General features: G+C 53.9%; 95 protein-coding genes (1 of these 95 running past the window's edge). 46 read left to right on the forward strand and 49 right to left on the reverse strand.

From position 1 onward, the window contains the following. The 5 genes from thiK to HMPREF0201_RS07210 all read left to right on the forward strand — a co-directional run. Window positions 1-834: the 3' portion of a thiamine kinase gene (gene thiK, locus HMPREF0201_RS07190; protein ID WP_016535873.1), read on the forward strand. 27 nt of this gene lie to the left of the window's left edge; the window shows 834 of its 861 coding nt (coding positions 28-861); its start codon lies beyond the left edge, outside the window; the stop codon is at window positions 832-834. Next, entirely contained in the window at window positions 822-1847 is a 1026-nt protein-coding gene (nagZ, locus tag HMPREF0201_RS07195) for a beta-N-acetylhexosaminidase (protein WP_039898089.1), read from the forward strand. The genes thiK and nagZ overlap by 13 nt, the downstream gene beginning before the upstream one ends. Window positions 1848-1888: 41 nt before the next feature. Further along, window positions 1889-2431, forward strand: coding sequence for an alpha/beta hydrolase YcfP (gene ycfP, locus HMPREF0201_RS07200; RefSeq protein ID WP_016535875.1), 543 nt, complete (start codon window positions 1889-1891; stop codon window positions 2429-2431). A 225-nt stretch (window positions 2432-2656) separates the two neighbouring features. Next, a complete protein-coding gene (locus HMPREF0201_RS07205) occupies window positions 2657-3961 on the forward strand; it encodes an NAD(P)/FAD-dependent oxidoreductase (RefSeq protein ID WP_039898090.1) in 1305 nt (434 codons plus the stop codon). Window positions 3962-4172: 211 nt separating this feature from the next. Further along, a complete protein-coding gene (locus HMPREF0201_RS07210; protein WP_071704087.1) occupies window positions 4173-4709 on the forward strand; it encodes a glycine zipper 2TM domain-containing protein in 537 nt (178 codons plus the stop codon). Window positions 4710-4756: 47 nt separating this feature from the next. Here the strand turns inward: HMPREF0201_RS07210 and HMPREF0201_RS07215 are convergent, their stop codons facing one another. The 6 genes from HMPREF0201_RS07215 to iucA form a co-directional block, all read right to left on the reverse strand. Then, window positions 4757-5776, reverse strand: coding sequence for a Gfo/Idh/MocA family oxidoreductase (locus tag HMPREF0201_RS07215; RefSeq protein WP_016535878.1), 1020 nt, complete (start codon window positions 5774-5776; stop codon window positions 4757-4759). Between the two features lie 136 nt (window positions 5777-5912). Beyond that, window positions 5913-8114, reverse strand: coding sequence for a ferric aerobactin receptor IutA (iutA, locus tag HMPREF0201_RS07220; protein WP_016535879.1), 2202 nt, complete (start codon window positions 8112-8114; stop codon window positions 5913-5915). A 128-nt stretch (window positions 8115-8242) separates the two neighbouring features. Next, window positions 8243-9598 carry an NADPH-dependent L-lysine N(6)-monooxygenase gene (gene iucD, locus HMPREF0201_RS07225; RefSeq protein WP_016535880.1) on the reverse strand — a complete coding sequence of 452 codons (1356 nt, stop codon included), beginning with the start codon at window positions 9596-9598 and terminating at the stop codon, window positions 8243-8245. Window positions 9599-9601: 3 nt separating this feature from the next. Beyond that, entirely contained in the window at window positions 9602-11335 is a 1734-nt protein-coding gene (gene iucC / locus HMPREF0201_RS07230; RefSeq protein ID WP_016535881.1) for an aerobactin synthase IucC, read from the reverse strand. After that, complete coding sequence (iucB, locus tag HMPREF0201_RS07235; RefSeq protein WP_016535882.1) at window positions 11335-12282, reverse strand: N(6)-hydroxylysine O-acetyltransferase; 948 nt, start codon at window positions 12280-12282, stop codon at window positions 11335-11337. Before iucB ends, iucC begins: the two co-directional genes overlap by 1 nt. Further along, complete coding sequence (gene iucA / locus HMPREF0201_RS07240; RefSeq protein ID WP_039899228.1) at window positions 12283-14007, reverse strand: aerobactin synthase IucA; 1725 nt, start codon at window positions 14005-14007, stop codon at window positions 12283-12285. 132 nt (window positions 14008-14139) lie between these two features. Between iucA and HMPREF0201_RS07245 the strand changes: the two genes are divergently transcribed. Both HMPREF0201_RS07245 and HMPREF0201_RS07250 read left to right on the forward strand, forming a co-directional pair. After that, entirely contained in the window at window positions 14140-15351 is a 1212-nt protein-coding gene (locus tag HMPREF0201_RS07245; protein WP_016535884.1) for an MFS transporter, read from the forward strand. 15 nt (window positions 15352-15366) lie between these two features. Next, window positions 15367-16257, forward strand: a complete 891-nt coding sequence (locus HMPREF0201_RS07250; protein ID WP_016535885.1) for a siderophore-interacting protein — start codon at window positions 15367-15369, stop codon at window positions 16255-16257. Window positions 16258-16290: 33 nt separating this feature from the next. On the opposite strand, the gene HMPREF0201_RS07255 is transcribed toward HMPREF0201_RS07250, so the two are convergent. Then, window positions 16291-16926, reverse strand: a complete 636-nt coding sequence (locus HMPREF0201_RS07255; RefSeq protein WP_016535886.1) for a TetR/AcrR family transcriptional regulator — start codon at window positions 16924-16926, stop codon at window positions 16291-16293. Between the two features lie 248 nt (window positions 16927-17174). Here HMPREF0201_RS07255 and bhsA point away from each other — a divergent pair, with 248 nt between their 5' ends. After that, window positions 17175-17432 (forward strand): multiple stress resistance protein BhsA, encoded by a 258-nt coding sequence (gene bhsA, locus HMPREF0201_RS07260; RefSeq protein WP_016535887.1) that lies wholly within the window; start codon window positions 17175-17177, stop codon window positions 17430-17432. Window positions 17433-17538: 106 nt separating this feature from the next. Here bhsA and ldtC read toward each other — a convergent pair whose 3' ends face one another. The 5 genes from ldtC to HMPREF0201_RS07285 form a co-directional block, all read right to left on the reverse strand. Beyond that, complete coding sequence (gene ldtC / locus HMPREF0201_RS07265; RefSeq protein WP_016535888.1) at window positions 17539-18513, reverse strand: L,D-transpeptidase LdtC; 975 nt, start codon at window positions 18511-18513, stop codon at window positions 17539-17541. Between the two features lie 151 nt (window positions 18514-18664). Then, window positions 18665-22111 (reverse strand): transcription-repair coupling factor, encoded by a 3447-nt coding sequence (gene mfd / locus HMPREF0201_RS07270; RefSeq protein ID WP_016535889.1) that lies wholly within the window; start codon window positions 22109-22111, stop codon window positions 18665-18667. A gap of 229 nt (window positions 22112-22340) precedes the next feature. Further along, on the reverse strand, window positions 22341-24506 hold the full coding sequence (locus HMPREF0201_RS07275) for a C10 family peptidase (RefSeq protein ID WP_016535891.1): 2166 nt from the start codon (window positions 24504-24506) through the stop codon (window positions 22341-22343). A gap of 146 nt (window positions 24507-24652) precedes the next feature. After that, entirely contained in the window at window positions 24653-26818 is a 2166-nt protein-coding gene (locus HMPREF0201_RS07280; RefSeq protein WP_016535893.1) for a C10 family peptidase, read from the reverse strand. A gap of 423 nt (window positions 26819-27241) precedes the next feature. Continuing rightward, complete coding sequence (locus HMPREF0201_RS07285; protein WP_016535894.1) at window positions 27242-28300, reverse strand: acyltransferase family protein; 1059 nt, start codon at window positions 28298-28300, stop codon at window positions 27242-27244. 354 nt (window positions 28301-28654) lie between these two features. Between HMPREF0201_RS07285 and lolC the strand changes: the two genes are divergently transcribed. From lolC to cobB, 5 genes are read left to right on the forward strand one after another with little or no spacing between them, the layout of a single operon-like run. Then, entirely contained in the window at window positions 28655-29854 is a 1200-nt protein-coding gene (gene lolC / locus HMPREF0201_RS07290) for a lipoprotein-releasing ABC transporter permease subunit LolC (RefSeq protein WP_016535896.1), read from the forward strand. Next, window positions 29847-30551: a lipoprotein-releasing ABC transporter ATP-binding protein LolD gene (gene lolD / locus HMPREF0201_RS07295; RefSeq protein WP_016535897.1), complete on the forward strand. Its 705-nt coding sequence runs from the start codon at window positions 29847-29849 to the stop codon at window positions 30549-30551. Before lolC ends, lolD begins: the two co-directional genes overlap by 8 nt. After that, entirely contained in the window at window positions 30551-31795 is a 1245-nt protein-coding gene (gene lolE / locus HMPREF0201_RS07300; RefSeq protein ID WP_039898091.1) for a lipoprotein-releasing ABC transporter permease subunit LolE, read from the forward strand. Before lolD ends, lolE begins: the two co-directional genes overlap by 1 nt. 27 nt (window positions 31796-31822) lie before the next feature. Next, the gene (gene nagK / locus HMPREF0201_RS07305; RefSeq protein WP_016535899.1) at window positions 31823-32734 is read left to right on the forward strand and encodes an N-acetylglucosamine kinase; all 912 of its coding nucleotides are present in this window, start codon (window positions 31823-31825) and stop codon (window positions 32732-32734) included. Between the two features lie 2 nt (window positions 32735-32736). Continuing rightward, window positions 32737-33558 carry a Sir2 family NAD+-dependent deacetylase gene (gene cobB / locus HMPREF0201_RS07310; protein WP_039898092.1) on the forward strand — a complete coding sequence of 274 codons (822 nt, stop codon included), beginning with the start codon at window positions 32737-32739 and terminating at the stop codon, window positions 33556-33558. Window positions 33559-33722: 164 nt separating this feature from the next. On the opposite strand, the gene potD is transcribed toward cobB, so the two are convergent. From potD to potA, 4 genes are read right to left on the reverse strand one after another with little or no spacing between them, the layout of a single operon-like run. Then, on the reverse strand, window positions 33723-34784 hold the full coding sequence (gene potD, locus HMPREF0201_RS07315; RefSeq protein WP_016535901.1) for a spermidine/putrescine ABC transporter substrate-binding protein PotD: 1062 nt from the start codon (window positions 34782-34784) through the stop codon (window positions 33723-33725). After that, entirely contained in the window at window positions 34781-35572 is a 792-nt protein-coding gene (potC, locus tag HMPREF0201_RS07320; RefSeq protein ID WP_016535902.1) for a spermidine/putrescine ABC transporter permease PotC, read from the reverse strand. Before potC ends, potD begins: the two co-directional genes overlap by 4 nt. Then, the gene (potB, locus tag HMPREF0201_RS07325; protein ID WP_016535903.1) at window positions 35569-36426 is read right to left on the reverse strand and encodes a spermidine/putrescine ABC transporter permease PotB; all 858 of its coding nucleotides are present in this window, start codon (window positions 36424-36426) and stop codon (window positions 35569-35571) included. The genes potC and potB overlap by 4 nt, the downstream gene beginning before the upstream one ends. Then, a complete protein-coding gene (gene potA, locus HMPREF0201_RS07330; protein ID WP_016535904.1) occupies window positions 36410-37546 on the reverse strand; it encodes a spermidine/putrescine ABC transporter ATP-binding protein PotA in 1137 nt (378 codons plus the stop codon). The genes potB and potA overlap by 17 nt, the downstream gene beginning before the upstream one ends. 295 nt (window positions 37547-37841) lie before the next feature. Between potA and pepT the strand changes: the two genes are divergently transcribed. Together pepT and HMPREF0201_RS07340 are read left to right on the forward strand one after the other, a co-directional pair. After that, window positions 37842-39068, forward strand: a complete 1227-nt coding sequence (gene pepT / locus HMPREF0201_RS07335) for a peptidase T (protein ID WP_016535905.1) — start codon at window positions 37842-37844, stop codon at window positions 39066-39068. Window positions 39069-39361: 293 nt separating this feature from the next. Beyond that, the gene (locus HMPREF0201_RS07340) at window positions 39362-40270 is read left to right on the forward strand and encodes a hypothetical protein (protein ID WP_147293934.1); all 909 of its coding nucleotides are present in this window, start codon (window positions 39362-39364) and stop codon (window positions 40268-40270) included. Between the two features lie 420 nt (window positions 40271-40690). On the opposite strand, the gene HMPREF0201_RS07345 is transcribed toward HMPREF0201_RS07340, so the two are convergent. Next, complete coding sequence (locus HMPREF0201_RS07345) at window positions 40691-41254, reverse strand: DUF2726 domain-containing protein (protein WP_016535907.1); 564 nt, start codon at window positions 41252-41254, stop codon at window positions 40691-40693. A 998-nt stretch (window positions 41255-42252) separates the two neighbouring features. Here HMPREF0201_RS07345 and HMPREF0201_RS07355 point away from each other — a divergent pair. After that, window positions 42253-42783 carry a hypothetical protein gene (locus HMPREF0201_RS07355; protein WP_016535909.1) on the forward strand — a complete coding sequence of 177 codons (531 nt, stop codon included), beginning with the start codon at window positions 42253-42255 and terminating at the stop codon, window positions 42781-42783. A gap of 63 nt (window positions 42784-42846) precedes the next feature. On the opposite strand, the gene HMPREF0201_RS07360 is transcribed toward HMPREF0201_RS07355, so the two are convergent. The 8 genes from HMPREF0201_RS07360 to rluE form a co-directional block, all read right to left on the reverse strand. Then, on the reverse strand, window positions 42847-43968 hold the full coding sequence (locus tag HMPREF0201_RS07360; protein ID WP_016535910.1) for a ribosomal protein uL16 3-hydroxylase: 1122 nt from the start codon (window positions 43966-43968) through the stop codon (window positions 42847-42849). A 73-nt stretch (window positions 43969-44041) separates the two neighbouring features. After that, on the reverse strand, window positions 44042-45511 hold the full coding sequence (gene phoQ / locus HMPREF0201_RS07365; RefSeq protein ID WP_016535911.1) for a two-component system sensor histidine kinase PhoQ: 1470 nt from the start codon (window positions 45509-45511) through the stop codon (window positions 44042-44044). Further along, entirely contained in the window at window positions 45512-46183 is a 672-nt protein-coding gene (gene phoP / locus HMPREF0201_RS07370) for a two-component system response regulator PhoP (RefSeq protein ID WP_016535912.1), read from the reverse strand. A 119-nt stretch (window positions 46184-46302) separates the two neighbouring features. Next, window positions 46303-47673 (reverse strand): adenylosuccinate lyase, encoded by a 1371-nt coding sequence (gene purB / locus HMPREF0201_RS07375; RefSeq protein ID WP_016535913.1) that lies wholly within the window; start codon window positions 47671-47673, stop codon window positions 46303-46305. A 16-nt stretch (window positions 47674-47689) separates the two neighbouring features. Further along, window positions 47690-48319 (reverse strand): high frequency lysogenization protein HflD, encoded by a 630-nt coding sequence (gene hflD, locus HMPREF0201_RS07380; RefSeq protein ID WP_016535914.1) that lies wholly within the window; start codon window positions 48317-48319, stop codon window positions 47690-47692. Window positions 48320-48341: 22 nt separating this feature from the next. Continuing rightward, window positions 48342-49451: a tRNA 2-thiouridine(34) synthase MnmA gene (mnmA, locus tag HMPREF0201_RS07385; protein WP_039898094.1), complete on the reverse strand. Its 1110-nt coding sequence runs from the start codon at window positions 49449-49451 to the stop codon at window positions 48342-48344. 53 nt (window positions 49452-49504) lie between these two features. Next, the gene (locus tag HMPREF0201_RS07390; RefSeq protein ID WP_016535916.1) at window positions 49505-49966 is read right to left on the reverse strand and encodes an NUDIX hydrolase; all 462 of its coding nucleotides are present in this window, start codon (window positions 49964-49966) and stop codon (window positions 49505-49507) included. 9 nt (window positions 49967-49975) lie between these two features. Beyond that, complete coding sequence (gene rluE / locus HMPREF0201_RS07395; protein WP_016535917.1) at window positions 49976-50608, reverse strand: 23S rRNA pseudouridine(2457) synthase RluE; 633 nt, start codon at window positions 50606-50608, stop codon at window positions 49976-49978. A gap of 136 nt (window positions 50609-50744) precedes the next feature. Here rluE and icd point away from each other — a divergent pair, with 136 nt between their 5' ends. Continuing rightward, complete coding sequence (gene icd, locus HMPREF0201_RS07400) at window positions 50745-51995, forward strand: NADP-dependent isocitrate dehydrogenase (RefSeq protein WP_016535918.1); 1251 nt, start codon at window positions 50745-50747, stop codon at window positions 51993-51995. A 150-nt stretch (window positions 51996-52145) separates the two neighbouring features. Here the strand turns inward: icd and HMPREF0201_RS07405 are convergent, their stop codons facing one another. Next, entirely contained in the window at window positions 52146-52613 is a 468-nt protein-coding gene (locus HMPREF0201_RS07405) for a GNAT family N-acetyltransferase (RefSeq protein ID WP_174232928.1), read from the reverse strand. 182 nt (window positions 52614-52795) lie between these two features. On the opposite strand from HMPREF0201_RS07405, the gene HMPREF0201_RS07410 reads away from it, so the two are divergent. Further along, window positions 52796-53278, forward strand: a complete 483-nt coding sequence (locus HMPREF0201_RS07410; protein ID WP_016535920.1) for a GNAT family N-acetyltransferase — start codon at window positions 52796-52798, stop codon at window positions 53276-53278. Window positions 53279-53524: 246 nt separating this feature from the next. Here the strand turns inward: HMPREF0201_RS07410 and HMPREF0201_RS07415 are convergent, their stop codons facing one another. Next, complete coding sequence (locus tag HMPREF0201_RS07415; RefSeq protein ID WP_039898096.1) at window positions 53525-54418, reverse strand: GGDEF domain-containing protein; 894 nt, start codon at window positions 54416-54418, stop codon at window positions 53525-53527. A 104-nt stretch (window positions 54419-54522) separates the two neighbouring features. Next, a complete protein-coding gene (locus HMPREF0201_RS07420) occupies window positions 54523-54750 on the reverse strand; it encodes a DUF7661 family protein (protein WP_016535923.1) in 228 nt (75 codons plus the stop codon). Between the two features lie 252 nt (window positions 54751-55002). Between HMPREF0201_RS07420 and HMPREF0201_RS07425 the strand changes: the two genes are divergently transcribed. The 6 genes from HMPREF0201_RS07425 to HMPREF0201_RS07445 all read left to right on the forward strand — a co-directional run bounded on the left by HMPREF0201_RS07425 (window position 55003) and on the right by HMPREF0201_RS07445 (window position 58370). Then, window positions 55003-55200: a hypothetical protein gene (locus HMPREF0201_RS07425; RefSeq protein ID WP_016535924.1), complete on the forward strand. Its 198-nt coding sequence runs from the start codon at window positions 55003-55005 to the stop codon at window positions 55198-55200. Window positions 55201-55335: 135 nt separating this feature from the next. After that, a complete protein-coding gene (locus tag HMPREF0201_RS07430; protein ID WP_016535925.1) occupies window positions 55336-55605 on the forward strand; it encodes a hypothetical protein in 270 nt (89 codons plus the stop codon). Window positions 55606-55834: 229 nt separating this feature from the next. Then, window positions 55835-56050, forward strand: a complete 216-nt coding sequence (gene fumD, locus HMPREF0201_RS07435) for a fumarate hydratase FumD (protein WP_016535926.1) — start codon at window positions 55835-55837, stop codon at window positions 56048-56050. A 40-nt stretch (window positions 56051-56090) separates the two neighbouring features. Further along, complete coding sequence (locus HMPREF0201_RS07440; RefSeq protein ID WP_016535927.1) at window positions 56091-56444, forward strand: DUF1304 domain-containing protein; 354 nt, start codon at window positions 56091-56093, stop codon at window positions 56442-56444. Window positions 56445-56782: 338 nt separating this feature from the next. Further along, entirely contained in the window at window positions 56783-56941 is a 159-nt protein-coding gene (locus tag HMPREF0201_RS22465; protein WP_016535928.1) for a YqaE/Pmp3 family membrane protein, read from the forward strand. A 319-nt stretch (window positions 56942-57260) separates the two neighbouring features. After that, entirely contained in the window at window positions 57261-58370 is a 1110-nt protein-coding gene (locus tag HMPREF0201_RS07445; protein WP_016535929.1) for an SDR family oxidoreductase, read from the forward strand. Between the two features lie 75 nt (window positions 58371-58445). On the opposite strand, the gene HMPREF0201_RS07450 is transcribed toward HMPREF0201_RS07445, so the two are convergent. Beyond that, complete coding sequence (locus tag HMPREF0201_RS07450; protein ID WP_016535930.1) at window positions 58446-59300, reverse strand: Vmh family MBL fold metallo-hydrolase; 855 nt, start codon at window positions 59298-59300, stop codon at window positions 58446-58448. A gap of 130 nt (window positions 59301-59430) precedes the next feature. Between HMPREF0201_RS07450 and HMPREF0201_RS07455 the strand changes: the two genes are divergently transcribed. Then, a complete protein-coding gene (locus HMPREF0201_RS07455; RefSeq protein WP_016535931.1) occupies window positions 59431-60309 on the forward strand; it encodes a LysR family transcriptional regulator in 879 nt (292 codons plus the stop codon). A 94-nt stretch (window positions 60310-60403) separates the two neighbouring features. Further along, on the forward strand, window positions 60404-60709 hold the full coding sequence (locus tag HMPREF0201_RS07460) for a hypothetical protein (protein WP_016535932.1): 306 nt from the start codon (window positions 60404-60406) through the stop codon (window positions 60707-60709). Here the strand turns inward: HMPREF0201_RS07460 and HMPREF0201_RS07465 are convergent. Beyond that, window positions 60706-61056, reverse strand: coding sequence for a DUF488 domain-containing protein (locus tag HMPREF0201_RS07465; protein WP_016535933.1), 351 nt, complete (start codon window positions 61054-61056; stop codon window positions 60706-60708). The two genes, HMPREF0201_RS07460 and HMPREF0201_RS07465, sit on opposite strands and share 4 nt — an antisense overlap. Next, the gene (locus HMPREF0201_RS07470) at window positions 61053-61556 is read right to left on the reverse strand and encodes a 2-thiouracil desulfurase family protein (RefSeq protein ID WP_016535934.1); all 504 of its coding nucleotides are present in this window, start codon (window positions 61554-61556) and stop codon (window positions 61053-61055) included. The genes HMPREF0201_RS07465 and HMPREF0201_RS07470 overlap by 4 nt, the downstream gene beginning before the upstream one ends. A gap of 164 nt (window positions 61557-61720) precedes the next feature. Here HMPREF0201_RS07470 and HMPREF0201_RS07475 point away from each other — a divergent pair, with 164 nt between their 5' ends. The 3 genes from HMPREF0201_RS07475 (at window position 61721) to HMPREF0201_RS07480 (ending at window position 63650) form a co-directional block, all read left to right on the forward strand. Further along, the gene (locus HMPREF0201_RS07475) at window positions 61721-62428 is read left to right on the forward strand and encodes a CTP synthase C-terminal region-related (seleno)protein (RefSeq protein ID WP_039898097.1); all 708 of its coding nucleotides are present in this window, start codon (window positions 61721-61723) and stop codon (window positions 62426-62428) included. Between the two features lie 391 nt (window positions 62429-62819). Next, window positions 62820-62969 (forward strand): hypothetical protein, encoded by a 150-nt coding sequence (locus tag HMPREF0201_RS23005; RefSeq protein ID WP_016535936.1) that lies wholly within the window; start codon window positions 62820-62822, stop codon window positions 62967-62969. Window positions 62970-63017: 48 nt separating this feature from the next. Beyond that, entirely contained in the window at window positions 63018-63650 is a 633-nt protein-coding gene (locus HMPREF0201_RS07480; protein WP_016535937.1) for a LysE family translocator, read from the forward strand. A gap of 85 nt (window positions 63651-63735) precedes the next feature. Here the strand turns inward: HMPREF0201_RS07480 and HMPREF0201_RS07485 are convergent, their stop codons facing one another. Beyond that, entirely contained in the window at window positions 63736-64500 is a 765-nt protein-coding gene (locus tag HMPREF0201_RS07485) for a class I SAM-dependent methyltransferase (RefSeq protein ID WP_115586259.1), read from the reverse strand. Between the two features lie 28 nt (window positions 64501-64528). Continuing rightward, window positions 64529-65731, reverse strand: coding sequence for a CynX/NimT family MFS transporter (locus HMPREF0201_RS07490; protein WP_016535939.1), 1203 nt, complete (start codon window positions 65729-65731; stop codon window positions 64529-64531). A 98-nt stretch (window positions 65732-65829) separates the two neighbouring features. On the opposite strand from HMPREF0201_RS07490, the gene HMPREF0201_RS07495 reads away from it, so the two are divergent. Next, the gene (locus HMPREF0201_RS07495) at window positions 65830-66630 is read left to right on the forward strand and encodes an AraC family transcriptional regulator (protein WP_016535940.1); all 801 of its coding nucleotides are present in this window, start codon (window positions 65830-65832) and stop codon (window positions 66628-66630) included. Here HMPREF0201_RS07495 and HMPREF0201_RS23430 read toward each other — a convergent pair. Beyond that, on the reverse strand, window positions 66620-68155 hold the full coding sequence (locus HMPREF0201_RS23430; RefSeq protein WP_039898098.1) for a methyl-accepting chemotaxis protein: 1536 nt from the start codon (window positions 68153-68155) through the stop codon (window positions 66620-66622). The genes HMPREF0201_RS07495 and HMPREF0201_RS23430 overlap by 11 nt on opposite strands. Window positions 68156-68449: 294 nt before the next feature. On the opposite strand from HMPREF0201_RS23430, the gene HMPREF0201_RS07505 reads away from it, so the two are divergent. From HMPREF0201_RS07505 to HMPREF0201_RS07520, 4 genes are read left to right on the forward strand one after another with little or no spacing between them, the layout of a single operon-like run. After that, the gene (locus HMPREF0201_RS07505) at window positions 68450-69307 is read left to right on the forward strand and encodes an ABC transporter substrate-binding protein (RefSeq protein WP_016535942.1); all 858 of its coding nucleotides are present in this window, start codon (window positions 68450-68452) and stop codon (window positions 69305-69307) included. 1 nt (window position 69308) lies between these two features. Continuing rightward, window positions 69309-70130 carry an amino acid ABC transporter ATP-binding protein gene (locus HMPREF0201_RS07510; RefSeq protein WP_016535943.1) on the forward strand — a complete coding sequence of 274 codons (822 nt, stop codon included), beginning with the start codon at window positions 69309-69311 and terminating at the stop codon, window positions 70128-70130. Next, complete coding sequence (locus tag HMPREF0201_RS07515) at window positions 70130-70903, forward strand: amino acid ABC transporter permease (protein WP_016535944.1); 774 nt, start codon at window positions 70130-70132, stop codon at window positions 70901-70903. Before HMPREF0201_RS07510 ends, HMPREF0201_RS07515 begins: the two co-directional genes overlap by 1 nt. Then, window positions 70893-71588 (forward strand): amino acid ABC transporter permease, encoded by a 696-nt coding sequence (locus tag HMPREF0201_RS07520; protein ID WP_016535945.1) that lies wholly within the window; start codon window positions 70893-70895, stop codon window positions 71586-71588. The genes HMPREF0201_RS07515 and HMPREF0201_RS07520 overlap by 11 nt, the downstream gene beginning before the upstream one ends. Here HMPREF0201_RS07520 and HMPREF0201_RS07525 read toward each other — a convergent pair. Continuing rightward, window positions 71569-72015: a DUF441 domain-containing protein gene (locus tag HMPREF0201_RS07525; RefSeq protein ID WP_039899230.1), complete on the reverse strand. Its 447-nt coding sequence runs from the start codon at window positions 72013-72015 to the stop codon at window positions 71569-71571. The two genes, HMPREF0201_RS07520 and HMPREF0201_RS07525, sit on opposite strands and share 20 nt — an antisense overlap. 118 nt (window positions 72016-72133) lie before the next feature. Between HMPREF0201_RS07525 and yoaI the strand changes: the two genes are divergently transcribed. Continuing rightward, on the forward strand, window positions 72134-72271 hold the full coding sequence (yoaI, locus tag HMPREF0201_RS23010; RefSeq protein ID WP_157056724.1) for a small membrane protein YoaI: 138 nt from the start codon (window positions 72134-72136) through the stop codon (window positions 72269-72271). Here yoaI and HMPREF0201_RS07530 read toward each other — a convergent pair whose 3' ends face one another. The 4 genes from HMPREF0201_RS07530 to ycgZ form a co-directional block, all read right to left on the reverse strand. Further along, the gene (locus HMPREF0201_RS07530) at window positions 72272-72775 is read right to left on the reverse strand and encodes a YbaK/prolyl-tRNA synthetase associated domain-containing protein (protein WP_016535948.1); all 504 of its coding nucleotides are present in this window, start codon (window positions 72773-72775) and stop codon (window positions 72272-72274) included. It lies immediately after the preceding gene. A gap of 307 nt (window positions 72776-73082) precedes the next feature. After that, window positions 73083-73349: a biofilm development regulator YmgB/AriR family protein gene (locus tag HMPREF0201_RS07535; protein ID WP_392397297.1), complete on the reverse strand. Its 267-nt coding sequence runs from the start codon at window positions 73347-73349 to the stop codon at window positions 73083-73085. A 49-nt stretch (window positions 73350-73398) separates the two neighbouring features. Continuing rightward, window positions 73399-73677 (reverse strand): hypothetical protein, encoded by a 279-nt coding sequence (locus HMPREF0201_RS07540; protein WP_016535951.1) that lies wholly within the window; start codon window positions 73675-73677, stop codon window positions 73399-73401. Between the two features lie 165 nt (window positions 73678-73842). Continuing rightward, the gene (ycgZ, locus tag HMPREF0201_RS07545; RefSeq protein WP_016535952.1) at window positions 73843-74091 is read right to left on the reverse strand and encodes a regulatory protein YcgZ; all 249 of its coding nucleotides are present in this window, start codon (window positions 74089-74091) and stop codon (window positions 73843-73845) included. Between the two features lie 307 nt (window positions 74092-74398). Between ycgZ and HMPREF0201_RS07550 the strand changes: the two genes are divergently transcribed. Together HMPREF0201_RS07550 and HMPREF0201_RS07555 are read left to right on the forward strand one after the other, a co-directional pair. Continuing rightward, window positions 74399-75604: a diguanylate phosphodiesterase gene (locus HMPREF0201_RS07550; RefSeq protein ID WP_016535954.1), complete on the forward strand. Its 1206-nt coding sequence runs from the start codon at window positions 74399-74401 to the stop codon at window positions 75602-75604. Between the two features lie 130 nt (window positions 75605-75734). After that, entirely contained in the window at window positions 75735-76463 is a 729-nt protein-coding gene (locus tag HMPREF0201_RS07555) for a MerR family transcriptional regulator (RefSeq protein WP_016535955.1), read from the forward strand. An 86-nt stretch (window positions 76464-76549) separates the two neighbouring features. Here HMPREF0201_RS07555 and HMPREF0201_RS07560 read toward each other — a convergent pair whose 3' ends face one another. Together HMPREF0201_RS07560 and yeaG are read right to left on the reverse strand one after the other, a co-directional pair. Next, window positions 76550-77833, reverse strand: coding sequence for a YeaH/YhbH family protein (locus HMPREF0201_RS07560; RefSeq protein WP_016535956.1), 1284 nt, complete (start codon window positions 77831-77833; stop codon window positions 76550-76552). Window positions 77834-77904: 71 nt separating this feature from the next. Beyond that, the gene (gene yeaG / locus HMPREF0201_RS07565; RefSeq protein WP_016535957.1) at window positions 77905-79839 is read right to left on the reverse strand and encodes a protein kinase YeaG; all 1935 of its coding nucleotides are present in this window, start codon (window positions 79837-79839) and stop codon (window positions 77905-77907) included. A 425-nt stretch (window positions 79840-80264) separates the two neighbouring features. Here yeaG and HMPREF0201_RS07570 point away from each other — a divergent pair, with 425 nt between their 5' ends. Beyond that, complete coding sequence (locus HMPREF0201_RS07570; RefSeq protein ID WP_016535958.1) at window positions 80265-81011, forward strand: MipA/OmpV family protein; 747 nt, start codon at window positions 80265-80267, stop codon at window positions 81009-81011. 98 nt (window positions 81012-81109) lie between these two features. Here the strand turns inward: HMPREF0201_RS07570 and HMPREF0201_RS07575 are convergent, their stop codons facing one another. Together HMPREF0201_RS07575 and gapA are read right to left on the reverse strand one after the other, a co-directional pair. After that, window positions 81110-82000: a D-hexose-6-phosphate mutarotase gene (locus HMPREF0201_RS07575; RefSeq protein ID WP_016535959.1), complete on the reverse strand. Its 891-nt coding sequence runs from the start codon at window positions 81998-82000 to the stop codon at window positions 81110-81112. Window positions 82001-82137: 137 nt separating this feature from the next. Further along, window positions 82138-83133, reverse strand: a complete 996-nt coding sequence (gapA, locus tag HMPREF0201_RS07580) for a glyceraldehyde-3-phosphate dehydrogenase (RefSeq protein ID WP_016535960.1) — start codon at window positions 83131-83133, stop codon at window positions 82138-82140. 343 nt (window positions 83134-83476) lie between these two features. Here gapA and msrB point away from each other — a divergent pair, with 343 nt between their 5' ends. Both msrB and HMPREF0201_RS07590 read left to right on the forward strand, forming a co-directional pair. Continuing rightward, window positions 83477-83890 (forward strand): peptide-methionine (R)-S-oxide reductase MsrB, encoded by a 414-nt coding sequence (msrB, locus tag HMPREF0201_RS07585; RefSeq protein ID WP_016535961.1) that lies wholly within the window; start codon window positions 83477-83479, stop codon window positions 83888-83890. Between the two features lie 39 nt (window positions 83891-83929). Beyond that, window positions 83930-84211, forward strand: a complete 282-nt coding sequence (locus HMPREF0201_RS07590) for a YeaC family protein (RefSeq protein WP_016535962.1) — start codon at window positions 83930-83932, stop codon at window positions 84209-84211. A 46-nt stretch (window positions 84212-84257) separates the two neighbouring features. On the opposite strand, the gene chiD is transcribed toward HMPREF0201_RS07590, so the two are convergent. The 4 genes from chiD to sppA form a co-directional block, all read right to left on the reverse strand. Next, window positions 84258-85532: a chitinase ChiD gene (chiD, locus tag HMPREF0201_RS07595; RefSeq protein ID WP_016535963.1), complete on the reverse strand. Its 1275-nt coding sequence runs from the start codon at window positions 85530-85532 to the stop codon at window positions 84258-84260. Between the two features lie 222 nt (window positions 85533-85754). Further along, a complete protein-coding gene (pncA, locus tag HMPREF0201_RS07600) occupies window positions 85755-86390 on the reverse strand; it encodes a bifunctional nicotinamidase/pyrazinamidase (RefSeq protein WP_016535964.1) in 636 nt (211 codons plus the stop codon). Between the two features lie 9 nt (window positions 86391-86399). Further along, entirely contained in the window at window positions 86400-87416 is a 1017-nt protein-coding gene (gene ansA, locus HMPREF0201_RS07605) for an asparaginase (RefSeq protein ID WP_016535965.1), read from the reverse strand. Window positions 87417-87661: 245 nt separating this feature from the next. Next, window positions 87662-89512 carry a signal peptide peptidase SppA gene (gene sppA, locus HMPREF0201_RS07610; RefSeq protein WP_016535966.1) on the reverse strand — a complete coding sequence of 617 codons (1851 nt, stop codon included), beginning with the start codon at window positions 89510-89512 and terminating at the stop codon, window positions 87662-87664. A 234-nt stretch (window positions 89513-89746) separates the two neighbouring features. Between sppA and HMPREF0201_RS07615 the strand changes: the two genes are divergently transcribed. Beyond that, window positions 89747-90298, forward strand: a complete 552-nt coding sequence (locus HMPREF0201_RS07615) for an NAD(P)H nitroreductase (RefSeq protein ID WP_016535967.1) — start codon at window positions 89747-89749, stop codon at window positions 90296-90298. Window positions 90299-90354: 56 nt separating this feature from the next. Here HMPREF0201_RS07615 and phoC read toward each other — a convergent pair whose 3' ends face one another. Continuing rightward, complete coding sequence (phoC, locus tag HMPREF0201_RS07620; RefSeq protein WP_016535968.1) at window positions 90355-91098, reverse strand: acid phosphatase PhoC; 744 nt, start codon at window positions 91096-91098, stop codon at window positions 90355-90357. A gap of 229 nt (window positions 91099-91327) precedes the next feature. On the opposite strand from phoC, the gene selD reads away from it, so the two are divergent. The 3 genes from selD to HMPREF0201_RS07635 are packed head-to-tail and all read left to right on the forward strand — an operon-like array spanning window position 91328 to window position 94569. After that, window positions 91328-92368: a selenide, water dikinase SelD gene (selD, locus tag HMPREF0201_RS07625; RefSeq protein WP_172570235.1), complete on the forward strand. Its 1041-nt coding sequence runs from the start codon at window positions 91328-91330 to the stop codon at window positions 92366-92368. 4 nt (window positions 92369-92372) lie between these two features. After that, window positions 92373-94367 carry a DNA topoisomerase III gene (locus tag HMPREF0201_RS07630; RefSeq protein ID WP_016535970.1) on the forward strand — a complete coding sequence of 665 codons (1995 nt, stop codon included), beginning with the start codon at window positions 92373-92375 and terminating at the stop codon, window positions 94365-94367. Then, window positions 94324-94569 carry a YnjH family protein gene (locus tag HMPREF0201_RS07635; RefSeq protein ID WP_371810773.1) on the forward strand — a complete coding sequence of 82 codons (246 nt, stop codon included), beginning with the start codon at window positions 94324-94326 and terminating at the stop codon, window positions 94567-94569. Before HMPREF0201_RS07630 ends, HMPREF0201_RS07635 begins: the two co-directional genes overlap by 44 nt. Here the strand turns inward: HMPREF0201_RS07635 and HMPREF0201_RS07640 are convergent. Continuing rightward, window positions 94535-94945, reverse strand: a complete 411-nt coding sequence (locus HMPREF0201_RS07640; RefSeq protein ID WP_039899231.1) for a pyrimidine (deoxy)nucleoside triphosphate diphosphatase — start codon at window positions 94943-94945, stop codon at window positions 94535-94537. The two genes, HMPREF0201_RS07635 and HMPREF0201_RS07640, sit on opposite strands and share 35 nt — an antisense overlap. Before the next feature lie 70 nt (window positions 94946-95015). Between HMPREF0201_RS07640 and HMPREF0201_RS07645 the strand changes: the two genes are divergently transcribed. Together HMPREF0201_RS07645 and HMPREF0201_RS07650 are read left to right on the forward strand one after the other, a co-directional pair. Continuing rightward, window positions 95016-95582: a carboxymuconolactone decarboxylase family protein gene (locus HMPREF0201_RS07645; RefSeq protein ID WP_016535972.1), complete on the forward strand. Its 567-nt coding sequence runs from the start codon at window positions 95016-95018 to the stop codon at window positions 95580-95582. Further along, a partial coding sequence (locus HMPREF0201_RS07650; RefSeq protein ID WP_016535973.1) for a CDP-alcohol phosphatidyltransferase family protein occupies window positions 95583-96188 on the forward strand: 606 nt, incomplete at its 3' end.

Here is a 96188-nt window from a genome sequence, read left to right on the forward strand (position 1 = left end):
TCTCTGGACGCCGTTATTGCCCGATATCTTCCGGCGGCCCAGGCCGCCGGTTGTTTTTCTGCTCTCGAAGGGCTGAGCGGCACCAGCTACCGTCTGGTGACGGAGCAGGGTAATTTCACGGCAAGGAAACTATCTCCCCAGCGCCTGCCGGGTCTGTCTTTGCAACGGCATTACCGGGCGCTTAAACGGTTACCGGCTGGCATCGCGCCAAAGCCGTATTGCCTGGTAGAGGGCTGGCTGCTGACGCGCTGGCTGGAAGGAGAAGTTTCCCCGGTTCTGCCGCCGCTCAGGGAATTAACCGGCTTATTGTATTATCTTCACCGCCAGCCGCCGTTTGGCTGGCGCATTAGTCTGGTGCCGCTGCTGGAGTTTTACTGGCAGGAGAGCGATCCCAAAAGGCGAACGCTGGCCTGGCTGAGAGAGCTGAAGCGCCTCAAACTAGCCAAAGAGCCGCGTCCCCTGCGGCTGGCACCATTGCATATGGATGTCCACGCCGGGAATCTGGTACGGCAGGGCGACGGCCAGCCGGGGCTTATCGACTGGGAATATGCCGGTGACGGTGACATTGCCCTGGAGCTGGCGGCGGTGCTGGCCGCTAATCTCGTCGACGGCGAGGCGCTGCTGGCGCAGTATGCCGCTCTGGCGTCGCTTAACGTTGATAAGCTCCGCCAGCAGGTTACGCGCTGGCAGCCGTGGATAGCGTTGCTTATGGCGTCCTGGTATGAATGCCGCTGGCGGCAAACCGGACAACAACACTTTATTACGCTGGCAGACGACGCATGGCGTGCGCTGCGTGCGATGAAACATCAGGAGAGAGAATCGTGGGCCCAGTAATGTTGGATGTGGCTGGCTTTGAGCTGGATGCCGAAGAGCGTGAAATATTGCAGCACCCGCTGGTGGGTGGGTTAATTCTGTTTACCCGCAACTACCATGACCCGGAGCAGCTGCGCGAGCTGGTTCGTCAGATCCGTGAAGCCTCGCGCAACCGTCTGGTGGTCGCCGTCGATCAGGAAGGCGGCCGCGTTCAGCGTTTCCGGGAAGGTTTTACCCGCCTGCCTGCCGCACAATCTTTTGCCGCGCTGCACGGGCTGGAAGCGGGCGGTAAGCTGGCGGAAGAAGCCGGCTGGCTGATGGCGAGCGAAATGATTGCCATGGATATCGACATCAGCTTCGCGCCGGTGCTGGATATCGGGCATATCAGCGCGGCAATCGGCGAGCGTTCTTATCATGAAGATCCGGCCAAAGCGCTGGCGATGGCGACCCGCTTTATCGACGGCATGCATGCCGCAGGAATGAAAACCACCGGGAAACACTTCCCGGGGCACGGAGCGGTCAAGGCGGACTCCCATAAAGAAACGCCGCATGACCCGCGCCCGCAGGAAGAAATTCGCCGCCACGATATGAGCATTTTTGCTTCGCTGATTAGCGAAAATAAGCTGGATGCCATCATGCCCGCGCACGTTATTTACGATGAGGCTGACCCCCGCCCGGCCAGCGGCTCCGAATACTGGCTGAAAACGGTATTGCGCGGTGAACTGGGCTTTAACGGCGTGATTTTCTCTGACGATCTGTCGATGGAAGGCGCGGCAATCATGGGCAGCTACGCCGAACGTGGCCAGGCTTCACTGGATGCGGGTTGCGATATGATCCTCGTCTGCAATAATCGTAGTGGAGCGGTGAGCGTGCTGGATAACCTGTCTCCGGTCAAAGCGGAACGTGTTACAGGTTTGTATCATAAGGGTTCGTTTACCCGTCAGGAACTGCGCTCGTCGGCGCGCTGGAAGCAGGTTAACCAGCAGCTTGAAGCGTTGCATGAGCAGTGGCAGGCCCAGAAGGCGGGCGTCTAATATTCAGGCCGTGAGGCCTGATTGTATGCGGTGAGGATGCGATGATTATCTATTTACACGGTTTTGACTCAAGCAGTCCCGGTAACCATGAAAAAGTGCTCCAGCTTCAGTTTATTGACCCGGATGTTCGGCTTATCAGCTACAGCACGCTGCACCCGAAACATGACATGCAGCACCTGCTCAAAGAAGTGGATAAAATGCAGCAGCTCACCGACGATGAGCGGCCGCTGATCTGCGGCGTGGGGCTGGGTGGCTTCTGGGCAGAGCGCATCGGTTTTCTGTGCGATATGCGGCAGGTGATTTTCAACCCGAATCTCTATCCGCATGAAAACATGGAAGGGAAAATAGACCGCCCGGAAGAGTATGCGGATATCACCACCAAATGCGTGCAGAACTTCCGCGAGAAAAACCGAGACCGCTGCCTGGCTATCCTCTCGCGTAATGACGAAGCGCTGGATAACAAACGCAGCGCCGAGGCCCTGCATCGCTACTATGAGATAGTCTGGGACGAGCAGCAGACCCATAAATTCAAGAACATATCTCCGCATCTTCAGCGCATTAAAGCCTTTAAAACCCTCGGTTGAAACGCCCGTCCTCGTCTGTATAAAACAGAGGTCAGCCATGCGGCTGGCCTTTTTGTTTATCTTTTCGGCATAAAAAATTGATGTACATCAATTTTGGTATGACCAATGCACCCTTCATGTTATTCTCGATAAAGTTCAGCAATTTTACTGAACTAACCCTTTGTTAACTAAAGGTTATTTAGATAACTTTTAATTAACAATTGGTTAATATTTTAGGGGGTCAAGTTGACTACGCCATTGAAAAAAATAGTGATTGTCGGCGGTGGAGCAGGTGGTCTGGAGCTTGCGACTCAGCTGGGTAAAAAACTGGGGCGCGGCAAAAAAGCCAAAATTACCCTGGTGGACCGCAACCACAGCCATCTGTGGAAGCCGCTGCTGCATGAAGTTGCCACCGGCTCTCTGGATGAAGGCGTGGATGCGCTCAGCTACCTGGCGCACGCCCGCAACCACCACTTCCAGTTCCAGCTGGGTTCGGTGGTCGACATCAACCGCGAAAGCAAAACGCTGACCATCGCCGAACTGCGCGACGAGAAGGGCGAGCTGCTGGTTCCCGAGCGTAAAGTGCCTTACGACACGCTGGTGATGGCGCTGGGGAGCACTTCCAACGACTTCAACACGCCGGGCGTGAAGGACAACTGCATCTTCCTCGACAACCCGCACCAGGCTCGTCGTTTCCACTCCGAGATGCTGAACCTGTTCCTGAAATACTCCGCTAACCTTGGCGCGAGCGGCAAAGTGAATATTGCCATCGTCGGCGGCGGGGCAACGGGCGTTGAGCTGTCTGCCGAGCTGCATAACGCGGTGAAACAGCTGCACAGCTACGGCTACAAAGGGCTGACTAATGAAGCGCTGAATGTGACGCTGGTTGAAGCCGGGGAACGTATTCTGCCTGCGCTGCCGCCGCGTATTTCCGCAGCAGCCCACAGCGAACTGACCAAGCTTGGCGTGCGTGTACTGACCCAAACTATGGTCACCAGCGCCGAAGCTCACGGCCTGAACACCAAAGACGGCGAGTTTATCGAAGCGGATCTGATGGTCTGGGCTGCGGGGATTAAAGCACCTGATTTCCTGAAAGATATCGGCGGTCTGGAAACCAACCGCATTAATCAGCTGGTGGTTGAGCCAACGCTGCAAACTACCCGTGACCCGGATATTTATGCTATCGGCGACTGTGCATCCTGCGCCCGTCCGGAAGGCGGTTTTGTGCCTCCGCGCGCCCAGGCCGCTCATCAGATGGCTTCCCGCGCCCTGACCAACATTCTGGCGCAGATGAAAGGCCAGCCGCTGAAGGCGTACAGCTATAAAGATCACGGCTCGCTGGTTTCGTTGTCTAAATTCTCCACCGTGGGCAGCCTGATGGGTAACCTGATGCGCGGTTCGATGATGGTAGAAGGGCGTATTGCTCGCTTCGTCTATATCTCGCTTTACCGCATGCACCAGATTGCGCTCCACGGCTACTTCAAGACCGGCCTGATGATGCTGGTTGGCAGTATCAACCGCGTGATCCGCCCGCGCCTGAAGCTGCACTAAGTTTTATTTTTTCCGCAAACCCGGCCATCGCGCCGGGTTTTTTATTGGCTGTATCAGCATAAAATTCGGCATATTCCGAACCCGCACCTCAGAGTTGTCTTAAACACGAAGTTTCACCGCATTATCCCGCACTTTTCATCCGCAGTCTGATTTCTCAAACCTGTCACCTGAGTGCAAAATTAGGTTAACAACAAGGTCAGGAGGATGTCCTGTGAATAAATCAATGTTAGCGGGTATTGGTATTGGCGTGGCCGCTGCGCTGGGTGTAGCCGCGGTCGCCAGTCTTAACGTATTTAATAGCGGCCCCCAGTACGCACAGGTGGTTTCCGCCACGCCAATCAAGGAAACGGTAAAAACGCCGCGTCAGGAATGTCGGAATGTGGCCGTGACGCACCGTAAACCGGTCCAGGATGAGAACCGCATTCTCGGCTCCGCGCTGGGTGCGGTAGCGGGCGGCGTGCTGGGCCACCAGTTCGGCGGCGGCCGTGGTAAAGATGTAGCTACCGTAGTCGGGGCATTGGGCGGCGGTTACGCCGGTAACCAGGTCCAGGGCGCGATGCAGGACGGCGATACCTACACCACGACGCAGCAGCGCTGTAAGACCGTGTACGACAAATCAGAAAAAATGCTCGGCTACGACGTAACCTACAAAATTGGCGATCAGCAGGGGAAAATCCGCATGGATAAAGATCCCGGCACGCAAATCCCGCTCGACGGTAAAGGCCAGCTGGTGCTGAATAAAGCCTGATGAATTGTTGAGAGGAAAAACCCGCTGGTTAAAGGCGGGTTTTTCGTTTAATGCGCGCCACGCAGCTGCTGCTGGAGAGTCAGTAAAGCCCCGACTTCCTGAATTCTACGCCGGGTGAAATCCGCAACGGCCTGAGGAGAGCGGGCAAATAGCGTGGCTGCGCCAAAAATCACTTCTCCCAGGCAGCGGTCGTAAAGCGGGCCGCTGGCATCGAGGACAATTTCATCGTTAATGATGATTTTCTCTTCACTGCCGCGCCGGTCAGCGCTGATAGTCCGGCCATCTTTCAGCACGATATTGATACCTTTTTGCCCGCCAGCGGGGCCTGCGTATTTATTTAGCTGCAATACGCAGGGAATACCGCCCAGCTCGCCGCGCAGTAGCGCCTGACCTTCGGCGGTCGTGACGTCTCCGGGGGCAATATTATTGCCGAGCCTGTCTTTTGCCAGTAACAACTCAAGGCTGAGCGACTCATCCGCTCCTGCCAGCATTAGCGTTTCCCGCATCATCGCCAGCACATGAGTACCGATATCAACAATCACGCCGTCCGGGTGGCGCAGTATGCGGGTGTCGGCCTCGCCGGTAGCAAAATTCAGCGCGATGGGCTCTCCTGCCGGGTTAAAGCCGCTTGGCTCCAGCAAAAAGCCTTCGATACGGTCTATCTCTTCCAGGCGGGGGATAAACTGCGCCGCATCGGTTCTTACCATCCAGTGATCCAGCGCCAGGACGCGGCCTGCCGTTGCCGGGTCGCTTAAGAGCTGCGCTAACTCCTCCAGCTGTTCAAGCGTTGCCGCCACGGGCTTTTCCACCACCACGGGCAGGGCGCTCTGTTGCAGCACGCTTTTCAGCATCGGCAAGTGCTGGAGAGAAGAGGTGGTGATAAACACCAGGTCTAATTGCTGAGCAAGAAGCTGCCCTAAAGAGGGCAGGAAGGTAATGAATTCAGAGCGGTAACGCGGTGCGGGGTCGAAGCCATAACAAACAACGTCGCGGCGAGCGAGACGGCGGATCGCCGGTAGATAGGCCGTTTCAATGACGCTGCCCACGCCGATAAAACCAATATTCATGACGCCCTCTGAAAAATAAATAGCGTTAAATAGCCCTTATTTTTAAAAGACTATTTGCCGGCGGTCGAGGGTTAATATGTGAGGAAGAGTAAGCATGTGAACTTGCCCGACAAATGCCGGGCAAGTCAGAGCGGTTTTAGAACTGAACGGAGTAGTTCATACCGAAGGTGCGGCCGCGGCCTTTGTAGTCATACAGCGAAGCAGGGCCATAGCCCGGGCTGTAATACAGAGGCGCGCGCTGGCCCCAGACTGTGGTGTAGTCGCGGTCGAAGAGGTTTTCTACGCTAAGGCTAAGTTTACCCACCGGAAGCTGGTAGCTGCCGAGTAAATCAACGGTAGTGTAGCCATCAATGCTGTATCCAGCGGCATCGCTTACGTTGAAGGACGTGGTGCTTTGAACGCGCAGGCTCCAAGGGTCCGGCGCCCAGCCGATATAAGCGGTTGCTTTCGATGGGCTGGCAACTTTCACATCATATTTCTGCCAGCTACCGTTCACTTTAGACTCGGTTTTCAGCACGTTAAAGTTTGCGCCGGTGCTCCAGTTGGTATCGGGAATAAAGTAATCCACCGCGCCTTCAACGCCGTAAATACGGCGTTTATCGTCAACTACGCTAATGGTCAGGTCTTTATTCGCCAGCACGCTTTTATCGGACAGCGAGTAGTAAGCCGCAATCTGAGTGCGCAGGTTATCGCCGGTGTAGCGCCAGCCCAGCTCATAAGAGTCAACCTTCACGCCCTGCAACTTGCTGGCACTCACGTTCACGCTATTGGTCAGCGGCAGGTGGCCGTTAACCGCTGCGCCATAGGTTCCGCGGCCGTAGTACTTGCCCGGGTCCGGCAGTTCAACGCCCTGGGAGAAGTTTACCCAGGCCTGCTGGCGCTCGGTGATGTGCATCAGCAGCCCGGCGTTAAATAAGAAGTTGTCGTAATCGGTGGAGCCGCCAGGAATCGCGTCGGCAGACTTCACTTTGCCGGAGGCAATCTGCTGCTGCTGGGCGAAGCCGATAAAATCATCGACCTTGTTCTCGGTGTACTGGTAACGCACGCCGCCGCTCAGGGTAAAGATTTCGTTGATGTCATAACTGGATTGCAGGAATGCAGCCAGATTGCTGATGTCGTAGCCCGGATAACGGCCGGTGGTAAAGATTTTTTGGTTGTTCAGGCCGCCGGAAGCGCTTGCCTGGGCCAGATCGAAGAACATCTGGTTAGAGGTAAAGCGTTCATGGTCGGCGTCCAGACCGTAGGTCAGCTGCCAGCCGTCCAGCGGCTTGCTGTTCAGCGTCAGCTTGGCACCGTACTGATCGGTATCCTGCTGAGAGGAAGAGAAAGCGGTCGCTTTTTTATTCGCGTCTACGGTCGGGAACGGATAGAACATCAGCGATTCGTCGCGATAGTAAACCTGGCCTACCAGCTCCTGGCCGAGGAAATCGCTATTAGAATACTGCATGCTAATCAGGTGACGCTCGGTGCCCGGAATACGGTCGGAATTCAGGCCCTTGCTCACATAAGGCGAGCTGCTGCCGCTAATTGCCGAGAAGTTTTTCCCGAGATTCAGGCCGTAATCGTCGTCGCCCTGGCTTTTGTAATACTGGGTAATTAATTGCAACTGCTGGGTTTCATCGATATTCAGCGTACCGGTGCCCATTACGTCCAGGCGATCGGAGTATTGCAGGCCGGTCTGGGTGTTATCGAGCAGGGTGGCATCGCCGCTACCGTCATACCAGCCACCAAATTTCTGATACGCCACCGACATACGGCCGGAGATATGCTCGTTGCCGCCGGAGATGGCGCTGGCAATACGCTCATCATGATCTTTGCTGCTGTTAAAGCCGCTTTTGGTGCCTGCCTCAAACTCCATCTGGGTTTCCGGCTGGCCTTTTTTGGTCACGATGTTGATAAGGCCGCCGGTGCTGCCGCCGCCGTACAGCGACGTTGCGCCGGAAATCACTTCAATATGTTCGATATTGAACGGATCGATAGAGTCCAGCTGGCGGCTGTCGGTGCGCGATGAATTGAGGCGCACGCCGTCAATCAGCACGACCAGCGGGCGGCCACGGACGTTCATGCCATAGTTAGTACGGCTCTGGCTGCTGACGTCCAGGCCGGGGATCAGCTGGGCCAGCGCGTCTTTAAGCTCTTTGCCGCCCTGGATCTGCTGCTCCAGTTCGGTTTTCTCAATCACCCAGGTGGTTTGGGCCATTTCAGCGACGGTGCGGTTGCTGCGGTTGGCGGAAACCACCATCGTCTCGTCGCTATTTTGCTGGGCAACCGCCGGCGCCATCATGGCGAGAAGCAGCGGGTTGAGCGCCCAAAGTGTGTGCTTTTTGGTTATCATCATTGTTCCTTCAACGGGCTAACAAAAATTAGCCCAAAGATGCTGTGTCCTCGTCATCCTTCAAACAGCAGCGGTGTTGGCTGCCTTCACGTCACCCCATCACGTAGTTATCTACGCTCAGGGGATGTCGTTCAGTTGCCGCCTGGCTGCATTTCGAATGATTTAGAGGAAAAGTGTGTTAAAGAAGCAGCATTCTGCTGCGGTTTTTCCCGGCTGCCGCTGCGCCATTGGATCAACGCTGGCGGCGTACTGAGATCGAACAAATCACGCCCCAGTGCGCGATTCAGAATACGGGCGGAGCGCCAGGCCATCAGGCTTAGCTGTGGCTCGGCAATGCCGTGCGTTTGCATACTGGCGTTAACCGCAAAGATGTTGTTTTCTTTCGGGCCATCCCACTCCAGCGTAAAGTCGTCACGTACCCGGAAGTTGCACTCGTCGCGCATCGCCATTTTCGGCATCAGCGGGGAGAGCATCTGCGGCAGAGTTGGGCGGTAGCCGGTAGCGAAGATAACTACGTCGCTGTCGAGCGTGTCGTAGCCTTTATCCAGATGGTGCTCCAGCAGCAACTGCCAGCCCTGGCCACGGCTCTCAAGGCCGGTCACAGAACGGCTTGGCAGCAGGCGCGCGTTACGCGGCAGACCCTGCACTTCGAAGCGGTGATACAGCTCGCGGTAGATGGTCAGCAGCGAGTCGGCGGTGATGCCGTCGGAGGTCATCTTCTGCTCATCCAGCATTTTCTGGCGCGCTTTTTCATCCAGGCCAACAAAGCCTGAAACGTATTCCGGCGTGAAGTATTCGTTGGCAAATGCCGCTTCATCCAGGGCGTTGAAGTTATTGCGGCGTGAAACCCAGTTAACTTCGGCCACTTCTCCCCATGCGCCACGGAAGGCGTTCAGGAACAGGTCGGCACCGCTTTGCCCGCCGCCGACAACCGTTACGCGTTTGCCGCTCAGGTTCGGCAGGCGCAGGCTCATTTCGCTGGCGTGGAAGCAGGTTGGGGTAGCGGTCTTCACGCACGGCGGCAGGTGTGGCTGCTTGCCGATGCCGAGGCAGATATTGCGGGCGAGGGTTTCGCCCTGGCCGGTTTGCACCACAAACAGCTGGCGGCGTTCGTCAAAATCAACGCGTTCGACCGTCTGGTTAAAGTGCAGGTTATTCATGCCTTCTGCGGCCCAGCGAAGGTAGTCGGAGAACTCGTCGCGCGAGACGGTGCGCAGCTCGGTGGTCAGGAAGCGGTAGAATTTCTTGCGCTTCACCAGGTAGTTCACAAAGCTGAACGGGCTGGTGGGTGCCACGGCGCTGACCAGGTCTTTCAGGAACATGGTCTGCATATGGCAGTCCGGCACCAGCATGCCCGGGTGCCATGCAAAGTCGGGACGGCTGTCGAAAAACCGGCTGCTAAATCCCTCTGCTTCGTGTGACAGCGCCGCAATGCTCAGGTTAAACGGGCCGATACCTACGCCAATAAAATCAACAGTGTTTGTCATAATTCAATCCCTGGTTACCAGCCACAACGGGTTTTGCAGATCCTCGAGGTAATTCGGCAGCATGCGGCTGCCTCCGTCCTGGTCAGGCCAGGTCAGTTTTACCGGGTTCAGCACAACGCGGATGATTTGTGGCTTAAAGAGTGAGAAAAGCGCAAAGCGCGCCGACATTTGCGGATGTTGCTGCATGTAATCACTCAACACTGCGGCCAGCAGTTGGTAAAAACGTCTCTCCGGCACGCCGAGGCGGGCCATAAGCGGCGAAACAAAGCGCAGTACCGTAACGAAGTGGCCGGTCTGCAAATCATGAATTAAGTAATCGGCGCTCAGGCGGGCGGTAACATCCCGCACTTCCTGAGGCAGGGAGTCCATCTCCGGGAACTCATCCTTCACCAGACGCATATCGCCCTGAAAATCTTTCAGCAGGACGCGCTGCGGCACGCCATCTTTCATGGCGAGAGTAATATTTTGCCCGTGGGCAATCAGCGCTACGCCGTAGCGGCAGAGCAGGTGATAAAGCGGCACGACCACCGTGCGGAACATCTGGCTGAGCCAGGTTTCAGCATCCAGGCCTGACTGGGCGATATACGCCCCGATCAGCGGCCGGTTGTTTTCGTCGCACTCCATCAGGGTCGCCATCAGGATCGGGGTTTCGTCCGGCTTCAGCCAGCGGCTCGGGTTTTCACGCCAGATTACGCCCAGCATTTCCTGGTAGCGATAGGGCGCCTGAGCCAGCGCGGCGTAGCCTTCATGGGAAACGTAGCCCGCAGCGGGCTCGCCGAGGATGACGGCTCCGGTTTGCCTGAGCGTGTCGTCCGTGGCGAAGACGTTCTGAAGCCAGCGCGAGGCCAGCGGTCCGGCGGCAATGTATTTGCCGGGAATACCGCGATAGCAGGAGGTGTTATAGATGGTCAGCGGCAGCTTGATATCCAGCCCGCCCTGGCGGCTGGCGTTGGTCAGGGTACGCAGCGACTGCTGGGCCAGCCATTGGTCGCCAAATTCCCCGAGGGAAATCATCTTGCCTTCGGCCAGGTCAGCAACGAAATCAAGGGCGATTTTCTGCTGCCATTGCCACGGATGAACCGGCAGCGGCAGCCAGCTATCGTCCAGGCCATTCTCCTGCCAGGCCTGGTTAAAGCGGGCGTACTCCTGCGGGTCCATCGCGGCGCTAAGCAGTTGCTGAATATCCAGCTCGCTGTCGCAGCGCCAGACCATATGGTCGCGCTTTACCGCCAGCCAGTGCAGGCGGAAGGTATTGGCGTACTCCGGGGCGTAACGCTCCAGCGCCTCTTTACCCCAGCCGCGGCGGCCCTTGTTGAAGGCGAATTTCGGGTGGCCGCTCAGCAGGCATTGTAGGCGATCCGGATCCAGGGCGATAAGCTCGCTGGCGCTCATACCCCGGCGGGCGTTAAGCAATTGCAGGTCGCCAAGCAGCGTGGCGTACAGATCCTGCATATGCTCGGCGACGGTGGCATCGCTCATCGAGAGCACCGGCTTGAGCTGCATCAGCAGGGTTTGGGCCAGTACCGGTTCGTCCGCGCAGCGCAGGGTTTGCGCGTCAATCCACAGCCAGCCCCAGATCCCGCGCTCGGCGCTGAAGTGCCACTCTGCGCCGGGCAGGCCGATGCAGTAGCGGTTATCGCCCTGAGATTCGGCCTGGAAAACCTGCTCATACTCCAGCTCGGCCAGCATTTTTGCCACCAGCTGGCGGTTTACAAAATCCCAATCCTTGCGATTCATTACAGGCCCACCTCGTTGAAGAAGTTATCCCGGTTAGCCATCACCAGGCGCGAACGCTTATGCGGGAAGTCGAACTCTTTGATAGTCGCGTAGCCCGCAGGCTCCAGATGGCGGAACAGGCGCTGGTTGTCGGCGCGCGGCTCCAGCACGGTGCGTTGGGTACGCGGCTCGTCCAGCAGCAGGTAATGGGTCAGCCCGCGCAGCCAGCTTTGCACATAGTGCGCGCCGCGCCACTGCTGCTCGCCGACCAGAAGATGCAGGCCGCGGTCAAACGGCTGCCAGGCGTAGTGGCGGCCAATGCGGTCTTCCGGCGCCCAGTAAATTTCGAAATAGCTGAACGGCTGGTCGTCAAAGCAGCCGATTAGCGGGAAGGCGTGTGTGCCGGTAAGCTGGCGTTCGAGATAGGCGGTTTGCAGCTCCAGCGAGCCGCTTTGCTCCCAGAAATACTCGACGCGGGGATCGTTCATCCAGCGCGTAAAGCGCTCTGCATCAAGCGCCGGGTCGGCAACGCGGAAGCTCAGCGTCTTGCGGACTTTCGGATCGTAGCGACGGTAAACTTCGCCTTCCGGGCGAGCCGGGCGCTGCGGGAAATAAATCTCGCGTTCGGCATCAAATACCATCTCGCCGGAAGTGCGTTTCGCCGGGGTACTGAGCCACAGAGGCAGCTGCCAGAAGGCCGCGCGATGTACGATATCGCTTTTCAGATAGTCGAAGAGCACCAGGGCCTGCGGCTCCTCGCGCCATTCGGCGTAAGGCAGCACGATGGCTGAAAGCTGAGGCGCGGCAATAAACATCTGATCCAGCGCGTCGCGCAGCCAGCCGTCCGGCAGCAAGCCGGGCCAGTGCAGAACGGCGCTGTTATCCTGACCCCAGCCGATGTTCAGCTGTTTAGCGAGCTTTTCGCAGCGCAGGCCGTGCCCGCCGTGAACGATAGTTGCCTGAAACATTCAGCCCTCCTGAGCCAGCAGCGGATTCACGAAATCAAAGTAGATAACCGAAGGATCGACGATGGTGTTTTCGTTGTGGTCGTGCAGGTAGCAGAAGAAGTTGCCCTTCACGTTCCAGTGCGGGCTTTCCAGCACGTAGTCGAGGCAGGTTTTATGAGTCACCTGGTCACGCACGGCGCTGAGCGAGTCGCGCACGCGGGCCATCAGGTTAGCTTCGCTATCCAGCCCGGCAGCACCCAGAGCGGCGGTAACCGCAAAAGTGGAGTTGACCAGCAGGTAATAAGGGAAATAGCGCAACAGCTGCTCGCGGCTAAAGACGTTCTCCGCCTGAGCCTCGCCGATGGTGTCCAGCCAGCCTGCGGCATGCGGCATAAACGCGCTGCCCTGGCAGTCACGGTAGATAAGGCCTATCGGCAAGTCCTGCTGCATTTCGACCAGAATATTTTGCTGGTGGGCCAGCAGCACCAGGCCGTAATCCGCTTCGGCGGTGAAGAGCGGCTTCAGTACCTGCTGGCAGTAGGCTTCAACCCAGGCATGGGCTGCCTGCTGCACGGTAATATTCAGGCGAGTGCTAAGGCGTTTAACCGCGGCAACCAGCAGCGAATCGCCGCCGTCAGGCGCAGACTGGGTCAGAGAGACCAGCACGTTGGTCTGGCTCTGCGGCTGTTCAACCAGCAGGTTCTCACGCAGGGCGAACAGGCTCTCTTCCATAATATTGCCGTGCAAATCTCTCAGCCCGGCCCAGCCGTCTTCCTGCATCACGCGGAAGGTCGGGAAGCGCGCCTGCAAATCCTGCCAGCGTTCGGTTTGTGCCAGGCGGGCCAGGCGCATTCCGCGCTTCACTTCTTTCACCGATAAGGTGCGCACCGAGTTGGTCAGACGCACGCTCAGGGAAAACTTAATCATGTCGCGGCTGGTAGCGCAGTAAAGCGAGCGGGAAGAGGTGGTTGGCAGCCATGGCGCACCGGCTTCGCCTAAATCTTTTATCAGATTTCTGGCGACTAATTGCTGGCACCATTCCTGCTCCAGCAGGTACTCCGCCTGCCACGGATGCAGCGGGAACAGCCACTGATTATCGCTTAACTCGTTCAGCAACTGCGGAGCATTTTCAGCGGCAAAGCGCGTCAGGCGCTGCTGCAAATTAAGGTGCAGACTTTCGCCCGCCAGCTGGGCCTTATCGACCGCAAACCAGCGCAGCGGGAAGTGCGGGGCGAAGTCCGGTAGATAGCGCTCGGCTTCCTGCTGATTAAAGGGTTCGTGAGACTTAGGCGCAGGATGGAAGGCATGGCCGACCAATAATGCCTGCTCCGCCTCGCCAAAATTCAGCGCCTGCTCGCGCAGCCCGCTCCAGTCGTGGCGGGAGTCAATTGCCTGCTGAGTATGGGCATGGCTTTCCATCACGCGCTGATAAAACGCCTCGCAGCCGGTGGCCGGGAGCATTTGCTGGTGCTGGAGTTTATCGACAATAAGCTGGGAGAGGGTGGCAAAATCAACCGGCTGGCTGCCGGTAGCGTTGACCAGGCGAGCCGGGAATTCAAAGCGGTGATGCTGGGTGGGAGAGAAATAAGCCACTTTAAAGTGCAGAGCTTGCTGTTCACCCAGCGGGATAATTAGTTCGGCTGGCTGGCTTTCGGTAAGACGCCAGTCGTTGGTTTCACGGACCAGGGAATTGAGGAAGCACTGCGCGGCCACATCCCAGGCCAGAGTTTTATTTGGCAAAGTCATCATCAAACAGTTTCCACGCGTTATGATAATGCGAATTTTGCCGATAACGGTTCTCATTATCAATAACAATTGTTAGAATCGCTAAAATAAATTTTACAAATACGCACAATCACTCTACGGGTTAGCAACACTTTGACATCTCTCGACGTCGCGGCCGCGCCGCAAAAATCCCTTTCCTGCTGGCCGCTTGCGCTTAGCGCCGGGTTGCTCGGCGTCGGGCAGAACGGACTGCTGGTTGCCATCCCCGTGCTGGTGATTCAGACAAACCTGAGCCTGTCCGTCTGGGCGGCTTTACTGACTCTGGGGTCGATGCTGTTTTTGCCGTCCTCGCCCTGGTGGGGAAAACAAATTGCCCGCCTGGGCAGTAAGCCCGTGGTGCTATGGGCGCTGGCCGGGTATGGCGCGAGCTTTACTCTGTTGGGGTTGGGCAGCGCACTGCTGGCAACCCATGCGGTAACGGGGGCCGTCGGGCTGGGGATATTAATTGTCGCGCGTATTATCTACGGCCTTACCGTCTCGGCGATGGTGCCTGCCTGCCAGGTGTGGGCGCTACAGCGGGCGGGCGAGGGCAAGAGGATGGCGGCGCTGGCAACCATCAGCTCCGGGCTGAGCAGCGGCCGCCTGTTCGGGCCTCTATGTGCCGCCGGTATGCTGGCTATTCATCCTCTCGCGCCGCTGGGGCTGCTGATGGTGGCACCCTTGCTGGCGCTGGTGATGCTGCTGCGCCTGCCGGGTACGCCACCTCTGCCCGCCAGCGAACGTAAAAGTGCCCGCCTGCGCCTCGACTGCATGCCTTATCTGCTGTGCGCCATTCTGCTTTCTGCGGCGGTCAGCCTGATGCAGCTTGGGCTTTCTCCGGCGCTTACCCGGCAGTTCGCTACCGATACCGCCGCCATCAGCCATCAGGTTGCCTGGCTGCTGAGCCTGGCCGCAGTGGCTTCATTACTCGCCCAGTTCGTTATTCTTCGCCCGCAGCGCATGGCCCCGATGTCGCTGCTGCTGAGCGCCGGTGCCCTAATGATTTGCGGCCTGGCGATGATGATTTCCGTAGAGCTGTGGCTGTTTTATCTCGGCTGCGCGCTGCTTTCATTTGGCGCGGCGCTGGCCACCCCGGCCTACCAGCTGCTGCTGAACGACAAGCTTGCCGACGGCGCGGGGGCAGGCTGGATTGCCACCAGCCACACTCTGGGCTACGGCTTATGTGCATTACTGGTGCCGCTGGTGTCCAAAACCGGCGCTGAAGCGGCATTGATTACGGTGGCTTTTTTGGCCGCAGTGTTATTTACCGTGGTGTCCGGCGTTATCTGGCGCAGTCGCCACCGTTCACGTCATTCTGCAATTTAAGCGTAAGGAAAAGTTATGGCTGGAGTTCAGGGCTATCGTCTGTTCAACGTTCAACTGGCGCGTAAAACCGTAGTTTCCCCTTCGCTGTTGAGCCTGGTGTTTAGCGGGCCGGATGTGGCGCAGATGAAATGTGATTCACCGGATCAGCGCATTAAGATGCTATTTCCTTCTGAAGATGGCACGCCGCCTTCGCTCCCCGCGGAAGGGCAGTGGTATCAGATTTCGCAGGGCATGCCCAAAGAGAAGCGCCCGGTTATTCGTACCTACACGCTACGCCACGTTGACGCTGCCCGCCAGGAAGTGACCGTTGAGTTTGTCAGCCACGGTACCGAAGGGCCCGCTTCCGCATGGGCGATTAACTCCGCGCCGGGAGACTGCATCCAGATAGTTGCGCCTAACGCCGCCCACCCTGAAGACAGCGGCGGCTATGAATGGACGCCTCCGGCGGGATTGCGCAATGCGCTGATCGTTGCCGACGAAACAGCACTCCCTGCGGCGCGTGGCATTCTTGAGATGCTGGCGGGCCAGCCCAATCCGCCAAAAGTGCAGGCATTTTTTGAAGTGCCGGAGCAGGGCGATTGCGTTGATCTGAGCGCCTTTAGCTTCGCCGAGATTAACTGGCTACCGCGTAAACCTGCGGCGGCAACGCACGGAGAATGCCTGATTCAGGCGGTGAAAACCCATGCCCGCGTGCCGGAAAGCAGCCATCATGAAGATGTGCAGGAAGAGTCCGAGGATGAGCTACTGTGGGACAAAGCGACTACCGGCAGCAACGAGTTTTACGGCTGGGTGGCGGCCGAGTCCACCGTGGTTAAGCTGCTACGCCGCCATTTGATAGGCGAGCGGGGCGTGGAGCACGAGGCGATTAACTTTATGGCCTATTGGGCGAAAGGCCGCGTGCGCTAACAAAAAGGGCGGCCATCATGGCCGCCCTGCGAGTCAGATCTTCTTCAGCTCCGGCAGCAAACGTACCGTCGTTTTGACTATCTGCATTAACTCTTCGTAGCTGGCGTTTTCCCGCGCGCTGACCGACATCCCCTGAATAATACAGCACAGATATTTTGCCAGGCAGCGCACATCGCGCTCTGCCGGTATTTCGCCTTTCTGCTGATGCTGCTCAAGGAAGCGGATCAGCGTCTGCTCCTGCACGGCGTGCCGGGCCTTTATCGTGGCGGCAATATCTTCCGAAGAAGCCGCCAGCACCGACGAGGTGCAGATAATAAAGCAGCCCGCGGGCGTGCTTTTGTCGGTAAAACATTTTGCCACCGCAGAAAGATAGTTCTCCAGCGCGGTTTCCATCGTCTGCTCTTCGCACAGCAGGCAGGCTTCATGCTTTGCCGCAAACCGTGCGATGTAGCGGTCCAGCACCGCGCGGAATAGCCCTTCTTTGTTGGTGAACTCCGCATACAGCGTGGGCGCTTTTGCCCCGGTGGCTTCTACCAGATGCGCCATGGATGTTGCTTCATAGCCATGCTGCCAGAAGAGTGTCATGGCCTTGTCGAGTGCCGCTTCCCTGTCAAACACTTTTGGACGGCCACGGCTTTTTTTGCTGCAACTTAATGTCTCGGTTGCCATATCTGCCGTTTAACCTCTGTCTAATTAGTGAACACTTATTATAAAAATAATCGACGACAGTAGCCAGAGGCTTGTTATGAAAAATAATTATTTCTTATCACAATGAAAAATAGCGCTTTTTTTAATTACTTAACGTTCGTTATTAAAATGTGTTGACGTGTGACGCAGATCACGTTTATCATTTTTCTATCGATCGTTAACTAATTCGGGTTGGCGACCTAAATAATCACCTGCTTAGGACATTTACGATGAAAACTTTAACTACTCTGTTCGCTGCCGCCGTACTTAGCTCACTCTCATTCGCAAGCTTTGCGGCTGTTGAAGTCTCCGCCACTCCGGCCGGTCAGCAGAAAGTCGGCACCATCAGCGCGGACGCGGGCAGTAATCTCTCTTCCCTGGAAGAACAGCTGGCCGCCAAGGCCGATGCAATGGGCGCTAAATCGTTCCGTATTACCTCCGTTAACGGTCCGAACACCCTGCACGGTACAGCAGTCATCTATAAATAAGCCGGACGTTAACCCTCAATACGTTTGACCTTATTCGTTATATGCCACTGCAAGCAAAAGGCCCTGTCTTTCGACAGGGCCTTTTTTTTACGCATAAAATCTGAATCTAGATTTCGTTTGCTGGCTGGTCAGCCGTATGAGCATTGACGTTAACCGGCATCCCGGAGCGGTGCTCCATTGCCTGCGCCATGACCTGAGCGTCGGTCTGCGGCGCGTCACGGAACTGCTTCATCGGCTCGTTGAGCACAATCGGCAGCACTTTTGGATCGTCATCAATGGCTTTGGACAACGGCTGGTGAACTTCAACCAGGCGGGAACCGTCCGGCTCGATGGAGGTTTTGATTGGCGTATTGATGATGCGCACCTGGGTGCCGACCGGAACTTTGTTAAACAGCGCTTTAATGTCACCGTCGCGCAGGCGAATACAGCCCGAGCTTACACGCATCCCGATGCCGAAGTCGGCGTTGGTGCCGTGCAGCAGATAAACGCCGCCGAACGCAGCGAGGCGGATCGCATGGTGGCCCATCGGGTTATCCGGCCCCGCAGGAACCACGGCAGGCAACTTCACGCCCTGAGCCAGATAGCGGGCGCGAATATTTGCCGTTGGCGTCCAGGTTGGGTTGGCGCGTTTATCGGAGATCTTTGTCACCATTGTTGGAGTCAACGTATCGCCACCCAGCTGGCCGATGCCAATCGGGTAAACGGTGACGCTATTTTGCCCGGCAGGGAAGTAATAGAGGCGCAGCTCGGCGAGGTTGATAACAATACCTTCGCGCGGCACGTCGGGCAGCAGCATCTGGCGTGGGATGGTCAGCACGCTACCGGCACGCGGAACGTAAGGGTCGACGCCCGGGTTGGCCTGCAATAAAGCCAGGAAACCGACGTTGTACTTCTTGGCAATCGCCTCCAGCGAACCGCCGTCGTTCTCAACCTGGTGGAACAGGTTTTTGCCAATCAGGCGGCTGTTGGCGGCGGGAAGCGGGTAATCGTTAGCGCTGGCGGGCAGCGCAATAACCGCCGCGCCCATCAGGGCCACGGCGGCAAACCAGCGGCGGAATAACAAAGTACGCGTTGCAAACATAGCTTAAACCCTGCGTTTAAAATGGCTAATTTTATTAGACAGATAAACGCCAATTATCGGCTAGCGGAATGTCGGGAAGTCCTGGGAGATTGCAAAGAATGTGTAAATGTCACAGAAAGTTGCGCCTTACCGGACGGTAAGGCGCAGTGGGTTATGCGGCGGCGTTTTCCGCCAGGCTGTTCATGAAGTTACGCACCCATTCCATCCGCGTTTTGCGGTCGGCAAGTTCCTGAATAAACTTCAGACGGGTCGGCCCGTCGAGGCGGAAATGCTGCGGCTGCTTTTGCAGCAGGCCAATCAGCCAGACCGGATCGACATGGTTTTTCTCGGCAAATTCAATCACACCGCCTTTCTCGTTACCTTCAATCTTACGCACGCCGAGCTTCTGCGCCTGCTGGCGCAGGGCGGCGATGTCCAGCAGATTGCGGGCCGCGTCCGGCAGCAGGCCGAAGCGGTCGATAAGCTCAACCTTCAGCTCGTCCAGCTCGTGCTCGCCCTTCGCGCTGGCGATGCGCTTGTAAAACGACAGGCGGGTGTTCACGTCAGGAATAAAGTCGTCCGGCAGCAGGGCCGGCATGCGTAGCTCGACTTCCGTCTGGCTGTTGGTGAGATCTTCCAGCGACGGCTCACGGCCTTCTTTCAGGGCATCGACGGCGTTTTCCAGCAGTTCCATATACAGCGAGAAGCCGATGGTTTCCATTTGCCCGCTCTGATCTTCGCCCAACAGCTCGCCCGCGCCGCGAATTTCCAGGTCGTGAGTCGCCAGAGCGAAGCCCGCCCCGAGATCTTCCAGAGAGGCTATTGCCTCCAGGCGTTTCTGTGCGTCGGTGGTCATCGCTTTAGGATGCGGCGTCAGCAGCCAGGCATAAGCCTGATGGTGCGAACGCCCCACGCGGCCGCGCAGCTGGTGGAGCTGGGCGAGGCCAAAGTGGTCGGCTCGTTCGATGATAATCGTGTTGGCGGTCGGGATATCGATCCCGGTTTCGATGATGGTGGTACACACCAGCACGTTAAAACGCTGGTGGTGGAAGTCGTTCATCACCCGTTCCAGCTCGCGCTCGCGCATCTGGCCGTGACCGATGGCAATGCGCGCTTCCGGTACCAGTTCGGCCAGTTTGTCGGCGGCTTTCTGAATATTTTCTACGTCATTGTAGAGGTAATAAACCTGCCCGCCGCGCAGCACTTCACGCAGAATAGCCTCACGCACCACGAGGCTGTCGTATTCGCGCACAAAGGTTTTTACCGCCAGGCGGCGAGCCGGAGGCGTGGCGATAATCGACAGGTCGCGCATGCCGCTCATCGCCATATTCAGGGTTCGCGGAATTGGTGTTGCGGTCAGGGTCAGGATATCCACGTCGGCGCGCATCGCTTTGATGCGCTCTTTGTGGCGCACCCCGAAGCGGTGCTCTTCGTCGACGATCAGCAAGCCCAGATCGCGCCACTTCACGTCGGCCTGTAACAGCTTGTGGGTGCCTATCAGAATATCAATCTTGCCTTCGCTTGCCTGCTCCAGGATCTGCGTTTGTTCTTTGGCGCTGCGGAAGCGGGAAAGCATTTCAATGCGCACCGGCCAGTTGGCAAAGCGGTCGCGGAAGTTGTCCAGATGCTGCTGCGCAAGCAGGGTGGTTGGCACCAGTACCGCGACCTGTTTGTTGTTCTCCACGGCCAGGAAGGCGGCTCGCATAGCGACTTCGGTTTTGCCGAAGCCCACGTCGCCGCAGACCAGCCTGTCCATCGCCAGCGGGCGGCACATGTCGCTCAGGACGGCATTGATTGCCTGAGCCTGGTCCGCCGTGGTTTCGAACGGGAAGCTGTCGCAGAACAGCTGATACTGCTCGCGGTCGTGCTTAAAGGCGAAGCCTTCTTTGGCGGCACGCATCGCATAAATGTCGAGCAGTTCGGCGGCAACGTCACGCACTTTTTCCGCGGCTTTCTGGCGCGCGCGGGACCAGGCATCGCTGCCCAGTTTATGCAGCGGTGCGTTATCGTCCGCGCCGCCAGCATAGCGGCTGATAAGATGCAGGGACGAGACCGGAACGTACAGCTTCGCGTCGCCCAGGTAGGTCAGCATCAGGTATTCAGCGGTGATCCCGCCAGCCTCCAGCGTCGTCAGCCCCGCATAGCGGCCAACGCCGTGCTCGAGGTGAACCACCGGCTGGCCTGGATGCAGCTCGGCCAGGTTGCGGATCAGGGTGTCCGGGTTAATGGTGCGGCGGCTGTCCTGGCGGCGACGGCTTACGCGCTCGCCCAGCAGGTCGCTCTCGCAGATCAGCGCCCGGTTGCGCAGGGTGTCAATAAAGCCGTGCTCGCTGGCGCCAATCATCAGGTAACGGCCGGTGCCTTCGGCTTCTTCAAGGCGATAAATGCGTTTTGGCGCAACTTTAATGCGCCCCAGCAGTTCGCCCAGCGCTTCACGGCGGCCTTCGCTCTCCACCGAGAAGACAACCGGCCCGGTAAAGGACTCAAGGAATTTACGCAGGCTGTCCAGCGGGGCTTTCTGCTGCGCCTGTACCGCCAGGTCCGGCAAGGTTTGATAACCCAGATTAACGTTGGCCGCTTTCTTCGCCAGAGAGTCGGTTTTGAGCTGAACACGCGGCCAGGCTTTTAGCTCGCTAAACAGCGAGTCGGTCTTCAGCCATAAATCTTCCGGCGGCAGAAGAGGGCGCATCGGGTCAACGCCGCGATTCTCAAAGCGGGCGTTAGCGTCCAGCCAGAAGCGTTCGGCACTGGCTTCCAGGTCGCCGGTATTCACCAGCAGCGTGTTGGTCGGGAAGTAGCTGAACAGCGTCGGCAGCGGCTCGCTAAAGAACAGCGGCTGCCAATATTCGATACCCGCAGGTAAAGTGCCTTTGCTCACCTGCTGGTAGATGTGCTCCGCGTCGCGCTTAACTTCGAATTTATCCCGCCACTGGCTGCGGAACAGCTCGATGGCGTTTTTATCGGTCGGGAATTCATGGGCGGGCAGCAGGTTAATGGCTTCCACTTCTTCCAGCGTGCGCTGGGAGTCCACGTCGAACACGCGCAGGCTGTCGATTTCATCATCAAAGAAGTCAATGCGGTACGGCTGGGCGCTGCCCATCGGGTAGAGATCGAGCAGCGCGCCGCGGGTGGCGAACTCGCCGTGCTCCATTACCTGATCGACGCTGCGGTAGCCGGCCTGTTCCAGCTGAGCACGCAGATTATCACGCGATAAGCGCTGGCCTTTTTTCATCACCAGGGCGTGGCCGTGCAGGTAGCTGTGAGGGCACACCCGCTGCATCAGCGTATTAACCGGCAGGATCAGCACGCCCCGCTGCATGGTCGGCAACTGGTAAAGGGTGGACAGGCGTGAAGAGATAATTTCCTGATGCGGAGAGAAGCTGTCGTACGGCAGCGTTTCCCAGTCCGCGAGGTTCATCACCAGGCTGTCGGTAAACTGGGAGACTTCGTCGTGCAGGCGCAGGGCGTTCTGCATATCCGGGGCAATCAGCACCACCGGGCCGCTATGGCGCTCGACGATTTCGGCCACCTCGGTGGCGCAGGCCGAACCGGTTAACTCTCCAAGCAGGCGCTGTTCAGCGGCTTTAGCGGGTAAGGAATAGCGATATTGTTCAGGCATAGAAAGCGTCAGGATCTCGTAGGTTATGCCGCAGCCAGGCCCGGCATAAGAGGTGCATTAAGTCATGAACAGATAGCGATTATTATCCTTGATAGTAGAACATTAGCAACCATCGGAGGCGAAAAGAGAAGGCAAAAAGCTTGCTGAAAGGGTGTCTATTGAGCGGGCTAGCCGATGTGCCTTCCCTCTTTCAGGCACAAGATAAGAGGGAAGGGCGAACTTGTAAAAACTACGCGGTGATCTCAATCTCAATCTGATTGATTATCGTGTTATTTGCACCGCTGAGCATTTCCGGAGGGGTGCTTTCTTCTTGATAAGGCCCCAATTCTTCGACCCTTAAAAATAGAGAGTAATGACCTGGATTAATGCCCTCGGGAATTTTACAATTAAGTGAAACCTCTTCCTCTTTAAATACTGGCATTATAAACATAGGATCATGAGCTATCTCATAAGTTTCACCCGCGGAATTGCTTATTACAGCATAAAGCTCAAAGTATATTGCATTACCTAACCCGTTCTCCATATCGAATAACAGGGATGAATGAACGACCAGTTCATCATTTGGTTGTAATACCGTTTCATCACTGCTGATAGATTTTACTAAATGCAGGTAATCATAAGGGTTTCTGTGCTGTACGATAAAATCAACCGGGTTAGAAATTTCATCGTTTTTAGGTTTCAAATAAAATGTATCTTGTGAGTGTAATTGATTGTATAGCAAGTTGAATGTTAATTGTTCACTCTGCATAAATTCGGTCAGCTGTAAGGAAAATGTGGCTGTATACTCCCCTGCGCCATGAGTTAAAATAGAGGTTTTTTCTGTTTGATTATAATTGCTTGATTTATCATTAACCAATAATGTGATATCAATGACTTCATTTGGTTGCCGATCGTACCAAAATTTAACTGAAACCTCATTAAGCCCTGGGGAGTAATATGGTTTTGATGTGTCTATATTAGTGAGTAGGATAATATCTCCATAGACTACATCTTTATCTTTGTTTCGTATGTTATGTATAAATACCGTGCCGTCATTCGTGGGCAGAAGTTTACTTGTAGAAAAGTCAGAATTATCAGTGTCATCCTCTACAAATGCCAGTAAATAGTCATTGTAGGGAGCTACAGCGCTAAAGTCTAATGTCATGGCGCATTTGTTTAAGCCTGAAGTATCAATATTGTATGTGCCAGAGCCCAGTTTATAAATCGCATTATAATATTTTCCTACAATATAGCAGCCAATATTTTTAGGTGCGGATATGCTGCTGGTAATTTCGAAATTGACATCGACAGGCTTGTTGGTAAATGCCTCTTCCGGTATCGTCGCATTACGGCTAATAACTAATTCATCGGAGATGTGTTTTTTTATTGTGATATCATAAGAAATTATCTGGTCAGCATCGTCTCTTAATGGTCGGTAATCTTTGCCATCTTCACTGTAAGTCAGGGCAATGCTCCGTTTTCCGTAGGTGGCATCAACGGGAATATCTATCTGCAATTCTATTTGAGCATTATTCCCTGCCAGCAGGGATAATTCTTGAGGGAGAGTCAGGAAAGAGCGCCGCACGCCTGCGCTATCGAATAAAACCGCTCTGTAATAGCCGGTAAAGTCCTTGCCTGGCGTTGAGACCTGAGCTTTAAGATGTGTGGAATTTCCGGGGAAGCCCTCAAGGCCACCGATATCCAGGTGTGATATCAGCAACGTTTCTTCTTTTGCGGGTTGAATACCAATATAGAGTTTTCTTGCTTCGATACCTGATTTATCGAGTTCTTTCTCATACCACTCGCCATCCCAGCCATAGTTAAATGAAAAATAATCATCATCTGCATAGCCATCACAAACGACAGCATGGCCTGGGATCCTGACCATTATAACTCTGCCCAAATCCAGCTCTTCTCTGAGGAGTCGACTTATTTCCTGAATTGTATATCCTTGTTCTTCTTGTTTATACAGCACGATTTTTGTCAGGTTTTTGTCGTAGCCGAAATTGTTTACCATTGCCTCAGCAAGACATCCTTCATTACCCGGTGAACCTGCATCAAAAGTAGTTTGGGCTGCGTACCCTGCATGGTATAAAAAAGTGGATGTTGCGTTTTTTTGTTCCTGTGAGCTGCCGTTAGTAAGATCATCCGGCATTAAGTCCCAGTGATATTCATAGCCATCAATATCCATTTCTGGCTGGAGCTCAGTGGTAAAGTATTCTGGTAAGGTACCGGTAGCAAATGGGGGATGATTATAGTATTTCATCACCTGCCCTCCTGCAATTCCAGCACATCCCATGGCGATGTATGACTGATCGAACACTTCATTGTATGGGCGACCCTGACCCCATTCTGTAGTGGTGAGCGGCCCTACAATTAAATCTGATTTTTTTCTGTCAATGCGTTTTATTTTCATTTTTTAACGCCTTATATTTTCTTCGTGAATGAATTTCAGTCTTTTTTACAGGGATCTTGCTGAAATGGCATATATCACGCGGTTGGGCTGATGTCCCTTTCCTCGTTTCGGGTGAAAGAAAAGAGGAAAGGGAGGCTTTATAGAAGTTACGCGGTGATCTCAAGCTCAATCTGGCTGATGATTGTGTTATTTGCGCCGCTGAGCATTTCCGGAGGAGTGCTTTCAGCCTGGTAAGGTACCATCTCCTCGGCTCTTAAAAAGAGGGTATAACGGGCAGGAGCAATGCCCTCGGGAATTTTACAATTAAGTGAAACATCTTTTTCTTCGAGTGTATTTATCAAAAAGTCAGAGGCTTTACCTATATTATAAGTATCACCATCTGCATTACTTAATACCGCATAAAGTTCAAGGTCTACAATGTTACCTACCCCGTTTTTCATATCGAATAGCAGGGATGAATGAACGGTTAGTTCATCATTTGGCCGTAATTCTTTTTTGTCACAATCAATAGATTTAACCAAATGCAGATAATCATAAGCATTTCTGTACTGTAGGATGAAATCAACAGGGTTGGAAATTTCATCGTTCTTAGGTTTCAAATAAAAAGTATATTCTTCCAGTGCTTTTTGGGATAGCAGGTTAAACGTTAATTTCTCACTCTGCATGAAGCCGCTAAATGGGATGTTAAAGGTGGCTGTATACTCCCCTGCCTCCCCGACCAGTATGGTAGTTTCTAGTGATCTATTGTAGTTGCTTGATTTGTCATTTATTAATAATATAATTTTTATTACACCACCGACTTGCTTATCACACCAAAATTTAAATGAAACTTTATTTGTGCCTGGGGTGTAAAATGGTTTTGATGTGTCTATGTTAGAAAGAAGAATAACATCGCCATACACTACATCTTTATCTTTAACACGTATGTTTTGTATGAATATTGTACCGTCATTTGTTGGCAGAAGTTTGCTGGTGGAAAAATCAGCATCATCAGCATCATCCTCTACAAATGCCAGGAAATAGTCATTGTAGGGATCCACATTACTAAAATCTAATGTCATGGTGCATTTGTTTAAACCTGATGCATCAATATTGTATGTGCCAGACCCCAGTTTATAAATCGAGTTATAATATTTTCCTACAATATAACAACCAATGTTTTTAGATGCAGATATGCTGCTGGTGATTTCGAAATTAACATCGACAGGCCTGTTGAGAAATGCCTCTTCCGGTATTGTCGTATTACGGTTAATAATTAATTTATCGGAGATGTATTTTTTTATTGTGATATCATAAGCAATTATCTGGTCAGCGTCGTTTCTTAATGGCCGGTAATCTTTACCATCTTCACTGTAAGTCAGGGCTATTCTCCGTTTTCCGTAGGTGGCATCAACGGGAATATCTATCTGCAATTCTATTTGAGCATTATTCCCTGCCAGCAGGGATAATTCTTGAGGAAGAGTAAGGAAGGAGCGCCGTACGCCTGCACTATCGAGCAAAACCACTCTGTAATAGCCGGCAAAGTCCTTGCCTGATGTTGAGACCTGCGCTTTAAGGCGGGTGGAATTTCCGGGGAAGCCCTCAAGGCTACCGATATCCAGGTGTGATATTAGTAACGTTTCATTTTTTGCCGGTTGAATACCAATATAGAGCCTTCTTGCCTCGATATCTGAACTGTCAAGTTTTTGCTCATGCCATTCACCATCCCAGCCATAGTTAAATGAAAAATAATCGTCATCGGCATAACCATCACAAACGACAGCATGGCCGGGAATGGCTGTCATTATAACTCTGCCCAAATCCAGCTCCTCCCTGAGGAGTTTACTCACTTCCTGAATTGTATACCCTTGCTCTTCTTGTTTATACAGCACGATTTTTGTCAGGTTTTTGTCGTAGCCGAAATTGTTTACCATTGCCTCAGCAAGAAATTCTTCATTACCAGGTGAACCCGCATTAAAAGTGGTTTGAGCTGCATACCCTGCATGGTATAAAAAATTGGATGTTGCGTTTTTTTGTTCCTGTGAGCTGTCGTCAGTAAGAACATCTGGCATTAAGTCCCAGCGATATTCATAGCCGTCAATATCCATTTCTGGCTGGAGCTCAGTAGTAAAGTATTCTGGTAAGGTACCGGTAGCAAATGGGGGATGATTATAGTATTTCATCACCTGCCCCCCTGCAACGCCAGCACATCCCATGGCGATGTTTGGATTATCGAACACTTCGTTGTATGGGCGTTCCTGACCCCATTCTGTTGTGGTGAGCGGCCCTACAATTAAATCTGGTTTTTTTCTGTCAATGCGTTTTATTTTCATAATATTAATACCTGATATTTTCTATGCGAAAAGATTTACTCTGTTTATTATTTACATGGCGGCGTGATTTTTAAGGTGTAAATAATTTCCTGAGATGAATTTGATTGCGATCCTACTCCTCCTCAAAGCAATGTGAATATTAATATTGTTGTGCCGGTGCCATTTAATTCTTTATTTCAATAAATATAAGGGCGGAGGGTTATTTTCTGAAGGGTTAAAAATATATCCTGGTTTATAAGAAGATCGTGCCAAAGAAAGAATTAATTGATTTAAAATCAAAATGATACGTTTTAATTGCTGGCTTTTTTGTAAGTGGAGGGAATCGCATGCATTGGTGTAAGTTGTCGATATTTATGGTTATTTTGGGAGGGTTGCCCTGCGCATTTTCAGAAGTGCAGGGCAAAATGCTGCCTTTAGACGACGCTAAGCCACGATTTTAGCCGGAGGGGAGAAGAACATATCCCCGAACAGCGCCACCGAAAGCTTGCGGAAGCCCAGCCCTGCCAGCGTGCAGATAGCCAGGCTGATAAACGGATAAACCAGCAGAATAGCCAGCAGCAGCGGGCCGGAGAAGCTGCCGTTATTGATGCGGGCTATCATTATCAGGCTCATCGCCTCTATCAGGATGCGGTGCGTGGTGTAAATCGCGATGGTATTTGAGCCGACCACGTTAAGGAATGAGTTCGCGCCGGTTTCGCGCCAGCCGTCCAGCAGATAGAACACCCGCAGAATAACCACGATAGAGACCAGGGAAATCACCAGCGGGACGTTGACCAGGTAAAGCGCCATAGCGCCGCAGGCGACACCCGCGCAGGTAAATGGATGGCGCGAAAAACGGAAGTCTTTCATCCAGGCCATTAACAGCGGGCCAAACCATGCCCCGAGGCCGTAATAAACCATATTACGCACCACGCTGTTCAGCCCCCACCACGGCAGCGGCATAAAAGTAATAGCGATGTTTACCGCCATCAGCAGGATAAGTACCGGCATGCGGTAGCGGCGCAGCGCCTTAAAAATAACGAAGTAGACCAGCAGGGCGTACAGATACCACAGGCTGGTGCTTGCCTTCGCCATGCTGGCGGCAAACTGCCAGAAGGTATCGGCGTAGGCGGCGTTGGAGGTTGGGTTGCGATCCAGATCCGGCGCCAGCCACTGGTTCAGATGGGTAAGGGCAACCCACTGAATCATCCCCCAGAGCACCAGCACGTAGAAGATGCTCCACAGCCGTTTGTCCACGCTGTCACGCCATCTCACTTCGTGGATGTAGCGGGTTATCAAATAGCCGGAGATAAAGAAAAACACCGGCATACGGAACGGGGCAAGGTAGAGATTGAGGTACACCCAGAGTTTGGCGAGATACAAATTGAAGCCAGGCCCGAGCGTGGTGAGGTGAGGGTAGAAGGTGATAACCGAATGGTAGATAACCACCAGGCAAATACATAATCCTTTGATTTGATTAATCCATAGCTGCTTTTTCTTCATGCCATATCCACGTCTTTATGTTTTATCGTCGTCATTGGCCTTTTATCCTGGCGGCATCACGCGGCGAGCACGACCTCAATTGTCTGTATTTGGCGCTGATTTGGTAAATTTAGGAAAAGTTGCAGGCGCTTGAGAAGTAACGGGAATAATTTAGGGTATTGAATTCATTTGGCCGGGGAGGTGTCGTATACTTCCCGGATCTTTGTTTGCTCGTGATACTTCAAGTTGCAGGTGCGTGGCTGCACCGATAGCCCTGGCAACAGTGAGCCAGGCTCCAGGGGGCTCCTGGTCTTGCCGTCTACCTGCAACCCGAATTATTCAGAGCAAATATGCAACTGCAACAAGACGGATTTCATGTATCAACCTGTCGCGTTATTTATAGGCCTGCGCTACATGCGTGGGCGAGCAGCCGACCGCTTCGGCCGCTTTGTCTCCTGGCTGTCGACCATTGGCATCACCCTCGGGGTTATGGCGCTGGTCACGGTGCTTTCGGTGATGAATGGTTTTGAGCGCGAGCTGCAAAACAACATCCTCGGGCTGATGCCGCAGGCGATGGTCACTTCATCCACCGGTTCGATTAATCCTCAACAACTCCCGGCTGACTCCCTCAAGCTACAGGGCGTGACGCGTATTGCGCCGCTGACTACCGGCGACGTGGTGCTGCAAAGCGCGCGCAGCGTGGCGGTGGGCGTGATGCTTGGCGTGCAGCCGGACGAAAAAGACCCGCTGTCGCCTTATCTGGTGAACGTTAAGCAGACTGGCCTGGTGGCCGGGCAGTACAACGTCATTCTTGGCGAGCAATTGGCCGTTTCGCTTGGCGTAAAACGCGGGGAAAGCATCCGTATTATGGTGCCTTCTGCAAGCCAGTTCACGCCGATGGGCCGCGTGCCGAGCCAGCGTTTGTTCACGGTTATTGGCACTTTCGCTGCGAGCAGTGAAGTAGACGGCTACCAGATGCTGGTTAACCAGCAGGACGCCTCACGCCTGATGCGCTACCCGGCGGGCAACATCACCGGCTGGCGTCTGTGGCTGGCCGAACCGCTGAAAGTTGACGTGCTTAGCCAGCAAACTCTGCCGCAGGGGACTGAATGGAAAGACTGGCGCGAGCGCAAAGGCGAGCTGTTCCAGGCCGTGCGCATGGAAAAGAACATGATGGGCCTGCTGCTGAGCCTGATTGTTGCGGTCGCCGCGTTTAATATTATTACCTCGCTGGGCCTGCTGGTGATGGAGAAGCAGGGCGAAGTCGCCATTCTGCAAACCCAGGGCCTGACCCGCCGCCAGATTATGGCGGTGTTTATGGTGCAGGGCGCAGGGGCGGGCGTGATTGGCGCGCTGCTGGGTGCGCTGCTCGGCGCGCTGCTCGCCAGCCAGCTGAATAATTTAATGCCGGTTATCGGCATCCTGCTGGATGGTGCGGCGCTGCCGGTTGCCATTGAGCCGTTACAGGTGGTCGTTATTGCCCTGGTGGCGATGCTGATTGCCCTGCTGTCCACGCTTTACCCTTCCTGGCGCGCCGCCGCTACCCAACCCGCTGAGGCTTTACGTTATGAGTAATTCTGTCCTGTTGCAGTGTGACAAGCTGTGCAAACGCTATCAGGAAGGCAAAGTGCAAACGGATGTGCTGCACGATGTCAGCTTCAGCATGAACCCGGGCGAGCTAATGGCGATTGTCGGCACTTCCGGCTCGGGCAAAAGTACCCTGCTGCACCTGCTGGGCGGCCTGGATACGCCAACCTCCGGCGACGTGGTGTTTAACGGCCAGGCGATGAGCAAGCTTTCGTCTGCGGCCAAAGCCGAACTGCGTAACCGCGAGCTGGGCTTTATCTACCAATTCCACCACCTGCTGCCGGACTTTACGGCGCTGGAAAACGTCGCTATGCCGCTGCTTATCGGCAAGAAGAAGCCGGAAGAAGTGCAGAAACGCGCGCTGGAGATGCTGGCCGCCGTTGGGCTGGATCACCGCAGTAATCACCGCCCGTCGGAGCTGTCCGGCGGCGAGCGTCAGCGCGTGGCGATTGCCCGTGCGCTGGTGAACAACCCGCGCCTGGTGCTGGCGGACGAGCCGACCGGTAACCTGGATGCGCGCAATGCCGACAGCATCTTTGAACTGCTGGGCGAGCTCAACGTGCGCCAGGGCACCGCTTTCTTAGTCGTCACCCATGACTTGCAGCTGGCAAAACGCATGTCACGCCAGCTGGAAATGCGCGATGGCCGCCTGACAAGCGAGCTGACCTTGATGGGAGCGCAGTAATGGCTTCACCCCTTTCTTTATTGATAGGCCTGCGGTTCAGCCGCGGGCGTCGCCGCAGCGGCATGGTGTCGCTGATTTCGGTTATCTCCACCCTGGGCATTGCTCTGGGCGTGGCGGTGCTGATAGTCGGCCTGAGCGCGATGAACGGCTTCGAGCGCGAGCTGAAAAACCGCGTGCTGGCCGTGGTTCCGCACGGCGACATCAAGCCGGTGAACCAGCCGTTTACCAACTGGCAGGACGTCTTGCCGAAGATTGAAAAGGTCAAAGGTATTATTGCCGCCGCGCCTTACATCAGCTTTACCGGGCTGGTGGAGAGCGGGGCGAACCTGCGGGCGATAGAAGTGAAAGGCGTTGATCCGGCGCAGGAAGAGCGTTTGAGCGCTTTGCCACAATATGTGCAGAACCATGCCTGGGCGAATTTTAAGGCCGGGCAGCAGCAGATAATCATGGGCAAAGGCGTGGCGGATGCGCTGAAAGTGAAGCAGGGCGACTGGGTTTCAATCATGATCCCCAACAACGACGGCGGCACTAAGCTGATGCAGCCCAAGCGAGTCAGGCTCCAGGTCGCCGGTATCCTGGCCTTAAGCGGTCAGCTCGATCACAGCCTGGCGATGGTCCCGATGCAGGATGCTCAGGGCTATCTGGATATGGGCAACAGCGTGACCGGCATCTCCATCAAAGTGGACGACGTATTTAATGCCGTTAAGCTGGTGCACGACGCCGGAATGGCAACCAATTCCTACGTCTACATTTCCAGCTGGATAGGCACCTACGGCTACATGTACCGCGACATCCAGATGATCCGCGCCATTATGTACCTGGCAATGGTGCTGGTTATTGGCGTGGCCTGTTTCAACATCGTCTCTACGCTGGTGATGGCGGTTAAAGACAAGAGCGGCGACATCGCCGTGCTGCGTACGCTCGGGGCGAAAGACGGGCTTATCCGCGCGATCTTCGTCTGGTACGGGCTGCTGGCCGGGCTGCTGGGCAGCGTGAGCGGCGTAATTGTTGGCGTGCTCGCTTCGTGGCAACTGACCAACATTATTAACTTTATTGAAAAACTGATCGGGCACAATTTCCTGTCCGGTGACATTTATTTCATTGATTTCTTACCTTCAGAATTGCACTGGCTGGACGTGGTTTACGTCCTGGTGACGGCGCTCCTGCTCAGCCTTCTGGCTAGCTGGTACCCGGCACGGCGCGCAAGCAATATCGATCCGGCAAGGGTGCTAAGCGGACAATAAAATTTACCTTACTTTTGGGGAGCAGCGATGTATTACGGATTCGATATCGGCGGCACTAAAATTGCACTTGGCGTTTACGACCAGCAGCGGCGTTTACTTTGGGAAGCCAGGGTTGCTACTCCCCATGACAGTTATGAAAATTTCCTCGAGGCAGTCGCCGGGCTTGTTGCTCAGGCAGACGAGCGCTTTGACTGCCGTGGCTCCGTGGGCATAGGTATTCCCGGCATGCCGGAAACCGACGACGGCACGCTCTACGCCGCCAACGTGCCTGCCGCCAGCGGCAAGCCTCTGCGCGCCGACCTGAGCGCCATGCTTGAGCGCGACGTGCGCATCGACAACGACGCCAACTGCTTTACCCTCTCCGAAGCGTGGGACGACGAGTTCCTCAATTATCCTGTGGTGATGGGCCTTATCCTCGGTACCGGCGTTGGCGGCGGGATCATCGTTAACGGCAAATCCGTTACCGGGCGCAGCTACATTACCGGCGAATTTGGCCATACGCGCCTGCCGGTCGATGCCCTGGAAATCCTCGGGCGCGATATTCCGTTCACCCGCTGCGGCTGCGGCAAAAACGGCTGCATCGAAAACTACCTCTCTGGCCGCGGTTTTGCCTGGCTGTGGCAGCACTTCTACCACGAACCGCTGGATGCAAAAGAGATAATCTCCCGCTACCGCCAGGGCGACGAGCAGGCCATCGAACACGTTGACCGCTTCCTCGAGCTGCTGGCCGCCTGCCTCGGCAATTTATTGACCTCAATCGACCCACATTTGGTGGTGATTGGCGGAGGATTGTCTAACTTTAGCGATATCTACGCGCAACTGCCGGAGCGCCTGCCGAAGTATTTGCTGCCGGTGGCGGCGGTTCCGCGCATTGAACAGGCACGGCACGGCGACGCAGGCGGCATGCGCGGCGCTGCATTCCTCCACTACTCGGAGTAACTATGCTTTCTCGTCGTCAACACCGGCTTAGCCGGTTTCGGAAGAACAAACGTCTGCTGCGTCAACGGTTGCGTCAGCGTATTTTTTTCAGAGACAGAATGGTGCCGGAACTGATGGATAGACCAAGAGTGGTGGTGCTGACCGGGGCGGGGATCTCCGCCGAGTCAGGTATTCGTACTTTCAGAGCGGCGGACGGGCTGTGGGAAGAGCATCGCGTTGAGGATGTGGCGACCCCGGAAGGCTTTGCCCGTGATCCGCAGCTGGTGCAGAGCTTCTACAATGAACGCCGCCGCCAGCTCCAGCAGCCGGAGATCCAGCCTAATGCCGCACACCTTGCGCTGGCGAAGCTGGAAGAGGCGCTGGGCGACCATTTTGTGCTGGTGACCCAGAATATCGACAACCTCCACGAACGCGCGGGCAGCAAGAACGTTATCCACATGCACGGCGAGCTGTTAAAAGTTCGCTGCGCCAGCAGCGGCCAGGTGCTGGACTGGAAGGACGATATTACGCCTGAAGACCGCTGCCACTGCTGCCAGATCTCTTCCGCGCTGCGCCCGCACATCGTCTGGTTTGGCGAAATGCCGCTGGGCATGGACGATATTTACCAGGCGATCGCCACCGCAGACTACTTTATTGCCATTGGCACTTCCGGACACGTTTACCCGGCGGCGGGCTTTGTGCATGAGGCTCGTTTACAGGGGGCGCACACCGTGGAGCTGAACCTGGAGCCAAGCCAGGTGGGCAGTGAATTCGAAGAGAAACACTACGGGCTTGCAAGCCAGGTGGTGCCTGAATTTGTGGATAAGCTTTTGAAGGGATTGTAGTTAGCGGTTGACCCTCACCCCGACCCTCTCCCTGAAAGGGAGAGGGGGAAAGCGAAGCTCCGGTTCCCTCGCCCCTTTGGGGAGAGGATTAGGGTGAGGGGTCAACACCCAGCTCGATCCGGTTCCCTCGCCCCTTTGGGGAGAGGGTTAGGGTGAGGGGCGAATTACCGCCCGGCTTTCAACCGCTGATAGTAAGACTCATACAAAGCACTCGCCTCGCCGACATCGTTCTGCCACTCACCGGCTTTAATCACTTCCGCATCCGGGTACAGCGACTTATCTTCCGCTACATTCTTCGGCAGCAGCTTGCGTGCCTCGAGGTTTGGCGTCGGGTAGCCGATGGTTTCCGCAACCTGCTTCGCCACTTCCGGGCGCAGCAGGAAGTTGATCAGCTTCAGCGCGCCCTCCACGTTTTTAGCGTTGGCCGGGATAGCCAGGTTATCCATCCAGAAAATCCCGCCTTCCTTCGGCCAGACGATGTCCAGCGGCGTACCGGCCTGGCGTGCGACATACGCGGAGCCGTTCCACACCATGCCCAGATTCACTTCGCCTTCCATATAAGGGTTAGCCGGGTTGTCTGAGTTGAACGCCGCGACGTTTGGCATCAGCTTTTGCAGCTCGTGGTACGCGGCTTCAATCTGTTTAGGATCGGTAGTGTTGCCGGAATAGCCGAGCTTGAGCAGCGCCATCTGGAACACTTCGCGGGCATCGTCGGTCAGCAGCAGGCTCTGCTTGTATTCCGGCTTCCACAGGTCGGCCCAGCTGGTGACGCTCTTCGGATCCATCGCTTCGCTGTTGACGCCAATTGCCGTTGCGCCCCAGATATACGGAATGGAGTAATCGTTATTCGGGTCGAACGGCTTGTTCAGCATCTCCGGGTCGAGATTCTTAAAGTTGCTGAGCTTGCTTTTGTCTATCTTCTGGATCATGCCTTCTTTGCGCATCTTCGCCACAAAGTAGGTGGACGGCACCACAAGGTCATAAACGCCGTCTTTATAGGTCTTGAGCTTGGCGTACATGGTTTCGTTCGACTCGTAGGTCGAATAAATCACCTTGATGCCGGTCTCTTTGGTGAACTGCTCCAGCAGGCCCGGCGGCACGTATTCCGTCCAGTTGTAGAAATAGAGCGTCTTGCTGTCGTCGGCATGAGCGGCGCTAACGCCGAGCGCCAGAGCGCCCGCAGCAAGCAGGTGGCGTGACCATTTTATGAAAGGCAACTTTTTCATTTTAACGTCCCCTGAGGTTTAGTTTTATCGCGCAGGATAAGCTGGCTGGCAATCACCATAACCAGCGAGAGTAAAAGCAAAATAGTGGCCAGGGCGTTCACTTCCGGCGAGACGCCAACTTTGACCATGGAATAAATTTTTAGCGGCAGGATCTCGTAGCTCGGCCCGGTAACAAACGAGGAAACCACCACATCGTCCATCGAGAGGGTAAAGCTCAGCAGCCAGCCTGCGGCAACCGCGGGCATCGCCAGCGGGGCAATAATTTTGCGCAGGATGGTCAGCTCGCTGGCACCCAGATCCCTCGCCGCTTCCAGCATCTTGACGTCAAAACCCTTGAGGCGGGAATAAACGGTGACCACCACAAACGGCAGACAGAACGTGATGTGGGAAAACAGCAGCGACCAGAAGCCAAGCGAAACGCCCAGCAGCATAAACAGCACCAGCAGCGAGATGGCCATAACGATGTCCGGCGACATCATCACCACAAACAACATACCGCTGACGAACGGCTTGCCCCGGAAGCGGTAGCGGTAAAGCGCCACGGCGGTAAGCGAGCCGATAAGCGTGGCGGCACTCGCGGAAACAATCGCCATGGTTAATGAATGCTGAGCCGCCTGAAGCAGGCTGTCGTTATTCATCAGCAGGCTGTACCAGTTGGTGGTAAACCCCTGCCAGTTAATGCCGAAGCGCGAGCTGTTAAACGAATTCACGATCAGAATAATGATCGGAATATACAAAAAGGCATAAATCGCGGACATAAAGCCGCCGCGGAGCAGGCGTCCTGTCATTCGAGTTCCACCTTCTTGTTCAGCAGGCGCGCGGCGCGCCAGTAAACCAGCAGCATCAGGCCCATCACCAGCGTAAGGGTGATGCTGGTTGCCGCCCCGAACGGCCAGTCGCGGATGTTCAGGAACTGGCTCTTGATCACGTTGCCAATAAGCAGGTTCTTCGCGCCGCCCATCAGATCCGAGACGTAGAACAGGCCCATTGCCGGGAGCATCACCAGCAGGCAGCCGGCAATAATGCCCGGCATGGTCAGGGGAATAATGATGCGGATAAAGGTTTGCAGCTTGCTGGCCCCTAGATCGCGCGCGGCTTCAAGCAGCGGCTTATCCAGCTTTTCAATGCTGGAATAGAGCGGCATCACCATAAACGGCAGCAGGATATAGACCAGGCCGATTATCACCGCGCTCGGGGTAAACATAATGCGAATGGGCGTGTCGATAACCCCCAGCCAGAGCAGGAACTCGTTGAGATAGCCCTTGGTGCTGAGGAAGATCTTCAGCCCGTAAATGCGGATCAGCGAGTTGGTCCAGAACGGCACAATCAGCAGAAACAGCAGCAGGGGGCGCACGCGCTCCGGCAGCCGGGCGAGGAACCAGGCAAAAGGATACCCGAGCGCCAGACAGGCGAGGGTGGCTATCACCGCCATATTCAGCGAGTGCAGCAGCACCTGGGCGTACAGCGGGTCCGCCAGCCGGGTGTAGTTATCCAGCGTAAAGACCATGCTCACGAAGTTATCGTTATCGCGGGTCAGGAAGCTGGTGACAATAATCATCAGGTTGGGCAGGAAGACAAACAGCAGCAGCCAGCCCACCACCGTGGCAATTACCACATTCTGGAATTTACGCGAGCTCTTCATCGGCCAGTACAACCTCCCAGCTTTCAACCCAGGTCACCGCCATTTTTTGATCCAGCGAATGGTCGAAGTCCGGGTCGTCTTCGTTAAAGAACTCGCTCACCATCACCATTTTGCCGTTTTCCAGCTCCACAGTGGACTCAAGCGTCATACCTTTATAGTTACGTTCGCGCACGTAGCCTATCAGCCCGTCGGCCTCGGTTGTGCCGTTAATCTCCTCAACGCGCAAATCTTCCGGGCGCAGCAGCACCTTGAGGTTTTGCCCCGGCGTAACCGGCTTGCTGACGAAGATATGGCACTCGCGGCCTTCAACGTTGGCGAGCACGCGCTGGTCATCCGTGCGCTCCACCACCGTGGCGTCGAAAATATTGATCTCGCCAATAAAACTGGCAACGAACAGGTTCTTCGGCTCCTCGTAAATCTCTCTTGGCGTACCGTCCTGCTCAATTTTGCCGTCGCGCATTACCACGATGCGGTCCGACATGGTCAGGGCTTCTTCCTGATCGTGCGTGACAAACACAAAGGTAATGCCAAGCTTACGCTGGAGGGCTTTCAGCTCGTTCTGCATTTGCTTGCGCAGCTTGTAGTCCAGCGCCGAGAGCGATTCGTCGAGCAATAGCAGGCGAGGTTTATTCACCACCGCGCGGGCAATGGCAACGCGCTGCTGCTGGCCGCCGGAAAGCTGGTTCGGTTTGCGCCGGGCAAACTCTTCGAGCTGAACCATTTTCAGGGCATCGGTCACGCGGGGCGTGATTTCCGCCGTGGGCGTTTTTTGCATCCTCAGGCCGAAGGCGACGTTTTCAAACACCGTCATATGCGGGAACAGAGCATAGCTCTGGAACACGGTATTAACGTGGCGATGCTCGGCAGGAACGTGGGTGATGTCTTGATTGTCGAGCGTTATCTGGCCGGAGTCGGTGCTTTCCAGCCCCGCTATAAGGCGCAATACGGTGGTTTTGCCGCAGCCTGAAGGGCCGAGCAGCGTCAGGAATTCACCATGATTGATGGTGAGAGAGAAGTCAGAAATTACAGATTTACCATCAAAGCTCTTAGCGACCCCGGCCAGGTTGACCAGCGTCGAGCGCGAACGTTGCTGTTTATTCAATTTTTTACGCTGTCCCATAAATAACGTATCCGAAAGCGGGGATACGGGGTTTGTGATTAACCACCTTGGGTTTTGGCACGTTGAGTGAGGGCAAGGATTCTACGGCAAAGAGGAGGTAATCGCCAATCCCGCGATGGAGAAAGCAGGCCCGAAATCGGCGGTTATTTTCTCTTGTTAAGGGTAGGTTGATAACACGGCATTGTTACAAACGCGATAAACTATTTTTCCCGTAACCCATTAAAAGTGACCTGACGCAATATCTGCCCGTTGCGGCTTATTGATAATTGGTGTCACAAAAAACGAGGGTGGCTAAATGGATAAATTACTTGAGCGCTTTTTGCAGTATGTCTCTCTGGATACACAATCCAAACCCGGCGTTAAGCAGGTGCCGAGCACGGAAGGGCAATGGAGGCTTCTGCGTCTGTTAAAGGAACAGCTGGAGCAGATGGGGCTGGTGGACGTCACGCTCAGCGACCACGGCACGGTGATGGGCACGCTGCCTGCGAATATTACGCACCGCGTTCCGGCGATTGGTTTTATCTCCCACGTTGATACTGCTCCGGACTTTACCGGGAAAAACGTTAACCCGCAGATAGTCGAAAACTACCGAGGGGGCGATATTGCCCTGGGCATTGGGGACGAAATTCTTTCCCCGGTGATGTTCCCGGTGCTCCACCAGTTGATGGGGCAAACGCTCATCACCACGGACGGCAAAACCCTGTTGGGCGCGGACGACAAAGCAGGCGTGGCCGAAATCATGACCGCCCTGGCGGTGCTTAAAGAGAAGAACATTCCGCACGGCGATATTCGCGTAGCGTTCACGCCGGATGAAGAAGTCGGCAAAGGCGCGCATTTCTTCGACGTGGAAGCCTTTAACGCCGAATGGGCGTACACCGTGGACGGCGGCGGAGTAGGCGAGCTGGAGTCGGAGAACTTTAATGCCGCTTCGGTCACTATCAAAATCGTCGGGAATAACGTCCACCCCGGCACGGCAAAAGGCGTGATGGTTAACGCCCTGTCGCTGGCGGCGCGTATTCATGCCGAAGTCCCGGCGGACGAAAGCCCGGAATGCACCGAAGGCTATGAAGGTTTCTACCACCTGAACACCATGAAAGGCTCGGTTGACCGCGCCGAGATGCATTACATCATCCGTGACTTCGACCGCGAGCAGTTCGAAGCCCGCAAACGCAAAATGATGGAAATAGCCAAAAAGGTCGGCAAAGGCCTGCACCCGGACTGTTATATAGAGCTGGTAATAGAAGACAGCTATTACAACATGCGCGAGAAAGTGGCCGAGCACCCTTATATTGTTGAAGTCGCCCAGCAGGCAATGCGCGACTGCAATATAGAGCCGATTATGAAGCCCATCCGCGGCGGCACGGACGGCGCACAGCTCTCCTTTAAAGGCCTGCCGTGCCCTAACCTGTTCACCGGCGGCTATAACTACCACGGCAAACACGAGTTCGTGACCCTGGAAGGAATGGAGAAGGCAGTGGCGGTTATTGTCCGTATTGCTGAATTGACGGCTAAGAAAGACTAAATCGGCTGAGAACTACTAATTATGGGAGGGGCTTTTGGCCCCTTTTTTTATTATTGTTGGTTGTGGCTTTGAGCTGTTCTCCATTATTTTATTCAGAACGCTGTTTGCAATGTCTGTAGCTTGCTCATAGCGTATTTCCGGGTCGGTTAGCTTGTCTGCTTTGTGCCAGAAGCGGGCCTTGCTGAAGGAAACAGATAATAATAAATGGGTTGAGCTGGTTACCCTGACTACAGTTTTGCAATTATGATAAAGTGTTGGCCAACGCGTAATAGTAATTCAAATAGGGATTGGCAGTGAGGGACGATTTCTCAAACAAAATTAAACAGAGGTTGGCCGAACGCGTAGCATGGCTTTGCTCCAATCCCGATTGCAGAGTTGTGACTGTTGGGCCCCATACAGATCCTACAAAGCGAGTTAATGTTGGACAGGCATGCCATATTGAAGCCGCATCTGAAGGTGGCCCCCGCTACAACAAGGAAATGCAAAAAGATCAAAGATGCTCTTTTGACAACGGTATTTGGCTTTGCTCTATCCATGCAAAAGAAATTGATGTAGATCCAGACCGCTTCTCTGTAGAGCTTCTTCGTAAATGGAAGCTTACAGCTGAACAGTATGCGCTGAGTAAAGTAGGCAAAGCGAGATATGATGTATCTCAGGATGTCTTTACGGAAAATGTAAATCGCCATCGTGAACTTTTTTCAGGTATTCGTGATATTGAATATTTCAGTTTATATAGGGACTCAAATGATAAATGCTTCACTTTGCGCGGTGTTGGGCCTTTAAATATAATCGTAAAAGATCGTAGAATAGATATCTTTTTTAAAGATTTATTCAATCCCATCAAATATAGAAATGATTCTTACATAGGATTAATATGCTTGCCAGTAAAGGAATTAATTGATTATGTAGTATTATCTCACGAGTTTGATGAAACAATTGAGTCCTTTAATATGACATTTAACTTTAGTCCAAACTCGTTGAATGAAATGTATTTTTCGATCCACACGGACACGGTTAACGTTAATCCACACATGGATGGTATTAGTTATTATGGCGATTACACAGTAGAGAAGGATGAATTAATAGATGATTTAAGTAGAGCTATACCTCCTTATCGGCAGGACATTTACCTTAAGATTATTGTAGCAATGTACAACATTTACCGACGAATTGTAACATTCAAAACAGAAGGATTTACTTAATTTTTTGTGAACTGTAAGCCACGCGAAGCATTTAATCAAAGTTAAATATTTTATAATTTACTTTTGTCTTCAAAAAAATAGATTGAGCCGTGAACTAATACTTTGCAGATCTTATATACTATATTATATACCGCAATGGTATATATCTTATCTATGAAAGTGCAACGGATGGCCAGATCCTCGCCGATCTTAGCATGGTAGTATTTACTAATACATCAAGAAGCGAACTTCCGCTTCTTGCTCACAGCGGACCTTCACCCCAGTAAACTCGTCCGCTCAGTGCCAGGAGCGGACGAAGCCCAGAGAGTGGTGATGGTACGGCGGTATTGTAGGCGTTTTACCGAACGGAGGGTAAGGACGTAAAAAAACCGCCTGGCGGGGGTCAATGCGATAAATTTCCCATCAACTATTAATTATTAGTCATAAATAATTAAATCTAATATCTTCCAAGAAATAGTCCAATTTTTTTTCGTCACAAGCATCTTTATTAGTTATACGAAAAATTTTAATACCTGCATTCTCTAATGCCTTGTTTTTGAACTCATCCTTTCTTGCGGAATATGATTTTTTGTGTTCTTCCCCATCCACTTCGATTACACAGAGAGGATATCCAGTTTTATTTGAAATAACGAAATCAACACTAAGTAAGTTTATTAAATTGAAAATGGCATACTTTTCTTCCTCGCCTTGAAAGAACGTAGGGAAATCTATTTTAAACTGAGGAATTTTAGAGCTATCAATATCTACCAACCGGATAAGCTGAACCTGGCTAAATATAAGATAGTTAGGGAGTTTCTTAATGGCCGCATCGAGAAAATCACGCTCTATTTTAGACAAAAAAATCGTTCTCTTTGTCGGTAATGTTTCAACCAGTTTTGTCGGCAAGTCACTATACAAATTTTCGTATTCTTCCCACTCAGCCTCTGAAGATGGTGTCAATGATATAGCAATACTTTTTCCATTAATTTTGGGATTGAAAGCCATTATGCTTGCCTCTGATTTTATTGTTAATAGTCTAACTTATATATATAATAAATATTGGCGTTTTACCGAACGGGGGCGTACTGGTAAACATCAGAGTACGGAAATTAGCTCAAACTCCTCAGCAGGCCATTTTTCGCGGTGGGACTCAGTATCACCATGAAGAATGACATGTACTATTTGAGCTATATACTTATCACCACCGATCTCTGCTGGGAAAAGTGGCTTAAGACAATCTGGTTTCTGACAATGACCTACCGATGCCGAAATCAACCGCAATTTGGTTTCGTTTGGAATACTTTTCCGAATAGCCATAATTGATTCCAAGGGCTTGGTTGAAAGAATGTAAATATACTGTACTACAGCTGAAATTGCATACAATTGACACGCCTCATATTGCACTGAGATTTTAATCAAGTTTTATTCCATGTTGATAACAATTTCGAACTTCCGCACCTCGCTCACAGCGGACCTTCAGTTCTGTTATACCATCGGCTGGTTGCTCAAAGTACATCTCGATCCCCACTCTAAATAATCAAAACAAACAATATCAATAACAAATAACCCCATCTACCAATTCTGGTAGCCAAGATCTCTGTAAAGCCCGGTGCCCAAGAGGGAGGTACAAGCCGGAATCATAGCAAACCCAGCAAGAATATATCCGTCACTAAAATATCGCTAAAGAGACTAGGGTCCTTTTTCAGAAGTAGAAATCACGCCAGAAATATAAGCAGCAAGAATTTGGAATCAATCTCGCAATTATCAAATAAACCGAAAAAGGAATAAGGAAATGTAACGAGGTTTCCAGTTATCACGTTTTCGGGATCTCCCTCGAATTTTCAAGGTTTCCAATAATTTAGCAATCCCATACTGTTGACTTATCCAGTGATAAGTAAGAGGGTGATAGGGCAATTTAAGGTAGTGAATATAGAGTCGCCCCCGAATGGTGCAGCAACACCAAACGAGGGCTAACCACAACGTAACTAAACAGGAGTCACGCTATGGCTGGTGCCGATAGTAACACATTTATCCACCCGGAAATCAAAGATGATCAAAAGCTTATGGCCGGAGATATTACAGCTTTATTAAAAACGCCGCTGGGCGCAACGGACGATTTATTTCATGTGCTGAATGTTTGCCGCTGCTGGGCCGGTGAATTAATCGAAACAGATAACCACGTTGAATATATCGCCCTGTGTGGGCGTCTGCTGGCGGGGTTTAATGTGCTGAGGGCAGTGTTAGATAACCCGCTGCCGCAATACCTTATTGAGCAGCTAACGGTAGAAGAAGGGCAGCTAGATAAGCTCCGCACCCCGCTGGAAACAGAGTCAGAAACCCTCTGCGATTATTGTTCCGCCTTAACCATGGTGCTGCTGAACCAGGAGCTTTCAGCGGAGCAGCAGGTGCAAATAACGGACCTGTTATATGAAGTGTTCGGCATGCTGGAAGAAGATTTAAAAGCGCCGCGGTTCGTGCGCACGAAGAAAGGGCTGGCAATGATAGACGGTGGCGTGTTGCCGGGTCTTCATTAAGCAGAAGCGTCCCGCCTTCTCAGCCGGCAAGCGGCGTTGGTGAGAAGGCGGGAGAGCAGGGCGTTAGTCTTCGAAGAACCAGTAGCCGCTGTTCACCAGAGCGGCCAGCGTCGCCAGGAAGGAAGGATCTTCCAGCGCGTCGCCAAATTTCTCCGCATCCAGCTTAATGTGGCTTGCCAGGGCTTCTACCGCCGGGCGGTGCGGGCTGTCCAGCTTCTCGCCGTTAACGTAAACCTCACCGGCAATGCGCAGCACGCGCAGGCCGCCAAGGCGAACCAGGGAATCACCCTGCTGGAGTGCGTCGTAAATCTCATCCGGCTGGTAAGGCGGCTCCGGCGGGGCCACATCCAGCTCGTGGCGGGACTGGGTAATAAACTCCCCGAACCAGCTGTTGAAGGTTTCCGGCTGGTTAACCATGTCCAGCATCATGCCACGCAGCTTATCCAGCTCCTGAGGCAGAACATCCGCCGGGTGCTGGCGCTCAGGAACATCCGGGTCGGTATAGCGCAGGCTGCCCAGCTCACGCTGCAACACGTAGTCGGCAAAACCGCTGATAAGCTCTCTGCCGCTGGGGGCACGGAAGCCAACCGAATAGTTCAGGGCATTCTCCAGGGAGTACCCCTCGTGCGGGAAACCCGGTGGAATATACAGAATGTCGCCAGGCTCCATCTCTTCGTCGATGATGGCGTCAAACGGCTCAACCTGGAGCAGGTCCGGGTGCGGGCAGTGCTGCTTCATGGCGACTTTTTCGCCCACGCGCCAGCGGCGGCGGCCTGTTCCCTGAATGATAAACACGTCGTACTGATCCAGGTGCGGGCCAACGCCGCCGCCGGGAACAGAGAAAGAGATCATCAGGTCGTCAATGCGCCAGTCGGGCAGGGCGCGGAAGGGGCGCATCAGGGCGCTGGAAGGTTCGTGCCAGTTGTTCACCGCCTGCACCAGCAGCGACCAGTTGTTCTCGCCCAGGTGATCGTAGCTCTGGAACGGCCCGTGGCTGACCTGCCATTTCCCGCCCTGGTGGCTCACAAGGCGGCTGTCCACCTCGTTTTCCATGGCCAGGCCCGCCAGTTCGTCCGGTGAGATAGGGTCGATGAAGTTTTTAAAGCCACGTTTCAACACCACCGGGCGTTTTTGCCAGTAGCGTTGGATAAAGTCGGGCCAGTTTAAATCCAGTTGGTAATCCATATTGTTGTCTTCCTGCAGGTGGAGGAGCCTGACACGGATTATAACGGATGGCGGCCCGGCTTACGGGACTATTTCAATCCTCATCCTGTTCAGGCTGCTGGCGGGCGAAAATAACTTCCATTCTTGCGCCGCCGAGCGGGCTGGAGCTGGTCTGGATCTCGCCGCTGTACTGCTCCACGATTTCTCTGGCGACAGAAAGCCCCACGCCCTGGCCGGGGCGCAGCGTGTCGGCCCGCTGGCCGCGGTCAAAGACCATGGCTCGCTTGCTCTCCGGGATGCCGGGGCCGTCGTCTTCCACTATCAGGTGCAGCGAATCTTCGGTCTGGCGGGCGGTGATTTCAACAAACTCAAGGCAGTATTTACAGGCGTTATCCAGCACGTTGCCCATGACTTCCATAAAGTCATTTTTCTCGCCGACGAAGGTAATTTCCGGCGACACGTCCAGGGTGATGTTTACCCCTTTGCGCTGGTAAACCTTGTTCAGCGCCGAGCAGAGTTTGTCCAGCAGGGGGGCAACCGAATGCAGTTCGCGGCTCAGCAATGTGCTGTTGCCGCGCATGCTGGCGCGGTGCAGGTAATAGCCGATTTGCTGAGAAATACGGCTGATCTGCTCCAGCATCACCGGTTCGGCTTCCTCAACGTCCATCTTGTCGGTGCGCAGCGAACGCAGGGTGGACTGCAACACCGCCAGCGGCGTTTTCAGGCTGTGGGTTAAATCCGTCAGCGTGGTGCGGTATTTATCGTGCCTGTCACGCTCGGTGCGCAGCAGCTGGTTAAGGTTACGCACCAGGCTCGTCAGCTCGCGGGTGGTTTCCGGGTTCAGGCTGTCGCGGTCGTGTTTTTCCAGCTCGCGCACTTCCTGGGCCAGCTCCTGAATAGGGCGCAGGCTCCACCAGGCTGCAAGCCACAGCAGAGGCACCACCAGTAACAGGTTGGCAAGCAGGACGTAAATAAACCAGCTCCAGACCATATAGGAGCGTTTAAGCTCGATAGGAATGGTATCCACAACCACCACGGTCAGGGCAGGCATGTGCGCGGTGGCCGGGTAGAGGTTAACCGCCACCGAGTGGGTCATTTCGTAGCCGTCGTCGCTTTCGTCGTCGTGCATGTCTTTTAGCTGGGCGAGGCGGTCTTTGTCGTTATCCAGCAGGGCGCTACTGGTGGCGAAGTCCGCTTCCAGTTCGTGGAAGCCGTTCCCGCTCAGCCACTCTTTCTGGATCTGCTGTACTACGTCCGGCACGTTGCGCTGCATCCACAGCAGCTTGCCGTGCTCGTCGTAAATCAGCGCCATGGTCGGGCTTTGCACGCTTACGTTCTCGGGCAGGTCAACCTGTAGTTTGCCGTCCTTCCAGCTGGCGAGGGTGTAGAACAGGTTGCTTTCGCCGCGCAGCAGCCTGAAGGTGGTTTTATCGAAGCTGACGCTGTAGCCCACCAGCGCAACCACGCCGTAGGCAAGAGACAGCACCATCACGACTGCTGCGGTAGCCAGCAAGAAGCGAACCCGCAGCGAGAGCGGCAGAATATGGCGAAAAATATTTGGCATTTAGTGTAAGTCGAACCGGTAGCCCTGGCCGCGCACGGTGGTAATCACCTCTTGCGGATACTCTGCCTGAATTTTTTTACGCAGGCGGCCCATCAGTACGTCAATGGTGTGGCTCTCGCGCAGTTCAGCGTCCGGGTACAGTTGCAGCATCAGCGAATCCTTGCTTACCACTTTTCCGGCGTTGCGGATAATGGTTTCCATAATGGTGTATTCAAATGCCGTCAGCTTGATCAGGTTGTCATTAATCGACAGCTCACGGCGGGACAGGTCAACCTGGAACGGCGGCAGGGAAATAACCTGCGAGGCCAGGCCGCTGTTACGGCGCATTAAAGCCTGCATGCGGGCCACCACTTCTTCCAGGTGGAACGGTTTGGTCACGTAGTCGTCGGCACCCGCGCCGAGGACTTCTACTTTGTCCTGCCAGCCTTCGCGGGCGGTCAGCACCAGAATCGGAATGGTGACATCGTGGCTGCGCCAGCGGCGGATCAGGCTCATGCCGTCTTCGTCCGGCAGGCCTAAGTCAACAATCGCAATATCCGGCGTGTGTTCATTAAGGAAATAGTCGGCCTCTTTGGCATCTTCCGCAGCATCAACCTGGTGGCCAGCTTCACGTAGCTGCACCTTAAGGTGGTGACGCAACAGGGCATTATCTTCCACAACCAGAACGCGCATCGCTTTTCCCTCAATCCGTTAATTTGCCATGTTAGTTTAACGCGAATTATCAAAGAGGAGGAGTAAACGACGGATAAACAGCAGGAAATAGACGCCGCCGGGCGACGGCGTCATGGGGATTACTTCAGTTCGTCAACCATAGTGGTTGCGCGGCCAATGTAATTTGCCGGGGTCATCGCCTTCAGGCGAGTTTTTTCTTCTTCTGGCAGCTCAAGGCCGTCGATGAACTGCTTCATGCCTTCGGCGTCAACGCGCTTGCCGCGGGTCAGCTCTTTCAGCTTCTCGTACGGTTTTTCAATGCCGTAGCGGCGCATCACGGTCTGGATTGGCTCAGCCAGCACTTCCCAGTTGTGATCCAGCTCGTCCAGCAGGCGGTCGCGGTTCACTTCCAGCTTGCTCACGCCCTTCAGGGTGGACTGGTAAGCGATCAGCGCATAGCCGATGCCGACGCCGAGGTTACGCAGCACGGTGGAGTCGGTCAGGTCGCGCTGCCAGCGGGAAACCGGCAGTTTGCTTGCCAGGTGTTGCAGCAGGGCGTTAGACAGGCCGAGATTGCCTTCGGAGTTTTCGAAGTCAATCGGGTTCACTTTGTGCGGCATAGTGGACGAGCCGATTTCACCCGCAATGGTCTTCTGCTTGAAGTGGTTCAGGGCGATGTAGCCCCACACGTCGCGGTCAAAGTCCAGCAGGATGGTGTTGAACCGGGCGATGCAGTCGAACAGCTCGGCGATGTAGTCGTGCGGCTCGATCTGGGTGGTGTACGGGTTCCACTGAATGCCCAGAGAAGTCACGAACTCTTCGCTGAACTGGTGCCAGTCCACTTCCGGGTAAGCGGCGATGTGGGCGTTATAGTTCCCGACCGCGCCGTTGATTTTGCCGAGGATCTCGACGTTTTCCAACTGGCGGAACTGGCGATCCATACGGTAAGCGACGTTAGCCATCTCTTTCCCGAGGGTGGACGGAGTAGCAGGCTGGCCGTGAGTACGGGACAGCAGCGGGATGTCGCGGTACTGCACCGCCAGGTCTTTCACCGCATCAATAATTTTGCGCCAGTACGGCAGCACCACTTCTTTGCGAGCCGTCTCCAGCATCAGGGCGTGAGACAGGTTGTTAATGTCTTCGGACGTACAGGCGAAGTGAATAAATTCGGACACCGCGTGCAGGGCAGGGATCGCTTCCACTTTCTCTTTGAGGAAGTATTCAACCGCTTTTACGTCGTGGTTGGTGGTGCGCTCGATGGTTTTAATACGTGCCGCATCGACTTCGCTGAACTCAGCGACGATTTTATCAAGGTAACCGTTTGCGTCCGCATCAAAAGCAGGAACTTCCTTGATCGCTGCGTGCGCGGCCAGCTTTTGCAGCCAACGTACTTCGACCTGTACGCGGAATTTCAGCAGACCAAATTCGCTGAAAATAGCGCGCAGAGCGCTGACTTTGTCGCCGTAGCGCCCGTCAACGGGGGAAACGGCGGTCAGTGAGGATAATTCCATAACAACTCCTGAGAGGTTAACAATGAGCAAGAATTTGTTTGGCCTGAGTGGTCAGGCGACTACGGGAAAACATTAATTGCAGGCGGCCACCGCCAACCTGGTGCCACAGCACGGCGGCACGAATACCGGCCAGTAGCGTGGCGCGTACTTTGCTTTGCACCTGCGGGCTTTGCAGCACGGCAGGGGAGCCGGTGACCTGAATACGCGGGCCAAGCGGGCTAATGACATCAACATAAATCCCGGCCATGGCGCTCAGCAGCGTGTCTGACTCAAGATCAAAATGTTCAAGCTGGCGTTGCAGGCCGTTAATTTTGCTACCCAGCGTGTCCATCGCGCCTTTGCTGGCGTGGAGTTTACGCTCCAGCACCATCAGGCTGAGAGTATAGCGGGTCAGCTCGGCGTTCAGCCCCTGGCGGCTACTGGCGTTCAGCACGCCGAGCAGCGTTTCCAGGCCCGGCTTGAGGTTAGCTTCACTCCCGCCAAAAACCGCTAAAGTCGAGCCCGGGTTCAGGTCAATCACGCTGTTGAGCGAGACGCGCAGCGCGTCGCTGTCGCAATGGCCCTGATGCGCTAACTCCTGCACCAGACGAGCCGACTGGCAAATGCCCGCCAGCGCGAGGGTAATGTCGTAGTAGTTTTTAGCCACCGGGCTGCGTCCTTGTGTGTAATTAATTAACGAGCGGCAGGCGCTGCTCAATAATGCCGCCGCCGAGGCACACTTCGCCGAGGTAGAACACCGCGGACTGGCCTGGGGTAACGGCTGCAACCGGCTCTTCAAAACGCACTTCAATACGTTCAGCGTCCAGCGGCGTAATGGTGCAGGGAATATCTGCCTGGCGGTAGCGCGTTTTCACCGTGCAGCTCAGCGGCGCGGTCAGCGGCTCTCTGTCTACCCAATGCAGCTGCTGGGCAATCAGCCCAACCGACATCAGGCGAGGGTGCTCGCCACCCTGGGCAACCACCAGGATATTTTTTTCGACGTCTTTATCGACCACGTACCACGGATCTTCAGACCCTTCTTTGGTTCCGCCGATGCCGAGGCCTTTACGCTGGCCGAGCGTGTGGTACATCAGCCCCTGGTGCTGGCCTACTTCATCCCCGTCAACGGTGATGATTTTGCCCGGCTGGGCTGGCAGGTAGCGGCCAAGGAAGTCGCGGAATTTGCGCTCGCCGATAAAACAAATACCGGTGGAGTCTTTTTTCTTCGCGGTTATAAGATCAAGCTCTTCGGCGATGCGGCGCACTTCCGGTTTTTCCAGCTCGCCAACCGGGAACAGGCTTTGGGCAATCTGTTCGTGGCTCAGGGTATACAGGAAGTAGCTCTGGTCTTTGTTGCCGTCCAGGCCGCGCAGCAGCTGGCTTTTACCGTTCACGTCAGCGCGGCGCACATAGTGGCCGGTGGCGATGTAGTCGGCACCTAAATCTTCTGCGGCGAACTCAAGGAAGGCTTTAAATTTGATTTCTTTGTTGCACAGAATATCCGGGTTTGGCGTGCGCCCGGCTTTGTACTCTTCCAGGAACAATTCGAACACGTTGTCCCAGTATTCTGCGGCAAAGTTAACGGTGTGCAGTTCAATGCCGAGCTTGTCGCAGACCGCCTGGGCGTCAGCTAAATCTTCCGCCGCGGTGCAGTATTCCTCGCCATCGTCTTCTTCCCAGTTCTTCATGAACAGGCCTTCCACCTTATAACCTTGCTGTTGCAGCAACCAGGCGGAAACGGAGGAGTCGACACCGCCGGACATCCCGACGATTACTTTTTTCTGGCTGTTATCAGACATGGAGATACTCACGACATTGAACTTCAAAGCGGCGTATTCTATCACGCAGCCTTTTACTTGGCACCCCCGGAAAACGGCCAGTTAAAAGCGCCTAACATCGAGAGGGGGTAACGCTCCTTCTGCTGGTAACAGCGGATGCTTTCTGCCACCAGCGGCGAGCGAAGGTTAGCGGCGGTAAGAATTTGCTCCGCGTCCAGCCAGTGGCAGCAATCAATGTCGCTGTCATGCGGCGTGGTCGGCAGCTGTTTTTCGAGATCGATCGCGAACAGAAAACGCAAAAACGGCGTCTGGTCCGGGGCTATCCACTGGTGCATACGGATAAAGCTTTGCGGTTCGGCGGTAATGCCGGTTTCTTCCCACAGCTCGCGTTTAGCGGCCTGGAGCAGCGTTTCATCCGCTTCCAGGTGCCCGGCAGGCTGGTTCCACAGCGCCTTGCCGTTAATTGTCTCCTCAACAACCAAAAACTTACCTTCGGCCTGGACTACGCAGGCAACGGTGACGTGCGGTTTAAACATGGGCTTTCCTTATGCAGAGGTGAGTGGGAGTTCGCGCCAGCTGCCCGGCTCGAGGCCGTCGAGGGTTAAATCTCCCATCGCATAGCGGATCAGGCGCAAAGTAGGGTAGCCAACGTGCGCCGTCATGCGGCGAACCTGGCGGTTACGGCCTTCATAAAGCGTGATTTTCAGCCAACTGGTGGGGATTGATTTACGCTCGCGGATTGGTGGGTTGCGCGGCCAGAGCCATTCCGGCTCGTCCACCCGCTCTGCACCTGCGGGCAGGGTGGGGCCATCGTTCAGCTCAACGCCGTTACGCAGCGCGGCAAGGGCTTCTTGCGTCGGCTCGCCTTCAACCTGCACATAGTAAATTTTGCCGGTCTTTTTGCCCGGTTGGGTCAGCCTGGCCTGTAGCGCGCCGTCGTTGGTCAGCACCAGCAGCCCTTCGCTGTCGCGGTCCAGGCGGCCTGCGGCGTAAATCCCCGGCAGCGGGATGTAATCCTTCAGCGTACTGCGTCCCGCTTCGTCGGTGAACTGCGGCAGCACATCGTAAGGTTTATTAAAGATAACCAGCTTCTTTGGCCCGTCGGGCTGCTTGCGCTTCGCGGTCTGCTGGTTGCTGAATCGTTTAACTTGGTGATTCTTAAAAGAAGTTTTGTTCATAGTATTTTCAGGGCGGGTGGATTAACGCATTATAACGGAAATCATGAGTGATTGGCGCGAGCCTGATATTGCAGTAGTATGAGCCCGCAAATTACAAATCATTAACAAAAACCAGAAGCGCTCGAAGGAGAGGTGAATGGAAAGCAAAGTAGTCGTTCCGGCGGAAGGTAAAAAGATCACCCTGCAAAATGGCAAACTCAACGTTCCTCATAACCCGGTTATTCCTTTCATTGAAGGGGACGGGATTGGTGTGGACGTTACGCCAGCCATGATTAAAGTGGTGGATGCCGCCGTGGAGAAAGCCTATAAGGGCGAGCGGAAAATTTCCTGGATGGAAATCTACACCGGTGAAAAATCTACCCAGGTTTATGGCCAGGACGTCTGGCTGCCAGAAGAAACTCTTGACCTGATTCGTGACTACCGCGTTGCTATCAAAGGCCCACTGACCACCCCGGTCGGCGGCGGTATTCGTTCCCTGAACGTTGCGCTGCGTCAGCAGCTTGACCTGTACGTGTGTCTGCGCCCGGTGCGTTACTACGCGGGCACCCCAAGCCCGGTTAAACAGCCAGAGCTGACCGACATGGTTATCTTCCGTGAGAACTCCGAAGATATCTATGCGGGTATCGAGTGGAAAGCAGACAGCGCCGAAGCGGATAAAGTTATCAAGTTCCTGCGTGACGAAATGGGCGTAACGAAAATTCGTTTCCCTGAGCACTGCGGTATCGGCATCAAGCCTTGCTCCGAAGAAGGCACCAAACGCCTGGTGCGTGCGGCCATCGAATACGCAATCACCAACGACCGTGATTCCGTGACCCTGGTGCACAAAGGCAACATCATGAAGTTCACCGAAGGCGCGTTCAAAGACTGGGGCTACCAGCTGGCTCGCGAAGAGTTCGGCGGCGAGCTTATCGACGGCGGCCCTTGGGTGAAAATCAAGAACCCGAAAACCGGCAAAGAGATCGTGGTTAAAGACGTGATCGCCGATGCGTTCCTGCAGCAGATCCTGCTGCGTCCTGCTGAATACGACGTTATCGCCTGTATGAACCTGAACGGGGACTACATCTCTGACGCCCTGGCGGCGCAGGTTGGCGGCATCGGTATCGCACCGGGCGCAAACATCGGTGACGAATGCGCGCTGTTCGAAGCGACCCACGGCACCGCGCCTAAGTACGCAGGCCAGGACAAAGTAAACCCAGGCTCCATCATCCTGTCCGCAGAAATGATGCTGCGTCATATGGAATGGTTCGAAGCCGCAGACCTGATTGTTAAAGGTATGGAAGGCGCAATCGACGCGAAGACCGTAACTTATGACTTCGAGCGTCTGATGGATGGCGCTAAGCTGCTGAAATGTTCAGAGTTTGGCGACGCTATCATTAAACACATGTAATCAGCCTCGCTGGTGATGTGACAACGGGAACCTGATGGTTCCCGTTTTTTATTATTAGCTTTCGAACGGTTATCAAAACTCTTGCGTAAAAAGCCCCATTTCTGCCCGGACTGGATCCTCCATACACCCTGCTTTGAATACAGGCGAAGGTTAGCCAGATTTTTGTGTATTAGTATAAATATCAGGCCTGGTGATGGCCCATGCATAGTTTTCCCGGTTGACCGGCTCGTAGCCAAACTTTTCATAAAGCCAGGGAGCGGTGGTTGTGAATAACAAAATTCTGCGAAGTTGCTCAAAAACAGGATGATTATGTATGCATTCCATAACCCATCTTCCAAGCCCTTCACCCTGGTATTCTTCGAGAACATAAACGTCGCAAAGGTAAGCGAACGTAGCATAATCCGTTATAAGACGAGCGAAGCCTATCTGTGTTTCATTATGATAAACACCGAAGTTCAGGCTGTTTTCAATTGATGTGCCGACAGTCGTCAGGTCAATACCTTTCGCCCAGGTGGACCTGGTCAGGTAGCTATGGATAGCCTGCAAGTCCAGCTTTTCTCTGTCTGTACTTACCAGATAGTGATGCTTACGCCATTCGAGCTTCTTTGAAATACTCACGTTCACTCCTGCTTATAAGGGTGGGGACCTAACTTATCATTCACATGAAAATACAAACATAATGGACTGCTGAATACCCTGGAAGTGATAATTGCCATGGCGCTAAGGAAAAATGTATGCGAAAGATAAAGTGTAAAGTTGAGGGAGCAGGATGTGCTCCAGCAGAAGATAAGGATAAATAAATGATACTGCTCCGCTCAATGCGTGAGGATGAATATCCTGCTTATTTAGCGTATTTCATTCCGGATTATGCACAGGAAATTGCCTCAAACTATCCGCTTTCCGGCCAGGATTCTACTGCAAAAGCGGAACAGGAAATAGCCATGCAGCTCCCCAATGGCGTCAATACTCCCGGGCAAGTTCTCCTGTGTTTAATTGACCCGATAGACAGCGCTGGCAGGCATGTCGGCTACCTTTGGTACAAACCCGACTTAGTTCAACGTAGCGTATTTATCTACGATTTTTACATCTTCAATGCTTACCAGGGGCAAGGCCTGGCTAAAAAGGCTCTCCGCGCTTTTGAGCTGGATTTGCAGGAACAGGGGTTTGAGCAGATAAAACTCCGTGTTGCCGCAGATAACGTCCGTGCCCGGCATGTTTACGAAACGACGGGTTTTGGCGTCACGGGCATAAACATGAGTAAAGCGATAAAGCCTTCGGAATAGAATTTACCTATATTCAAGAATACTATGATGAGCTTGCGAAAATTATCCGACGAAACGAGGCTTTCATGTTAGTCACCCCCACAACGCGGCTCATCATTCGCTCATTTGAAGACAAAGATGCCGCGCCGCTGTTTGCCGATAATAGCGATGAACCAGATCCGAATACCTGGGGGGGCATTTCAATTTGCTATATGAAGGGCAGGGCTTTGCAAAGGTCGGCAGACTTAATATAAATAACTCGGTCTGTCAGCGCGGAAGGGCATAAATAATACAATCTCTCCCGTTCCTTTTGGCTTGATAAAGCGCTTCGTCTGCGGCGGTAAGAATGTGTGAGGAGGAATGATGGTTCTTTTTCACAGCAACGCCAATGCTCAGGGTAATGGTTTCGCCCCTAGCATCTTTGCAGGATATTGATGATTTTATTTTATTGATAAACTCTTCCGCGTCTGTGTTGTTAAAGATGATAACCGCGAACTCCTCTCCTCCGGAGCGGGAAATGAAAATGTCTTCGGAGATGAATGCCCCTAATTGCAATCCCGTATCTTTAAGAACTTTATCACCAAAATCATGGCCGTAAGTATCGTTTATGTTCTTGAAATGATCGATGTCGATAATGCAAAGGGTGCCACTTTTCGGCTCTAATTCTCTTAACTTTATATTAAGGTGCCTTCTGTTTGGCAGCCCCGTTAACTCATCAGTTAATGATAATTTGACTGCGGCTTTGTAATTCCGATTTATGTATTTGACGAAGTTATTGAAGGACAGCGTGATAAGAAATATAGCCGGGGCATACAGAAGCGCTGCAACCAGCGATGCCGAATCACGGTCTATCACTCCCAGCCCACCGGCAAGGGACACAAGACTTGAATTTAACAAAAGAAACAAACTGATCCTAAAAATCGCAAGGTGCTTTTCTTTTGATTGAATGTTAAATGACTTTCTTATGATCCATGTCAGAATTAAAACGGTGCAGGTATTAATAAGGAAATAGAAGTTAACTTTGGACGGGTTACCTATGGTAAACGCCAGAATAAAAATTATCGTCATTGTAAAACAGACGAATGCGATAATCATTCGATAGAGCAATCCGCGTGCCGACCCGGCCCCTTCAATAAGCTTGTCGTGTATTTTAAAGTTCATTTTCATTCCTTTGCTAACTTCGGTGCATAAGTGCTAATTATTCAGGCAGCCGGGGATATAATATTATATTGTTTTAGCCGCTGGCAAATGAGCACCCTGGAACACTACTCGTCCGTATCAATTAAGCGAACATCAGGATGCCGTTCGTTTGCTGCCTCGTGGTAAATATCGCCCAGCCAGCCGGATAACTCCTCTACCGTTAAATAAGGCGGGATCGCGACGTCATAAATGCGTGATGATTTACCCTCGTTGGGGTCAACGCGGTAGAGCAGCCATTGCTCACCGACTCGCTTTACGCCGACCCGGCGGCCAAAAACATCGAATTGCAACATGTTCGCTCCTTCTCAATACCCGTACCTCCGCCAATGATAAAAGCTTTGCGCGGCGTTGACGAGGTGATTGTCAGTCAGGCATCGCAATGGCTGTAAAATTCAGACATAAAAAATTTCGCTATATGTTGCGGAGTTGTTTCAATGAGTTAATGAGGCACGCCGCGCCCGGAGGAATTTTCCGGATTGAATCCCGGTTTTTCGCCGATCTTGTTGTGTTAGTTTTAGCATTCAGGGAATTTTAAGGGAGTGGCTATGGGTATGGATAAAAGCGTTACTGAGGAATTTCATCCCGACATGTTGCAGGTGGTAGGTACGGCTGTGATGCAGCTGCTTGCCCGGGAGCAGGCAATATCGCGGGAATCTATAGCCGATATGGTGCAGGTGGTTTACGCAAACAATCTGGACGACCTGGCGGTACAAAGGGCGGTTGATCTGCTCATTCTGGGATAAAACCAGACTCCAACTCAAGAAAACGGCCCACGGGCCGTTTTTTAACATCAGTTAAACCAACGCTTAAATCCCGGTTTTCTTTTCATACCCAAATGTTATAATTGATAGTGGTTATCATTATCAAATGGAGGTTTCATGAGTAAGATGCTCATTCTTTGCACGACCCTACTGTGCGCCATGGCGGCCCATGCCGCAAATAAACCGGCGTCCGAACTAGTCTGGACCGAGGCTGAAGAAGAAGGCTGCCGGGGCAATGTTTGCGTCAACAATGATTCGAACAAAAAGCCGGATATGTTCAGCAGGCTGGACAAAACTGAACGTCAACTACTGACCGACCCTTATTCTAAATACGATCGCGATAGCAGTAGTACTGCCCGTGCCGGAGTTACGTTTAAGTGGGATTAATATAGCCATGCTTTGCTAATAATGAGAGCCGCCCGGCTCTCATCTTTGTTCAGTAAACCCGCCATACAAGTCAGAAAAAGCGATGCTGCGTGAGCACGCCTTTATCATCAATTAAGCCCTGAGCCACATGAACAAAACAGCGGCTAAGCTCTCTATTCTGCTCTTTCTCCATTTAATAATAAGCAACTTAAATGCTACTGTAAGATCAAACAGATAAGCCGGAGGCAAGATGGATAAAAAAGCGAAAGACGATGAGCTGTATCAGGAAATGTGCCGCGTCGTGGGAAAGGTGGTGCTGGAGATGCGCGACCTCGGGCAGGAGCCAAAGCATATCGTCATTGCCGGAGTGGTAAGAACGATGCTGGCCAACCACAAAATCAAACGCTCGGCGCTGACGGAAGAAGCCATGGAGCATGTTATTAAAGCGCTGGGCTACGAACTGTAAGCCCCTTGTACTCAGAACATAACCCCTTCAGGAACCGCCTATGATTGCCAGCATCCTTATTATTCTGGTCGCATTGATTCACGTTTATATTCTGGTCCTGGAAATGCTGCTTTGGGATAAACCCACCGGACGCAAGGCTTTTGGCCTGTCTGCGGAGTTTGCCACCCAGTCCAAAACGCTGGCGGCCAATCAGGGGCTGTATAACGGCTTTTTAGCCGCCGGGTTAATTTATGGCCTGCTGGCGAGCAGCGCGGGCTATGAATTTAAAGTATTCTTCTTGATATGCGTATTAATAGCAGGGTTATTTGGCGGCTTTACCGCGAGTAAAAAAATTCTTTATGTTCAGGCAGTACCCGCTGCGCTGGCATTAATTGCGTTACTCAGCGGAGTATAAACGAAGAAAACCCGGCTATGCCGGGTCACCACAAGGCTATCATCATTAATATAATAGGTGATCGACCGGATCGTTTTTAAAGTGGTTCCGGTCCCCCCAGAGGAGGAGAAATATAGGCATATTTCGCTAACGGAATGAGGGTTCACAGCGTCAGCGAAGGCTCGAAATTATCCTGAGTCGGGGGCGTTGGCAAGAGCCGGAGAGTGATATTTTCTAATTATGAATTTTGAAACTAAATTTTCCAGAATAATCGGCCTGAAGAGTTTTTCAGATTCGTCTATGCTTTAAGTTCTGAGTTGTTTTTTTGAATGGACTAAGCGAATTTATCAGGAGTTTATATGGGATTCTGGCGCATCGTTTTCACTATTATTCTGCCGCCGCTGGGCGTGCTGCTCGGCAAGGGGTTTGGCTGGGCTTTCCTCCTCAACATCATTCTTACGCTGCTGGGTTACATCCCGGGGCTTATCCATGCATTCTGGGTGCAGACCCGGGATTGATCTGCTGCGGTTATCGCCAGCCTGGCCCACTTCGGTGGGCTTTTTATTTCACTTAAATTAAAAAGAGTTCCTCAACCTGCAAAAATAATGCTTTTGTTTATCTGTTATTAAGGTTTTCTTAATAATCCTGTCATTAATAAATAGTTAAAATAATTTCGCCAGGAATTATTTGTTTTTATTTAAAGTCTTTGTAAAACAAGGATGTACAAACCGTTACACGAAAGCATCGGGCAATACGCTAAGGTAATCCGGTTTATTGAGGTAGCGTTTATTTTAGCGGCCTTACTATGCCCATGTTTTCACTCCTGAGGTTATAATAATGAATCATCTTTTGATAACCGGCGCTACAGGTTTCCTGGGCGGCGCGGTTTTAGCTCGATCACTTTCTGAATCCTCTTTTAGCTCTGTTTTATTATTGGTGCGAGCGAATTCGCCTCAGGAGGGCGTGGCAAGAATCAGGAATAACCTGGTTAACTTTGGCTGCGACGAAGCGCAACTGGCGCGGATCACCGAAAAAAATATCCTGCTGGGCGACCTGGCCGAGCCGGAACACTTCCTTGATGACGAAAGACTGTCGCAGGTTACTCACGTTATAAACTGCGCGGCGGTGGCTTCCTTTGGCGAAAATGCGCTGATCTGGAAAGTTAACGTTGAGGGCACCCTGAAGTTTGCCCGCAGAATGTCACAGGTTGAAGGCCTGGAGCGTTTCCTGCACGTTGGCACCGCGATGTCCTGCGTGCCGGAAGCCGGGACTCTGGTGACCGAAAGCATGACCCGCAAGCCGGAAGAAGAGCATCTGGTTCAGTACACCTGGTCCAAGTCCACCATTGAACATATGATGGCCGAGCAGTTCCCGAACCTGCCGCTGGTTATCGCTCGCCCGTCCATCGTGGTTGGCCACAGCGAGCAGGGCTGCCGCCCGTCCAGCAGCATCTTCTGGGTGTTCCGCATGGTGCTAATGCTCGGCAAATTTATGTGCTCGCTCGACGATAACATCGACGTTATCCCGGTGGACTACTGCGCTGAAGCGCTGCTGTTGCTGGCGAAGAGCGACTCGCTGAAAGAGAAGGTCTACCATATTTCCGCCGGCGACGTGAGCAGCACCCGCTTTGCCGATATTGATATGGCGATGTCCGGCGCGCTTAACCAGCAGCCAATTTGCACCAATTACGAGCAGGTAGATTACAGCGAGCTGGTGAAGAGCCGCAGAAGCTTCAAGTCTATTTACGGGCCGTGTAACGAACGCCTGATGCTGAGGGCAATGCGCCTGTACGGTGAATTCTCGATGCTGAACGTGCGTTTCTCCAACGAGAAGCTGCTGGACCTGGGCATGTCTCCGCCGCCGCGCTTCGTGGACTATATCAGCCGTTGCGTGGAAACCACTCGCGAATACTCGATCCCCGAGCTGATGAAAGTCGACTTTAAATAACGAAGAAGGGAGCAAATGCTCCCTTTTTTATCAGCCATAGAAAAAGGAGCTTTCGCTCCTTTTGTCATTTCAGGTTTACCACTTCATTTCGCCGGTATTCACCTTCGCGCTCATCTCAAGAGAGCTTTCATCCGCGAGCTTAGGATATTTTTGCTTCATCTCCGCGATAACCGGTGCGCTTTTGCCTTTCTTCAGCGCCAGTTCGAAGTCTGCTAAATAATCCCCGGTGAAAACAACCGGAGCCGTGCCCGGCTTCACTTCACCGATAAAGTGGCCCGGGATCACGCGCTCAGGCTTCAGGGCAGCCATTTCGTCCAGCACGTCGCGCCATTCCTGGCGTGCTGCCTTAGTCTGCGAGTCTGCTGTCCAGACGTGAATGCCGGAATCTACGGCCACGCCGCCGAGGATGGTTTTATTCGCAGGGATCCACAAATAAGCGGCGTGGGAAGCAGGCTGGCGCAGTTCTACCTTTTCACCGTCGACGGTAAACGTGGTGGCATGGGTCACCTGAGGCACAAAGACTTTCTGCGGCGCACCGTCTTTCAGGATCGGGCCCCAGTATTTAATTTTTGCGTCTTTGGTTTTATTTATGTGTTCAACGACCAGCGGAGTGGCTTCAATTTTCACATCCGGCCAGGCCTTAACAATCGGTTCCAGGCCAAAGTAAAAGTCCGGGTCACCGGCGGTAATCAGGATGCGGGTCAGTTTTTTACCGCTGTGCTGGATAATTTTGACCAGCTCTGCGCCGTCCTTAACGCTGAACTGGGCGTCAACCAGCGTTGCTTCGGTTGGGCCGGAAATCAGGGTGGAGGTCACAGGGAACACGCCCTTATCCTGCGGGTTGTAGACTTCAAGCGTTAACGGGGCGGCAAAGCTTGCGCCGCTGAATACCAGAGTGGAGATGGCCGCAGCCAGAGCATGTTTCTTCATATCATTAATCCTGATTAACTGAGTTGGTTAGCCCGTTTGGGAATAAAAGCAGTTTAAATTGCATTATGTGAATCGTAACGGCCTTATTCAGGTAACATGAATTTCATAAATCGAGCAGATAGGGTGAGAAATGGACAGAATAGTGGCGGCAAAGGTGTACACCAGGATTTGTGAACTCGGCAGCCTGAGCGCCGCGGCGCGAGCGCTGGATATGTCCCGCCCGATGGTAAGCCGCTATCTTGAACACATGGAGCGCTGGGCGGGGGAGCGGCTGCTGCATCGCTCCTCGCGCAAGTTAACCTTAACGCCCGCGGGCGAGCGCGTGCTCAGCCAGGCCCGCAGTTTAAATGAAGTTGCCGAGGGGATAACCGGCCAGAAGCAGCAGGATTTGCCCTCAGGTACCTTGCGCGTAGCCTGCTCGCAATTTGGTGCCCGCTATTACATCGTGCCTTTCTTGTCTGATTTTTTGCACAACTACCCGGATGTCCGCGTTGAGCTGCACGTCAGCAGCCAGGCGGTAAACATGATAGAAGAGCGCATCGACCTCGCTATCCGCATCACTAACGACCTCGACCCGAATATTATAGCCCGCCGCCTCGGGGAGTGTGATTCGGTGCTGTGCGCCTCGCCCGCCTATATAGAAAGCAAGGGCATGCCGCGTTCGCCAGCCGATCTCGCGCACCATAATTGCCTGCAATACAGCTATTTTCTGCGCAACATCTGGCAAATGGTGGACGAACAGGGCGAGCCGCTTAGCGTAGAGGTGAGCGGCAACTTTAGCGCCAATGACTCGGTAGTGTTGATGGACGCGGTGGCGGAGGGCGTGGGGATAGCCATGCTGCCGGTGCAGGATGCGCAGCAGCGGCTTGATAGCGGCGAACTGGTGAAAGTGCTGGAGGATTGCCCGCCCAGAACGATGGGCATTTACGGTATCTATCGCAGCCGCAGCTATCTCCCGGCGGCGCTGAGGATCTTTTTAACCGCCCTGGCGGAGCGGCTGGCAAAATAACCTAAGAAAAATCTCACTAATTGGCCGCTGTACCGTTTACTTTTTATTCCAGGAATGTTCTGATCTCGCGGCGAAAAATGTGAGGAAGAAGTCGATGTTTCAATTAAAACCGGGCACCCTGGCGATGGTCATTGGCGCCCGCACCGCAGCAGGGCGGGTGAATATTGGTAAAGCGGTGGAACTGTTTGGCCTGTGCCAGCCGGGCGAGCGCTTTGTTAATCCGGTTACCGGCGTGGTAACGCAGCTGCCGCCGGAGGCGAATTACCCGCTATGGCTGGTCACCGGCGAAGTTATCGCATTTGATGGCCGCCAGGGTTACGCGTTTGTGCGAGCCGAGCACCTGATGCCGCTGGATAAAGATTTTTCCCTGGAAACCGACGAGCTGCATCTCAGCCATTAATCCATGTAGTGGCGCAGAAAATCGGCCAGCACCAGAGCATGGTTTTGGTCGGCATTTTTTGCGCCATACAGCAATGTTAACGTTCCTTCCTTTCCGTGTTTTGCCAGCGCTTTTGCCGCGCTGAGATTCTGTTCCAGCTCTTTTTTATAGCAGCGGCTGAATTCGGTGAAGTCGATGGCCTCGCTGTGAAACTCTTTGCGCAGTGCGCTGGACGGCGTCAGATCCTTCGGCCATTCATCGTAGTGTAAATCCGTTTTTTTAACTCCACGCGGCCATAACCGGTCTACCAGCACCCGGTAACCATCTTCCGGGGTGGGGGCCTCATAAACACGTTTGCAGCGGATCATGCTCTCTCCTTATCAACCTCTTCCAGTCTTTCCAGCAACTGCGGGATTTGGTGGTCGGCAAAAACCTCAATTCCGTGCTGGCGCAATAGCGCCGAGGCGACGCCCTGTCCCGGAATTGTCGCGCCTTCAAATTGCCCGTTGTAGATCTTTTGGCTGCCGCAGGTTGGGCTGCCGTCGGTAAGGATAGCAAAGCGGCAGTTATTTTCGCGGGCAGTTTGCAGGGCCAGCCACGCGGCCAGCAGATAGGGTTGGGTGACGTCGGTTCCGTCGCTTTCAACAATCGCGGCTTTGCCAAGAAATGCCGCTTCTCCATCGCCGCCCAGCAGCTCTGCGGGCAGACGCGGGGTCGCTAAACCGGCGGCCAGCTCCGGGCAGTGAACCACCAGGCGTTCTTCCTGCTGTAGCCGTTCAAGTGCGGCTCCGATTTGCGATTTTTCGCTGCCGTTGTAACGAACTTTGAACCCCATCAGGCAGGCGCTGACCAGTATTTTTGCTTTCATGGAAGTTTTATCTGCGAAGTGAACCTGCCACGGTACTACATTGCCCGCAGGCCTGGGAAGAGGGGGCGACCTGCTAATTTTTGCTGTTGTCAGCCCAGGGCAAAAAGCCTAATCTATCGTTCCTTATGTTGTTCTCCTCCCTCAAACATAAGGCCAACACAAGCATGTCAGACACACAGCTGAAGTCCACTTTACGCATTGCGCTTATCGGTGATTATAACCCTGCGGTTATCGCTCATCAGGCTATTCCTCTGGCATTAGATAACGCGGCCGCCGTGCTTGGCGTCAACGCCGACTACGACTGGCTGCCTTCGCCTGAAGTCACCAGCAATGAGGATCTGGTCGGTTACGACGCCATCTGGTGCGTTCCGTCCAGCCCCTATCTGAATGAAGATGCGGCTTACCTGGCCATTCGCTTTGCCCGCGAAAACAATATTCCGTTCCTTGGCACCTGCGCGGGTTTTCAATACGCGGTGGTTGAATATGCGCGCAACGTCCTCGGCTGGCAGGATGCAGGGCACGCGGAAACCGCCAGTGAAGGCCGCCTGGTGATTGGCCGCCTGAGCTGCTCGTTAGTGGAAGTGTCTGATGTGATTGAGCTGAAAGCGGGATCCATCGTCGGCAGGGCTTACGGTAAAACGGAGATTGAAGAGGGCTACCACTGTAACTACGGCGTGGCCGATCTGTTCGCCACCGCGCTTGCCAACGGGCCTCTTGAAGCAACGGGCTGGGATAAGCAGCGCGAGATCCGCGCGGTAGAACTTGAGGGCCATCCTTTCTTTGTGGCAACGCTATTCCAGCATGAGCGTAACGCCCTGAAAGGCAAGCCTTCGCCGCTGGTTGAGGCCTGGCTGGCCGCCGCTGAGAAATAACAGATAAAAGCCCGCATTTTTGTGCTGCCACTGTGCGGGCAACATTAATGATGTTGGTACGACCCGATATTGATGTGTCGCATACTGGAATGAGCTTATTTTGCAAGTTTATAAAGTCTCAAAACAATCTATAACTTAAGCTTACTCTATGATTTTTATAATTAAAATTAATAAACAGAGTTGGCTGGTGAAATTAATGACAAGTAAATCAATTGCGGCTAAAGTAAATTAAATGTGAAATATTGGTACTTTATGATCTTCAGTTTTAGATGAAGATATAACGGCTAATATGTCATGCTCGATTTCGTAGATTAATAAAAAAGGGATCGGTATCAGTCTCAACCACTAAGGTTGGTCTTGCCCTGATGGGCTTTTAAAAAGGAGCAGTAAAATGATTAATCAACAATTCAGCCTGACGCAAAAGCAAATATCAGACTTCCGGGAAAAAGGATTCCTTTTACTGGTCGCAAAACATGAAGGCGAACGTCTGGTGGATAGCCCATTGTTTGCCGGGCAGGACTACAGAGACCTCTCACTTTAGTTTAAAACTATCGGGGGGCCGCTGCCCCCTATTTAACAGGGTGCCATCATGTCTCAGATTTACCTGTACGTCTTAATTGCAAGTCTTACAATTGCGAGCCCGGGGCCGGGAGTGCTGCTCACTTTGACGAATACGCTAAATTACAGCCTGAGGAGTGCTTTAGCCGGTATCATCGGTGTATCAGCCGGTATGGGGGTGATTTCTATCGTCGCTGCCAGCAGTTTAGGGATAATTATCACGACCTCTCAGTTTGCACTGATCATAGTTAAAGTTGCTGGTGCGGTCTATCTTGCCTGGTTAGGGATAAAGTTATTTCGTAGCACGCCAAAGAAAATGAGCGATAGTGGCAGGTATCGTCTCCTGCCTTCAAAATCATCACGGTTTCGTCAGGGTTTTTTTGTCTCAATTTTTAATCCAAAACCTATCGTTTTTTTTATGGCCTTATTTCCTCAGTTTATTAATTATGAAAAATCTTTTATTTGGCAATTCTGTTTGCTTTCGGCAATCTTTTGCATCTTAGTTGTCCTTATTCATTTTATTTATGCGTTATCTGCAAGCACGGTTAAGAAAAAGCTGGCTAATGGTAATATGTTTTCCTGGCTGAACAAGATCGGTGGTTGCGTATTCATGGTTTTTGCTACCGGCTTGTTGATTTCAGCTCTGGTGCCCTATATAAATTGATTATATTTGAAGTTCAGGAAGCAGCTCTTAATACCAGAGCTGCTTCATTTTTCAATTAAACTCAAAACCACTATATTCAAGCGGTTTAGATTTCAATAATCTCTTTTTTTGTCGCCCTAAGGATCAAAAATGCCGGGCGGCGCAATTCTTTAGCAAGGGCGGGGCGCAGAGCCAGAGCCTCGGGTGTGGGCTTAGTTTCCAGCATTCGGGTGAGCGCAAAGCCGCTGTCCAGCAGCGTATTGACATAAGTTTCCGTGGTGCGGTGGTACTTTTGCACGTCCTCAACAAACCATCTGGTGTGGCGCAGCCCCTGCTGGTGGTAATGGTTTACCGGCCAGATAGTTTCCTCTTCGTAAGGCTGCCAGCCCACCGGGAAGGCGGTACACATAGGGTGTTCAACGGAGAAGATGAATTCCCCGCCTGGCTTGAGGGCAGCGAAGACTCTGTTGCTCAGCGCGGCAAAGTCTTCGATGTAATGTAGCGCCAGCGACGAGATGGCTAAGTCCCACGGGCCGGACTGCGCCGGAAATTGTTCTATCGGCAAATTATGGTAACTAATATGCTCATCCTGCGTGGCGGCGCGGGCCTGGGCCAGCATCTTCTCCGAGATATCAAACCCGGTAACGCTGGCCGCGCCGTGGCTGCGGGCAAAGCGTGCGAAATCGCCAAACCCGCAGCCCAGATCGAGGATCGTTAGCCCATCCAGCGCGGGCAGCAGAGAATACAGTTCGGGAATTTCCAGCAGCCCGTTAAGGCCGGAGTCGTTCTCGCGTAGCTGGCGGTAGTTTTCAAAAAATACCGGGTCATCAAAAATATTCTGCGGCGCTGCCGTGGTGTTTTTAGGGTTCATTCGATCCTCCTTGTTCATCGCCAGGCTATCAGGCGGCGGTTTTCTCCGCTGCACCTATCTCTTTCTGGCGGCCAGCATAAGCGCCAAATACCGCCATTACCACCGAAAGTAGCGCGCATCCCAGCAGCGGTAAAGCCCAGCTTCCCGAAATATCGTGGACTTTACCCATTACCGGCGGCCCGAAGGCGGCAAGCAGGTAGCCTACGCACTGCGCCATGCCGGAGAGCGCCGCGGCCTGGTGAGCGGAGCCGGTACGCATTCCGATAAACGAGAGGCCGAGGATCATCGCCGCGCCGGAACCAAATCCGCCGAGCGACACCCAGAATATTGAGAAGTCAGGCATCAGCCACAGCCCCAGCGTCGCCATACACCACAGAACGGCCATCAGGGCCGCGATACCGCGCTGATCTTTCAGCCGGCTGAGGATCAGGCCGACAAACAGGCCGGGAATAGCGGTGGCGAGCTGCAAAATACCGTGAATCGATCCGGCTTCTGCCTCGTTATAGCCGTGGCTGATAAGAATCGACGGCAGCCAGCCGATTATCACGTAATAAATCAGTGAGTTAATACCGAGATACAGCGTAACCTGCCAGGCCAGCGGTGAAGACCAGATGCCTCTGCTTTGCATCGCCGGGTTGCCGGAGAGGTTCATTACCGTGTGGCTGCCCAGCTGCGGCAGCCAGACAATCAGGGCAATCAGCGGGAAGATCATCAATGACAACATCGCGCCCGACCAGCCAAAACCGTGCAGGGCAATCGGGACCACCATCACGGAGCCAAGCGCGGCGGCAACGCCCATCGTCAGGGAATAAGCACCGGTAAGTTTTGCTACCTGTCCGGGGAAATCGCGCTTCAGCAAGCTCGGCAGCAGGACGTTACCCATCGCAATGCCGCAGCCGATAATCGCCGTGCCGAGGTAAAGAAACGCGGCGTGGCCCGCCGAGCGCAGGGCGATGCCGGCACAAATAATAACCAATGCCCCGAACAGGCTGCGTTCGGTGCCAAAGCGGCGGGCGATCCCGGCGGCGAGCGGCGACACCACGGCAAAGGCCAGCAGCGGCAGGGTGGTCAGAATACCGATTTGCGCGGTGGAGAGCGCCAGCGCGTCGCGCACCATATCCAGCAGCGGTGCGGCTCCGGTAAAGGTGACGCGCAAAGTGGTGGCAATCATCAGAATACCGAGCAGAAGCACAAAGCGGCTCTTCTTGCTCGCTGAAGTTATCGAGGTCATGAGAGAGTATCCAAAAGTACGGGAGGGCAAAGATACACGCTTCTGCCCTTTTACGAATCAAGCTAGAATGACAGATTATCGCTAAATTCGGACAAGTTATGGAACGCGATTTAGATCTTGAGGGTTTTGACCCGGATAGCATTATCACGCCCGCGCTGGCGTTCAGGATCCGCGCGGCGCAAAGCTACAACGAAAAGCCAATTCATACCCACCGTAAAGGGCAATTGATTCTGGCGCTGCACGGAGGCATCACCAGCGAAGTCACCAACTCAATGTGGATGGTGCCGCCGCAGTATGCGGTTTGGGTGCCAGGGCAAATGCCGCACAGCAATAAAGTCACCGCCGATGCGCGCCTCTGTTTTCTGTTTATTGAACCGGGTGCGGTCGCGATGCCCGATCAATGTTGCGCCCTTAAGATTTCGCCGCTGGTACGCGAGATTATCCTGCGCCTGTCTAACGTGCCGCATGAACACCTGGGCTGCGCGGCCACTCAGCGGCTGGTGCAGGTGCTCTTCGACGAACTGCCCAATCAGCCGGTAGAGCAATTGCAGTTGCCTATCTCTTCTCACCCCAAAATCCGCGCGATGGCGGATGAAATGGCAAAAAACCTGCAACAGAGGCGCACTCTGGCGCAGTGGGCAGGCGAGATGGCGATGAGCGAGCGGAACCTCTCGCGGCTGGTGGTGAAGGAAACGGGGTTGAGTTTTCTGCGCTGGCGGCAGCAGATGCAGCTGATCATTGCCCTGCGGCTGCTGATTAGCGGCCAGACGGTGCAAAACGCGGCGGAGTCGCTGGGCTACGACTCCACAACTGCGTTTATCACTATGTTCAAAAAGGCGCTTGGGACCACGCCAGGGCGTTATTTAAGCACCCTGGCCGGGGACGATTTTACAGACTAGCGAGCTTAAACTGGGAAACGGCGGTATTCAGCTCGTAGGTTTGCGCCAGCAGAGATTCGGCGGCGGCAGAGGCCTGGTTCACCATTGCCGCGTTCTGCTGGGTGGTGACGTCCATCTGGCTGATAGCGGTGCTGACCTGCTCGATACCACTGCTTTGCTCATCGCTGGCGTGGGTAATTTCCACCATCAGGGCGGCAACGCGCTTAACGTCCTGCACCACCGTATTAATGGTTTTACCCGCCTCGTTTACCAGCCTGCTGCCGTTAGAAACCTGGTGTACCGAATCTTCAATCAGCCCTTTAATTTCTTTTGCCGCACTGGCGCTGCGCTGGGCCAGGCTGCGAACTTCACCGGCTACCACGGCGAAACCACGCCCCTGGTCACCCGCTCTTGCCGCCTCTACAGCAGCATTCAGCGCCAGAATGTTGGTCTGGAAGGCAATGCTGTCGATAACGCCAATGATATCGGTGATCTTGTTGGCGGAGGTGGAAATATCATCCATGGTTTGGACCACCTGAGCCACCACCGCGCCGCCCTGTTCCGCACTGCGTGAGGCGGTGCTGGCAAGCTGGCTGGCGCTTTGGGCGTTTTCTGCGTTCTGTTTGACCGTGGCGGTCATCTCTTCCATAGAAGAGGCGGTTTGCTCGAGCGCGCTGGCCTGTTCTTCGGTGCGCGAGGCAAGGTCAATATTGCCGCTGGCGATTTCGCTGGAGCTGGTGGAAATTTGATTGCTACTTTCGTGAACCAGATGAATAACCATCGTCAGCTGCTGGCACATGGTTTCCATCGCCGCCATCACGCTGTTTCGGTCCCCATCGCGCACCTTAACCTCGCGGGTCAGGTCACCGCAGGCCACGGCGTTTGCGATTTCGGCCACTTCGCTCGGTTCCCCGCCCAGAGAGCGGAAAATCGTGCGGTGTACCCACCAGCCAACAACCAGCAGCAGCAGCACGGCGGCACCGGATCCAATCAACTGCCAGCGGGTTGAGATGTCGTTGCTGTCTCTGGCGTTTTCAACCGCGTTATCGGCATATTGGTCGGAGGCCTTAACAAGCGACTCGATCCCTTTTTGATGGGCAAAAAAATCTTTATCTGCGGCTTTGAGTTTTTCAAACAGCGGCGTTGGTGCGCCAGAGCGAATCAGCTCCACCAGTTCGTTGGCGTCTTTGATCATCGCCACTCCGGCCTTGTACTGCTCGCCGAGCAAGTTGTCCTGTAATTCCGGGGGGAGAGTGGTTTTCCAGTAGTTCACACGCTGGTGCCACTGGCTGCTCAGGCGTTTGATTTCCGCATCGGCCTGGTCAACGTTCAGCGTGCCTTCTACCACGCGGGACAGCACCAGTCGCAGCTCAATAAGATAGATAGGAGCGGGCTTAATGTCCGACATTAAATCCTTGGCCAGCAGGCCGCTTTCGGTACTTTGCGCACTCCGGTGACTGCCGTACAGAGAAATAGCGGTAACCAGAGCAGACATCAAAATCGAACAGCAAATTAACAACAACAAATTGTGAGCCAGTGATTTCATTTTGCCTCTCCTGTTATTTTGAAAAGTTATCGGCGAGGAAGAGGGGAAACTTTGCCGCCTGATGCCAAAACCACAGGGTTAATCACAAATTTAGGCTAAAAAAGACCGATTTTTTATTTTTAAAATAATAACTTAGCAAAACTATTTGTTAAATCTATAAGCGAATGTTTTAACCCTGCTTTAACTAATACAATTTTTGCATATGTAATGCAGGATTAAGTATTGGCGAGGGGAGAAAGCTTATGCGAGCGTAAAGGCATAGCTCGCTCACAGACGGGATAACAAGGGAAATCAATGGCACAGGTAAAGTCTTTATCTAAAAAAACTGCACACAACACAGCGCGCGGCAAAACCGCTCTTGCCTCTCTGGTTCTGGCCCTGTCCGGCCTGACCTCCGCCGCGGTCCACGCAGACCAGCTGGCGGATATCCACAAGGCTGGGGTAATCAAAGTGGCGACATTTGACGCTAACCCTCCGTTTGGCTCCATAGATGCCAAAACGCACGATATCGTGGGTTATGACGTTGATTTTGCTAAAGCGCTGGCAAAAACGCTGGGCGTAAAGCTGGAACTGGTGGCCACTAACCCGGCAAACCGTATTCCGCTGTTGCAGTCCGGCAAAGTGGATTTGATCGTCGCGGATATCACCATCACGCCCGAGCGTGCTCAGGTCATCGATTTCTCCACGCCGTACTTCGTGACCGGGCAGCAATTCCTGGTTCCGGTTTCCGGGCCGGACAAGCTTGATGATTACGCCAAAGGGCGTGTGGGTGCGGTAAAAGGCACCACAGGAGAACAGGCGCTTCAGCAACGTTTCCCGTCAATTCGAGTGCTTTCTTATGACGATATCCCGCTCGCCTTTACCGCTCTGCGTAACGGCAACGTGCAGGCGATAACGCAGGACAGCACTATTCTTGCCGGGCTGCTGGCCGAGGCGCCGGATAAGGCGAAGTTTAAAATTCTGCCGGACCTGCTGAGTAAAGAAGAGATTGGCGTCGGAGTGAAAAAGGGAGAGCCAGCCTTGCTGAAAGCCGTTAACGACGAGCTGGTGAAGCTGGAACAGAACGGCCAGGCAGAGCAAATCTACAACGCCTGGTTTGGCCCGGACAGCAAAACGCCACAGCCGCGCAGCTTTAAAATTGTAGCCAAATAATATGTTTAAAAGACCGCCTCATTTGTCCGCAGCTTCGGCTGCGGATTTTTTGCATCTGGAGTCCGCCAGCGTGGAGTTTCGCAAAGCCAGTAAAAGCTATGGCGATAATTCCGTGCTGCGCGCGATAGATCTCAGCATCACGCCGGGCGAAGTGGTGGCGATTTGCGGCCCTTCCGGGTCGGGAAAATCCACGCTAATAAGGCTGATTAACCAGCTTGAAACGCTCAGCGATGGCGATATTTATATCGACGGGAAACCCACCCGGCGGCTGAGCGGTGCCGCGCTTCGCCGCCTGCGTAGCCGGATCGGTTTTGTCTTCCAGCAGTTCAACCTTTATGCCCATTTAACCGCCGAAAAAAACATTACGCTGTCGCTGACTCATGTGCACGGCTGGAGCCGCGATAAAGCGCGTGAGAAGGCGCTGGCGCTGTTAGCGCGGGTGGGTCTTGCCGAGAAAGCTCATCACTACCCGGCGCAGCTTTCTGGCGGGCAGCAGCAGCGCGTTGCTATTGCCAGGGCGCTGGCTTCGTCCCCGCAAATCATCCTGTTTGATGAACCAACTTCTGCACTCGACCCGGAGATGATAGGCGAGGTGCTTCAGGTGATGAAGGATCTTGCCCATAGCGGCATAACCATGATTGTGGTCACGCATGAGATGCAGTTTGCCCGCGAAATTGCCGACCGGGTGGTGTTCATCGACGGCGGCGAAATCCTCGAGCAGGCGGCTCCGGCTCAGTTCTTCCGTTCGCCACAGCACCCGCGGGCGCGCCGTTTTCTGCAAAAGGTTCTCGACCCGCTGCATGCGGATGCAAGGGATGAGTGATGAACAACTATTTTGACTGGGCCGGGGTGCTGACCGGCGCGCCGCGCGAGTGGCTTATCTCCGGCGTGCTGACTACCGCCTGGGTTACGCTTGCCGGGAGCGTAATCGCCACGCTCTGTACCTTGTTGTTGCTAGGGTTGCGGCTGGCGGGCGGGCGCTGGGGGCGTTTTATCGCCGCAGGCTGGGTGTCTATTTTCCGCAATACGCCGCTGCTGGTACAGCTTCTTTTCTGGTACTTCGCCGCGTGGAACGCGCTGCCGCAAAGCTTACGCTGGTTTATCAACGACGATCACAGCTGGTCTCAGCTGCCGGGAGGCGTCTGGTGGCTGACGCCTGAATTCCTCTGCGCGGCCTGGGGGCTGGGGCTTTTTACCTCCGCATTTCTGGTCGAAGAGATCCGCAGCGGGCTACAGGCTGTGGGGAAGGGGCAAACCGAGGCGGCGCTTTCGCAGGGTTTTTCCGGCTGGCAGCTGTTCCGCCGCGTGCTGCTCCCGCAGGGGGTGGTAAACGCCTGGCAGCCGGTGGTCGGCCAGTATCTTAATTTGATGAAGCTCTCTTCCCTGGCGACCGGCATCGGCTTTGCCGAACTTACGAGCCAGGTGCGCAGAATCGAAAGCTACAACGCGCATGCGCTGGCGGCCTTTGCCGTCGGAACGGTACTTTACCTGCTGTTGGGGCTGGTTATGAGCGGACTGTTTACGCTTTTTGCGCCGGGCAAGCACAGGCGGGAAGGGCAGGCTGCTTTAAAAGCGGAGGTGCAGCATGATAGCTAATCTGACCGTTATTTCGGATAACCTCGACTATTTGCTGTGGGGGCGAATGGCGCAGGGCGAGCCGGGTGGCGTGCTGTTAACGTTGTTGATGGCGGCCGGTGCCGGAGTGCTGGCGCTTATTTTCGGGCTTTTGTTCGCCTGCTTAGCCTGGCGTTACGGCGGAGTGGTGCGCAGAGTCTTGTTTATCTGGGCCGATCTTATCCGCGGTATTCCGCTGATCTTCGTTATCTTCTGGCTCTATTTCCTGCTGCCTGCAATCACCGGGCGTGACCTGCCGGGGCCGCTGACCGTCACGCTGGCGCTGGCGTGGTTTACCTCGGCGGCGGTAATGTACACCGCGCTTGCCGCCCTGGAGTCGCTGGCGAAGGGGCAGAGTGAAGCGGCCGTGGCCGGGGGCTTTACGCCGTGGCAGTCTTTAAGGCTGGTTCTGCTGCCTCAGGCGCTACGTAACGCATTGCCGTCTTTCGCCGGGCTGTTTATCTCGCTTATCAAAGATACTTCGCTGGCGTTTATCGTCAACGTGCCGGAGTTAACCACCGTTGCCGGGCAGGTTAACAGCCGGGTGCAGATATACCCGGCGGCTATCTTTATCTTTACCGGGCTGGTGTATTACCTGCTGTGCAGCGCGCTAGCCTGGCGGATTGGTCGCTGGCAGCGCCGCGGAGCTATTGCTTCCCCACTATAAGGGAAACCAGGCCCGCGGCAATCAGCGGCCCGACGGGTACGCCGCGGAACAGGGCGACGCCAATGACGGTGCCTACCAGCAGGCCGCCAACCAGGCCTGGCTGGTTGCCCATCAGCGTTACGCCGCGCCCGCCCAGCCACGAAACGGCGATACCCACCACGATGGCAACCAGCGACTTCCAGTGAGTAAAGGAGTGGAGCAGGCTGCTGGCGGGCAGAGTGCCGCTGGCAATGGGCGCCATCACGCCGATGGTGAGGATAATAATCCCGACGGTCAGGCCCTGTTTTTCAATCCACGGGAAAAAGGTACTGAGCGGCGTAACCCGCACGATGATAAGCACGAGAATGGAGACGGCGACCGTGGTGTTGTGGCTAACAAAACCCAGCCCGGCGAGGCCCAGAAGTATTAATAAAGTTGAGTCGAATATCATGAGGTTTCCTTGCAAAAACGAGCCAAAAGAAGATTTTTATCGTTATTCATTTGCTAATGTACCCGCCGCTTTATTTCTTAGCATTCATCATTTTGTCATTTTTGGTGTTTAATAATTGACCAATGTAATGGCTAAAGGCGGCAAGGCGATGAACGATCCTGCGTTTTTCGATACGCTCTGTATTACGGCAGTATTCCTGGCAATAGCTTCGGCGCTGGTGATGTCGGTACTTTATCTCGAGCGCCGCTGGTAGCTATGCCGTGCGGTGAAAATCCACCAGCTCGGGTTCGGCAATGCGAAGGTAATCCCGCGCATTCATTACGACTGATTTTTCCAGCAGCCCGGCGTTAAAGGCTATTTCGTCGTAGCGCTCAAAAATAGACGGGTCTGCCACCAGTTTAAGCTGAGGATGAAAGCTGAACGGGGGGATCGCGCCAAATACGCAGCCGGTTAGCTCGTCCACTTCCGCAGGGCTTGCCAGCGAGGCCTTCAGGCCGCCAAGATGCTGCGCCAGCAGGCTTAAATCGGCCTGTTTATCCGCCGCCAGAATCGCCAGAACGTGCAGTTTCAGACCGTTTCCTTTCACCTTACACACCAGCGCTTTTGCCCCCTGACCAAGTGCGGTGCCGCGAATAGCGGAAACTTCCTCGCACTTGCCTGCCGCAACGTGGCTGACCACCCGATAACGAGCCTGATTCTCCTCCAGCAGGTTAACCAGCTGCTGATGAACTTTTTCACCTTTGATTTCGGTTGTCATTGCCTGCCCTCTGCATAAACATTTTGTCCAGTATTTGATATTTTATCTATTCAGGATGATAAAGGCCGCAGGTCTGAAAATCCAGCTGGTAGCGTTCTCTTTTCATTGTCTTCGATTCTTTTAAAAGGGGGGGGCTGTGAATATATACAGTGATGTCGGCCAGTTTCAATGCCTGAATTGGTAGGGTGACAGCGGGGGAGAGTTGGTGGAGAAGGAAGAGTAAAGGCCGTTGATGATCGGCCTTTACTTTGTGTGATCGCTAAATGGCGTTGGCCATGCGGTTGGCACGAATGTTTCCCAACGCTTTCTAAATATCATCCATGGTGTGGCCGACCACAATTTCCAGGGCGTTGCGGTAGACATCGCACATCACAACATCGTCGGTGGTTTCCAGAGCCTCCACCAGCCAGATGATAATGGCTTTGTTAGAGACAGACTTATTGGCAGACAGAATGGCAGTTATTGCCTGAGAAATAGCCGCATTCTCCTCGGCATGCCGATCTCCGGCGCTTCTGATGTAGTCGGTTAATGCTTTGTCAGCAAGCCCGGTATGCATTTCAGAGGTATTGGAAATTAGCTGTGTCATAGTCACTCACCGTTTTTCAGTTATTGGCCATGGGCCGCTAGTGGACATTTTTTGCGTTACGCTGGTTAGTCTCTACCGCTATCGAACGCGCTTCTTTTTCTCTCTTTCCCGCCGAAACCCGGGAAATATTGCCCTCAATTTCTTCGATAATTTTTTGCAGCACTTTGCGCCGCCGTGTGTCTTGTTCGGATATAAACATCGCCTCTAATTTGGCGACTAAGGCGCGAGTATTTATTGCGCTGTTACTTTTGAGCAGGGATAAAGCTGCTTCACCGATCATCTCGTCCGTTAATTGTTCATCATCGCTTCTCTTCACGTCTTTACTCCTGATTTCCTCGCCAGTATTTGGATAAGTGCTGGCATGAAGTCATTAGCCGGAGCCTGAGAATGAGGAAGAACTCAGTATTTGCAACACTGTGGCTTCTGCCCTGTTGGGGGGCACAGACCATTAATCTGGTGGAACTCCGGTTTGGCCATCACGTTAGCGAGTGAAAAGCATGCCCAACAGCGCCTGATAATGCTTTTCTTCTTCGGGTTCCGAAACCTTGTCCAGGCGCGACAGTAATATTGTACAAATCGCTTTTCTGTTCAAATTGCGGCCATCGCTAAGAATTTCTAGCACGATCTGCCCCATGGTCTCCTGCTGAGAGAGAGGGATTGCGTTGCTGAAATAACGAGCAATATCATTTTCTGCCGTGTTCTGACCGGGCATAAAAGTGTTCTGTCGCATAAGCCGCTCCTGTAATTTAAACTTTGCAGAATGTTAACTAAGTTATGCAATTGCTATAAAAACTGTACACAAAGGTGTATTACTTCGCTTGCTATTTTTTGATTAAAAGTGCTATTTGTTATTTATCAGTTAGTTATTTTTGGTTTTGTTTAAACTATTTGTGCGTCAACTTGTACAAGATAAACTGAGGGGGAATGCAAAAGAAAATGCGGGATGTTGTTCAATTGTTTATGTTTTGTTGGGTTTGTGGCGACGTATCAGCGGCTATCTGTTAAATTATTAGCTTATCCTTCCGCAGGGAACGCTCATGCTCACGACTATCATCTATCGCAGCCATATTCACAGCAGCACGCCTTTCGAGGTCTTGCAGGAGATGGTTTATGCCGCAAACGCTAAAAATATTGACGCGGATGTGACGGGAATACTGCTTTTCAACGGCACGCATTTCTTTCAACTGCTGGAAGGCCCTGAAGAATGCGTAGAGAAAATTTATCACGCTATTTGCAAAGACAGCCGCCACTACAACATCGTTGAATTGCTTTGTGACTACGCGCCAGCCCGCCGCTTCGGGAGAGTGGGAATGGAGCTTTTTGATTTAAGGGAACACGATAAACACGATGTATTACAGGTCGTTCTGGAAAAAGGTACCAGCCGGTATCAGCTGGCCTATGATGACCGTGCTTTAAGTTTTTTCCGCACCTTTATCGAATCGACTGAAAAAGAAAATTATTTTGAGATCCCCCAACGCGGCACGTGGGAATTTGTCGTTGATGTGCCAGATAGCGGAGCTTCCGGCATGGATGACCCGCGTGCAAAGACTGTTTTTCAGCCGATTGTTGACCCCATGGCACGCTCGGTAGCGGCGATTGAAGCATTAACAGCGGATGCGGTTTTATCACCTGACTCCGGCAATGAAGATATGAATGACAATCTTTACCTGCGCGATCTGCTGAATGCTAAAGCGGCCTTTGCCGCAGCACAGGGCGCGAATATTGGCCAGCAAACGCTATGCATCAACCTTCTGCCCATGACCCTGGTGATAATCCCCGGGACCGTAGAACAACTGCTAGCGGAAATTGAGTCTAACAAGCTTGTACCCGAGCAGGTGGTGATTGAATTTACCGAAAGTGAAATTACTCCGCATATTGGCGCCTTTACCGAAGCCATCAGGCAGCTTAAATCCGCAGGTATCAAGCTGGCGATAGATAATTTTGGTGCCGGTTTTGCAGGGCTTCAACTGCTGGCACAGTTCCAGCCCGAAAGACTCAAAATTAACAGAGAGCTTATTCGGGATATTCATAAAAGCGGGCCGCGGCAGGCTATCATACTGGCGATTATCAAGTGCTGCGCCTCGCTTGAAATCGCGGTCTCTGCAACCGGCGTTGAACAACCGGAAGAGTGGATGTGGCTGGAGGCGGCGGGGATTTCTCACTTCCAGGGTAACCTGTTTGCTAAACCCTGTGCCGGGGGCCATTTTGCGATTGCCTGGCCGGAACGACAGGCCGAATTGTGATGTCTGTCGAATACCCTGCCTGGCAGCCATTTAATTTTTTCTTGTACAACACCGGAAAAAATTGTACACATTGAACAGATTGACGGGTGTTTTAATGGAAGCATGAGAACTGTGTACGGGGAGGGACACTATGGCCTATTACACTATCGGCGATGTAGCAGAGCGATGTGGAATCAACCCGGTCACGCTGCGTGCCTGGCAGCGCCGATATGGTTTGCTAAAGCCTCAACGTAGCGAAGGCGGTCATCGGCAGTTTGATGATGCGGACATTCAGCGCATTGAAGAAATTAAATACTGGATGAGCAAAGGCGTTTCCGTGGGCAAAGTGAAAGCCCTGCTTGAGCGCACCCACGTTCCCGAAGAGCAGCTGTGGGTGACTCTGCAAGAAGAAATGATGCTACTTCTGCGAAAGGTTAACCCCGCAAAGCTACGTGATAAAATTGTTGCTTTGAGCCGGGAACACAGCGCAGATCTGCTTATCGATAATCTTTTGTTACCGGTGAGAAATAAACTCAGCCAGGATGAATCTACGGCCTCTTTGATGTGCAGCCTGCTGGATGGCGTGTTGATAAGGCACTGCGCACAATGCCTGACAGAAGGGCAAAGCCAAAGTGGGGAGGAGGTGCTGCTCATCGGTTGGCAAACAGACGACCGAACAGCGTTGTGGCTTGAGGCGTGGCGTCTATCCCGCAGAGGTATGCAAGTTAACATGCTTGCGGAGCCTGTTGAAACTTTTCGCCCGGAGCTTTTTCCGGGGCAGCACATTTTTTTGTGGACGGGAAAAGCGCTATCAGAAGAGCAGCAGCAGCAGCTCGCTCACTGGAAACAGTGGGGATATGACATCGAACTTCATCAATAAACGGACGTAAACTTAATTCATTTTATCCGTCCCGCTCCTCTGCCATTGATAAAAAAGCCGGTGATTCACCGGCTTTCGGTTTTATGCTAGCCATGAGCATCGCTGGTTTGCTTTTGAAACAGTTCGCGGAATACAGGATAGATATCATCCTGATCGCGAATATGCTGGATAGCAAAGTTATCAAAGGTGCTTTGCAGGTTTTCATATTCACGCCACAGGGTCTGGTGCGCCCGGCGGGTGATTTCGATATAGCTGTAATAACGCACCACCGGCAGCAGCTTTTTCGCCAGTATTTCGTGACACAGCGGCGAATCGTCCGCCCAGTTGTCGCCGTCCGATGCCTGCGCGGCGTAAATGTTCCACTGCGCCGGATCGTAGCGCTCCTGAACCACTTCATCCATCAGCTTCAGGGCGCTGGAGACGATGGTGCCCCCGGTTTCCTGCGAATAGAAGAACTCGTGCTCGTCTACCTCTTTGGCCTGCGTATGGTGGCGAATATAAACCACTTCCACGTTTTTGTAGGTCCGGCTCAGGAACAGGTAAAGCAGAATATAGAAACGCTTCGCCATATCCTTGGTGGCCTGATCCATCGATCCGGAAACGTCCATCAGGCAGAACATCACCGCTTGGCTGGAAGGCTCCGGGCGTTTTTCGTAGTTTTTGTAGCGTAAATCGAAGGTGTCGATAAACGGCACGCGGGCGATTTTCTCCCGCAGTTCGGCTATCTCTTTGCGCAGGCGTTCTTCTTCCAGCAACTGGGCCGGCTCGCTGCGGCTAACGGCTTCGAGACTCTCTTCCAGCTCATGCAGCAGGCGGCGCTTACCGGCGCTCATCGCCGTGCGGCGGGCCAGAGAGTTTTGCAGCGAACGAACGACGCTGATGTTGGCCGGAACCCCGTTTGAGGTAAAACCGGCGCGGTGTGATTTGAATTCCGTTATCTGCCGGTGCTGATTGCGCTTCAGGTTCGGCAGGGCGAGATCCTCGAACAAGAGATCGAGATATTCATCTTTGGAGATCTGGAATACGAATTCATCCTGGCCTTCGCCGTCCTGGCTTGCCTGGCCCTGGCCGCTCCCACCTCCACCTCCGCCGCCCTGAGGGCGTTCGATGCGGTCGTTTTGCACAAAGTGGTCATTGCCCGGGTGGACGCGGTGACGCAGGCCGCCGCGCCCCTGATGAAACATAGGTTCGTTGATATCTTCATTTGGAATGGAGACGGACTCACCGCTCTCCACGTCGGTAACCGAACGCTTGTTAATGGCCCCGGAGATCGACTGTTTAATTTGCGCCTTATAACGACGCAAGAAGCGCTGGCGGTTGACCGCGCTCTTGTTTTTGCCGTTAAGCCGCCTGTCTATAAAGTAGGCCATAGTTCCCCCAACTGCTTATGCCAGGTGCGCAAAGGGACCACGCCGCCCGGCGTGGTCCGCAGCAAACTCCCTTAAGAAGACTTACGCACCCGCAGATACCATTCGCACAGCAGGCGAACCTGCTTGCGGGTGTAGCCTTTCTCCATCATACGGTCGACAAAATCATCGTGTTTTTTCTGCTCGTCGGTGGAGGTTTTGGCATTGAACGAGATAACGGGCAGCAGCTCTTCGGTGTTCGAGAACATTTTCTTCTCGATAACCGTACGCAGCTTCTCGTAGCTGGTCCAGTTCGGGTTACGACCATTATTATTGGCACGGGCGCGCAGCACGAAGTTCACGATTTCATTACGGAAATCTTTCGGGTTGCTTATCCCGGCCGGTTTCTCAATTTTCTCAAGTTCCGCGTTCAGGGCTTCACGGTCAAACAGCTGGCCGGTGTCCGGGTCGCGGTATTCCTGATCCTGGATCCAGAAGTCGGCGTAGGTCACATAACGGTCAAAAATGTTCTGCCCATATTCCGAGTAGGATTCGAGATACGCGGTCTGGATCTCTTTGCCGATAAACTCAGCATATTTCGGGATCAGGTAGCCTTTCAGGTACTCGAGGTATTTCTCGGACTGATCCTGAGGGAACTGTTCGCGTTCGATCTGCTGCTCCAGCACGTAGAACAGATGTACCGGGTTAGCCGCCACTTCAACGTGGTCGAAGTTGAACACGCGGGAGAGAATTTTAAAGGCGAAGCGGGTGGAGAGCCCGTTCATCCCTTCGTCCACGCCTGCGTAGTCGCGGTATTCCTGGTAGGACTTGGCTTTCGGGTCGGTGTCTTTCAGGCTTTCACCATCGTAGACGCGCATTTTTGAGTAGATGCTGGAGTTTTCCGGCTCTTTCAGGCGCGACAGGATAGAGAAGCGGGACAGCGTTTCCAGCGTGCCTGGAGCGCAAGGCGCATGGGACAGCTCGCTGTGGTTAAGCAGCTTCTCGTAGATTTTGATCTCTTCCGAGATGCGCAGGCAGTAAGGCACCTTGACGATGTATACACGGTCAAGGAAGGCCTCGTTATTCTTGTTGTTGCGGAAAGTCACCCATTCCGACTCGTTCGAGTGCGCCAGGATAATCCCGTTAAACGGCAGGGCGGAGATACCCTCGGTGCCGTTGTAGTTTCCTTCCTGAGTGGCGGTCAGCAGCGGGTGCAGCACCTTAATGGGCGCTTTGAACATCTCGACGAATTCCATAATCCCCTGGTTGGCACGGCACAGTGCGCCCGAATAGCCGTAGGCATCAGGGTCGTTTTGCGCATGGTGCTCCAGCTTACGGATATCAACTTTACCGACCAGGGCGGAGATATCCTGGTTGTTCTCATCGCCCGGCTCGGTTTTGGCAATAGCGATTTGGGCAAGAATAGAAGGCCAGACCTTCACCACGCGGAATTTGGTGATGTCGCCGCCGAATTCGTTAAGGCGTTTTGCCACCCACGGCGACATAATCGTGCCGAGGTAGCGGTTAGGGATACCGTACTCTTTTTCCAGAATATTGGCATCTTCCTGCGGATTGAACAGGCAAAGAGGATGGTCGTTCACCGGGCTGCGTTCGCCGTTGGCGCTCAGCACATAAATCGGTACGCGCTGCATAAGCGCTTTCAGGCGTTCCGCCAGCGATGATTTACCGCCGCCCACCGGCCCCAGCAGATAGAGGATCTGTTTCTTCTCTTCCAGGCCCTGCGCCGCATGTTTCAGATAGGCAACAATCTGTTCGATGGCTTCTTCCATGCCATAAAATTCTTCAAAAGCAGGATAGCGGGCAACCACCCGGTTCGAAAAGAGACGGGACAGCCGTGGCTCTGTGGCAGTATCCACCATCACTGGCTCACCAATGGCCGTCAATAGCCGTTCTGCCGCGTTGGCATAGGCACTGCGATCTTGTTTACAGATAGCAAGAAATTCCTGCAGTGTGAACTCTTCGTCCTTGGCAGCTTCATAACGCTGGCGATAGTGATCGAATATATTCATGGCATGCCGTCCTTTCGTTTTTTAGCACAGGTTAAAGAGCCGTTGGAATGTGTAGTAGAGGCTCCCCGGAAGACGTCTGCTTAAGTTACAGCAACCCTTATGCCAGGTTGATGACGGGCATCAGCGCTGCTTTCCTGGTCGTTCGTCTCCCTAAAATAAAGCGTAGATGGCATTTGCAAAACTTGCATACGGCCGAAACTCAATTTCAATGACATATCAATAACTCATCATAAAAATTTCGCTTTTGAGATAAGCGAGGGAAACACCGTTCACGCCGCTGCCATAAATATGAAAACCTCCCGTAATCGGGTTACGGGATGTTTATGGGTTGGTTAAAGGTTGAGATTAAGTAAATTATTTGGGATGAGAGCCAAGGGCGGTTAAACTTCTTCGGCTGATTATTTGATTAAAGGACTGAAAGGATTGTGACCAATTTCAAACTTCTCGCATTAGGCGTGCTGCTTGCTTCTTCCGTTACCGCGGCTCACGCTGAAGGGCCGTGGTCCGTTGGTGCTGGTGCTCTGGTATCGCCAAACCCTTATAAAGGTGATCAGAACCGCGTTTATCCGGCTCCTCTGTTTGGTTATGAAGGGGAAAACTTCTACTTCCGTGGCTTCAACGCGGGTTACTACCTGTGGAATGACGAAGCGGACAAGCTTTCCGTTACCGCTTACTATTCGCCGCTGCATTTCAGGCCGAAAGACAGCAACTACGACAGCATGCGCGCCCTGGACTACCGCCATTCAACCGTGATGGCCGGTCTTTCCTGGGTGCATAACACCGATTACGGGTTCCTGCGTACCGTGCTTGCCGGGGACATCCTCGACAACAGCAACGGGATCACCTGGGATACCGCCTGGCTGTATCGCTACAATGCTGATCGCTTAACTCTGACTCCTGGAGTGGGTGTGACGTGGGACAGCAAGAAGCAGAACGATTACTACTACGGCGTAAGCGGCAAGGAATCTGCCCGCAGCGGCCTGAACGAGTACGACGCGGGCAATAGCTGGTCGCCGTATGTTGAGCTTTCGGTTAACTACAAGCTGACCGACGACTGGAATATCTTCGGCATGGGGCGTTATGTGCGCCTGTCTAAAGAAGTGACCGACAGCCCAATGGTTAACAGCAACTGGACCGGCGTTCTGCTGACCGGGGTTAACTACAGCTTCTAATTGGTGCAACTAACGCACTAAAACGGGGCGATTGCGCCCCGTTTGCTTTTCTGTGGTGCAGGGGCTAAATCTGTTGCCCCGCGCTGGTGAAAGGTAGCTTAGCCTTTCTTCGCCACGCTGATGGTCTGGCTCAGGCGAGTCGGTTTTTCCGCAGCGGCTTTCTGCTTTTTAGAAGCACAGGCCGTTTCCACGCAAACGAAGGTTTTGTAGCCGTCGTCCGGCATATCGCCCATTGAAACGGAGAGCGCCGGGCCAGGGTTCCAGCCGACGACGTTATAGTGGTGGTGGTGAACCACGTTCAGAGTGCGCTTCAGGCTGCTTGCGTCGTGGATAACGCTGCACTCTTCCGGCTCGAGGTAGAGACGGTCGGTACGATCAGGGAAGGTCTGCACGCCGTCGGTCAGTTGACCTGCGGTTTCGTTCAGCACTTTATCAATATATGGATTACCCAGCCCGCTGACTTTCACATCGGCAATGTCGCCCACGTTGAAGTAGGTATGCAGGGCGGAGGTGGTTTCGAATTCGCCATGGGCTTCCAGCTCAATTTCGCAGGTTTTGCCCAGCTTGAAGCGCGCGTACAGCGTGAATTCGTGCGGCCACAGCTTCAGCGTTTCTTCGTTATGATGCAGTTCAAAAGTCAGCACCGCGCCGTTGGCGTCTTCATTATGGGCGCTGAGCGTCCAGGGTAGATTGCGGGCAAAACCGTGTGCCTGAAGGCCTGCTTGCTCAGCCGGGCCAAACCACGGCCAGCAGATAGGCACGCCGCCGCGCAGGGCTTTACCTTTATGGAACGGGGTAATGTCGCTCAGCCACAGCACTTCGTCTTCACCGGCAGGCTGCCAGGAAAGCAGGTGTGCACCCTGAAGCGCAAAAGAGGCGCGAACCTGAGGGTGGTCAACGACGATGACGTCGAGCTGATCCTGCTTGCGTAAAGAAAGGGCGGGGCTAATTTGTTCGATAACCGGAAGGGCAAAAATTTTAGTAATCATTGGCTCAACCTTATTATTTCCCGGTGCACGTTCGGGTTAAGGCCAGCTGCGGCGTTAACCGAAAGGTGGGCGAGGGTGGAAGCAATAAAAAAGGGCGACATGCGTCGCCCTTTAAAGGATTAATTACTCATCTCAACTTATTTGGAGATGTGAGCAATCAGGTCCAGTACTTTGTTTGAGTAGCCAGTTTCGTTGTCGTACCAGGAAACCAGTTTCACAAAGTTGTCGTTCAGTGCGATACCAGCTTTAGCATCGAACACGGAAGTGCAGATTTCGCCGTTGAAGTCGGTAGAAACTACGTCATCTTCGGTGTAGCCCAGAACACCTTTCATGGTGGTTTCTGAAGCAGTTTTGATTGCTGCTTTGATCTGCTCGTAAGTTGCTGGTTTTTCCAGACGAACGGTCAGGTCAACAACGGATACGTTAGGAGTAGGAACGCGGAACGCCATACCGGTAATTTTACCGTTCAGTTCTGGCAGTACAACGCCTACCGCTTTAGCAGCACCGGTAGAAGAAGGGATGATGTTCTGAGCTGCGCCGCGGCCGCCGCGCCAGTCTTTGTGAGACGGGCCATCAACGGTTTTCTGAGTTGCGGTGGTAGCGTGAACGGTGGTCATCAGGCCTTCAACGATACCGAAGTTGTCGTTGATAACTTTAGCCAGTGGTGCCAGGCAGTTGGTGGTGCAGGATGCGTTGGAAACGATATCCTGGCCAGCATATTTTTCAAAGTTAGCGCCTTTAACGAACATTGGCGTTTTGTCTTTGGAAGGACCAGTCAGAACCACTTTTTTCGCGCCAGCAGCGATGTGCTTACGAGCGGTTTCGTCAGTCAGGAACAGACCAGTTGCTTCTGCAACAACGTCAACGTTCACTTCGTTCCACTTCAGGTTAGCCGGGTCACGTTCTGCGGTAACACGGATAGTTTTACCGTTAACAACCAGGTGGCCGTCTTTAACTTCTACAGTACCGTTGAAACGACCGTGAGTTGAGTCGTACTTCAGCATGTAAGCCATATAGTCAGCGTCTAACAGGTCGTTGATTGCAACGATTTCGATGTCAGAACGTTCCTGTGCAGCACGGAAAACGATACGGCCGATACGGCCAAAACCGTTGATACCTACTTTGATAGTCATATATTCCACCAGCTATTTGTTAGTGAATAAAAGGTTGGCTGTAAAATTACAAAAACCTTACGCAGCGTCAAGCGGAATCGTGTCAATCATTGCGACAAATCAATCCTGTGGACATGCTTTGTACGACTGAACGCCTCACACTTCCTTTTGGGCTAAAGTCCAAATGGGGACGATGCGGGGGATTTTAAACGCCAATTCCAACAAAAATGTGATTCACGTCACGTTTTGTGCCGTGCCAGAATTTCAGGGCTAAGTTTAGAACAAAAACCAGCACGGTGTTGTTAATTTTTTGTTAGAATAGCGCCGTGAGCTGTCCCAATTGAACTGACCGAGATGTACACCTATGTCTAATCAATTACCCCCTGATTCAAATAAGAAAAACCTCAGCGAAATGCAGTATTACGTGACCCAGAAGCACGGCACTGAACCCCCATACTCCGGGCGGTTACTGCATAATAAGCGCGACGGGATTTATCACTGCCTGGTCTGCGATGCGCCGCTGTTTCTTTCAGAGAGCAAATATGACTCCGGCTGCGGCTGGCCCAGCTTCTATGAGCCGGTGGACCCGGACGCCATCCGCTACCTGACCGATAACTCCCACGGTATGGAGCGCGTTGAGATCCGCTGCGGCAGCTGCGATGCGCACCTGGGGCACGTCTTCCCGGACGGCCCGCAGCCTACCGGCGAACGCTATTGCGTGAACTCCGCGTCCATGAGCTTTACCGACGGGCAAAACGGCGAGCAGGTTGACGGTTGAAGAATCGATTCAGCTAATTATTCCTCTGTGGGGTGAAAAATGAGCAATCTGGATGATATGTTGAGCGTGATGACGCCGGAAATTTACCAGCGTCTGGCGACGGCGGTAGAGCTGGGTAAGTGGCCCGACGGCGTGGCATTAACCCAGGAGCAGAAGGACAACAGCCTGCAACTGGTGATGCTGTGGCAGGCGCGCCACAATACCGAGGCGCAGCATATGACCATCGACACCAGCGGCCAGATGGTGATGAAGAGCAAGCAGCAGCTGAAAGCGGATTTCGGCATTGAGCCTGCTCCGTTTGTCACCATGAAGCTGCAATAAGCAAAAAGGGAGGCACCGGCCTCCCTTTCTTTTTCCCGGTTAAAAGTTACTTCGCGTGCTTAATGCCCAGCGATTCGGCGAGCTGCTTCGCCAGCTGGTTGTTATCATCCGCGCCGTACTCCCAGAACATCGCCCCGCCAAGACCTTTCTCTTTGATGTACTCGGCTTTGATTTTCACCGAGCGCGGATTTTCATAAGAAATCGCAAACAGCGGTTTGCCTTCAGCAGACTTCAGCGTCAGGTATGGCACCTTCGCGTCGTCATCCCACTCTTCGGTAAAGCGCTTCTGCGGATCGTTCAGCATCTTCTTCACCAGATCGTTGTATTTAACGTAGGTGTCTTTCGTCAGATCCACGCCCAGGGCGGTTTTGAACAACTCCAGCTCGCGTTCGCCAAAGTAAGGCTGGGTCACCGGATTTTTCTGTGCATCCGGTTTTGACCAGTCAATACCCGGTTCGACGGCACGCTTAGGCACGCGGCCATAGAAGCCAATGCCGAGGTTCATTTGCTGCGGCTTCAGCCCGGCTGCCAGATAGTTATTAACCACGAAGTCCGCGCTGTACTTATCAGCCTCGGCAACGGTTGGCCACTTTTTCGAGTCGTAAAGGTTGGAGTTGAAATACTGCGTGCCGTACGCCATGTCGTAGGTCATCAGGTTGATGTAGTCCAGCAGGGGGGCGATAGCTTTCACATCCACCCAGCTTTTTGGGCTTTCGGCATTTGCGCCAACGGCAATAGTTACCAGCTTTTTATCGCCCACCGCGTGGCGCAGCTCTTTGAGCAGGGCGGTGAAGTTGTCCCTGTCTGCATCCAGCTTATCGACCAGCCCCCAGGCACCGTTCACCGGGAACTCCCAGTCGAGGTCGATACCGTCCAGGCCGTAGCGGTCCATCACTTCCTGAACAGAGCGGATAAACACCGCGCGGTTTTCCGAAGAGGCGGCTGCGCCGGAGAAGCCGCGAGCACCCCAGCCGCCAACGGAAAGCAGGACTTTCAGCTGCGGATTCTGCTTACGCAACACCGGGAGTTTTTCCAGGTCGGCAATGACTTTAGGCGAGAGGTAAATCTGGTGCAGTTTTGACGCGTCTTTTTGCGCTTCGTTCGTTTCGCCTTTCTCGTCGTTATAAATCAGGCCAAAGGAGTAGTTAAGGTGGGTAATCTGGCGTACGTCGAGCTTATTGATATCGCCGCCAGGCCCGGCGGTTACGTCGCCGCCGCCGTTAAAGTAACCCACGGAAAGCAATGATTCAGCTTGCGCAACGCCGCTAAAGGCTAACGACACCGCGGCCACAATGGGCAACAGTTTACGTGTGAATGGCATAATGATTCCTCTTTGACGGGTACAACATAAAAGCTTCCCGGCCACGCAGAACACTGACGAAAACGGCGGAAAGCGAAATCAGCTAAACTGCTGAATAAATTCATTGATTGTGATTATGAGAGCGCTCCCAGGATAGGGCGAGCAAAAAAAGCTTAGATTGTGAGCGGAATCGCTACAAGAATGCGGGGCGGTGGATCGCCCCTGGAATTATTGGCGGGTGGATTACTGGCAGGTAAAGTCTGCGAGGGTCATTAACGTTGCGCCGGCAACCGCCATATCCTGGAACGCGAACAGGCTGTCCTGCGGCTGTATATTCACGCCACGGCAGCCGTCGGTAATGACCGTGACCTCGTAGCCCAGCTCCAGCGCATCCAGCACGGTAAACTTCACGCAGTAGTCTGTTGCCAGACCGAGGACAATAAGCTCCGCGATGCCGTGCTCACGCAGCCATTCGTCCAGCCCGGTTTTCTGCCGATGGCCGTTATCGAAGAAGGCGCTGTAGCTGTCAATCGCCGGGTTTTCACCTTTATGCACGATTTTGTCGATAGCTGAAGCGTTCAGCAGCGGATGCAGCCGGGCGCCTTCGCTGTTTTGTACGCAGTGATCGGGCCACCAGGTTTGTACCAGCCCGTCCAGCTTGCCCTGGCCGTAAGGCTCCACATTTTGAACGCTGGCAAAACTGCCGTGGTTTGCCGGGTGCCAGTCCTGGGTTGCAACAACGCTTTCACCGCGCGCCTTAGCCAGCTCGATTAACTGGTTCGCGATGTCGATAGTGCTGTCGCCCTCGGGGACGGCAAGCGAGCCTCCGGCGCAAAAATCATTCTGTAAATCAACCAACAATAAAGCGCGCTGCTTCATGGCAACTCCTTATTCGTCCGGCGTTAACTCGCCGCGCAGGTTCAGAGGCATGGCCTCGCGGATTGCCTGTGCGTCCAGCCCCTGGCTCAGCAAATAGTGCAGCTTGGTCAGGGTGGCTTCAACCGTCATGTCTGAACCGCCAATAACGCCTGCCTGCGCCAGCGCGTTGCCGGTGGCATAGCCGCCCATATTGACTTTGCCGGACATGCACTGCGTGAGGTTAACCACCACGATACCGCGCGCGCTGGCCTCCTGTAACTCTTTAATAAACGCCCCCTGCTGCGGAGCGTTGCCCACGCCGTATGAACGCAGGATCAGCGCTTTTACCGGCTGGCGCAGGAAATTTCCCACTACATCGGCGGAAATTCCCGGGTAGATGGTGACCACGCCAATGGGCTGAGGGGTTATCGGGTGAACAATCAGCTCGCCACAACCGCCCGGCGCAGGCGGCGTATTCAACTTGCGGATGTGGATCCCGGCTTCCAGCAGCGGGGCAAGGTTAGGCGAAGCAAATGCGTCGAAGCCATCGGCATGCGCCTTGGTGGTGCGGTTTCCGCGGTAAAGACGGTTGTTGAAGAACAGCGTCACTTCGTTGATCGGGTAGTTCGCCGCCACATAGAGTGAGTTCAGCAGGTTGATCTGCCCGTCGGAGCGCAGCTCGGCCAGCGGAATTTGCGACCCGGTAACGATAACCGGCTTGCCGAGGTTTTCCAGCATGAAGGAGAGCGCCGAAGCGGTGAACGCCATGGTGTCCGTGCCGTGCAGGATAACGAAGCCGTCGTATTCGTCGTAATGGGCTTTGATATCGTCGGCAATGTGCTGCCAGTCTTCGGGCGTCATGTCCGAAGAGTCCATCAGCGGGTTGTATTCGTGAATGGTGAAGTCAGGCATTTCCGGGCGATGGAATTCGGGCATCATCGCCAGCTGGCGTTGTAGATGGCCGGATACGGGGATATAGCCGTGTTCAGAACGCTGCATACCGATAGTCCCGCCGGTATAGGCAACGTAGATGGATTTCTTTTGCATGGGGTAGCTCAACGCTTTCGATATTTGCGGCAGAGTATAGAGAGGATGGCGGAAAAAAAAAGCCCGGTGTAACCGGGCCGGGGATTCTTATAAAGTTCATTGTCCTAAATAAATCCGAACATCGGTCTAATAAAAACAATGAATTGTGTACTCTGGTTTACCCCAAACGGGCGAAAACCACGCTTTTCGGCTGTTTGTCATCAAGTAAAGCCCGGTGTAACCGGGCTTTGCTTCATTTAAGTAAATTAGCGCACATCGCCACAGGTAAGGCAGAAGGCGTAACGGTTTTGCGGGTCGTTCATGGTGCCGAACTTATCATTCTGGGCTTTAATCGCCAGCGCGGCATCGGCCAGCGGAGCAGGCAGGTAAGCCTGAATCGCCTGCGGCAGCGCCGCGCGAACTGAACCGGTCATGGCGTTAAACACCATATCGGTAAAGGTTGCGTCATCCTGCCAGAAGGCGAGGTGCCAGGTCTTCAGTTTCGCCAGCTCCGCAGCTTTGGCAACCGCATCGTCAAAGTCACCCAGGCTGTCCACCAGACCGTTGGCTTTGGCGTCTTCCCCGGTCCAGACGTGGCCCTGGGCAATCTGGTCGATTTGCTCCGGGGTCTTGCCGCGTGAAGCCGCCACCAGGCCGATAAAGCGCTTATAGCCGTTTTCAATACTCAACTGCATCATCTGCTGAACTTCAGGTGGCAGTTTTTTGGTAACCGCCACGTCGGCCAGCGGTGAAGTTGAAACGCCGTCGGTATGCACGCCAATGGAATCCAGCGTGTTTTCTACGGTGTTAATCACGCCGAAGATGCCGATGGAGCCGGTCAGGGTGGTTGGGTTGGCGATGATGTAGTTCGCAGGCGTGGAGATCCAGTAGCCGCCGGAGGCCGCCATGCCGCCCATCGAAACGACAATCGGTTTACCGGCATCGCGCGCGGCAACCAGCTCTTCACGGATGGTTTCAGAAGCGGTAACGCTGCCGCCAGGGCTGTTAACCCGGAAGACAATCGCTTTTACTTTCGGGTCAAGACGCGCTTCGCGAATTTGCATCGCCGTGGTGTCGCCGCCGACCTGGCCCGGCGTTTCTTCCCCGTCCATGATTGCGCCGTTGGCAAAGATAACCGCAATGGCCTCACCTTGCTCAACCGGTTTCTTCACGTTGTAGTCGTAGATGCTGGTGTAGCTAAAGTCTTTGTTGGCCTTGCTCCAGCCGAACTGCTTGACCAGCGCCTTATCAACTACCGCGCTGCTCGCCAGCTCGTCTACCAGTTTGTTATCCAGCGCGTATTTTGCCGTGTCGCCGCCCAGCTTTTGCAGGCTGTCCAGCAGCGCCTGAGCGCCAGGGAACACCTGCTGAGCGGTTATCTGGCGGTTAGCCGCTACGGTATTCAGGTAGTTTTGCCACAGCTCGCCAATCCAGCGGCCGTCCGCATCGCGGGCAGCAGGGGACATATCGTCGCGAAGGTACGGTTCAACTGCGGATTTATAGGTGCCGACGCGGAATACGTGCGTGGAAACCTTCAGCTTGTCGAGCAGCGTTTTGTAATACAGCGCGTTGGTGGCAAAGCCGTGCAGGTCAACCGTGCCTTGCGGTGAGAGCCAGATTTTATTGGCAAAGCTTGCCAGGTAATATTGGCTCTGGTTGTAGCTGTCGCCCATCGCATATACCGGCTTGCCGCCGTCGCGGAATTCGCGCAGCGCTTTACCGATGTACTGCATGGAAGGCTGATCGGCCCCGGCAAAATCTTTCAGATCGAGCACGATCCCGGTGATATTGCGGTCATCTTTTGCTTGGCGGATCGCATCGACGATGTCGAACAGCGAGTTTTCCTGTAGCCGGTCTGAACTGGCTCCCACCAGCTGGCGGCCAATGACGCCCAGCTTGTTGCTGACCGAAGGCTTATCGACCACGACGCCGGTGATGTCCAGCAGCAGCGCGCCGCGGGAAGGCTCCGTCGGCGTGCTTTTTACCTGCATCCAGACGCCGACTCCAACCAAAATCAGCAGGATGAGGAACAAGTTGAGAATAAATTCCCGAATAAAGTTAAGCAGACGCCAGGTCCACTTAAAAAAGCCGCTAATAAATCGCCCAATGGTGCGCATGTATTCTCCATAACCTTCAATAGGGGGATTGACCCGCACGCCGCAATCACTCTGGCTAACGCGGCGAAAGTAAAGGCTATCCTAAAGAGAGGGCGGGGAAATGTCAGCAGGAAATCGGGGTTGCGCTGTAACAAAAACTACGGCTGTGTTAATTTTGTGAATGAAAATCATTTAACAGACTGGTGACAAGCTTTGCACTTTGCCAGCCATTTCATGCAACTAAGGGGCTTTTAAATGGATGCACTTGAACTCTTGATTAACCGCCGCAGCGCGTCCCGCCTGGCAGAACCTGCCCCTGCCGGAGAAGTGCTGGAGAATATCCTGCGGGCCGGTATGCGCGCCCCGGACCACGGCACGCTGCAACCGTGGCGGTTTATCGTGATTGAAGGCGAGGGGCGCGAGCGCTTCAGCCAGCTCTTAGAGAAAGCGGCGATTGCCGAAGGCATGGATGAGAAGGGCGTAGAGAAAGCGCGTACCTCTCCGTTCCGCGCGCCGCAAATTATCGCCGTGGTCGCCCACTGCGACGCTAATCATAAAGTGCCGGTCTGGGAGCAGGTGGTTTCTGCGGGCTGTGCGGTAATGGCGATGCAGATGGCGGCGGTAGCTCAGGGCTTTAACGGTATCTGGCGGAGCGGCGTCTGGACCGAAAACGACACGATCCGCGAGGCTTTTGGCGGCCGCGAGCAGGACAAAGTGGTCGGCTTCCTTTACCTCGGCACCCCGCAGCTAAAAGCGTCTACTACCATTAGCGTGCCGGATACTTCCGCCTTCGTTTCCCGCTTCTGAATCTCATCATCCGTTAACCCTGCCGGGCCGTTTCCGACGCCCGGCAGGTGACTCTCTTACTGTTTCTGGTGCTTAGCGAACTCGTCTTTGGCTTTCTGCAATTGCTGCTGGAAGGCCGGGTTAGTGTGCAGGGTTGCCACAACCGCAGAGCCGACCACGCGCGCGGCGTCGATGTCGCTCTGCCAGTGGTAGCCGCAAATTACGCGGCTCTGGCCGAGTTCGAACCCACGCTTGAGGATGTCGTTCTGGCGCTGCGGGTTAACTTCCGCCAGCACCAGCGCGGTGGCCCAGCCGATGGACGTGTGGCCTGAAGGGTAGGAGCCGTTTTTCGACAGCTTATCCTGCTCTTTGGTGTTGCAGGTCGGCACGCCGTAGAAGGCGAACGGACGAATGCGCATGTACTTCTCTTTGGCTCCGCGCGTCGCCAGGTCACCGGCATCTTCAATCATATTGGTCAGCAGCTTGTGCAGTTCAGGCGAATCTTTCTCGGTAATCGGTGAGCCAAAAGCGCCGGAGAAGGCGTTAGCCACGCCGCCGCCGCTGAGGTTGGCATCTTCTTCCGCCAGCTTACCGCGCTCGGTGGAACGCAGCAGTCGGCCTTTCTCGTACATCGCCTGGTCATTTAAAAAGGCGATGCTGCCGATTTCCGGCGGCGGAGGTAACAGCGCCAGGCTGTCGATGGCCTGGGCGTTTGTCAGGTAATAGAGGTCAGGTTTGGTTGTGGCGTCGTTCCCGGCAAGGGCAAAGGCGGCTGAGGAAAATAAACCGGCAATACAAAAAGCAATTACGCGTTTTTTCATTCTTATTCCTTACTTGCGTTAACAGTCCAGAGAAGTGCCTCCCGGTTGTAACATTTCCGTCATAATTAAGTAAAAGCGGGCGTCGCCAAAATGTGGCGCAGGTTCACAAAACCGCTGGTTTGCCTGCATAGTGAGCAACGGGACGCGAATTAAGATAGACAGACTTACTCCCGGGGCGTTTGAGCGCTACCATATCAGGTACAGAATTTGGCAAAGAAAGGAGATGTTCATGAAGCAAACCGTTCGTTTGACCCAGTACAGCCACGGCGCAGGATGCGGCTGCAAAATTTCCCCGAAAGTCTTAGAAACAATTTTGCACAGCGAGCAGGCGAAGTTTGCCGATCCTAATCTGCTGGTGGGCAATGAAACCCGTGACGACGCGGCGGTTTACGACCTGGGCAACGGTACCGGCATCATCAGCACTACCGACTTCTTCATGCCGATTGTTGACGATCCTTTCGACTTTGGCCGCATCGCGGCGACCAACGCCATCAGCGATATTTACGCGATGGGCGGTAAGCCTATCATGGCGATTGCTATCCTCGGCTGGCCGATCAATACCCTGGCGCCGGAAATTGCCCGCGAGGTCATTGAGGGCGGGCGCTTTGTCTGCCAGCAGGCCGGGATTTCACTGGCGGGCGGCCACTCAATCGACGCGCCTGAGCCTATTTTTGGCCTGGCGGTCACCGGCGTGGTGCCGACCGAACGAGTAAAGAAAAACAGCTCCGCCGAAGCAGGCTGCAAATTGTTCCTCACCAAACCGCTCGGTATTGGCGTGCTGACCACAGCCGAGAAAAAATCATTATTGCTGCCTGAGCATCAGGGACTGGCGGCGGAAACCATGTGCCAGTTGAACAAGGTCGGCACCGAGTTTGCCGATATTGCGGGCGTCACCGCGATGACCGATGTCACCGGGTTTGGCCTGCTTGGCCACCTGAGCGAGATGTGCCAGGGCGCGGGCGTCCAGGCGGATGTCTGGTTCGAGTGCGTGCCTAAACTGCCGGGCGTTGAAAGCTACATCGAACAGGGCTGCGTGCCCGGCGGCACTTCGCGTAATTTTGCAAGCTACGGCCAACTGGTTGGCGACATGCCGGAAGCGTGGCGCAACCTGCTGTGCGACCCGCAAACCTCCGGCGGCCTGCTGCTGGCGGTGCGCCCTGACGCAGAGGCCGATGTTTTTGCCGTCGCGGAGCGCAACGGAATCAAACTCAGCCCTATCGGGGAGCTTAAAGATGCCCGTGCAGGCCGCCCAATGATTGAGATCCGTTAATTTCATGCGGCTGTTTATTGCGGAAAAACCGAGCCTGGCGCGTGCCATTGCAGACGTGCTGCCTAAGCCGCATCGTCGCGGCGATGGGTTTATCGAATGCGGCAACGGCCAGGTGGTGACCTGGTGCATCGGCCACCTGCTGGAGCAGGCGCAGCCGGACGCATACGACGGGCGCTACGCCCGCTGGAACCTGGCAGACTTACCCATCGTGCCTGAAAAATGGCAGCTTCAGCCGCGCCCCTCGGTGACAAAACAGCTTAATGCCATAAAAAAGCTGCTGGCTCAGGCGACCGAAGTGGTTCACGCGGGTGACCCGGACAGGGAAGGGCAACTGCTGGTGGACGAGGTGCTGGACTATTTACAACTGTCCCCGGAAAAGCGCCAGCAGGTGCAGCGCTGCCTGATTAACGACCTTAACCCATCGGCGGTGGAGCGGGCGATTTCCCGCCTGCGTGCCAACAGCGAATTCATTCCTCTCTGCGTCTCGGCGCTTGCCCGCGCCCGTGCTGACTGGCTGTACGGCATCAATATGACCCGTGCGTATACCATTCTTGGCCGCAATGCGGGCTACCAGGGCGTGCTCTCCGTTGGGCGGGTGCAAACGCCGGTGCTCGGGCTGGTGGTGCGCCGCGACGAAGAGATTGAGAACTTCGTCGCCAAAGATTATTTCGAAGTGAAGGCCCATATCGTCACTCCTGCGGACGAGCGCTTTGTCGCCACCTGGCAGCCGAGCGAATCGTGCGAACCGCATCAGGATGAAGAGGGCCGCCTGCTTAACCGCAAGCTGGCGGAGCATGTTGTGGCGCGGATTAACGGCCATCCGGCGCTGGTTACCGCCTATAACGATAAACGGGAATCAGAAATTGCGCCGCTGCCGTTCTCGCTCTCCAGCCTGCAAATTGAGGCGGCGAAGCGGTTTGGCCTCAGCGCGCAAAACGTGCTCGATATCTGCCAGAAGCTCTACGAAACCCACAAGTTAATTACCTATCCGCGTTCCGACAGCCGCTATCTGCCCGAAGAGCATTTCGCCGGCCGCCACGCGGTATTAAACGCCATCAGCGTGCATCAGCCCGATTTGCTGCCGCAGCCTGCGGTAGATGCAGACTTGCGAAATCGCTGCTGGGACGACAAAAAAGTCGATGCCCACCACGCCATTATTCCGACCGCGCGCAGCAGTTCAATCTCGCTAAATGAAAATGAAGCTAAAGTTTACGGCCTGATCGCCCGTCAATACTTAATGCAGTTCTGCCCCGACGCGGTGTTCCGCAAATGCACCATCGACCTGGATATCGCCGGAGGCAAGTTTATTGCCAAAGCGCGTTTCCTGGCGGAAGCGGGCTGGCGTGCGCTGCTGGGTAACAAAGAGCGCGATGAGGAAAACGACGGTACGCCGCTGCCGGTGGTGGCAAAGGGCGACGAATTGCTGTGCGAGCACGGCGAAGTGGTCGAGCGGCAAACTCAGCCGCCCCGGCATTTTACCGACGCAACGCTGCTCTCGGCGATGACCGGGATCGCGCGGTTCGTGCAGGATAAAGATCTTAAAAAGATCCTGAGAGCGACGGACGGCCTGGGTACAGAAGCGACCCGAGCCGGGATAATCGAACTGTTGTTTAAGCGCGCTTTCCTGGTGAAAAAAGGGCGCTATATTCATTCTACGGAGCCAGGCAGAGCGCTTATCCATTCGCTGCCTGAATTAGCCGCAAGGCCGGATATGACGGCGCACTGGGAGTCAACGCTGACGCAAATCAGCGAGAAGCAGTGCCGCTATCAGGACTTTATGCAGCCGCTGGTGCAGACGTTGTACGAGCTTATCCACCAGGCTCGTACCACGCCTGTGCGCCATGCTTTTAAGGGCATCAAAGCCCCGGATGATGGAAAAAAATCGAAACGTTGGGCCAAAAAAGAAGGAAATGATGATGCCAGTAAAAAGCCTGCTCGCCGCCGCCGTGGCGCTAATGATGAGTCTGCCGGTGATGGCGGTTCAGCACCGTCAGCCTGACGTTGACGTGGTGGTGCCCCCGGAAGTGTTTACCAGCAGCAACCAGCAGCAGGCCGCGCCCTGCAACCAGTGCTGTATTTACGAAAACAAAAGCTATACCGAAGGGGCGGTGGTGAAAACCGAAGGTATTCTGCTCCAGTGCCAGCGCGATGAAAAAGTGCTGGGGACTAATCCGCTGGTCTGGCGACGCGTGAAGCCATAAACGCCTCCAGCAGGGGAATATCCGCCGGGGCGAGGGCATAGTTCAGCGCCTCCGGCGGCTCGCACCAGACCAGGGCGCTGTGGCAGTGGGCGGTTAACTCGCCCTGAAAAGCCGCTACGTGCCAGGCGTGCAGATGAATTACCCTGCCTGAAACCTCGCGCCGGTGGCTGGCAACATAATCGCCAATGTTTGCCGCAATGCCCAGCTCCTCCAGCAGTTCACGCGCCAGCGCCTCAGGCTGGGTTTCATCCGCTTCCACTTTGCCGCCCGGAAACTCCCAAAGTCCCGGCTGATCGCCATCTTCAGGGCGGCGAGCCAGCAGAATTTTTCCCTCGCGCTCGATAATAGCCGCGACAACATCAAGGTTTTTTAGCATCAGTGTCCATTCTCCGTGGGGCTGGCGTGGCATAATACCCGCCATCAAGGGTTATCTGAAGAGCTGAAGGATGATGGAAAGCAAACGCGCGGCCTGGATTGCGCCTCTGAAAGTTTTGCCAAAAAGCCTGCGCCCGATTGTGGCTATGCAGGAAAAACATTTTGGCGCGCCGCTGAACCCAACCCGCTGGTGGGGAAGGCTGCCGTATTTATTCTGGCTGGTGGCGCTGTTTGTTGGTTTTCTTGAGCGGCGGCGGGCAAAACTCGACCCTGTCACCCGTTCACTGGTGATGACCCGGGTGTCACAGCAGTGCAGTTGCGAATTCTGTATTGATGCCAATAGCCTGAGACTTGCCGAGCGTAGCGGCTCGCTGGACAAAGTGCTGGCGGTGGCGAACTGGCGGGAAGAAACTTGCTTTAGCGAGCAGGAACGCGCCGCGCTGGCCTATGCTGAAGCGGTAACGGCCACGCCTCCGGCAGTAGGAGACGAGCTGAAAGAGACGCTCAAAAAGCATTTCAACGAGCAGGCGCTCACCGAGCTAACCGCGCTGATTGCCTTCCAGAATCTCTCTGCCCGCTTCAATGCCGCGCTGGATATTCCCTCTCAGGGTTTATGCCCAACGAACGGGAAAAAATAGATGTTCGACAGCTACCTGCATCCCCGAATCAAGCCTGCATTAAATCGTATGGCGGGCGTTCTCGATAAGCCTGCGATTACGCCAGATGCCGTTACGCTGGCGGGTTTCGTTATCGGCCTGCTGGCGTTGCCGTTCCTGGCGCTGCACTGGTACGGCGCGGCGCTGGTCGCCATTCTGGTTAACCGCCTGTTTGATGGCCTGGACGGCGCGCTCGCGAGGCGAAGAGGGCTGACCGACGCGGGGGGCTTCCTGGACATCGCGCTGGATTTTCTGTTTTACGCCCTGGTGCCGTTTGGTTTTATCCTCGCAGATCCGGTGCAAAATGCGCTGGCGGGTGCATGGCTGCTGTTTGCGTTCATCGGCACCGGCAGCAGCTTCCTCGCCTTTGCCGCGCTGGCGCAAAAACACAACATCGCCAACCCCGGTTACGCCCATAAATCATTTTACTACCTTGGCGGGCTGACCGAAGGCAGCGAAACCATTCTGCTGTTTGTGCTGAGCTGCCTGTTCCCCGGCTGGTTTACCCTACTGGCGTGGGTATTTGGCGCGCTATGCTGGCTGACGACGCTGAACCGCATCTGGGGTGGCTATCGGACGTTGAAGCGG

It is taken from the genome of Cedecea davisae DSM 4568 (assembly GCF_000412335.2).
Lineage (GTDB): Bacteria > Pseudomonadota > Gammaproteobacteria > Enterobacterales > Enterobacteriaceae > Cedecea > Cedecea davisae.

What these genes read in the sequence shown, in the direction of transcription:
- ycfP (WP_016535875.1), top strand. Translation starts at nt 1,889, where the DNA reads ATGATTATCTATTTACACGGTTTTGACTCAAGCAGTCCCGGTAACCAT.
- HMPREF0201_RS07215 (WP_016535878.1), bottom strand. Translation starts at nt 5,776, where the DNA reads ATGAATATTGGTTTTATCGGCGTGGGCAGCGTCATTGAAACGGCCTAT.
- iutA (WP_016535879.1), bottom strand. Translation starts at nt 8,114, where the DNA reads ATGATGATAACCAAAAAGCACACACTTTGGGCGCTCAACCCGCTGCTT.
- iucD (WP_016535880.1), bottom strand. Translation starts at nt 9,598, where the DNA reads ATGACAAACACTGTTGATTTTATTGGCGTAGGTATCGGCCCGTTTAAC.
- iucC (WP_016535881.1), bottom strand. Translation starts at nt 11,335, where the DNA reads ATGAATCGCAAGGATTGGGATTTTGTAAACCGCCAGCTGGTGGCAAAA.
- iucB (WP_016535882.1), bottom strand. Translation starts at nt 12,282, where the DNA reads ATGTTTCAGGCAACTATCGTTCACGGCGGGCACGGCCTGCGCTGCGAA.
- iucA (WP_039899228.1), bottom strand. Translation starts at nt 14,007, where the DNA reads ATGACTTTGCCAAATAAAACTCTGGCCTGGGATGTGGCCGCGCAGTGC.
- HMPREF0201_RS07250 (WP_016535885.1), top strand. Translation starts at nt 15,367, where the DNA reads ATGGCTGGAGTTCAGGGCTATCGTCTGTTCAACGTTCAACTGGCGCGT.
- HMPREF0201_RS07255 (WP_016535886.1), bottom strand. Translation starts at nt 16,926, where the DNA reads ATGGCAACCGAGACATTAAGTTGCAGCAAAAAAAGCCGTGGCCGTCCA.
- bhsA (WP_016535887.1), top strand. Translation starts at nt 17,175, where the DNA reads ATGAAAACTTTAACTACTCTGTTCGCTGCCGCCGTACTTAGCTCACTC.
- ldtC (WP_016535888.1), bottom strand. Translation starts at nt 18,513, where the DNA reads ATGTTTGCAACGCGTACTTTGTTATTCCGCCGCTGGTTTGCCGCCGTG.
- mfd (WP_016535889.1), bottom strand. Translation starts at nt 22,111, where the DNA reads ATGCCTGAACAATATCGCTATTCCTTACCCGCTAAAGCCGCTGAACAG.
- HMPREF0201_RS07275 (WP_016535891.1), bottom strand. Translation starts at nt 24,506, where the DNA reads ATGAAAATAAAACGCATTGACAGAAAAAAATCAGATTTAATTGTAGGG.
- HMPREF0201_RS07280 (WP_016535893.1), bottom strand. Translation starts at nt 26,818, where the DNA reads ATGAAAATAAAACGCATTGACAGAAAAAAACCAGATTTAATTGTAGGG.
- HMPREF0201_RS07285 (WP_016535894.1), bottom strand. Translation starts at nt 28,300, where the DNA reads ATGAAGAAAAAGCAGCTATGGATTAATCAAATCAAAGGATTATGTATT.
- lolC (WP_016535896.1), top strand. Translation starts at nt 28,655, where the DNA reads ATGTATCAACCTGTCGCGTTATTTATAGGCCTGCGCTACATGCGTGGG.
- lolD (WP_016535897.1), top strand. Translation starts at nt 29,847, where the DNA reads ATGAGTAATTCTGTCCTGTTGCAGTGTGACAAGCTGTGCAAACGCTAT.
- lolE (WP_039898091.1), top strand. Translation starts at nt 30,551, where the DNA reads ATGGCTTCACCCCTTTCTTTATTGATAGGCCTGCGGTTCAGCCGCGGG.
- nagK (WP_016535899.1), top strand. Translation starts at nt 31,823, where the DNA reads ATGTATTACGGATTCGATATCGGCGGCACTAAAATTGCACTTGGCGTT.
- cobB (WP_039898092.1), top strand. Translation starts at nt 32,737, where the DNA reads ATGCTTTCTCGTCGTCAACACCGGCTTAGCCGGTTTCGGAAGAACAAA.
- potD (WP_016535901.1), bottom strand. Translation starts at nt 34,784, where the DNA reads ATGAAAAAGTTGCCTTTCATAAAATGGTCACGCCACCTGCTTGCTGCG.
- potC (WP_016535902.1), bottom strand. Translation starts at nt 35,572, where the DNA reads ATGACAGGACGCCTGCTCCGCGGCGGCTTTATGTCCGCGATTTATGCC.
- potB (WP_016535903.1), bottom strand. Translation starts at nt 36,426, where the DNA reads ATGAAGAGCTCGCGTAAATTCCAGAATGTGGTAATTGCCACGGTGGTG.
- potA (WP_016535904.1), bottom strand. Translation starts at nt 37,546, where the DNA reads ATGGGACAGCGTAAAAAATTGAATAAACAGCAACGTTCGCGCTCGACG.
- pepT (WP_016535905.1), top strand. Translation starts at nt 37,842, where the DNA reads ATGGATAAATTACTTGAGCGCTTTTTGCAGTATGTCTCTCTGGATACA.
- HMPREF0201_RS07345 (WP_016535907.1), bottom strand. Translation starts at nt 41,254, where the DNA reads ATGGCTTTCAATCCCAAAATTAATGGAAAAAGTATTGCTATATCATTG.
- HMPREF0201_RS07355 (WP_016535909.1), top strand. Translation starts at nt 42,253, where the DNA reads ATGGCTGGTGCCGATAGTAACACATTTATCCACCCGGAAATCAAAGAT.
- HMPREF0201_RS07360 (WP_016535910.1), bottom strand. Translation starts at nt 43,968, where the DNA reads ATGGATTACCAACTGGATTTAAACTGGCCCGACTTTATCCAACGCTAC.
- phoQ (WP_016535911.1), bottom strand. Translation starts at nt 45,511, where the DNA reads ATGCCAAATATTTTTCGCCATATTCTGCCGCTCTCGCTGCGGGTTCGC.
- phoP (WP_016535912.1), bottom strand. Translation starts at nt 46,183, where the DNA reads ATGCGCGTTCTGGTTGTGGAAGATAATGCCCTGTTGCGTCACCACCTT.
- purB (WP_016535913.1), bottom strand. Translation starts at nt 47,673, where the DNA reads ATGGAATTATCCTCACTGACCGCCGTTTCCCCCGTTGACGGGCGCTAC.
- mnmA (WP_039898094.1), bottom strand. Translation starts at nt 49,451, where the DNA reads ATGTCTGATAACAGCCAGAAAAAAGTAATCGTCGGGATGTCCGGCGGT.
- HMPREF0201_RS07390 (WP_016535916.1), bottom strand. Translation starts at nt 49,966, where the DNA reads ATGTTTAAACCGCACGTCACCGTTGCCTGCGTAGTCCAGGCCGAAGGT.
- rluE (WP_016535917.1), bottom strand. Translation starts at nt 50,608, where the DNA reads ATGAACAAAACTTCTTTTAAGAATCACCAAGTTAAACGATTCAGCAAC.
- icd (WP_016535918.1), top strand. Translation starts at nt 50,745, where the DNA reads ATGGAAAGCAAAGTAGTCGTTCCGGCGGAAGGTAAAAAGATCACCCTG.
- HMPREF0201_RS07410 (WP_016535920.1), top strand. Translation starts at nt 52,796, where the DNA reads ATGATACTGCTCCGCTCAATGCGTGAGGATGAATATCCTGCTTATTTA.
- HMPREF0201_RS07415 (WP_039898096.1), bottom strand. Translation starts at nt 54,418, where the DNA reads ATGAACTTTAAAATACACGACAAGCTTATTGAAGGGGCCGGGTCGGCA.
- HMPREF0201_RS07420 (WP_016535923.1), bottom strand. Translation starts at nt 54,750, where the DNA reads ATGTTGCAATTCGATGTTTTTGGCCGCCGGGTCGGCGTAAAGCGAGTC.
- HMPREF0201_RS07425 (WP_016535924.1), top strand. Translation starts at nt 55,003, where the DNA reads ATGGGTATGGATAAAAGCGTTACTGAGGAATTTCATCCCGACATGTTG.
- HMPREF0201_RS07430 (WP_016535925.1), top strand. Translation starts at nt 55,336, where the DNA reads ATGAGTAAGATGCTCATTCTTTGCACGACCCTACTGTGCGCCATGGCG.
- fumD (WP_016535926.1), top strand. Translation starts at nt 55,835, where the DNA reads ATGGATAAAAAAGCGAAAGACGATGAGCTGTATCAGGAAATGTGCCGC.
- HMPREF0201_RS07440 (WP_016535927.1), top strand. Translation starts at nt 56,091, where the DNA reads ATGATTGCCAGCATCCTTATTATTCTGGTCGCATTGATTCACGTTTAT.
- HMPREF0201_RS22465 (WP_016535928.1), top strand. Translation starts at nt 56,783, where the DNA reads ATGGGATTCTGGCGCATCGTTTTCACTATTATTCTGCCGCCGCTGGGC.
- HMPREF0201_RS07445 (WP_016535929.1), top strand. Translation starts at nt 57,261, where the DNA reads ATGAATCATCTTTTGATAACCGGCGCTACAGGTTTCCTGGGCGGCGCG.
- HMPREF0201_RS07450 (WP_016535930.1), bottom strand. Translation starts at nt 59,300, where the DNA reads ATGAAGAAACATGCTCTGGCTGCGGCCATCTCCACTCTGGTATTCAGC.
- HMPREF0201_RS07455 (WP_016535931.1), top strand. Translation starts at nt 59,431, where the DNA reads ATGGACAGAATAGTGGCGGCAAAGGTGTACACCAGGATTTGTGAACTC.
- HMPREF0201_RS07460 (WP_016535932.1), top strand. Translation starts at nt 60,404, where the DNA reads ATGTTTCAATTAAAACCGGGCACCCTGGCGATGGTCATTGGCGCCCGC.
- HMPREF0201_RS07465 (WP_016535933.1), bottom strand. Translation starts at nt 61,056, where the DNA reads ATGATCCGCTGCAAACGTGTTTATGAGGCCCCCACCCCGGAAGATGGT.
- HMPREF0201_RS07470 (WP_016535934.1), bottom strand. Translation starts at nt 61,556, where the DNA reads ATGAAAGCAAAAATACTGGTCAGCGCCTGCCTGATGGGGTTCAAAGTT.
- HMPREF0201_RS07475 (WP_039898097.1), top strand. Translation starts at nt 61,721, where the DNA reads ATGTCAGACACACAGCTGAAGTCCACTTTACGCATTGCGCTTATCGGT.
- HMPREF0201_RS23005 (WP_016535936.1), top strand. Translation starts at nt 62,820, where the DNA reads ATGATTAATCAACAATTCAGCCTGACGCAAAAGCAAATATCAGACTTC.
- HMPREF0201_RS07480 (WP_016535937.1), top strand. Translation starts at nt 63,018, where the DNA reads ATGTCTCAGATTTACCTGTACGTCTTAATTGCAAGTCTTACAATTGCG.
- HMPREF0201_RS07485 (WP_115586259.1), bottom strand. Translation starts at nt 64,500, where the DNA reads ATGAACCCTAAAAACACCACGGCAGCGCCGCAGAATATTTTTGATGAC.
- HMPREF0201_RS07490 (WP_016535939.1), bottom strand. Translation starts at nt 65,731, where the DNA reads ATGACCTCGATAACTTCAGCGAGCAAGAAGAGCCGCTTTGTGCTTCTG.
- HMPREF0201_RS07495 (WP_016535940.1), top strand. Translation starts at nt 65,830, where the DNA reads ATGGAACGCGATTTAGATCTTGAGGGTTTTGACCCGGATAGCATTATC.
- HMPREF0201_RS23430 (WP_039898098.1), bottom strand. Translation starts at nt 68,155, where the DNA reads ATGAAATCACTGGCTCACAATTTGTTGTTGTTAATTTGCTGTTCGATT.
- HMPREF0201_RS07505 (WP_016535942.1), top strand. Translation starts at nt 68,450, where the DNA reads ATGGCACAGGTAAAGTCTTTATCTAAAAAAACTGCACACAACACAGCG.
- HMPREF0201_RS07510 (WP_016535943.1), top strand. Translation starts at nt 69,309, where the DNA reads ATGTTTAAAAGACCGCCTCATTTGTCCGCAGCTTCGGCTGCGGATTTT.
- HMPREF0201_RS07515 (WP_016535944.1), top strand. Translation starts at nt 70,130, where the DNA reads ATGAACAACTATTTTGACTGGGCCGGGGTGCTGACCGGCGCGCCGCGC.
- HMPREF0201_RS07520 (WP_016535945.1), top strand. Translation starts at nt 70,893, where the DNA reads ATGATAGCTAATCTGACCGTTATTTCGGATAACCTCGACTATTTGCTG.
- HMPREF0201_RS07530 (WP_016535948.1), bottom strand. Translation starts at nt 72,775, where the DNA reads ATGACAACCGAAATCAAAGGTGAAAAAGTTCATCAGCAGCTGGTTAAC.
- ycgZ (WP_016535952.1), bottom strand. Translation starts at nt 74,091, where the DNA reads ATGCGACAGAACACTTTTATGCCCGGTCAGAACACGGCAGAAAATGAT.
- HMPREF0201_RS07550 (WP_016535954.1), top strand. Translation starts at nt 74,399, where the DNA reads ATGCTCACGACTATCATCTATCGCAGCCATATTCACAGCAGCACGCCT.
- HMPREF0201_RS07555 (WP_016535955.1), top strand. Translation starts at nt 75,735, where the DNA reads ATGGCCTATTACACTATCGGCGATGTAGCAGAGCGATGTGGAATCAAC.
- HMPREF0201_RS07560 (WP_016535956.1), bottom strand. Translation starts at nt 77,833, where the DNA reads ATGGCCTACTTTATAGACAGGCGGCTTAACGGCAAAAACAAGAGCGCG.
- yeaG (WP_016535957.1), bottom strand. Translation starts at nt 79,839, where the DNA reads ATGAATATATTCGATCACTATCGCCAGCGTTATGAAGCTGCCAAGGAC.
- HMPREF0201_RS07575 (WP_016535959.1), bottom strand. Translation starts at nt 82,000, where the DNA reads ATGATTACTAAAATTTTTGCCCTTCCGGTTATCGAACAAATTAGCCCC.
- gapA (WP_016535960.1), bottom strand. Translation starts at nt 83,133, where the DNA reads ATGACTATCAAAGTAGGTATCAACGGTTTTGGCCGTATCGGCCGTATC.
- msrB (WP_016535961.1), top strand. Translation starts at nt 83,477, where the DNA reads ATGTCTAATCAATTACCCCCTGATTCAAATAAGAAAAACCTCAGCGAA.
- HMPREF0201_RS07590 (WP_016535962.1), top strand. Translation starts at nt 83,930, where the DNA reads ATGAGCAATCTGGATGATATGTTGAGCGTGATGACGCCGGAAATTTAC.
- chiD (WP_016535963.1), bottom strand. Translation starts at nt 85,532, where the DNA reads ATGCCATTCACACGTAAACTGTTGCCCATTGTGGCCGCGGTGTCGTTA.
- pncA (WP_016535964.1), bottom strand. Translation starts at nt 86,390, where the DNA reads ATGAAGCAGCGCGCTTTATTGTTGGTTGATTTACAGAATGATTTTTGC.
- ansA (WP_016535965.1), bottom strand. Translation starts at nt 87,416, where the DNA reads ATGCAAAAGAAATCCATCTACGTTGCCTATACCGGCGGGACTATCGGT.
- sppA (WP_016535966.1), bottom strand. Translation starts at nt 89,512, where the DNA reads ATGCGCACCATTGGGCGATTTATTAGCGGCTTTTTTAAGTGGACCTGG.
- HMPREF0201_RS07615 (WP_016535967.1), top strand. Translation starts at nt 89,747, where the DNA reads ATGGATGCACTTGAACTCTTGATTAACCGCCGCAGCGCGTCCCGCCTG.
- phoC (WP_016535968.1), bottom strand. Translation starts at nt 91,098, where the DNA reads ATGAAAAAACGCGTAATTGCTTTTTGTATTGCCGGTTTATTTTCCTCA.
- selD (WP_172570235.1), top strand. Translation starts at nt 91,328, where the DNA reads ATGAAGCAAACCGTTCGTTTGACCCAGTACAGCCACGGCGCAGGATGC.
- HMPREF0201_RS07630 (WP_016535970.1), top strand. Translation starts at nt 92,373, where the DNA reads ATGCGGCTGTTTATTGCGGAAAAACCGAGCCTGGCGCGTGCCATTGCA.
- HMPREF0201_RS07635 (WP_371810773.1), top strand. Translation starts at nt 94,324, where the DNA reads ATGATGAGTCTGCCGGTGATGGCGGTTCAGCACCGTCAGCCTGACGTT.
- HMPREF0201_RS07640 (WP_039899231.1), bottom strand. Translation starts at nt 94,945, where the DNA reads ATGCTAAAAAACCTTGATGTTGTCGCGGCTATTATCGAGCGCGAGGGA.
- HMPREF0201_RS07645 (WP_016535972.1), top strand. Translation starts at nt 95,016, where the DNA reads ATGATGGAAAGCAAACGCGCGGCCTGGATTGCGCCTCTGAAAGTTTTG.